Annotated in this window: 97 protein-coding genes and 2 pseudogenes; 40 read left to right on the plus strand and 59 right to left on the minus strand. The window is 66.9% G+C overall.

Going from position 1 to position 110243, the window contains the following annotated elements:
* Window positions 1–159: 159 nt before the first annotated feature.
* Window positions 160–600: an Rrf2 family transcriptional regulator gene (locus JMF86_RS24740; protein WP_006479723.1), complete on the minus strand. Its 441-nt coding sequence runs from the start codon at window positions 598–600 to the stop codon at window positions 160–162.
* A gap of 140 nt (window positions 601–740) precedes the next feature.
* On the opposite strand from JMF86_RS24740, the gene JMF86_RS24745 reads away from it, so the two are divergent.
* From JMF86_RS24745 to JMF86_RS24765, 5 genes are all read left to right on the plus strand, one after another.
* Window positions 741–1655, plus strand: coding sequence for an NAD(P)/FAD-dependent oxidoreductase (locus JMF86_RS24745; RefSeq protein WP_011694609.1), 915 nt, complete (start codon window positions 741–743; stop codon window positions 1653–1655).
* Window positions 1656–1779: 124 nt separating this feature from the next.
* Window positions 1780–2739, plus strand: a complete 960-nt coding sequence (locus JMF86_RS24750) for a LysR substrate-binding domain-containing protein (RefSeq protein ID WP_011694608.1) — start codon at window positions 1780–1782, stop codon at window positions 2737–2739.
* 101 nt (window positions 2740–2840) lie between these two features.
* Entirely contained in the window at window positions 2841–3968 is a 1128-nt protein-coding gene (locus tag JMF86_RS24755; protein ID WP_011694607.1) for a DSD1 family PLP-dependent enzyme, read from the plus strand.
* Between the two features lie 106 nt (window positions 3969–4074).
* Window positions 4075–5046, plus strand: a complete 972-nt coding sequence (locus JMF86_RS24760; protein ID WP_011694606.1) for an ornithine cyclodeaminase family protein — start codon at window positions 4075–4077, stop codon at window positions 5044–5046.
* Window positions 5047–5070: 24 nt separating this feature from the next.
* Complete coding sequence (locus JMF86_RS24765) at window positions 5071–5793, plus strand: HAD family hydrolase (RefSeq protein ID WP_011694605.1); 723 nt, start codon at window positions 5071–5073, stop codon at window positions 5791–5793.
* Between the two features lie 60 nt (window positions 5794–5853).
* Here JMF86_RS24765 and JMF86_RS24770 read toward each other — a convergent pair.
* Window positions 5854–6470, minus strand: a pseudogene (locus tag JMF86_RS24770) (glutathione S-transferase family protein).
* A gap of 97 nt (window positions 6471–6567) precedes the next feature.
* Entirely contained in the window at window positions 6568–6936 is a 369-nt protein-coding gene (locus JMF86_RS24775; RefSeq protein WP_011694603.1) for a hypothetical protein, read from the minus strand.
* Window positions 6937–7017: 81 nt separating this feature from the next.
* Between JMF86_RS24775 and JMF86_RS24780 the strand changes: the two genes are divergently transcribed.
* Both JMF86_RS24780 and JMF86_RS24785 read left to right on the plus strand, forming a co-directional pair.
* Window positions 7018–7485, plus strand: coding sequence for a MarR family winged helix-turn-helix transcriptional regulator (locus JMF86_RS24780; protein WP_011694602.1), 468 nt, complete (start codon window positions 7018–7020; stop codon window positions 7483–7485).
* Window positions 7486–7631: 146 nt separating this feature from the next.
* The gene (locus tag JMF86_RS24785) at window positions 7632–8393 is read left to right on the plus strand and encodes an isocitrate lyase/phosphoenolpyruvate mutase family protein (protein WP_041489634.1); all 762 of its coding nucleotides are present in this window, start codon (window positions 7632–7634) and stop codon (window positions 8391–8393) included.
* A 199-nt stretch (window positions 8394–8592) separates the two neighbouring features.
* Here the strand turns inward: JMF86_RS24785 and JMF86_RS24790 are convergent, their stop codons facing one another.
* Window positions 8593–9492 carry a LysR family transcriptional regulator gene (locus tag JMF86_RS24790; protein WP_011694600.1) on the minus strand — a complete coding sequence of 300 codons (900 nt, stop codon included), beginning with the start codon at window positions 9490–9492 and terminating at the stop codon, window positions 8593–8595.
* Between the two features lie 101 nt (window positions 9493–9593).
* On the opposite strand from JMF86_RS24790, the gene JMF86_RS24795 reads away from it, so the two are divergent.
* Window positions 9594–10472, plus strand: coding sequence for an aldo/keto reductase family oxidoreductase (locus JMF86_RS24795; RefSeq protein ID WP_011694599.1), 879 nt, complete (start codon window positions 9594–9596; stop codon window positions 10470–10472).
* 56 nt (window positions 10473–10528) lie between these two features.
* Here the strand turns inward: JMF86_RS24795 and JMF86_RS24800 are convergent, their stop codons facing one another.
* The gene (locus tag JMF86_RS24800) at window positions 10529–11731 is read right to left on the minus strand and encodes an MFS transporter (RefSeq protein WP_011694598.1); all 1203 of its coding nucleotides are present in this window, start codon (window positions 11729–11731) and stop codon (window positions 10529–10531) included.
* Between the two features lie 71 nt (window positions 11732–11802).
* On the opposite strand from JMF86_RS24800, the gene JMF86_RS24805 reads away from it, so the two are divergent.
* On the plus strand, window positions 11803–12852 hold the full coding sequence (locus JMF86_RS24805; protein ID WP_011694597.1) for an AraC family transcriptional regulator: 1050 nt from the start codon (window positions 11803–11805) through the stop codon (window positions 12850–12852).
* Between the two features lie 43 nt (window positions 12853–12895).
* Here JMF86_RS24805 and JMF86_RS24810 read toward each other — a convergent pair whose 3' ends face one another.
* Together JMF86_RS24810 and JMF86_RS24815 are read right to left on the minus strand one after the other, a co-directional pair.
* Window positions 12896–13060 carry a hypothetical protein gene (locus JMF86_RS24810; RefSeq protein ID WP_011694596.1) on the minus strand — a complete coding sequence of 55 codons (165 nt, stop codon included), beginning with the start codon at window positions 13058–13060 and terminating at the stop codon, window positions 12896–12898.
* 69 nt (window positions 13061–13129) lie between these two features.
* Window positions 13130–15046, minus strand: a complete 1917-nt coding sequence (locus JMF86_RS24815; RefSeq protein ID WP_011694595.1) for a DUF3857 and transglutaminase domain-containing protein — start codon at window positions 15044–15046, stop codon at window positions 13130–13132.
* Window positions 15047–15123: 77 nt separating this feature from the next.
* Between JMF86_RS24815 and JMF86_RS24820 the strand changes: the two genes are divergently transcribed.
* Window positions 15124–15396 carry a hypothetical protein gene (locus JMF86_RS24820; RefSeq protein WP_011694594.1) on the plus strand — a complete coding sequence of 91 codons (273 nt, stop codon included), beginning with the start codon at window positions 15124–15126 and terminating at the stop codon, window positions 15394–15396.
* Window positions 15397–15754: 358 nt separating this feature from the next.
* Window positions 15755–16618, plus strand: coding sequence for a crotonase/enoyl-CoA hydratase family protein (locus tag JMF86_RS24825; RefSeq protein WP_006479738.1), 864 nt, complete (start codon window positions 15755–15757; stop codon window positions 16616–16618).
* Between the two features lie 48 nt (window positions 16619–16666).
* On the opposite strand, the gene pdeR is transcribed toward JMF86_RS24825, so the two are convergent.
* From pdeR to JMF86_RS24845, 4 genes are all read right to left on the minus strand, one after another.
* The gene (pdeR, locus tag JMF86_RS24830) at window positions 16667–18670 is read right to left on the minus strand and encodes a cyclic di-GMP phosphodiesterase (protein WP_011694593.1); all 2004 of its coding nucleotides are present in this window, start codon (window positions 18668–18670) and stop codon (window positions 16667–16669) included.
* A 570-nt stretch (window positions 18671–19240) separates the two neighbouring features.
* Window positions 19241–22879: a hydantoinase B/oxoprolinase family protein gene (locus JMF86_RS24835; protein WP_011694591.1), complete on the minus strand. Its 3639-nt coding sequence runs from the start codon at window positions 22877–22879 to the stop codon at window positions 19241–19243.
* Between the two features lie 127 nt (window positions 22880–23006).
* The gene (locus JMF86_RS24840) at window positions 23007–24305 is read right to left on the minus strand and encodes an MFS transporter (protein WP_006479741.1); all 1299 of its coding nucleotides are present in this window, start codon (window positions 24303–24305) and stop codon (window positions 23007–23009) included.
* A gap of 86 nt (window positions 24306–24391) precedes the next feature.
* Window positions 24392–25165: a putative hydro-lyase gene (locus JMF86_RS24845; RefSeq protein ID WP_011694590.1), complete on the minus strand. Its 774-nt coding sequence runs from the start codon at window positions 25163–25165 to the stop codon at window positions 24392–24394.
* A gap of 206 nt (window positions 25166–25371) precedes the next feature.
* Here JMF86_RS24845 and JMF86_RS24850 point away from each other — a divergent pair, with 206 nt between their 5' ends.
* Both JMF86_RS24850 and JMF86_RS24855 read left to right on the plus strand, forming a co-directional pair.
* Window positions 25372–26304 (plus strand): LysR family transcriptional regulator, encoded by a 933-nt coding sequence (locus JMF86_RS24850; protein ID WP_201317169.1) that lies wholly within the window; start codon window positions 25372–25374, stop codon window positions 26302–26304.
* 155 nt (window positions 26305–26459) lie between these two features.
* Window positions 26460–27374, plus strand: coding sequence for a hypothetical protein (locus JMF86_RS24855; RefSeq protein WP_201317170.1), 915 nt, complete (start codon window positions 26460–26462; stop codon window positions 27372–27374).
* 14 nt (window positions 27375–27388) lie between these two features.
* Here JMF86_RS24855 and JMF86_RS24860 read toward each other — a convergent pair whose 3' ends face one another.
* The 8 genes from JMF86_RS24860 to JMF86_RS24895 form a co-directional block, all read right to left on the minus strand.
* Window positions 27389–27715: an antibiotic biosynthesis monooxygenase gene (locus JMF86_RS24860; RefSeq protein ID WP_011694587.1), complete on the minus strand. Its 327-nt coding sequence runs from the start codon at window positions 27713–27715 to the stop codon at window positions 27389–27391.
* 65 nt (window positions 27716–27780) lie between these two features.
* Window positions 27781–28767, minus strand: coding sequence for a YkgJ family cysteine cluster protein (locus JMF86_RS24865; RefSeq protein ID WP_011694586.1), 987 nt, complete (start codon window positions 28765–28767; stop codon window positions 27781–27783).
* On the minus strand, window positions 28761–29573 hold the full coding sequence (locus tag JMF86_RS24870) for a MetQ/NlpA family lipoprotein (RefSeq protein ID WP_011694585.1): 813 nt from the start codon (window positions 29571–29573) through the stop codon (window positions 28761–28763). Before JMF86_RS24870 ends, JMF86_RS24865 begins: the two co-directional genes overlap by 7 nt.
* Window positions 29570–30619 (minus strand): formylglycine-generating enzyme family protein, encoded by a 1050-nt coding sequence (locus JMF86_RS24875; protein ID WP_011694584.1) that lies wholly within the window; start codon window positions 30617–30619, stop codon window positions 29570–29572. The genes JMF86_RS24870 and JMF86_RS24875 overlap by 4 nt, the downstream gene beginning before the upstream one ends.
* 15 nt (window positions 30620–30634) lie before the next feature.
* Entirely contained in the window at window positions 30635–32605 is a 1971-nt protein-coding gene (locus JMF86_RS24880; protein ID WP_011694583.1) for an arylsulfatase, read from the minus strand.
* A 136-nt stretch (window positions 32606–32741) separates the two neighbouring features.
* Entirely contained in the window at window positions 32742–33461 is a 720-nt protein-coding gene (locus JMF86_RS24885) for an SDR family oxidoreductase (protein WP_011694582.1), read from the minus strand.
* Between the two features lie 161 nt (window positions 33462–33622).
* Window positions 33623–34930 carry an MFS transporter gene (locus tag JMF86_RS24890; RefSeq protein ID WP_011694581.1) on the minus strand — a complete coding sequence of 436 codons (1308 nt, stop codon included), beginning with the start codon at window positions 34928–34930 and terminating at the stop codon, window positions 33623–33625.
* 153 nt (window positions 34931–35083) lie between these two features.
* Window positions 35084–36013 carry a LysR substrate-binding domain-containing protein gene (locus JMF86_RS24895; protein WP_011694580.1) on the minus strand — a complete coding sequence of 310 codons (930 nt, stop codon included), beginning with the start codon at window positions 36011–36013 and terminating at the stop codon, window positions 35084–35086.
* Between the two features lie 126 nt (window positions 36014–36139).
* Between JMF86_RS24895 and JMF86_RS24900 the strand changes: the two genes are divergently transcribed.
* The gene (locus tag JMF86_RS24900) at window positions 36140–37159 is read left to right on the plus strand and encodes an NAD(P)-dependent alcohol dehydrogenase (protein WP_011694579.1); all 1020 of its coding nucleotides are present in this window, start codon (window positions 36140–36142) and stop codon (window positions 37157–37159) included.
* Between the two features lie 72 nt (window positions 37160–37231).
* Here JMF86_RS24900 and JMF86_RS24905 read toward each other — a convergent pair whose 3' ends face one another.
* The 8 genes from JMF86_RS24905 to JMF86_RS24940 form a co-directional block, all read right to left on the minus strand.
* A complete protein-coding gene (locus JMF86_RS24905) occupies window positions 37232–39547 on the minus strand; it encodes a TonB-dependent receptor (RefSeq protein ID WP_011694578.1) in 2316 nt (771 codons plus the stop codon).
* 195 nt (window positions 39548–39742) lie between these two features.
* Window positions 39743–40960 carry an MFS transporter gene (locus tag JMF86_RS24910; RefSeq protein ID WP_011694577.1) on the minus strand — a complete coding sequence of 406 codons (1218 nt, stop codon included), beginning with the start codon at window positions 40958–40960 and terminating at the stop codon, window positions 39743–39745.
* Entirely contained in the window at window positions 40957–42021 is a 1065-nt protein-coding gene (locus JMF86_RS24915) for an ABC transporter substrate-binding protein (RefSeq protein ID WP_011694576.1), read from the minus strand. The genes JMF86_RS24910 and JMF86_RS24915 overlap by 4 nt, the downstream gene beginning before the upstream one ends.
* 36 nt (window positions 42022–42057) lie before the next feature.
* Window positions 42058–42468 carry a biopolymer transporter ExbD gene (locus JMF86_RS24920; protein WP_006484323.1) on the minus strand — a complete coding sequence of 137 codons (411 nt, stop codon included), beginning with the start codon at window positions 42466–42468 and terminating at the stop codon, window positions 42058–42060.
* On the minus strand, window positions 42468–43184 hold the full coding sequence (locus tag JMF86_RS24925) for a MotA/TolQ/ExbB proton channel family protein (RefSeq protein ID WP_011694575.1): 717 nt from the start codon (window positions 43182–43184) through the stop codon (window positions 42468–42470). The genes JMF86_RS24920 and JMF86_RS24925 overlap by 1 nt, the downstream gene beginning before the upstream one ends.
* Window positions 43185–43225: 41 nt before the next feature.
* On the minus strand, window positions 43226–44026 hold the full coding sequence (locus JMF86_RS24930; RefSeq protein WP_011694574.1) for an energy transducer TonB: 801 nt from the start codon (window positions 44024–44026) through the stop codon (window positions 43226–43228).
* 33 nt (window positions 44027–44059) lie between these two features.
* Complete coding sequence (locus JMF86_RS24935; RefSeq protein WP_011694573.1) at window positions 44060–45106, minus strand: ABC transporter substrate-binding protein; 1047 nt, start codon at window positions 45104–45106, stop codon at window positions 44060–44062.
* 50 nt (window positions 45107–45156) lie between these two features.
* Window positions 45157–46329 (minus strand): LLM class flavin-dependent oxidoreductase, encoded by a 1173-nt coding sequence (locus JMF86_RS24940; RefSeq protein ID WP_011694572.1) that lies wholly within the window; start codon window positions 46327–46329, stop codon window positions 45157–45159.
* A gap of 441 nt (window positions 46330–46770) precedes the next feature.
* Between JMF86_RS24940 and JMF86_RS24945 the strand changes: the two genes are divergently transcribed.
* From JMF86_RS24945 to JMF86_RS24960, 4 genes are read left to right on the plus strand one after another with little or no spacing between them, the layout of a single operon-like run.
* Window positions 46771–47847, plus strand: coding sequence for an ABC transporter substrate-binding protein (locus tag JMF86_RS24945; protein ID WP_011694571.1), 1077 nt, complete (start codon window positions 46771–46773; stop codon window positions 47845–47847).
* A 31-nt stretch (window positions 47848–47878) separates the two neighbouring features.
* Window positions 47879–48985: a PhnD/SsuA/transferrin family substrate-binding protein gene (locus tag JMF86_RS24950; RefSeq protein ID WP_011694570.1), complete on the plus strand. Its 1107-nt coding sequence runs from the start codon at window positions 47879–47881 to the stop codon at window positions 48983–48985.
* Window positions 48985–49803, plus strand: a complete 819-nt coding sequence (locus JMF86_RS24955; protein ID WP_011694569.1) for an ABC transporter permease — start codon at window positions 48985–48987, stop codon at window positions 49801–49803. Before JMF86_RS24950 ends, JMF86_RS24955 begins: the two co-directional genes overlap by 1 nt.
* A gap of 22 nt (window positions 49804–49825) precedes the next feature.
* Window positions 49826–50614: an ABC transporter permease gene (locus JMF86_RS24960; protein ID WP_011694568.1), complete on the plus strand. Its 789-nt coding sequence runs from the start codon at window positions 49826–49828 to the stop codon at window positions 50612–50614.
* Here JMF86_RS24960 and JMF86_RS24965 read toward each other — a convergent pair.
* Entirely contained in the window at window positions 50605–51738 is a 1134-nt protein-coding gene (locus JMF86_RS24965; RefSeq protein WP_011694567.1) for a sigma-54-dependent Fis family transcriptional regulator, read from the minus strand. The genes JMF86_RS24960 and JMF86_RS24965 overlap by 10 nt on opposite strands.
* Before the next feature lie 120 nt (window positions 51739–51858).
* The gene (locus JMF86_RS24970; protein WP_011694566.1) at window positions 51859–52539 is read right to left on the minus strand and encodes a class II aldolase/adducin family protein; all 681 of its coding nucleotides are present in this window, start codon (window positions 52537–52539) and stop codon (window positions 51859–51861) included.
* A 376-nt stretch (window positions 52540–52915) separates the two neighbouring features.
* Between JMF86_RS24970 and JMF86_RS24975 the strand changes: the two genes are divergently transcribed.
* From JMF86_RS24975 to JMF86_RS25005, 7 genes and pseudogenes are all read left to right on the plus strand, one after another.
* The gene (locus tag JMF86_RS24975) at window positions 52916–54199 is read left to right on the plus strand and encodes an alpha/beta fold hydrolase (protein WP_011694565.1); all 1284 of its coding nucleotides are present in this window, start codon (window positions 52916–52918) and stop codon (window positions 54197–54199) included.
* Window positions 54200–54340: 141 nt separating this feature from the next.
* Window positions 54341–54631: a co-chaperone GroES gene (locus JMF86_RS24980; RefSeq protein ID WP_011694564.1), complete on the plus strand. Its 291-nt coding sequence runs from the start codon at window positions 54341–54343 to the stop codon at window positions 54629–54631.
* Window positions 54632–54643: 12 nt separating this feature from the next.
* Window positions 54644–56284: a chaperonin GroEL gene (gene groL / locus JMF86_RS24985; protein ID WP_011694563.1), complete on the plus strand. Its 1641-nt coding sequence runs from the start codon at window positions 54644–54646 to the stop codon at window positions 56282–56284.
* A gap of 125 nt (window positions 56285–56409) precedes the next feature.
* Window positions 56410–56727: pseudogene (locus tag JMF86_RS24990) on the plus strand (LysE family translocator); the annotation flags it as partial.
* A 486-nt stretch (window positions 56728–57213) separates the two neighbouring features.
* Entirely contained in the window at window positions 57214–57435 is a 222-nt protein-coding gene (locus JMF86_RS24995) for a hypothetical protein (RefSeq protein ID WP_011694561.1), read from the plus strand.
* A 132-nt stretch (window positions 57436–57567) separates the two neighbouring features.
* A complete protein-coding gene (locus tag JMF86_RS25000; RefSeq protein ID WP_011694560.1) occupies window positions 57568–58089 on the plus strand; it encodes a PTS sugar transporter subunit IIA in 522 nt (173 codons plus the stop codon).
* 48 nt (window positions 58090–58137) lie between these two features.
* Window positions 58138–59022, plus strand: a complete 885-nt coding sequence (locus tag JMF86_RS25005) for an acetylglutamate kinase (protein ID WP_011694559.1) — start codon at window positions 58138–58140, stop codon at window positions 59020–59022.
* Window positions 59023–59101: 79 nt separating this feature from the next.
* Here JMF86_RS25005 and JMF86_RS25010 read toward each other — a convergent pair whose 3' ends face one another.
* The 13 genes from JMF86_RS25010 to JMF86_RS25070 all read right to left on the minus strand — a co-directional run bounded on the left by JMF86_RS25010 (window position 59102) and on the right by JMF86_RS25070 (window position 72259).
* Window positions 59102–61111, minus strand: a complete 2010-nt coding sequence (locus tag JMF86_RS25010) for a family 2A encapsulin nanocompartment cargo protein cysteine desulfurase (protein WP_041489633.1) — start codon at window positions 61109–61111, stop codon at window positions 59102–59104.
* Window positions 61086–62018, minus strand: coding sequence for a family 2A encapsulin nanocompartment shell protein (locus JMF86_RS25015; RefSeq protein WP_006479760.1), 933 nt, complete (start codon window positions 62016–62018; stop codon window positions 61086–61088). The genes JMF86_RS25010 and JMF86_RS25015 overlap by 26 nt, the downstream gene beginning before the upstream one ends.
* A gap of 137 nt (window positions 62019–62155) precedes the next feature.
* The gene (locus JMF86_RS25020; RefSeq protein WP_006484517.1) at window positions 62156–62377 is read right to left on the minus strand and encodes a helix-turn-helix domain-containing protein; all 222 of its coding nucleotides are present in this window, start codon (window positions 62375–62377) and stop codon (window positions 62156–62158) included.
* Window positions 62378–62385: 8 nt separating this feature from the next.
* Window positions 62386–63324 carry a serine O-acetyltransferase EpsC gene (gene epsC / locus JMF86_RS25025; RefSeq protein ID WP_011694557.1) on the minus strand — a complete coding sequence of 313 codons (939 nt, stop codon included), beginning with the start codon at window positions 63322–63324 and terminating at the stop codon, window positions 62386–62388.
* Between the two features lie 28 nt (window positions 63325–63352).
* Complete coding sequence (locus JMF86_RS25030) at window positions 63353–63823, minus strand: rhodanese-like domain-containing protein (RefSeq protein WP_011694556.1); 471 nt, start codon at window positions 63821–63823, stop codon at window positions 63353–63355.
* Between the two features lie 357 nt (window positions 63824–64180).
* Window positions 64181–65581 carry an amidase family protein gene (locus tag JMF86_RS25035; protein WP_011694555.1) on the minus strand — a complete coding sequence of 467 codons (1401 nt, stop codon included), beginning with the start codon at window positions 65579–65581 and terminating at the stop codon, window positions 64181–64183.
* A gap of 76 nt (window positions 65582–65657) precedes the next feature.
* A complete protein-coding gene (locus tag JMF86_RS25040; RefSeq protein ID WP_011694554.1) occupies window positions 65658–66449 on the minus strand; it encodes an alpha/beta fold hydrolase in 792 nt (263 codons plus the stop codon).
* An 84-nt stretch (window positions 66450–66533) separates the two neighbouring features.
* The gene (locus tag JMF86_RS25045) at window positions 66534–66881 is read right to left on the minus strand and encodes a DUF4148 domain-containing protein (protein WP_011694553.1); all 348 of its coding nucleotides are present in this window, start codon (window positions 66879–66881) and stop codon (window positions 66534–66536) included.
* A gap of 284 nt (window positions 66882–67165) precedes the next feature.
* Window positions 67166–67708 (minus strand): cytochrome P460 family protein, encoded by a 543-nt coding sequence (locus JMF86_RS25050; protein WP_011694552.1) that lies wholly within the window; start codon window positions 67706–67708, stop codon window positions 67166–67168.
* Complete coding sequence (locus JMF86_RS25055) at window positions 67708–68751, minus strand: alpha/beta fold hydrolase (RefSeq protein WP_011694551.1); 1044 nt, start codon at window positions 68749–68751, stop codon at window positions 67708–67710. The genes JMF86_RS25050 and JMF86_RS25055 overlap by 1 nt, the downstream gene beginning before the upstream one ends.
* A gap of 256 nt (window positions 68752–69007) precedes the next feature.
* Complete coding sequence (locus JMF86_RS25060; protein ID WP_011694550.1) at window positions 69008–70387, minus strand: tripartite tricarboxylate transporter permease; 1380 nt, start codon at window positions 70385–70387, stop codon at window positions 69008–69010.
* Complete coding sequence (locus tag JMF86_RS25065; protein ID WP_011694549.1) at window positions 70387–70884, minus strand: hypothetical protein; 498 nt, start codon at window positions 70882–70884, stop codon at window positions 70387–70389. The genes JMF86_RS25060 and JMF86_RS25065 overlap by 1 nt, the downstream gene beginning before the upstream one ends.
* Window positions 70885–70972: 88 nt before the next feature.
* Window positions 70973–72259 (minus strand): hydroxymethylglutaryl-CoA reductase, degradative, encoded by a 1287-nt coding sequence (locus JMF86_RS25070; RefSeq protein WP_011694548.1) that lies wholly within the window; start codon window positions 72257–72259, stop codon window positions 70973–70975.
* 162 nt (window positions 72260–72421) lie between these two features.
* Between JMF86_RS25070 and JMF86_RS25075 the strand changes: the two genes are divergently transcribed.
* Window positions 72422–73807, plus strand: coding sequence for a PLP-dependent aminotransferase family protein (locus JMF86_RS25075; protein ID WP_011694547.1), 1386 nt, complete (start codon window positions 72422–72424; stop codon window positions 73805–73807).
* Window positions 73808–73859: 52 nt separating this feature from the next.
* Here JMF86_RS25075 and JMF86_RS25080 read toward each other — a convergent pair whose 3' ends face one another.
* Window positions 73860–75137: an epoxide hydrolase family protein gene (locus tag JMF86_RS25080; RefSeq protein WP_011694546.1), complete on the minus strand. Its 1278-nt coding sequence runs from the start codon at window positions 75135–75137 to the stop codon at window positions 73860–73862.
* A 203-nt stretch (window positions 75138–75340) separates the two neighbouring features.
* Entirely contained in the window at window positions 75341–76045 is a 705-nt protein-coding gene (locus JMF86_RS25085) for an SDR family oxidoreductase (RefSeq protein ID WP_041489663.1), read from the minus strand.
* A 134-nt stretch (window positions 76046–76179) separates the two neighbouring features.
* On the opposite strand from JMF86_RS25085, the gene gcvA reads away from it, so the two are divergent.
* A complete protein-coding gene (gcvA, locus tag JMF86_RS25090; RefSeq protein ID WP_011694544.1) occupies window positions 76180–77070 on the plus strand; it encodes a transcriptional regulator GcvA in 891 nt (296 codons plus the stop codon).
* Window positions 77071–77095: 25 nt separating this feature from the next.
* Here the strand turns inward: gcvA and JMF86_RS25095 are convergent, their stop codons facing one another.
* The 3 genes from JMF86_RS25095 to JMF86_RS25105 form a co-directional block, all read right to left on the minus strand.
* Complete coding sequence (locus tag JMF86_RS25095) at window positions 77096–77695, minus strand: pyridoxamine 5'-phosphate oxidase family protein (RefSeq protein WP_011694543.1); 600 nt, start codon at window positions 77693–77695, stop codon at window positions 77096–77098.
* A gap of 94 nt (window positions 77696–77789) precedes the next feature.
* Window positions 77790–77981, minus strand: a complete 192-nt coding sequence (locus JMF86_RS25100) for a hypothetical protein (RefSeq protein WP_011694542.1) — start codon at window positions 77979–77981, stop codon at window positions 77790–77792.
* A 12-nt stretch (window positions 77982–77993) separates the two neighbouring features.
* Window positions 77994–79193: a PLP-dependent aminotransferase family protein gene (locus tag JMF86_RS25105; RefSeq protein WP_011694541.1), complete on the minus strand. Its 1200-nt coding sequence runs from the start codon at window positions 79191–79193 to the stop codon at window positions 77994–77996.
* A 724-nt stretch (window positions 79194–79917) separates the two neighbouring features.
* Between JMF86_RS25105 and JMF86_RS25110 the strand changes: the two genes are divergently transcribed.
* Window positions 79918–84195, plus strand: coding sequence for an NACHT domain-containing NTPase (locus tag JMF86_RS25110; protein WP_011694540.1), 4278 nt, complete (start codon window positions 79918–79920; stop codon window positions 84193–84195).
* A gap of 234 nt (window positions 84196–84429) precedes the next feature.
* Here the strand turns inward: JMF86_RS25110 and JMF86_RS25115 are convergent, their stop codons facing one another.
* Entirely contained in the window at window positions 84430–86730 is a 2301-nt protein-coding gene (locus tag JMF86_RS25115; protein ID WP_011694539.1) for an NADP-dependent malic enzyme, read from the minus strand.
* Between the two features lie 135 nt (window positions 86731–86865).
* Between JMF86_RS25115 and JMF86_RS25120 the strand changes: the two genes are divergently transcribed.
* Complete coding sequence (locus JMF86_RS25120; RefSeq protein WP_006495747.1) at window positions 86866–87837, plus strand: LysR substrate-binding domain-containing protein; 972 nt, start codon at window positions 86866–86868, stop codon at window positions 87835–87837.
* 4 nt (window positions 87838–87841) lie between these two features.
* Here the strand turns inward: JMF86_RS25120 and JMF86_RS25125 are convergent, their stop codons facing one another.
* Both JMF86_RS25125 and JMF86_RS25130 read right to left on the minus strand, forming a co-directional pair.
* A complete protein-coding gene (locus tag JMF86_RS25125) occupies window positions 87842–88519 on the minus strand; it encodes a hypothetical protein (protein WP_011694538.1) in 678 nt (225 codons plus the stop codon).
* 111 nt (window positions 88520–88630) lie between these two features.
* On the minus strand, window positions 88631–89278 hold the full coding sequence (locus tag JMF86_RS25130) for a GntR family transcriptional regulator (protein ID WP_011694537.1): 648 nt from the start codon (window positions 89276–89278) through the stop codon (window positions 88631–88633).
* 210 nt (window positions 89279–89488) lie between these two features.
* On the opposite strand from JMF86_RS25130, the gene JMF86_RS25135 reads away from it, so the two are divergent.
* The 9 genes from JMF86_RS25135 to JMF86_RS25175 all read left to right on the plus strand — a co-directional run bounded on the left by JMF86_RS25135 (window position 89489) and on the right by JMF86_RS25175 (window position 97646).
* The gene (locus JMF86_RS25135) at window positions 89489–90610 is read left to right on the plus strand and encodes a branched-chain amino acid ABC transporter substrate-binding protein (protein WP_227745930.1); all 1122 of its coding nucleotides are present in this window, start codon (window positions 89489–89491) and stop codon (window positions 90608–90610) included.
* A gap of 100 nt (window positions 90611–90710) precedes the next feature.
* A complete protein-coding gene (locus JMF86_RS25140) occupies window positions 90711–90992 on the plus strand; it encodes a hypothetical protein (RefSeq protein WP_011694535.1) in 282 nt (93 codons plus the stop codon).
* 155 nt (window positions 90993–91147) lie between these two features.
* Window positions 91148–92107, plus strand: a complete 960-nt coding sequence (locus tag JMF86_RS25145) for a chlorinating enzyme (protein WP_041489632.1) — start codon at window positions 91148–91150, stop codon at window positions 92105–92107.
* A 22-nt stretch (window positions 92108–92129) separates the two neighbouring features.
* Entirely contained in the window at window positions 92130–92387 is a 258-nt protein-coding gene (locus JMF86_RS25150) for a phosphopantetheine-binding protein (protein WP_011694533.1), read from the plus strand.
* A gap of 53 nt (window positions 92388–92440) precedes the next feature.
* On the plus strand, window positions 92441–93148 hold the full coding sequence (locus tag JMF86_RS25155; protein ID WP_227745917.1) for a thioesterase II family protein: 708 nt from the start codon (window positions 92441–92443) through the stop codon (window positions 93146–93148).
* Window positions 93149–93152: 4 nt separating this feature from the next.
* A complete protein-coding gene (locus JMF86_RS25160) occupies window positions 93153–94718 on the plus strand; it encodes an amino acid adenylation domain-containing protein (RefSeq protein ID WP_011694531.1) in 1566 nt (521 codons plus the stop codon).
* 5 nt (window positions 94719–94723) lie between these two features.
* A complete protein-coding gene (locus tag JMF86_RS25165) occupies window positions 94724–95197 on the plus strand; it encodes a YbaK/EbsC family protein (RefSeq protein ID WP_011694530.1) in 474 nt (157 codons plus the stop codon).
* Between the two features lie 11 nt (window positions 95198–95208).
* On the plus strand, window positions 95209–96351 hold the full coding sequence (locus JMF86_RS25170) for an acyl-CoA dehydrogenase family protein (RefSeq protein ID WP_011694529.1): 1143 nt from the start codon (window positions 95209–95211) through the stop codon (window positions 96349–96351).
* 74 nt (window positions 96352–96425) lie between these two features.
* The gene (locus tag JMF86_RS25175; protein WP_011694528.1) at window positions 96426–97646 is read left to right on the plus strand and encodes a cation:proton antiporter; all 1221 of its coding nucleotides are present in this window, start codon (window positions 96426–96428) and stop codon (window positions 97644–97646) included.
* Window positions 97647–97844: 198 nt separating this feature from the next.
* On the opposite strand, the gene JMF86_RS25180 is transcribed toward JMF86_RS25175, so the two are convergent.
* Window positions 97845–98537 carry a glutathione S-transferase gene (locus JMF86_RS25180; RefSeq protein WP_011694527.1) on the minus strand — a complete coding sequence of 231 codons (693 nt, stop codon included), beginning with the start codon at window positions 98535–98537 and terminating at the stop codon, window positions 97845–97847.
* 147 nt (window positions 98538–98684) lie between these two features.
* On the opposite strand from JMF86_RS25180, the gene JMF86_RS25185 reads away from it, so the two are divergent.
* The gene (locus JMF86_RS25185; RefSeq protein ID WP_011694526.1) at window positions 98685–99260 is read left to right on the plus strand and encodes a TetR/AcrR family transcriptional regulator; all 576 of its coding nucleotides are present in this window, start codon (window positions 98685–98687) and stop codon (window positions 99258–99260) included.
* Window positions 99261–99362: 102 nt separating this feature from the next.
* Here the strand turns inward: JMF86_RS25185 and JMF86_RS25190 are convergent, their stop codons facing one another.
* The 5 genes from JMF86_RS25190 to JMF86_RS25210 all read right to left on the minus strand — a co-directional run bounded on the left by JMF86_RS25190 (window position 99363) and on the right by JMF86_RS25210 (window position 105467).
* Window positions 99363–99869: a GNAT family N-acetyltransferase gene (locus JMF86_RS25190; protein ID WP_011694525.1), complete on the minus strand. Its 507-nt coding sequence runs from the start codon at window positions 99867–99869 to the stop codon at window positions 99363–99365.
* 96 nt (window positions 99870–99965) lie between these two features.
* Window positions 99966–102101, minus strand: coding sequence for an SMI1/KNR4 family protein (locus JMF86_RS25195; RefSeq protein ID WP_227745916.1), 2136 nt, complete (start codon window positions 102099–102101; stop codon window positions 99966–99968).
* Window positions 102067–103164, minus strand: a complete 1098-nt coding sequence (locus JMF86_RS25200) for a NucA/NucB deoxyribonuclease domain-containing protein (protein ID WP_227745915.1) — start codon at window positions 103162–103164, stop codon at window positions 102067–102069. Before JMF86_RS25200 ends, JMF86_RS25195 begins: the two co-directional genes overlap by 35 nt.
* Window positions 103165–103673: 509 nt before the next feature.
* Complete coding sequence (locus JMF86_RS25205; protein WP_041489661.1) at window positions 103674–104243, minus strand: YdeI family protein; 570 nt, start codon at window positions 104241–104243, stop codon at window positions 103674–103676.
* A 96-nt stretch (window positions 104244–104339) separates the two neighbouring features.
* Window positions 104340–105467: an aminotransferase class V-fold PLP-dependent enzyme gene (locus JMF86_RS25210; protein ID WP_011694521.1), complete on the minus strand. Its 1128-nt coding sequence runs from the start codon at window positions 105465–105467 to the stop codon at window positions 104340–104342.
* 276 nt (window positions 105468–105743) lie between these two features.
* Here JMF86_RS25210 and JMF86_RS25215 point away from each other — a divergent pair, with 276 nt between their 5' ends.
* A complete protein-coding gene (locus JMF86_RS25215; protein WP_050809578.1) occupies window positions 105744–106925 on the plus strand; it encodes a serine hydrolase in 1182 nt (393 codons plus the stop codon).
* 94 nt (window positions 106926–107019) lie between these two features.
* On the opposite strand, the gene JMF86_RS25220 is transcribed toward JMF86_RS25215, so the two are convergent.
* The 3 genes from JMF86_RS25220 to JMF86_RS25230 form a co-directional block, all read right to left on the minus strand.
* Window positions 107020–108192, minus strand: a complete 1173-nt coding sequence (locus tag JMF86_RS25220) for an FAD-binding oxidoreductase (protein WP_011694519.1) — start codon at window positions 108190–108192, stop codon at window positions 107020–107022.
* Window positions 108193–108343: 151 nt separating this feature from the next.
* Window positions 108344–109495 (minus strand): branched-chain amino acid ABC transporter substrate-binding protein, encoded by a 1152-nt coding sequence (locus JMF86_RS25225; RefSeq protein WP_011694518.1) that lies wholly within the window; start codon window positions 109493–109495, stop codon window positions 108344–108346.
* Window positions 109496–109913: 418 nt separating this feature from the next.
* Complete coding sequence (locus JMF86_RS25230; protein ID WP_011694517.1) at window positions 109914–110105, minus strand: CsbD family protein; 192 nt, start codon at window positions 110103–110105, stop codon at window positions 109914–109916.
* Window positions 110106–110243 lie beyond the last annotated feature (138 nt).

Consider the following 110243-nt stretch of genomic DNA (forward strand, 5'->3'; position numbering starts at 1 on the left):
CGAACGCGCCCTCGCGGGTGCGGAAAACCCGTATTTTGCCCTGTGGCGGGCGAACCGGGCAGAAGTTGGGGGACAGAACATGGCGGCGCGGCGGTTTCGGCCGCGCCGGATCGTGCCAGATTGCATGTCAGGCGCGCTCGATCGGGATGCTGCGCCACGTCAGCGCGTGTACCCCCGCAGCGCCGCCTTCGCCTCGAAATCACGCGACAGCATGCCGAGCGTGACTTCGCCAAAGCGTGCCAGGAGCGACGCTTCGGCCTCCTTCAGCGTCGCCGACAGATGCGCGTTGACCGCCTGTTCGACCAGGCATTCGGGCTCGTCCTCGGGCACCAGGTCGGAAAACAGCGGCGGCTCGCCCACCGCGCGATAGACGTCGAGCAGCGTGATGTCGTCGAGCGCGACGCTCAGCGCCCAGCCGCCGCCGTGCCCCTTCTCCGATTGCACGTAACCGCAATCGCGTAACCCGCCGAGCAGGCGCCGCACGACGACCGGGTTCGTGCACAGCATCGTCGCGATCGTCTCCGACGTCAGCGGGCCGTCGGCCTGGTCCATGTGGATCAGCGCATGCAGCATGCGCGACAAACGGCTGTCGGTTCTCACGGGCGGAGCTCCCCTCTCTCGAAACTTCTGAAGTTGCATGAATGATATCACCGCCCTATCATGCAACTGCTCGTGTTTCATGAGTTGGCCGCCAGCGGAACACGTCTGTCCGTCACGCAGGTTCAGAAAGGAGTGGATGCATGGATACCCATCATGAAGTGATCGTGATCGGCGGCAGCTTCGCGGGGCTGTCGGCCGCGATGCAGTTGGCGCGGGCACGCCGCCGCGTGCTCGTGATCGATGCCGGCCGGCCGCGCAACCGTTTTGCCGAACACGCGCACGGCTTCTTCGGGCAGGACGGCAAGCCGCCCGCGCGGATCGTCGCCGAAGCGAGCGCGCAACTCGCCGCGTATCCGACCGTGCAGCGCATCGACGGCGAGGCGCGCACGGCCGAGCGCGACGCGCACGGACGCTTTCACGTGACGCTGGCCGACGGCAGCCGCGCGAGCGCCGACCGGCTGATTCTCGCGACCGGCATCCGCGACGAACTGCCCGCGCTGCCGGGGCTCGCGGAACGCTGGGGCATCAGCGTGCTGCATTGTCCGTACTGCCATGGATATGAAGTGAGCGGCCAGCGGCTCGGCGTGCTCGCCACGCATCCGCTGTCGGTCCATCAGGCGATCCTGATTCCGGACTGGGGCCCGACGACGTGGTTCACGCAGGGCGTGGTCGAAGCGAACGACGAGGAAGCCGCGTTGCTCGCAGCACGCGGCGTACGCATCGAGCGCTCGCCAGTCGTCGAGATTCTCGGCGATGCGCCGCGTATCGACGCGCTGCGGCTCGCCGACGGTCAAGCCGTGCCGATCGACGCACTGTTCATCGGCGCGCGCACCGACATGGCGAGCGACCTCGCGCAGCAGCTCGGCTGCGCGTTCGACGAAGGTCCGCTCGGCACCGCGATTCGCGTCGATACATGGAAGCAGACGAGCGTCGCCGGCGTGTACGCGGCCGGCGACGCGTCGAGCCTGATGACGAATGCGACGTTCGCCTCGGCATCCGGCGTCGCGGCGGGGGTGGGCGTACACCGGTCGCTGATTTTCGGATTGGATGCGTAGGCGGGCGTACAGCCGGCGTCACGATCGTCGATGTATCCGGCGAAGGAAGCGGGTGCATTCCCGTCATCCTCATCGCAGCCGCTCCACGCCACGTCGATGGCTTCCCCGCGCAATCTGCGGTTTAATGCTCGACACCCTCTGCATTAAGAGCCAAGAAATGCTCGACCTCGACGACCTTCGACTCGTCCGCGCGATCGGCACGTCGCGCTCCCTGGCCGCTGCCGCCCGGCTGCTCGATCTCACACCGCCCGCGGTCACGATTCGCCTGCAACGAATGGAGGCACGGCTGAACGCGAGGCTCGCCGTACGGCAGCCGAAAGGAATCGCGCTGACCGACGAAGGGCAGCGGCTGTACCAGGAAGCCGTCGGCATCCTCGAGCGCGTGGAGGCGCTGCCAATCAACATCGCGGGCGACCACGGCGACGTGCAAGGCACGCTGCGCGTCGTCGCCCCGCTCGGTTTCGGCCGCAAGTACGTCGCGCGGATCGTGCGCGACGTGCAGCGCGCGCATCCGAAGCTCGAAATCTCGCTCCACCTGTCGGAGAGCCCATTGACCACCGCATCGGGGGCCGACGTGGTCGTGCATGTCGGCAGCCTCAAGTCGTCTTCGTGGATCGGCTATCCGCTCGCGCCCAACGAGCGCTTCCTGTGTGCGAGCCCCGGCTACGCGCGCCGCCTCAAGGACCTGAATCATCCGTCCGACCTGACCCGCTACGACTGCCTGTGCCTGCGCGAGAACGACGAAGACATCCCGCGCTGGCGCTTCTCGCCCGGCCGCGGCGTCAAGGGCGAATCACGGCGGTCTACCGTCATCCGCGTCACGGGCGCGCTGTCTTCCAACGACGGCACCGTCATCACCGAATGGGCGCTGGCCGGGCTCGGCATCGTCGAACGCTCCGAGTGGGACGTCGCGCCGCTGCTCGCGAACGGCAAGCTCGTGCGGTTGCTGCCCGGCTGGAGCCTGCCGCCCGCGCCGGTGACGGCGCTGTTGCCGTCGCGTACCGGCCGCTCCGCGCGGCAGCGGGTATTTCTCGACGCCGCGCGGCAGTTTCTCGATCCGCCGCCGTGGCGCGGCAAGGCGTGAGCCTTAAATTCGATTTAATGGCAGATTAGCCCCGCATTAAACACGACGCGAGCCAACCGCCCTACAGTGTCCGCATCGACAACCCCGCCCTCGGACGCATCGTGGACCTTCACACCCTCAACACCCCCGCCGCATTGATCGATATCGACCGCATGCAGCGCAACATCGCCCGCATGCAGACGCATCTGGACGCGCTCGGCGTGCGGTTCCGGCCGCATGTGAAGACCACCAAATGCCGGCACGTCGTCGACGCGCAGATCGCGGCGGGCGCGCAGGGCATCACGGTGTCGACGCTCAAGGAAGCCGAGCAGTTCTTCGCGCACGGCATCCGCGACATCGTCTACGCGGTCGGCATGGTGCCCGCCAAGCTCGGCCAGGCGCTTGCGCTGCGCCGCCAAGGCTGCGACCTGAAGATCGTCGCCGACAGCCTGCCGGCCGCGCACGCGATCGCCGCGTTCGGGCGCGAGCACGGCGAACGTTTCGACGTGTGGATCGAGGTCGACGTCGACGGCCACCGCTCGGGCATCCCGCCCGACGCCGACCTGCTGATCGACGTCGGCCGCGCGCTGACCGACGGCGGCATGCTGCTCGGCGGCGTGCTCGCTCACGCGGGCTCCAGCTACGAATACGACGCGCCCGAGGCGCTGGCCGCGATCGCCGAACAGGAGCGCAGCCGCACCGTGCGGGCCGCGGAGCGCCTGAGAACCGCCGGCTTGCCGTGCCCGGTCGTGAGCATCGGGTCGACGCCCACCGCGCTCGCGGCGGAACGGCTCGACGGCGTGACCGAAGTGCGCGCCGGCGTGTACGTGATGTTCGACCTCGTGATGCACAACGTCGGCGTGTGCGAACTGTCCGACATCGCGCTGTCGGTGCTGACCACCGTCATCGGTCATCAGGAAGAGAAAGGCTGGGCGATCGTCGACGCGGGCTGGATGGCGATGAGCCGCGACCGCGGCACGCAACGCCAGGCGCGCGATTTCGGCTACGGGCAGGTCTGTACCGAAGCCGGCGACGTGCTCGGCGACTACCTGCTGAGCGCCGCCAACCAGGAGCACGGGATCGTGTCGCGGGCGGGCACGCCGGATACGGGCATCGCGCAGCGGTTCCCGATCGGCACGCGGCTGCGCATCCTGCCGAATCACGCGTGCGCCACCGGCGCGCAACATCCCGACTACCAGGCGGGCGACGACGGCGCCGCGCAGACGTGGCCGCGCTTCTACGGGTGGTAAGTGAAGTCCGGCGTGCATGCCGGATCATCCATTCATTGACTATTTGTCCAATTCTGGACAAACTTTAAATACTCTCGATTCGTCCCGCACCGAACAGCCCCCGACCATGCCGACCGACGCCCGCCTCCTTCTCCTCGACCGCGATGCCGTCGAGCCTGCCCTGCAGACCGAGCAAGTGATGGCGGCCGTGCGCGAAGCCTTCGTGCTGCACAGTCGAAGGGCCGGACGCGTATTCCCGGTGGTGCGCGAGAAGCTGCATACCGGCGGCGTGTTCGGCATCAAGTCGGGCGACGTCGCCGGCCAGGACCTGCTCGGCTTCAAGGCGGCCGGATTCTGGCCGGCCAATCGAACCGTCGGCGGCGAGCCGCATCAGGCCACCGTCGCGTTGTTCGATCCGGCGACGGGCCGCCCGCTGTGCATCATGGACGGCAACGCGATCACCACCGCGCGGACCGGCGCCGCCGGCGGCCTCGGGCTGCAACAGCTCGCGCGGCGCGACAGCACGCGGCTCTGCGTGTTCGGCACCGGCGTGCAGGCGCGCGTGCAGCTCGACTACGCACTCGCGCTGCTGCCGCGGCGATGCACGGTGCAATACGTGACCGTGAGCGGCGAGTCGGACCCGGCATTCGAATCGCGCTTCGTCGAACGATGCACGATCGGCGTGGCGCGCGACCGGAACGAAGCGGTCGCCGATAGCGACGTGGTGATCACGGCCACGCCCGGCGGCGGCCCCTTGTTCGACGCGGATGCGGTGCAGCCAGGCACCCATCTGACCTGCGTAGGCGCCGATACTGCCGGCAAGCGCGAACTGCCGGCCGGCGTGCTGGAACGCGCGCGCATCGTCGTCGACGATCACGATCAGGCGCGCAGCATCGGCGAGTGCCAGTGGGCGCCGGATTTGCCGCGCACGGAAATCGGTGACATCCTCGCGGGTGCGACATCGGTCGAGCGCGCCGCGCACGAGATCACCGTCTTCGACATGACGGGGCTCGCGCTGCAGGATCTGACCGTCGCGCGCTTCCTGTATCGACACGCGCTCGACAACGGCAGCGGAACCTCCGTTCCGTGGCCCTGGTAAAACGACTTCCCGCTTTCAACCGCCATGCGTCTCGCCAAAGTTTCCGCCCTCTCGTTCGACCTCGACGACACCCTGTGGCCGTTCGGGCCGTCCGTCGTCCGGGCCGAGGCGACGCTGCGCACATGGCTGATCGAGCACGCGCCCAATACCGCGAGCGTGCTTCCGACGCAACAGGCACTCAGTGCGCTCCGTGAGGAATACGAACGGTTGCGCCCGGATCTCGCCAGCGACTATCGCGCGATGCGAATCGGCTCGATCCGGCTTGCGCTGGAACGCGCGAACGAAGATGTCTCGCTGACCGAGTCCGCCTACGACGTCTTCTACGCGGCGCGCAATCGCGTCGAATTCTACGAAGACGCGTTGCCGGCGCTGGCGTGGTTGAGCGCCCGCTTTCCGCTGATCGCGGTCACCAACGGCAATGCCGACCTCCGGCTGACCGGCGGCGGCGAATTCTTCCGCACGACGCTCAGCGCGCGTGCATTCGGCTTCGCCAAGCCGGAGCCCGAAATCTTCCATGCGGCGGCGGACGCACTCGGCGTGCGGCCGGCCGAATTGCTGCATGTGGGCGACGACTTCCACCTCGACATCGTCGGCGCGCTGAATGCGGGGCTTCAGGCCGCGTGGGTCGTGCGCGAGCCTCGGGCGGACGGGGAACCGGCTCCGCCGCAGGCGGCGACACCGCATCTCACGTTGCGCGATCTGGCGATGCTGTGTCGTGCGCTCGGCGGACCCGATACGGTGTCGTGATCGCACGCGGACGCGGCGGGTCGTGCCGATGCGGCACATGACCCGCCGCCCGTTTCACTTTCACGCCGCCTTCCTCGCGTCCGCGATCCGCTGCGGCGCCTTCGGCCGTGCATACAGCCGTTCGAGATACGCGCGCAATTGCGGGAACGGTTCGATCAAGTGGCATTCGCTCGCCCAGTCGATCAGGTAGGCCGTCACGCAATCGGCCACCGTCAGCGAATCGCCGACGATGAATTCGCGCCCTTCGAGATGCGTGTCGAGAATCGCGGCCATCGTCATGAAATCCTCGCGGGCCAGTTCGATATCGGCCGGCGAGCGCTTCTCCGGCGGATAGAGGAACGTATGCCGCGTGATCCGCCACAGCGGCTGCTCGAGCTCCGTCACCGCGAACATGATCCATCGATAGGCTGCGCCCGCAGCGCCGGATCGACGGGCAGCAGCGCCTTCTCCGGGTACTTGTCCGCGAGATACAGCACGATCGCGGCCGATTCGGGAATCACGAGGTCGCCGTCCACCAGCACCGGCACCTTGCCGGCCGGATTCAGGCGCAGGAAATCGGGCCGCTTGTGCTCGCCCTCGAGCAGGTTGACCGATACGAATTCGAAATCCGCATCCAGTTCCTTCAGCCCCCACAGCGCCCGCTGCGAGCGGGTGCCGGCAAATCCGTAAAGCTTCATCGCCAGTCTCCATCCAGAACGTCGTAAAAATGTCTGCCGCATGCCGGGCATGACACATCGCGCGAAGCGACGCGCGGCGCCCCGCAGCGCGCGTCGCTCATGCGCCGGGAATCGCCAGCACCGGCATCACCTCCACCGACACGCCCGGGAACAGCGTGAAATGCGGATGACCTTCGAACAGCGCGGCGGCCGCCTCGTGCGATGCCGCCCGCACGACGGTGAAGCCGCTCAGCGCATTGGTCGTGTCGTGGATGCCGCTCGCGTCGATGCGCTTGGTCTTGCCAAGCGGCCCGCCCAGCTCGACGATCGCGTCGCGATGGCGCTCGACCCACGCATGCCACGCGGCGATGCCATCGCGCTCGCGCGTGCGCCGCTCGTCCTCCGGCAGCGCCATCCATGCCTTCATCGCCGGGCTGTCCCGGGTCCCGAGAAATACGGCGAGATACAACTGTTGTTGCGCACTCATGCCTTCTCCTCCGATGACGGGCACGGCGGGTTGCCGCGCCTCGACCTTGACAAGATAGGTTGATATCAACACAATTGCAACATGGCACGAAAAGAAAAGCTTCCCTTCGAAACGACGCTGATGGTGCGCGATTGCTGCCTGTGCCTGCACATGCAGCGCGCGGCGCGCAATCTGGCGCGCATCTTCGACGATGTGCTGCGCCCGCTCGACCTCACCAACGGCCAGTTTTCGCTGCTGATGTCGTTGAACCGGCCGCAACCGGCCCCGATGAAATCGGTCGCGTCGCTGCTCGCGATGGACCGCACCACGCTCACCGCGGCGCTCAAGCCGCTCGAACGGCGCGGCCTCGTCACGATTACGCAGGACCCGGATGACCGACGCAGCCGCCTGCTGGAACTCACGCCAGCCGGGCACGAGCTGCTGGCCGAAGCCTTCCCGCTGTGGCAGCAGACGCATGCCGAGATCGAGCGGCCGTTCGCGCCGGGCGAAGTCGACCAGTTGCGCGGCCAGTTGCGCACGCTGTCGATCGAGCCGGGGTCGCGCGACTGAGGCGGCGCACGGATCGTGCTGCAGCCGTCATGCGCACGTTCTGTCACACGCTGTCAGCAGACATTGCATACGCCGGTCGCACCGCCCGATTCGATGGCAATATCGCTCGACACGACAACCGATCCGGTATTCACGAGGAGACGAGCATGGGCAACAACGAGAAAGGCGCGATTTTCCGGTCGCTTCACCGCGCAGGCCAGCCGCTGGCGCTGTTCAACGTGTGGGATGCCGGCAGTGCGCGGGCGGTGGCCGACGCCGGCGCCGCTGCGCTGGCCACCGGCAGCTGGTCGGTCGCGGCAGCCAACGGTTTCGGCGACGGCGAGCAAATGCCGCGCGCGCTGATGATGGAGATGCTGGAGCGGATCGTGCGCGCGACGGACCTGCCCGTCACCGTCGACCTCGAAAGCGGCTACGGCGAGCGGCCGGAAGAGGTCGCCGAGACGATCGCACTCAGCATCCGGGCCGGTGCGATCGGCTGCAATCTCGAAGACAGTTTTCCGTCGACGGGCGAACTGCGCGACGTCGACGACGCGGCGGCCCGTGTCGCAGCAGCCCGGCAGGCGGCCGATCGCGCGGGCGCCGACTACTTCATCAACGCGCGCACCGACGTGTTCTTCACGGCCGCAGCCGATACGCACGACGAACGATTGCTCGACGCGACGCTGGCGCGCGCCAGCGCTTATGCGGCGGCCGGCGCCGACGGCCTGTTCGTGCCGGGCCTACGCTCGCCCGCGCTGATTCGCGCGCTGACGGCCGCGTCGCCGCTGCCGGTGAACGTGATGCGCGTCGCGGAAACGCCGACGCTCGCGGAACTCGCCGAGTACGGCGTGGCGCGTGTCAGCCACGGGCCGTATCCGTATCTGCAGGCGATGAAAGCGCTGGCGGCGCTGGTCAAGCAAGGCGGCTAAACGCATTCAAGAGGCAGCGGGCGGGCGCTCGCGCGTCAAACGATTACATCGCATGTCATTGGCGCGCGACACGCCCGCCCCTACGCTTCGGGTGTCGCACAGTCTGCTGCGGCACCTGCATCGCGCATCGATCGGCCCCATGACCGACGATGGCACGCGGCACCTGCTCGACGCGCACACGCAGCGTACGGACCGATGCTCAGGAGACCTTGATGAAATCGATGAACGCGCGCAGCGCGGGCGGCACGAGACGCCGCCCCGGGTAATACAGAAAGGGCCCCGAGAACGGTCGCCACCACGGTTCGAGCACTGGTTCGAGCGCGCCGCTGTCGAAATGCGGGCGCACCCAGTCTTCGAACAGATACAGGATCCCCGTCCCGGCGATCGCCGCGTCGACCATCAGCTCCGTCGCCCCGCCAATCTGGACCAGCAGCGGCCCGGCGGCCGGCTCGACCCGCACGACCTCGCCGTCGCGCTCGTACTCCCACGGCGGCATCGCGCCGCTGGCAAAGCGTCCGCGCATGCACCGATGGCCGAGCAGGTCGCGCGGATGCCGGGGCCGGCCGTGCCGGTCGAGATAGTCGGGCGCCGCCGCGGTCGCGAACCGCTGGATGCGCGGGCCGATCGGCACCGCGATCATGTCCTGTTCGAGCCGTTCGTCGTAGCGGATGCCCGCGTCGCAGCCGGCCGCCAGCACGTCGACGAAACTTTCGTCGGCGGTCACTTCCAGCCGGATGTCCGGATACGCATCGAGAAAGCGCGGCACGATCGCCGGCAACACGAGCCGCGAGGCGCTGACCGGCACGTTGAGCTTCAGCGTGCCGGCCGGTCGGCCGCGGAATTCGTCGATACCGTCGAGCGCCGCCGCCACTTCGGTCAGGGCCGGCGCGAGGCGCGCGAGCAGGCGCTCGCCGGCTTCGGTGGGCACGACGCTACGCGTCGTGCGGTGCAGCAGCCGCACGCCGAGCCGCGCTTCCAGCCGGCGCACGGCCTCGCTCAGCCCCGACGCGCTGAGGCCCGTCACGCGTGCGGCATCGCGGAATCCACTGGCGCGTGCCACGGCCATGAACGCGTTCAGATCGCCCAGATCGGTTTGCATTGTTCGCCTTTTCGTACAACCCGTGCGAATTATGCCGGCTTATCGCGCAGGCGACTCGTCCTTATGCTGAACGCATTCATCTCTTCGACAGGAGTACGGTCATGCCCGATATTCGCCACACCGCCACCTTCAGGCTCGGCGATCGCCACGTCAGACGGATCGGCTACGGCGCGATGCAGCTCGCAGGCCCCGGTGTATTCGGCCCGCCGAAAGATCGCGAAGCCGCATTGAACGTGTTGCGCGAAGCCGTCGAATCCGGCGTCGACCATCTCGACACCAGCGACTTCTACGGCCCGCACGTCACGAACCAGTTGATTCGTGACGCATTGCATCCGTATCGCGACGATCTCGTGATCGTCACCAAGATCGGCGCGCGACGCGGCGACGACGCATCATGGCTGCCCGCGTTCGCGCCCGACGAGCTCGAACGGGCCGTGCACGACAACCTGCGCAACCTGGGGCTCGACGTGCTCGACGTCGTCAACCTGCGCATCATGTTCGATACGCACGGGCCGGCCGAAGGATCGATCGAGGCGCCGCTGGCCACGCTCGCGGAACTGCAGCGGCGCGGGCTCGTGCGGCACATCGGCCTGAGCAACGTCACGCCCGCGCAGGTCGCGCAAGGCCGGCGGATCTGCGACATCGTCTGCGTGCAGAACCACTACAACATCGCGCATCGCGGCGACGATGCGCTGATCGACACGCTGGCCCGTGACGGCATCGCCTACGTGCCGTACTTTCCGCTCGGCGGCTTCTCGCCGCTGCAGTCGTCGACGCTGTCCGGCGTCGCGGCCCGCCTCGGCGCAACGCCGATGCAGGTCGCGCTGGCGTGGCTGCTGCACCGCGCGCCGAATCTCCTGCTGATTCCCGGCACGTCGTCGGCCGCGCATCTGCGCGAGAATCTCGCGGCCGCCGACCTCGATCTGCCGGCCGACGCGCTCGCGGCACTCGACCGCATCGCGGGCGCCGGCGCCGCCTGACGCGCGGACGATCGCCTGGCGGCCCGTGCCACGCGGGCTGCGGGCCGCCGAGCCGGTCAGGACGCGACCACGCCGACCCGCTTCGGCACGCCGGTCACGATCGTCGCGACCGCCACCGCCAGCACGATCGCCGCGCCGACGAACACGCCTGCCGCGCCGTTCGCGTCGAACACGACGCCGCCGGCGGCCGCGCCCGTCGCGATCGCGAGCTGGATCGCCGCGACGATCAGCCCGCCCGCGCTCTCGGCCTCGTCGGGCACGGTGCGCGTGACCCATGTCGACCACGCGACCGGCACGCCGCCGAACGCCATCCCCCACAACGCGACCAGCACCGCGTCGATCATCGGCGCGCGGCCGAGCACGACGAGCGCGATGCCGAGCACGACCATCAGCGCGGGCATGCCGATCAGCATCGGCCTCAGCCGGTGTTCGAGCACGCGGCCCGCGAGCGACGTGCCGACGAAGTTCGCGATGCCGTAGCCGAGCAGGATCGCCGACAGCCCGTTCACGCCGACGCCCGCCACCTGTTCGAGGAACGGCCGCAGATACGTGAAGAACGCGAAATGGCCGGTGAACACGAGGATCGTCGCGAACATTCCGAGGCCGACGGTCGGCCGGCGCAGCACGTCGATCAGCGTGCGCAGCCGCGTCGTGCCGCTCGGCGGCATCGACGGGAGCGTGACGATCTGCGACACGAACGCGATGCCGCCGATCACGGCCGCGATCAGGAACACGTTGCGCCAGCCGATCAGGTGACCGAAGTAGCTGCCCATCGGCGCGGACGCGATGGTCGCGACCGCCACGCCGCTGAAGATGATCGACAGCGCGCGCGGCACCATCGCCGTCGGCACGAGCCGCATCGCGGTGGCGGTCGCCATCGTCCAGAAGCCGCCGAGCGCGATGCCGAGCACGACGCGGCCGAACAGCAGCATGGCCAGGTTCGGCGCGAACGCCACGGTGAGGTTCGATACGACGAGCAGCACCGAGAACACGAGCAGCACGCGCCGCCGATCGATCGTGCGCGTGAGCGCCGAAATCAGCAGGCTCGTGACGAGCGCGACCGTGGCGGTGGCCGTGACGGCCTGTCCGGCCACGCCCTCGGTCACGCCGAGGCTGTCGGCCATCGGCGTCAACAGGCTCGCCGGCAGGAATTCGGCCGTGACGAGCCCGAACACGCCGAGCGTCATCGCGAAGACCGCGCCCCAGGCCGGTTCGCGGGGGGCCGCCGTCGAGGCGGCCGAGGAGATTCCGGGATTCATGCGGGGGTTCCGTGTCGGTTAGGGAAAGTACTGATAAAGGCGTATCGTAAGGAACAGCGACAGGACGGTCTATGACATACAATCCGTTCTTGTTGATCGAACGTCCGTATCTCGATATGTCCGAGCCCCTTCTGCCCCCGATTCCCGATGTGCACGACCTCGTCAGCGAGTTGCTGCTGGGGATGCGGCTGAGCGGCGTCCAGTACCGCCGCATCCAGGTCGCGCGGCCGTTCGGACTGAGTTTCGGCCACGGGACGGGCCGCGCGCAGTTCCATTTCATCGTGCGCGGACCCGTGCTGCTGCGCGACGCGACGGGCGAGACGATGCGGCTCGAGGCCGGCGACGCGATCCTGTTGCCGCACGGCGGCATGCACGCGCTGGTGTCCGATCCGGATGTGCCGTGCCGCGAGATCGACGGCTTCGAGGTCGCGAAGATCTGCGATACGGTCGCGTCGGTGGCGTCGGCCGGCGTGTCGCCTACGAGCTGCGCGACGAAGGAACCCGGCGCCGGCGATGCGTTGATCTTCAGCGCCTGCATGGAACTCGACCTCGGCGGCATGCAGCCGCTGGTCGGCACGATGCCCGCGTTCATGCACGTGGGCACGCTGCTCGCGCGCTACCCGGAAATCCGCCCGATGCTCGATGCGATGGAGCGCGAGGCGTGCACGGCGCGCGCGGGCTTCGCGGGCATCCTCGCGCGGCTCGCGGACGTGGTCGCGGCGTTCATCGTGCGCGGCTGGGTCGAGTGCGGGTGCGGCGATGCGACCGGCTGGGTGCAGGCGCTGCGCGAGCCGAAGCTCGGCCGCGCGATCGTCGCACTGCATCGCGACCCGGGCCGCAACTGGAGCGTCGCGGAGCTCGCGACCGAGGCAGGCGTGTCGCGCTCGGTGTTCGCCGAACGCTTCCTCGCGGCCACCGGGATGACGCCCGTGCGCTACCTCACCGAGCTGCGGATGCGGCTCGCCGCGCAATGGATCGCCCGCGACCGCGAGACGATCGAAGCGGTCGCGTACCGGCTGGGCTACGGTTCGCTCGCGGCGTTCAGTCGTGCGTTCAAGCGCGTGGTCGGCAAGCCGCCGGGCGCCGTGCGTGCGGACGGCGACGTGCCCGCCGAAGCGTAACGCGCGGCGCGCAGGGCTGGCGGCGGTGCCGGCCCGCAGGCCGTCACTTCAATGCATCGAGCCGGTCGATCAGCGCCGTCGCGCACTGCACGGCGAGCGCCGCGCACTGCTCCACGTCGACGGCCGCGCCGGTCGCGACCGTGCCCTGCACGATCCGGCCCAGCAATTCCTTCGAGAGTTCGGCGATCTCGTGATCCCGTTCCGTCATGATGTCCCTCCTGCGCGTCGGCGATTGCGGTGATTCGCCCGTCCGGAGCGAATGCCGTGCCCGCGCCGCTCAACGCTGCTTCGCCCGCACGACGATCTGCGCCTGCGTGTCGCGCTCGATGCGCTCGAGCGACGCGCGCAGCGCCGCGAATTCGTCCGGCGTGCAGACCTGCCGCCCGAAATCCGCGTTCATCCGCCGCGTGACCTGCACGACGCGCGCGGCCGCATCGAACACGTAATGCGACGTGAAATCGACGAAGCGGTCGTGCACGGCCGTATCGGCCGGCAGGTCGGTCACGACCACGCCCGTCGGCAGCGCGATCTGGCCGGTCTCGTCGAATGCGCCGCCGATGCAGCCCCACGGCTGCGTGCGCACCGGCTCGGCCAGCCAGGTTTCGACCTGGGTCGCGATACCGCCCGTGACGCTCGACAGCGCGGGCAACGCGGTCGTGCCGTCCGGCCAGACGAAATGATCGAGCGTGCCGGTCACGGTCACGTCGAACGGCCCGTCCGTCGCGCGCCGGTCGCTGGTCGACAGTTGCGCGCGGCCGCGCAGGCCGCTTTGCCGCAGGCGCTCGGTCGCGAGTTGCGCGATGCGCTCGCGTGACGCGCGGCGAAACAGGTTGCGTTCGAGTTCGGCCGTCCAGCCGTCGTCCTCGACATAAGCCTGAACACGCGCGGCGCCCGGCTGCGCGGCATCGATCGAGATCCGCGCGGTGCGGGCGCGCGGCTGCGTGGCCGGCGTGCGCGACAGCACGCCCGTATCGACCAGCAGCGCCGGGCGATCCATCACGATCGGCGGCAGGTAGCCGAACGCGATGCCGGCCGTCGTCGTATCCGCGTAGAGCGCGAGATCGGGCAGCCACGTGATCGCGTGATTGATCGCGCCGGCGCCGTAGCCGGGCACCGACGGCAGCGTGTACACGGCGCCGAGATTGATCAGCACCGGTTCGCTGCGAATGCCGACCGCCGCGAGCAACGCGCCGAACAGCGCGACATGATCCTTGCAGTCGCCGTAGCGGTTGCGCAGGATGTCGGTCACGCGATGCGGCGCGGCGGCCGTCTCGCCGAGAAACAACCCGACGTAACGCACGTTCGCCTGCACCCAGTCGTACAGGATGCGCGCCTTGTCGCGCGGATCGGCGGCATTCGCCGTGAGCGCACGCGCCAGCTGCACGACGGCCGCATCGTTCGCGCTCGGGTCAACGGCCGCGTTGCGGTAGCGCGCGGCGAACGCCGCGTAGTCGGGCAGCGTCGACACGACGAGCCGGTCGCCGTAGGTCGGATAGCCGACCGAGCCGCTCTCGATGCGATCGTACGCGCCGTGCCGGTAGTCGAATTCGTAGCGCGTGCGGCCGTTCGCCGTGACGGGCGGCAGCGCGACGTAGCCGCGCGCGTCCGCGTACAGCGGCATGTCGGCCGGCACGTCGAAGATCAGCCGCTGGCTGTCGACCGGCTCGCGAGACGGCTCGACGGTGTAGCCGAAGTAGCCGCGATTGACCGGCTTCGTGCGGGTCTTGCGGAACGCGACGCGGGTGCTTGACCCGGCTTCGACGCCGGGGAACACGACGGTGCGCAGCAGGCCGTCCTGGAACGTCGGCGCGCCGGCCGAGCGCGGCTCCTGCACGTCGCGAATGCCGTCCGCGCCGACCGGATGCGCGACGCCGTCGCGGTCGATCGTCTCGGCCGCGAGCAGCTCCACCTTCTCGAGATGCTTGTCGAACCATACGTAGCGCTGCGCAACGGCATCGATGCCGTTCGCGTCGTTCGCGCGCAGCGTCGAATCGTCGTGCTCGTCGAGCGAACCGTCGTGCTGGATCACGAATTCGTGGACGTCGCTGACGAGCGTGACGGGCGCCATATCGGCCGCGTCGCGAGCGTCTGGCGTGTCGTGTGAGTCGCGCGTATCGGCCACGGCCCTACCCGCGCCGAGCGCCACGGCGCACACGAGCAGGCAGCCGGTCCATCGGGAATGAAAACGCACCACGTCGAAGCTCTCCGCGCGTTCGTTACCGGACGTCAGCGCCGCGCGCCGGAGCGGAAGTCGTACCGCATGACGCGCGCATGACAGGCCGCTCGCGCGCACCCGCACGCGTGGCCGTCGTGCGGCCCAGTGTGGGCGACGGGCTGGCGAGCGTCAAGCCGCGCCAGCGGGAAGGACACCTCACGCCGATCGGCGACGCTTTCGAAACCGGTGACCGCGTGATGGCGTTCGCGTGGCTGCGCGTGATCCTGTCAGGCACGCTGCCGACGGTGCTGCATCTCGAACGGCGGCATCCGAAACCGATCGACGCCGAGCGGCCATGCGCGCCGCGCATTCCCTCTCGCTCACGGTGAGGTGAGGTGAACCGCCCGCACGCCGGCCCGACCCGCAACAGCGGATCGGCGTCCTAGCGTCGCTTTCAGCGCGTAAGCGGCGGCAACGCAGGCTGCGTCACCGCCGGTGCGCCCGCTCCACTCGAGTCCCCTCCCCACCCACCGACCTCAGCCCCTCGTCCCTCCGTCCGTCGTCACCCGTCCTTTCGCCCGAACGCAAGCCGCACCGGTGTCCCGGTCGTGCGTTGTTCCCCGCAATTCGACATTTGTGCGCGCGCAACAATGGCGATGCCTCGCGCCAGGCGCCAGACGGGCAACCCGATGCCCGCCTGGCGCCTGGCGCGGCGGTCTTTAAAACCACATCTCACGAGGACATACCATGCAACTCCAATCCCATCCGGCTTGCCGTCCGTTTTACGAAGCCGGCGAACTCTCCCAACTGACGGCCTTCTACGAAGAAGGCCGTAACGTCATGTGGATGATGCTGCGATCGGAGCCGCGACCGTGCTTCAACCAACAACTCGTCACCGACATCATCCATCTCGCGCGCGTCGCACGCGACTCGGGCCTCAAGTTCGACTTCTGGGTGACGGGCTCGCTCGTCCCCGAGCTGTTCAACGTCGGCGGGGACCTGAGCTTCTTCGTCGACGCGATCCGCAGCGGCCGGCGCGACCAGTTGATGGCGTACGCGCGCTCGTGCATCGACGGCGTGTACGAGATCTACACGGGCTTCGGCACCGGCGCGATCTCGATCGCGATGGTCGAGGGCAGCGCGCTCGGCGGCGGCTTCGAGGCCGCGCTCGCGCATCACTACGTGCTCGCGCAGAAGGGCGTGAAACTCGGCTTCCCCGAGATCGCGTTCAATCTGTTCCCGGGCATGGGCGGCTATTCGCTGGTCGCACGCAAGGCGAACCGCGGCCTCGCGGAATCGCTGATCGCGACCGGCGAAGCGCATGCGGCCGAATGGTACGAAGATCAGGGGCTGATCGACGAGACGTTCGACGCCGGTGACGCGTATCTGGCGACGCGCACCTTCATCGACGTGACGAAGCCCAAGCTGAACGGCATCCGGGCGATGCTGCGCGCCCGCGAACGCGTGTTCCAGCTGTCGCGCTCGGAGCTGATGGACATCACGGAAGCGTGGGTGCATGCGGCGTTCACGATCGAGCCGAAGGATCTCGCGTACATGGAACGCCTGGTGATGCTGCAGAACCGGCGCGTGTCGAAGCTGCGCACGGTGTAATGCGACGGGCGCCGCCGGGGCCGGCGGCGCCTTTTTCCGGAACGATGCTCAGGCGATCAGCCTGAGCTTTCTCGTCTCCGCGAGCCACGCCTCGAACGCCTGCGCCGGCATCGGCCGCGCGTAGTAGTAGCCCTGCGCGTGATCGACGTCGAGCTGCTTGAGGAATTCGGCTTCCGCATGCGTTTCGACGCCTTCCGCGACCACCGCGAAATTCAGCGCCTTCGCGAGCGACACGACCGAGCGCACCAGCGCCTGCGAGCGCGGATTGCGGTCGATCGCCGTGATGAAGGTGCGGTCGAGCTTGATCGCGTCGAGCGGCAGGCGCGACAACTGCGACAGCGACGAATAGCCGGTGCCGAAATCGTCGAGATGGATCTCCGCGCCGAGCTGGCGGAACTGCCGCATCAGCCCGTTGGCCGCCTCCTCGTCCTCGATGAAGCAGCTCTCGGTCAGCTCGATGTCGAGCAGGCCGGGCTTCAGCCCCGCGCCGTCGAGAATCGACGCGAACTGGTGCACGATGTTCATGTCCTGCAACTGCCGCGCGGACAGGTTCACCGCGATCCGGACGCCGAGCCCCTTCGCCTTCCACGCGGCCGCCTGCGCGGCCGCGGTGCGCATCACCCAGCGCCCGAGCGGCGCGATCAGCCCCGACTCTTCCGCGAAGCGGATGAACTCGACCGGCGCGACGAGCCCGCGATCGGGCGACTGCCAGCGGATCAGCGCCTCGACGGCATGCACGTCGCCCGTCGCGATGTCGACGACCGGCTGGTAGTGCAGCACGAACTGCTCTTCCTCGAGCGCCTTGCGCAGGTTCGTGTCGAGCCACATGTACTTCGCGACCTTCTGGTTCATCTCCAGCGAGAACACGCGATACGTATGCTTGCCCTCTTCCTTCGCGACGTACATCGCGGTGTCGGCGCTGCGGATCAGCGTCTCGAGCGAATCGCCGTGCTGCGGATGCATCGCGATGCCGATCGAACAGCTCGTGTAGACCTCCATCAGTCCGAGATGGATCGGCGTGCGCAGCCGTTCGAGGATGATCTGCGCGGTCGCTTCGAGCAGCGGCCGCGTGGCGTGTTCGAACAGCACGAGGAATTCGTCGCCGCCGAGCCGCGCGAGCGTCGCGCCGGACGGCAGGCAGCCGCTGATGATCGCCGACACGTCCTGCAGCAGCCGGTCGCCGGTGATGTGCCCGTAGTGATCGTTGACGCGCTTGAAGTTGTCGAGATCGAGGAACAGGATGCCGACGTGGCCGCGCGTATTGGCGTCTTCCTCCGCGATCGCCGCGTGGATGCGCTCGCTGATCGCATGGCGGTTCGGCAGCCCGGTGAGCACGTCGGTGTTCGCGAGCTCGGTGAGCCGCTGCTGCGCGTTGCGCTCCTCGGTGATGTCGATGCCCGAGCAGATCAGGTACTGCTCGTCGACGCCGCTGCCGCTCTGCACGAACTTGTTGCGGAACTGGAACAGGCGCGGCCCGTTGACCGTGTTGATGTAGCGCTCGACCGCGAACGACTGGTTGCTCGCGAAGAAGCCCGTGATGTTGCTGCGCGACTGCGCGCCCTGCTCGGGGCTCATGAACAGCTCGAACGCGCTGCGGCCGATCACGTCGACCTCGCGCTTGCCCGTCACTTCCTCGCACAGGCGGTTGAAGCGCTGCACCATCCCGTTGCGGTCGAGGATCACGACGAGTGAATTCACTTCGGACACGACCTGCTCGGCGAACGCGAGCCCGTGCGCCAGGTCACCGGCGACGGACTCGGTATCGCAATAGGCGGACGCCGTGCCGGCCCAGTCGACCGTATTGACCTTCCTGCCGACGAGATGGAGGCTGACCGGGTTGCCGAACAGCACGATGTCGAGCACGAGGTGCGACGTGACGCCGGTCAGCGCGCGGATGCGCGCGGCCTGCTCGACCGTCAGCGCGACCGCGACGTTGGTCAGGCCGCGGACCGCGGCCAGTTCGAGCGCATTGCTGTCGCTGCCGAGACGCCAGCAGGGGCTGCGCGTACCGACATGCGCCTCGAGCACCGCGCTATCGTTTTCGTCATCCATGGACACGCCCCGATCCAGAAAAAAACGCATAGTGTAGACGGAGGCGAGTGGGCCGACCGCCTTCCCGGGCCACGCAGTGCGCGTGCCCGGCAGGGCTGCCGTGATTGCCGTGACGGCGGGCCTCGTCCCGTTACTTGTTTCCAGCTGATGCGACCGGCGTTCGCGCGTGATGCGCAGGTTCCACCTTACGAATGATGAGAGCCATCTTATCAAATGACGATGAGGATTGGCACTCACATTTAGAGCAGAGTGTCAAGGAATCGGGACTCGATTGGCAAGCCGGATTTTTCATGATTGGCAGCGGCGAATGCGCAGGTGACGCGGCGCGCATCCGGGGCGGCCAGACGGCCCGGAAGCCCTGCCGGGCGGGCGTTTACGACCGATCCACGGATAAGGGGCCGGATACTCGAACGCGTCGCCGCGGCGGGGTCGAATTGCGGATCGCGCGCCGGTTTTTTGTCATTTTTGATTCCATTCGCGCGTGAATGCCGGGCTTTATTCCACAGTTCGTTGCAATATCCTCTGCCCGCCCCGGCGCGGGGCATCCGCGCCGGGAGCCGGATGCGCGGCTCAGTCCGCCGCGCCGTAGCCGCCGCCGCCCGGCGTTTCGACGACGAACACGTCACCGGGCGCCATCTGTGCGCGGCCGATATGGTCGAGCACCTCGACCGTGCCGTCCGCCCGCTCGATCGTGTTGCGGCCGAGCGCGCCGGCCGCGCCGCCCGCCGCGCCGAACGGCGCGTGAATCCGGTTGTTCGACAGGATCGACGCCGTCATCGGCTCGAGGAAGCGGACCCGCCGCACCGCGCCGTCGCCGCCGCGCCAGCGCCCGCCGCCGCCCGAGCCGGCGCGGATCACGTGCGAATCGAGCCGCACCGGGTAGCGCCATTCGAGCACCTCCGGATCGGTGAGCCGCGAGTTCGTCATGTGCGTCTGCACCGCGCCGACGCCCGCGAAGCCGTCGCCCGCGCCGCTGCCGCCGGCGATCGTCTCGTAGTACTGGTATTGATCGTTACCGAATGTGAAGTTGTTCATCGTTCCCTGGCTCGACGCGACGCAGCCAAGCGCGCCGTACAGCGCGTTGGTGATCGCCGACGACGTCTCGACGTTGCCCGACACGACGGCCGCCGGGTACTCGGGATTCAGCATCGAGCGGGCCGGCACGATCACGGTCAGCGGCTTCAGGCAGCCGGCGTTCAGCGGGATGTCGTCGCCGACCAGCGTGCGGAACACGTACAGCACCGCCGCCATGCAGACGGCCTTCGGCGCGTTGAAGTTGTTGTCGAGCTGCGCGGACGTGCCGGTGAAATCGATCTCCGCGCGGCGGGCCGCGCGATCCACGCGGATCGCGACGCGAATCTCCGCGCCGTTGTCGAGCGGATAGCGGTACGCGCCATCCTGCAGTGCACCGATCACGCGCCGCACGGCTTCTTCCGCGTTGTCCTGCACGTGCCCCATGAACGCGAGCACGACGTCGCGGCCGAACTGCGCGACCATCCGGCGCAGCTCGTCGACGCCCTTCTGGTTCGCGGCGACCTGCGCGCGCAGGTCGGCCATGTTCTGCTCGACGTTGCGCGCCGGGTAGCGGCCCGATGCGAGCAGCGCGCGCGTGTCGGCGTCGCGCAGCACGCCGGCCGACACGAGCTGCCAGTTGTCGATCAGCACGCCTTCCTCGTCGATGTGCGTCGAGTCGGGCGGCATCGAGCCCGGCGTCGTGCCGCCGATGTCCGCGTGGTGGCCGCGCGAGCCGACGTAGAACAGCGGCGCGTCCGAGCCGTCCGCGAACACCGGCGTGATGACGGTCACGTCCGGCAGATGCGTGCCGCCGTGGTACGGATCGTTCAGCATGAACACGTCGCCGTCGCGCATGCGGCCGCGGTTGCGCTCGATCACCGTGCGGATGCTCTCGCCCATCGAGCCGAGGTGCACGGGCATGTGCGGCGCGTTCGCGATCAGGTTGCCGTCACCGTCGAAGATCGCGCACGAGAAGTCGAGCCGCTCCTTGATGTTCACCGAGTACGCGGTGTTCTGCAGCCGCAGCCCCATCTGCTCGGCGATCGACATGAACAGGTTGTTGAAGATCTCGAGCCGCACCGGGTCGGCATCGGTGCCGAGCGAGCGGCGCGTCGGCAGCGGCGTCGTGCGCGTCAGCACGAGGTTGCCCTGGGCGGTCATCGCGGCGCGCCAGCCGGGCTCGACGACGGTCGTGCCGTTCTGCTCCGCGACGATCGCCGGGCCGTCGATCGTGTCGCCGGCGCGCAGCGTGTCGCGCACGACCAGCGCCGCATCGTGCCACTGGCCGCCGGAATAAAAGCGCACGGCCGCGTGCGCTTGCGGCGCCGCGCCCGCCTCGCGCGGCGCGAGCGGCGCGATGTCGACCGGCGCGTCCGAGCGGCCGATCGCCTCGACCGACGCGAGTTCGGCCACCAGCGGCGTGCCCGGCATCAGGAACGCGTAGCGCTGCCGGTACGCGGCCTCGAACGCCTGCTGCATCGCGGCGACGCTGCCGGCCGGCACGTCGAGCGCCGAATCGGTGCCCTGGTAGCGCAGGTGCACGCGCCGCTCGGTCGCGATCCGCTCCGGCGGCACGCCCTGTTCGAGCAGCGCGCCGATGGCCTCGTCGGCGAGCCGGTCGAGCGCCGCGTTCAGCGCCGGCAGCGATGCGTCGGACAACACGGCTTCCACCGCGCGCTCGCGCATCGCGGTCTGGTCGGCCAGCCCCATCCCGTACGCGGACAGCACGCCCGCGAGCGGATGCGCGAACACCTGCGTCATCCCGAGCGCATCGGCCACGCCGCACGCGTGCTGGCCGCCCGCGCCGCCGAACGTCGTCAGCACGTAGCGCGACACGTCGTGGCCGCGCTGCACGGAAATCTTCTTGATCGCGTTCGCCATGCTGCCGATCGCGATCTCCAGGAACCCTTCGGCGAGCGCCTCGGGCGTCTCGCGCCGGCCGGTCGCCGCGTGGATCTCGTCGGCGAGCGCCGCGAACTTCGCGACCACGCCGTCGCGGTCGAGCGGCTGGTCCGCATGCGGGCCGAACACGCGCGGGAAATGATCGGGCTGGATCTTGCCGAGCATCACGTTGCAGTCGGTCACCGTCAGCGGGCCGCCGCGCCGGTACGCGGCCGGCCCCGGGTTCGCGCCGGCCGATTCGGGCCCGACGCGCAGCCGCGCGCCGTCGAAGCCGAGCACCGAGCCGCCGCCGGCCGCGACCGTGTGGATGCTCATCATCGGCGCGCGCATCCGCACGCCGGCCACCTGCGTCTCGAACTCGCGCTCGAATTCGCCGTTGTAGTGCGACACGTCGGTCGACGTGCCGCCCATGTCGAAGCCGATCACCTGGCCGAAGCCGGCCGCGCGCGCCGCACGCACCATCCCGACGATGCCGCCGGCCGGGCCTGACAGGATCGCGTCCTTGCCCTGGAACGCATCGGCGCGCGTGAGGCCGCCGCTGCTCTGCATGAACTGCAGGTTCACGCCCGGCATCTCGTGCGCGACCTGCTCGACGTAGCGGCGCAGGATCGGCGACAGGTACGCGTCGACCACGGTCGTATCGCCGCGCGACACCATCTTCATCAGCGGCGACACCTCGTGCGACACCGATACCTGCGTGAAGCCGATGCGGCGTGCGAGTTCCGCCAGCATCCGTTCGTGCGCGGTGTAGCGGTAGCCGTGGATCAGCACGATCGCGAGCGCACGCACCCCGCTGTCGAACACGCGGCGCAACGACGCTTCGGCACCCTGAACGTCGAGCGGCACGACCACGTCGCCATGCGCGCCGACGCGCTCGTCGATCTCGACGACCGTCTCGTACAGCGCGTCGGGCAGCACGATGTCGAGATCGAACAGGCGCGGCCGGTTCTGGTAAGCGATGCGCAGCACGTCGCGAAAACCGCGCGTCGTGGCCAGCGCGGTACGTTCGCCCTTGCGTTCGAGCAACGCGTTGGTCGCGACCGTCGTGCCCATCTTCACCATGTCGACCTGCGCGGGCGTGATCGGCTCGTCGGCCGCGAGACCGAGCAGGTGGCGAATGCCGGCCACGGCCGCGTCGCGGTACTGCTCGGGGTTCTCCGACAGCAGCTTGTGCGTGACGAGCGTGCCGTCGGGCCGCCGCGCGACGATGTCGGTGAACGTGCCGCCGCGGTCGATCCAGAATTGCCAGCGCGCGGTGTCGGAGGGAACGGGAGAAAGGTGTCGGTCAGTCATGATGTCGGTCGATGCGTCGTTGATTCGAGGACGAGCGCCGCCGCACGGCGCGCGTCGCGCGCCGTGTCACGGTGTCGATGAAAGGGGAAGAAACACGCGGGGCCGGCGGCCCCGCCGCTGCCGCCGGTCAGGCGGCGTCGAGTTCGCGGCCGCGGGTCTCGGGCAGCGTCAGCGCGGCGACGATCACCACGCCGTAGGCGGCGACCGCGAAGATGCCGATGCTCGTGCCGAGCCCGTATTGCTTCGACAGCGCGCCGATCAGGAACGGGAACAGCGCACCGATCGCGCGGCCCACGTTGTAGCAGAAGCCCTGGCCGGAACCGCGCACGCGGGTCGGGAACAGCTCGGTGAGGAACGCGCCCATCCCCGAGAAGATGCCCGATGCGAAGAAGCCGAGCGGGAAGCCGAGCCACAGCATCGACGCGTTGGTCAGGTTCAGCGACGTGTACGCGAACGCGATCACCATCGAGCCGACCGCGAACAGGATGAAGTTCGGCTTGCGGCCGAGGCGGTCGGTCAGGTACGCGCTCGTCAGGTAGCCGACCCACGAGCCGAAGATGATCATCGCGAGATAGCCGCCGGTGCCCATCACCGTCAGGTGCCGCTCGGTCTTCAGGAAGGTCGGCAGCCACGTCGTGATCGCGTAGTAGCCGCCCTGCGCGCCGGTCGTCAGCAGCGCCGCGCGCAGCGTCGTCGTGATCAGCTTCGGCGCGAAGATCTCGGTGAGGCGCGGCGCATCGGCCACTTTCGCCTGCGCGGCCTTCTCCTTCTCGTAGACGTCCGGCTCCTTCACGTAGCGGCGGATCGCGACGACCAGCAGCGCGGGCGCGAGCCCGACCAGGAACAGCGCGCGCCACGCCTGCTCGGCCGGCAGCACCGAGAACAGCAGCGCATACAGCAGCGCGCACAGCCCCCAGCCGATCGCCCAGCCCGACTGCACGAGGCCGACCGCCCTGCCGCGGTCGCGCGCGCGGATCACTTCGCCGATCAGCACCGCGCCGGCCGTCCATTCGCCGCCGAAGCCGAAGCCCATCAGCGCGCGCGCCGCGACCAGCTGGTGGTAGTTCTGCGCGAGCCCGCACAGCGCGGTGAACACCGCGAACCACAGCACCGTGAGCTGCAGCGTGCGCACGCGGCCGATCCGGTCGGACAGGATGCCGGCGATCCAGCCGCCGAGCGCCGACGCGAGCAGCGTGATCGTGCCGATGAAGCCCGCGTCGGCGAGCGAGATGCCCCAGGTCGCGACGAGCGTCGGGATCACGAACGACAGCATCTGTGTGTCCATCCCGTCGAGCATGTAGCCGACCTTGCAGCTCCAGAACGCGCGGCGCTCGCGCGGCTGCGCATCCGCGTACCACGAGAACAGGCCGGTGCGCTCGCGGCTCGCGGGCTCGGCGGCGGGCGCCGCGAGGGTCTTGCTTTCCATGGTGGTACTCCTGTCGTTATGCGCCGATCCAATGGCGTGGGGTGCGGTGTGTCGTCTGTACGTCGCTTACGGGTGGGCCGGCCGGGTCAGAACACGGCCAGCGAGGCATTCGTGATGTCGGTCATCAGCATGTGGCCGGGCGTATGCGCGATCGCGATCGGCAGCTTCGCGTCCATCAGCGCGGTTTGCGGCGTCACGCCGCATGCCCAGAACACCGGCAGCTCGCCGTCGCGGATCGTCACCGCGTCGCCGAATTCGGGCGCGTTCAGATCCTCGATGCCGAGCGCCCGCGGATCGCCGATATGGATCGGCGCGCCGTGCACGCCCGGGAACCGGCTCGTGATCTGCACCGCGCGGATCGCGTCGGCGCCGCGCAGCGGCCGCATCGACACGACCAGCTGGCCGCCGAAGATGCCCGCGCGGCGGTTCGCGATCGACGTGCGGTACATCGGCACGTTGCAACCCTCCTCGACGTGGCGCAGCCCGATCCCTTCGCGGGCGAGCATGTCCTCGAACGAGAACGAGCAGCCGATCGCAAATACGACGAAATCGTCGCGCCACAGCGCGTCGAGCGACTCGACGCGCTCGGTCAGGCGGCCGTCCCGATAGACGTTGTAGCTCGGCACGTCGGTGCGGATGTCGAGATCGTCGCCGAGCGCGTCGATCCGGAACGCGCCCGGTTCGCCGACGCCCAGCAGCGGGCAGGCCTTCGGGTTCGCCTGGCAGAAGCGCAGGAAATCGTGCGCGTACGCGTCGGGCAGGATCGCCAGGTTCGCCTGGGCAAACGGGCCGCAATGGCCGGCGGTCGGGCCGCGGAACGCGCCGCGGCGCACGGATTGACGGAATTCGGAAGGCGTCATGAGAGTCGGTCGCAGATCGGGATGGCGTGGCGATGACGGTGATGTGTCATCGGATAGGGCGAAGAATAGAAAGGAAAAAATTTTGTCGCCAACGAGTTTTTTTGCGCCTGTTGTATAGAATTTCTTAACGGACCTGCGGGTTTTCCCCGGTCCCGTTCACTTTTCGTCGCCGGCAAGCTGCGCATCCACTGCCTCGCCCGACTGCCATGAACACGCGTTTTCTCGAAACTTTCGTCACGCTCGCGAAGCTGCGCAACTTCCGCACGACCGCGGCGGCGCTGCACGCGACGCCGGCCGCGATCTCGCAGCGCCTGAAGGCGCTCGAGGACGAACTGCATACGGTACTCGTCGATCGCGACAGTCGCGAATTCCGGCTCACGCCGAACGGCGAATACCTGCTCGGCTATGCGAAAGCCGTGGTCGAGGCAACGCAGGAACTGCAGGCCGCCGCGTCCGGCGAGAGTGCGCTGCGCGGCAAGCTGCGGCTCGGCGTGATCGAGACGGTCGTGCACAGCTGGCTGCCGCACTACATGCGGCGGCTCGCGGCCGACTATCCTGAGCTCGAGATCGACCTGACCGTCGACGTCAGCGTCGTGCTGCAGCGCCGGCTGATGGCCGGCGAGCTCGACCTGATCATCCGTGTGGAAGGCAGCGACGAGGCGTCGGTCGTGTGCGACGCGCTCGCGAACTACCCGGTGCGCTGGATCGCGCGCGCCGGCCTGCTGCCGAATACCCGCGCGGGCGTCGCGCGGCAGGTGTTGCGCCAGCCGATCCTCACCTACGGCCGCGGCACCGCGCCCCATCGCGCGCTGGAGGACATCGTCCGCACGCTCGCGCATGCGCACGGCGTGCCGCTGTCGGAGACGCGCATCACCGGTTCGCCATCGATCTCGGTGATCGTGCAACTGGTGCGTGACGGTTTCGGCGTCGCCGCGATTCCGGTGCTGTTCGTCGATGCGCTGATCGAAAGCGGCGAAGTCGTCGAGCTGCCGCTGCAGCCGTCGCCGCCGTCGATCGTCGTGTCGATGTCGCGGCGGGCGGACGCGCCGCGGTTCGTGCACGGCGCATCGATCGCGGCGCGCGCGGCATGTCACGAGTATTGCGAGAAGAGCAGGCGGTTGCTGGTCGAAGCGCTTTGACCTTGCAGCGGCGGACGACGCCCGTTCGACATCGCCGCATGAATCGCCCACAATCGCGTTCGACGCGTCGCCGCATCGGCGCCGCGCACCGTGAATGACGGCCCGGCCGCCCGGCATTCGTCGCTTCGCATGATCGTGCACCACGAGAAGGCAACATGCAGATTCGTTCCGCTTCGCCCCGCCTGAACCTCGCACGCGTCGTGATCGTCGCGCTGTATGTCGCGTCGCTGCTGCTGCCCGTCGCAGCCGAACCGCCGAACGCGGCCGGCGCGGTGAGCTGGTGGCATGGCTACACCGTGCTCGTGCTCGGCCCGCTCGCGATCCTCGACCTGCAATTCGCATGGCTCGGCAACCCGCTGCTCGTCGTCGCGCTGCTCAGGCCGAGCCGTACCGTATCCGCGCTGCTGGCCGTGGTCGTGGTCTTCGCGCTCGGGTGGCATACGATCCCGACCGACGCGAACTACGAAACGATCCGTACGTTCGGGGCCGGGTACTACTTATGGATGGCGGTGATGGTGGGCGCCGCCGCGCTGCCGTGGATCGATGGGCGCGGTTCGCAGGATGACGGTGCGCCGAGCCTCGGCGTCGGTACCGCGGCTGGGGCCGTGCCGACCGGCACCGGCACCGGCACCGGCACCGGCACCGGCGCAGTCACCGGCAGCCCGGCCCGACCGCATGCCGCGCCGTCATCGCCCCGACCGCCTGCCCGGCAAAGCGGCTGGACCGTGACGGCAACCGATACGCGCATCGAAGCGACCGACGGGACCGGGGCGATGCGCGGCATCGCGCTGTCCGACCTCGGCGCGATCGTGATCGAGACCAACGACCAGGGGCCGTTCGCGTCGGATATCTGGTGGATTCTGTTCGATACGAACAAGCAGTTCGCGTGTGCCTTTCCGCAGGATGCCGAAGGCGCGAAGGCGGCGGTCGACCGGCTGCTCGACCTGCCCGGCATCGATCACCGCAAGGTCATCGACGCGCAGACGTCGATCCAGAACGCGACGTTCCCGATCTGGGCCCGCGCGGCGGGAGAACCTGCCACGCCGGGAGAAACCGGCGCGACCGCCTGACCGACCGGCAACCGTTACGCGGATGGCCCCGCATGCGGCGGCGTCAGCTTGCCGTCGCCATACTCGCGAAGCACCTGCGAAATCACGACGCGATACCCGTCCAGCCAGCGCGCCTGCTTCGCCTTGGCCTCGAGATGCGCGGGATGCTGCATCAACTGCCGCAGCGCCGCCTCGGATTCCCAGTAGTAGACGTTCTGAATCAGGCCAGCTTCCGCGTTCTCCCACGTTTCCTCGCCGAGATAACCGGGCGTCGCGCGCGCCATGTCGGCGATCTGCCGGTCGAGCCGGTGGAATTCGTCGTCGTACTGCCCGGCACGAAAAATGAAGGTCGATGCGTACATGCCTGCTCGCTCTGCCACGATTGAAAGAGCGCCAAGTGTACGGCACACGCGGCGTACCGCGAGCGTCAGGCGGCGAGCGGCGCGGCGTCGGCGCGATCGTCGAGCCACGCGTCGATGCGCGACGCATCTTCATGCGCGGTGGCTGCCGGTGCCGGCATCGCCGCGAGCGCTTGTCGCGCCCGTCCCAGCGCCTGCGCGAAGCCGCGCAATTCGTGCGTCGCGGGCCGGTCGGCGGCCTGTCGGCGCGCGAGTGCCGCTTCGACGTTCGCGCCGATCAAGGTCAGTTGGGCGTCGATGAAGTCGACGCACAGCGCGCGGCAATGCGCGGAAACCTGCGCGACGGCCAGCAGGACCGGCACGATCGACACGGTCAGGTAGCCGCCGGGCGCCAGCCGCGACAGCGCACGGCTCACGCCCGGCCCGCCGTCGGCCAGCGACGCGAACACGGCGTCGCGCCACACCGCGCGCTCGAACACGAGTGCCTCGCGATGCGCGTCGAGCGCCGCGCGATCCGCGACCTGCCCGGCCGTCACCAGCGGAATCGGGAACACCGATTCATCGGCAGACCGCGCATGCCCCGCTTCGACGATGCAGTTCGCGCCCAGCCACGCCGCATCGTCGCGCCGTGCCGCGAGCACGCGTGCCTGCAACCGGTCGGGCAGCATCGGATCGAGCGGCACCGCACCGCAGATCGAAGGCTTGTTCGCATGCACGCTGCAACGGCCGTCGTCGGCCAGCGCCGCGCAACGGCCCAGCGACGGATAGTCGTAGCCTTGCAGCGTCAGCGCGAGCCATTCGCCCTGCACGCCGCCGCCGCGATGGAACAGCCGGTCCGCCAGCGCATCGATCGCGGCGACGTCGTCCGCGTCGAGCACATGCTCGCGCCCGCCCGCCTGCCAGCGTTCGCCGATCCGCCGCTTCGGCACACGGCGAATCGTCAACGCGCCGACGAAGCGATGCCGATGCCGGAACAGCTCGCGCAACGACAGCGTCGGCGCGCTGTTGCAGCAGCGGCCGCACGCGTTGCACGCGAGCAAGTAGGTGTCTACCACGGCCGCCGCACCGAATCCTGGTAGCGCGTGAGGATGAAGCGCGCGACGTCATCCGAGTGATACGCGGCGACGAGCTGCGCGACCCACGGCTTCGCGCGATCGGCGTCGCGCACCGTGAGCACGTTCGCATACGGCGAGCGGGCGTCCTCGAGGCTGATGCTGTCGCGCGCGGGCTGCAGTCCGAAACGAGCCGCGTCGTCGCTGTCGATCGCGACGAACGCGGCCGTATCGAGCGCCGCGTAAAGCCGGTCGCGGCGCAGCGCGACGAATTTCAGCCCGAGCCGGTTGCCCGTCACGTCGCGCAGCGTCGCATGCAGGCCGGCTTTTTCGCGCAACGTCACCAGCGTGTCGTTCTGCAACAGCACGAGCGCACGCGCCATCCCGCGCGGATCGGCGGGAAGCGCAACCGTCGCGCCGGGTTGCAGTTCGTTCAGGTTCTTCAGCTGGCGCGAATAGAACGCCATCGGCAGCGTGACGGTCGGCGCGACTTCGGTCAGCGCGTAACGCTTGCGCGCACGGGTCGCGGCAAGCTGTTGCGCATCCTCGAAGCTGGCCGCGTCGATCCGCCCGTCCGCCAGCGCCGTGTCGATGCGCGACGCATTGTCGAATTCGACGACGTCGACGCTCAGCCCGCGCGCGGCCGCCACCCGCTTCACTTCGTCGAGGATCTGCGCATGCACGCCACGCGTGACGCCGACGCGCACGGCCGGCGCCGCGGCTTCGGCAGCCACTGCCGCGCCGTGAAGCACGACGCCGCATGCAGCCAGCAGCCACGCCGCCATGAAACGCCCGATGCGCGCCGTCATGACGCGTCCCTCAGGATCGTGCGAAATCCGATGTGCGACGCGCCGAGATCGGCTTCCTGCTGTTCGCGCGACGATGCGCGATAACGCACGCAGTAGTCTCGCGAGCACAGGAACGAACCGCCCTTGATCACCATCGGCGTATCGTGCCGGCGCGTCGGCGGTGCGACGGCCGCCGTATCGCCGTTCGTGTGCGACTGATGCGGGCCCGTGTACGCGTCCTTCGTCCATTCCCATGCGTTGCCGATCATGTCGTAAAGACGAAAGCCGTTCGCCGCATAGCAGCCGACGGGCGCCAATCCGGCGTGGCCATCCTCGGCCGAGTCGAGCACCGGAAACGCGCCCTGCCAGTAGTTCGCGGCCGGCTTGCCCTGCGCATCGCGCGGCGCCGCATCGAGCGATGCGTCGTCGCGGCCCGCCTTGCCCGCGTATTCCCATTCGGCCTCGGTCGGCAGGTCGCGGCCGAGCCAGCGCGCATACGCGAGCGCATCGCGCTGCGTGACGAGCGTCACCGGCAGGTTGCCGAGCCCTTCCACGTCGCTGCCCGGACCGTGCGGATGTCGCCACGACGCGCCCTTCACCCACGACCACCATGCGAGGTCGCGCGCGTTCAACTCGTCGCGGGTCGGCACATGAAACACCGCCGCGCCGCCCTGCTGCTCGGCCTCGGTCACGTATCCGGTGGCCTGCACGAACGCGGCGAACTGCGCGATCGTCACGTCGGTCTGGTCGATCCAGAAGCCGCCGACGCGCGTCTTGCCGTCGCCGACCGGGCGCTCGTCCGCATAGCCGCGCGTGCTGCCGAACACGAACGCGCCGCCGCGCAGGTGCACCATCCCGGCCTGCGGATCGTCACGCCACTTCGACGGCAGCCCCGAATAGCGTTCGCACTGGCGCTCCGAACCGAGTGGCGCGAGCGCGCGGCCGCGATTCAGGTCGTCGAACGCGCCGTCCGCCGGCGCCGCCGGATTCGCATAGCCCGCCGCGAACGCGGCGGCGAACAGCGTGGCGGCCAGCGCCGCGCCGATCGTCCAGAAACGCAACCGCATCGTATCGCCCCGCGATCAGTAGTAGCCGCGCGGACGCAGCGGTTCGACGCCGCCGACGTTGCCCATGTAGGTCTTCCACTGGTCGACCAGCGTGCCGATCACCGACGGGTTCTGCGCGGACACGTCGGTCGTCTCGCCGCGATCCGACGCGAGGTCGTACAGCTGCCAGTGACCGTCGAGCGGGCCGAGCGGCGGCTCGGTCCACAATGCCTTCCAGCGGCCGTCGGCGCTGCGCAGATACGCGCGGCCGTACGCTTCGTCGCCGAACGGCGTCGTGTGCACTTCGCCCGTCGCCGAACCGGTGAGCACCGGCAGCAGCGACTGGCCCGTGACCGGATACACATAGCGGTTGTTGTAGATCACCTTGCCCTTGTTCTGATCGACGCCCGTCAGCGTGTTCACCAGCGGCGGCGCCGGCTGCGACGGCGGCGTGACGCCCGCGACCGCGAGGAACGTCGCCGTGTTGTCGGTCACGTGCGTGAACGCGCGCAGCGTCGGCAACGATTGCGACTGGCCCGGCAGGTGCACGATCGTCGGCGTCGATACGCCGCCTTCGCCCGAATAGCCCTTCGTGAGCCGGAACGGCGCCGCGCTCACTTCGGCCCAGCGCAGCCCGTACTGCAGGCGCTGCGCATTCTGCTTGCCGTTGTCGGTGCCGAGCGCCGAATAGGTCGGCTCCTGCGCGTTCGCGGTGTCGGTCGCGGTCGGGTCGGCGCCGGAATCGATCGGCCAGCCTTCCGCGCCGTTGTCCGACTGGAACATGATGAACGTGTTGTCGTATTCGCCGATGTCCTTCAGGTGCTGGATCAGCAGGCCGATGTTGTAGTCGAGGTTCTCGACCATCCCCGCGTAGATCTCCATGTAGCGCGCCTGCGCCTTGCGCTCGGCCGGCGACAGGCTCGACCACAGCTTGTCGACCTTGCCGGGGCCGTAGTCGCTGTAGCCGTCGGCGGCCGAATGCACCGCGTTGATGTACTTCGCGCTGGCCGTGCCGTTGTTCGCGGTCGCGGGCGAGGCGACCGTCGTCTCGGGCAGCCCGTCGAACGGCTTGAAATCGGCCGGAATCAGGCCGAGCGCCTTCTGCCGCGCGATCCGCGCGTTGCGGATCGCATCGTAGCCGGCGTCGTACACGCCCGCGTACTTGTGCAGCCACGGATCGGGCACCTGCAGCGGCCAGTGCGGCGACGTGTAGGCCGCGTACGCGAAGAACGGCTTGCCGTCCTGCTTGTTCGCATCGATGTACGAGATCAGCTTCTGCGTATAGAAATCGGTCGAATAGAACACGGCCGGGCTGCCGCCCGTGCCGCCCGGCTGCCCGGGCTGGCCCGGCTGCACGTAGCGGCCGTCTTCCGTGTAGTTCGACGAGCCGGCCGGCTCGTGCGCGAAGTGGTTCGTCGCCGCGCCGCCGAGCAGCACGTAGCTGCGCTCGAAGCCCCACTGGTCGGGCGTCTGCCCGCTGCCCGTCGCACTGCCGACGATGCCCGAGCCGATGTGCCACTTGCCCGCGATATACGTGTGATAGCCGGCGTCCTTCAGCAGTTGCGCGAACGACAGCGCGCGATCGTTCAGGTAGCCCTCGTAGCCGGGCAGCCCGCGCCGCTCGTCGGTCGGCACGCCCATCGTGCCTTCGCCGACGAGATGGTGATCGGTGCCGGACACCAGCATCGCGCGCGTGATCGCGCAGACGGTGCCCGTGTGATGGTTCGACAGGATGCGGCCCGATGCGACGAGCGCGTCGAGGTTCGGCGTGTTGATCTCGCCGCCGAACGCATGGATGTCGGAATAGCCGAGATCGTCGGCCATGATGTACAGGATGTTCGGGCGTTTCGCGGCCTGGGTCGGGGTGGGCGTCGGCGTGACGCCGGCCTGCGACGGCGGCGCGTCGCTGTCGACGCCGCCGCACGACGCGAGCGACACCGCGCCGGCAATCGCGGCGCAGACGACACGGAAACGAAAAGCATGCAACGGCGACGCGGACTTTTTCATTATTGTTGACGCTCGATCTACGGGATCGGCGATCTTAGCGTCGCTCGTGCGGCGCCCAAAGTCGGATTCGTCACATGCTAACGGGGTGGGGGAATATGCGGCGCGTATCGTCCGCCACGCGTCGCGCAGCCGTGCATCAACTGCGCCCGCCGAGGCTGCCGCCGCCGTCCACCGATAGCACCTGCCCGGTGACGAAACCGGCTTCGTCCGACAAGAAAAACACGGTGGCGGCCGCGACGTCGTCGGCCGTGCCGAGCCGGCGCGCGGGAATCGTCGCGAGCACCTTGCGCTCGGCTTCGCTGCCGACCGGCCGCGTCTGGCGGAACAGTTCCGTCTCGATCGGGCCCGGCGCCACCGCGTTGACGGTCACGCCGTGTTCGGCGAGTTCGAGCGCCCACGTGCGCGTGCAGCCGACCAGCGCGTTCTTCGCGGCGGAATACGCGGTGCGGTCGAGGCTGCCGAAGATCGCGCGGCTGCAGATGTTGACGATGCGCCCGTAGCCGCGCGCCTTCATCGCATCGGCAAAATGCTGCGTGACCTGGATCGCGGCCCGCACGTTGAGATCGAACACGGTCTGCAACGACTGGAAATCGATCTTTCCGAGTGGTTGCGGCAGCACGATGCCCGCGTTGTTGACGATGCCGTCGACATGGTGGCGTTCGCCGATCCGCGCGAGCGTCGCGGCGGTCTGTTCGATATCGGCGAGATCGCACGCGAGCAATTCGCCGGGGAAGTCGATGCCCTGCGCGTGCCGCGCGAGACCGACGACGCGATGGCCGCGTCGGGCGAGCGTGGTGCTGATCGCGAGGCCGATGCCGCGTGATGCGCCGGTGACGAGATAAGTGCGGGATGACATGGGCGTGCCCTTGGGAAGGAATCCGGAGGAAATGGCGCAACGCGCCTTGTGGTCACCCGGCGCGCGCGTGCTCCGCCCGATTGTGCCGCAGCGACGAGAAACGCGTACGGTCGATGCCTTCTCGTCGCGTTCGATGCGTCACCCTCACACTCGCCAGTCGCTCACCCAACCCGCCCCGCCGCCACCGGCATCGCGCGCCGCGACGCGATCCGCAATGCGAGCACACCGCCCGCCAGCAACGCGACCGCGACGAGCAGCAGCGCGAGATCGTACGAATGCGTGACGTCCTTGATCCGCCCCATCACCGGCGGCAGCGCGAGCCCCGCGATGTTCGCGACCGCGTTGATCAGCGCGATCGACGCGGCCGCCGTGAGGCCCGACACGTATTCGGTCGTCACGGCCCAGAACACCGGCGTCGCGGCCCAATTCAAGCCGACCGCGAACACCAGCAGCGCATACGCGACGGGCAGCACCGGCGTGTAGATCGCCGCGACCAGCAACGCACCGGCCAACAGCATCGGCACGCCGAGATGCAGCGCGCGTTCTCCGCCGAGATCTGAATGCCGGCCATTTAGATACATCGCGACGCATGCGAACAGGAACGGCAGCGCGGACAGGCTGCCGACCGCGAAACTCGACTGCCCCGACAGACTCTTCACGAGCAGCGGCAGGAACAACGTCAGGCCGATCGTGCCGAACGCCTGCAACAACCAGAACGCGGCGAGCGCCCACACCTTGCCGTCGCCGAACGCACGCCGCAATGCGACGCCATGCGACAGATGCTCGCGCGGCGCGCCGTCGCGCAGCGTCGCTTCGAGCCACGCGCGCTCGTCGGCCGGCAGCCAGCGCGCGTGCGCGGGCGTATCGGGCAGGCGGCGCAGCACGACGAACCCGAGCAGCAGTGCGGGCACGCCTTCGAGCAGGAACAGCCAGCGCCAGCCCTCGACGCCGAGCACGCCGTTCAGGTTCAGCAGCGCGCCGGACAGCGGCAGCCCGATCACCGACGCGAGCGTCGCGCCGATGTAGAAGAACGACATCGCACGCGCCCGGTCGCTCTGCGGATACCACGCGGACAGGTAGTAGATGATGCCCGGCGTGAAGCCGGCTTCGGCCGCGCCGAGCAGCAGGCGCATCGCGTAGAGCTGCCCCGGTGTATGCACCGCGCTCATCGCGGCCGCGACGATGCCCCACGTGATCATGATCCGCGCGATCCAGCGGCGTGCGCCGACCCGCGCGAGGAACAGGTTGCTCGGCACCTCGAACAGGATGTAGGTCACGTAGAACAACCCCGCGCCGAGCCCGTACATTTCGGCGCTGAGACCGAGGTCGGCATTCATCTGCAACGCCGCGACCGAGATGTTCGAGCGGTCGATATACGCGACGAGGTACAGCAGCATCAGGAACGGAATCAGGCGCAGGTTCAGGCGTCGCATCGTCGCGGCGTGCAACTGCGGGGCGGTGGCGGTCATCGGCATGTCTCCTGGATCGTCTCGCGTGAGGCGCGGCGTCATGCAGGCCAGTCTAGGAGCCCCGTGAAATTCGCGTCAATTACCGGGATGTGTTCTCGATATATGAGACACGAGCGGGCGCGATGCGCGGCCAACCGGGTTGTCGCGCCGTCGTCATGCGCGTACCCCGTTTGCGTCGTCGGACGCCAGCATGTGCGGAATCTCGTCGACCAGCGCATCGACGACGGCCCGCACCTTCGACGGCACGTGGCGCGCCGCCGGCCGCACCGCGAACACCTCGGCGCCCGACACGCTGTTGCTGTCCATCACGAGCGCGAGACGGCCGTCGCGCAAGTACGGCGCCATCAGCCAGCACGGCAGCCACGCCAGGCCCGCGCCGGCGGCGGCCGCATCGGCGATCGCCTGCAGGTCGTCGAACCGCAGGCGGCCGGCCGCGCGATGGTCGTGCACCGCGCCGTCCGCGCCGATGACTCGCCATGGTGTCGGCTGTCCGCCGCGCGAATACGCGATGCCGACGTGTGACGCCAGTTCGTCGAGCCCCGACGGCCGGCCGTGACGCGCGAGATACGCGGGCGATGCGCAGATGCCCATGCGCTGCACGCCGAGCTTGCGGCCGACCAGCGCGCTCGTATCGGCCAGCTCGCCGATGCGCACGGCCAGGTCGAAACCGTCGTTGACGAGGTCGGCCACGCGATCGCTGAACGACATGTCGATTTCGAGCCGCGGATGGCGCTCGACGAGACGCCGCACGACGGGCGCCACGCACTGCCGCCCGAACAGCACGGGCACGCTGACGCGCACGCGCCCGGCCGGCTCGCGACGGCCCGCGTCGAGCGCGGCTTCCGTTTCGCCGAGTTCGGCCAGCAGCCGCCGGCACTGCTCGTAATAGACGAGCCCTTCGTCGGTCAGGCCGAGCTGGCGTGTCGTGCGCTGCAGGAGCCGCGCGCCGAGACGCAGTTCGAGCCGCGCGACGATCTTCGCGACGGCCGAGCGCGTCATGCCGAGGCGCAGCGCCGCCGCTGCGAAGCTGCCCGATTCCACCACGTCGACGAATTCGGCGACACCTCTCAGCCGTTCATCCATGCCGCTCCGCTCCGGTGCGATGACAGGGTTGTTTCCATGCCGGCGACAATCGTTGGCCGAATTCTCGCCAATGCGTCTACCTGCGCAACACTATGATAGTCCGGACTATCTCGAAAAGGAGTCGACATGCATGCATGGCACCTCAAACCGGGCGACGGCATTGCCGGGCTCGGGCGTATCGACGCGACGCCGCGCGCGGTCGGGCCGACCGACATCGTCGTGAAGATCCACTCGGCCGCGCTGAACTATCGCGACCTGATGTTCGCGCGCGGCGACTATCTGGGTATCGGCAAGGAAGCGCTGATCCCGGTCGCCGACGGCGCCGGCGAAGTGGTCGAGACCGGCCGCGACGTCACGCGCTTCAGGCCGGGCGACCGCGTGATCAACACCTACTTCCCGCGCTGGATCGACGGGCCGCCGACGCCGCACAAAGTGTCGGGTTCGCCCGGCGCGCAATTCGACGGCGTGCTGGCCGAACGCTTCGTCGCCGACGAAACCGCGCTGGTCGCGATTCCCCCGCATCTCGACTACGACGAAGCGGCGACGCTGTCGTGCGCGGGCATCACCGCGTGGAACGCGCTGTTCGTCGGCGGCGGATTGAAGCCGGGCGCGACCGTCGTGCTGCTCGGCACGGGCGGCGTATCGATCATCGCGCTGCAGCTCGCGCAGGCCACGGGGTTGCGCACGATCGTCACGTCGTCGAGCGATGCGAAGCTCGAACGCGCCCGCGCACTCGGTGCGGACGCAACGATCAACTATCGGACGACGCCCGAATGGCAACATGAAGTATTGCGGCTCACCGGCGGCGCGGGCGCGGATCTCGTCGTCGAAGTCGGCGGCCGCGATACGCTGCCGCGCTCGATCGCCGCGACGAAGCTCGGCGGCATCGTGTCGATCATCGGGGGCCTCAGCAGCTTCGGCGGGCCGGTACTCGATCTGCTGCCGCTGATCGGCGGCGTCAAGCAACTGCACGGCTTCATGGTCGGCAGCCGCGCGATGCTCGACGACGTCGTCCGGCTCGTCGACGCGAAGCGGATCAAGCCGGTGGTCGATCGCGTGTTCGGCTTCGACGAAGCGCCGCAAGCGTATGCGCACCTGCAATCGGGGCAGCACTTCGGCAAGGTGGTGATTCGCGTCGCGTCGTGATGCGTGCAGGGACGACGTACCGCGGCTCGACGCGCCAGGCGCCGGCGCCGCGGCAGGCGTCTCCCGTCAGCGTCAGATCTTCGCGGTCAGCGTGATCCCGACCGTGCGCGGATCGCCGTACAGCGTCGGATACGCGCCATACGACGGCAACAGCTCGAGCTTCTTGTAGACCTTGTTCGTCAGGTTCGTCACGTAGCCGGTCACGATGTACTTCTGGTTCGGCGTCGTGTACGACACATGCGCGTTCAGCACCGTATAGCCGCCCTGCCACAGCTGCGGCATCGTCTGCCGCGTCGCGCTGAAGTACTCGCGGCTGCGGTAGTTCACGTCGCCGCCCGCCGTCAGCGTGCCGAACGACACCGGTACGCGATAGTCGAAGCCCGCGTTCAGCGTCGTATGCGGCGAACGTGCGAACGAGTTGCCCACGGCCGTCGGCACGTTGCGGAATTCCGTGTAGCGCGTGTTCAGCATCCCGAGGTTCGCGAACAGGTACAGGCTGTTGACCGGCTGCGCCTTCAGCTCCAGCTCGAAGCCGTCCGCGCGCCCCTGCCCCGCATTCGACAGCGTCGACACCGGCGGCCCGCCGAACGGGTTCGGCGCCAGCGCGAACACCTGGATGTCGCGATAGTCGTAGTGGAACACGCTCGCGTTGACGATCAGCCGCTTGTCGAACCATTCGCTCTTGATGCCGACCTCGTAATCGGTCAGGTACTCCGGCGACACGGTCGACACCGTGCTCTGCGTATAGGCGTTGCCGTTGTAGCCGCCCGAGCGGAAGCCGCGCGCATAGCGGAAATACGCGCGCACGTTGCTGCTGAGCGCATATTCGGGCGTGAGGTCCCAGGTCGGCGCGCGCCAGGTGTTGGTCTGGTTCTGCCGCGCGCTGACCGCGAGCGGCGACGACACCGACGACGGCGACCACCAGCTGTTCGGATCGCTGAACGTCACGTTGCCGGTATCCTGCAGCCCGGTCAGGTTGATGGTCTTGCGCTCGATCGTGTAACGCAGCCCGCCCGTCACGTTGAAGCGGTCGGTGAACCGGTACTTGACGCTGCCGAAGATCGCCGCGCTCTGCGTGTGCTGCGTGAGATCCGTCAGGTGGTAGTACGCGGGCGACGGCGAGCCCGGCAGCCCGCCGCCGGCGCCCTGCTCGGCCAGTTGCTCGGTAAACAGATGCGTGCCGACGATCCAGCTCAGGCGGTCGCTCTGCGGCGATTCGAGCCGGAATTCCTGCGAAAACTGCCGGCTCGACAGGCGGTCGTGCGAGCGCGCCGCATCGAACGGCGAATAGTCCTCGTCGTCCTGGTACCAGCGGTGCAGCCCTTCGAACGCGGTGATCGACGTCAGCGACACCGCCGGGTTGATGCGCCAGTGCGCGGTCAGCGACGTGCCCCACGTCGAGATGTGATCGCTCGACGGCGCATTGAGCGACACCGTATACGGATCGCTCGACCCGACGAAGCCGAACTGGTTCGTGCCGCCGCGCCCCGCGCCTTCCGCGTGCCATGCGTTGCCGCCGCCCGTGTAGTTGCGGCCATGGATGTTGAACAGGAAATCGGTGTCCGACGTCGGCACGGCGAGCACCTGGAAGCGCACCGCGTTGTCGTGGAAGCCGCCGAAGCGCCCCTGCTGCACCGTGTTCGTGTAGAAGCTGTCGGCATTCTCGTGATACACCGACACGCGCGCGGCCAGCACGTCGTTCTTGCCGATCGGCCCGCCGATCGCCGCTTCCGCGAGCCGGCTGTTGTACTGGCCGAAGCCGAGCTTGCCGTAGCCGCTCACGTCGAACGTCGGCTTCTGCGACGTGATGTTGAGCGCGCCGCCGACCGTATTCTTGCCCCACAGCGTGCCCTGCGGCCCGCGCAGCACTTCGATGTGGTCGAGGTCGAACAGCGGAAAGCCCTGCCCGAACACGCTGTTGATGTACACGTCGTCGAAGTACACGCCGATCGGGCTCAGCGACAGGTCCGACGGATCGTTGCTGCCGACGCCGCGCAGGAACCAGCGCGGCCGTTCGCGGCCCTCGGTCGATTGCCCGGTGAAGTTCGGCACGTACTTCGTCACGTCGTTGATCACGCGCAGCTCGTTGTTCTTGATCGCATCGCCGCTCAGCGCGCTGACCGCGACCGGCACGTCCTGGATGCGCTCCTTGCGCCGGCGCGCCGTCACGGTCACCGTGCCGAGGTTCGTTTCGCGTACGGCCGTACCGCGGTCCGCACGCACCGCCTTCGGTGCGGCCGCGGCCGCATCGTCCGATGCCTGTTGCGCCGGCTTCGCGTCCGGCGCCCCCGCCGTCGCCGCGCCATCTTCCGCCCATGCGGGCGACGATACGACGCCGCCCGTCAGCAGTCCCCCCAGCGCGGTGACGATTAGTTTTTTCCTGAACATCGATGAGTCATCCTGTTTGATCGGTTGAACGCAGTGCGTGCGCGACGCACGGGTTCTCTCATGCAATTCGGATGCCAGCATCGACAGGCCCGTCGCACGGGGCGCGCGGCGGGCCTGCTGCGCCCGTGTTGCTGCATGCGCATCTGTGTAAGCGGAAAATTGCTGGTCACGCAACACCGCACGATGCCGAATTCGTTAGGACAGCTTCGCAGGCAGCGCTTGCGTCGCGCCGCGACGCCCATGTGCGAGCCGCAGCGCGAGTGCGACCAGCACGACGACCGGCAGCCAGCACAGAAATACGGCCCGCAACCCGACGAGCGGCGCGAGCGCGCTGCCGACCAGCGGGCCGCAGAACGCGCCGGTCATCGACGCGAGGTTGTAGAGGCTCGATACCTGGCTCTTGTCGGCCGGATGACGGCCGAGATGCTGCATGTTGACGAGATGCAGCAGCGACGAGCCGGCGCACAGCGCGGCGAGCCCTGCACCGACGATCCACGGATCGCGCCCGAGGCCGAGCGCGAGCAGCCCGGCCATGCCGCCCGCGAGGCCGAGTGCATGACAGCGGCGCTCGGTCATGCGCTGCGCGACGTGCCCGAGCCCGAACAGCGCGATCACCGCGACCGCGCCCTGCAATGTCAGCAGTGCGACGGCACGCGTCTGCGTGAGGCCGAGCGACTGGATCGCGAGCACCACCGTATAGGTGCCGACGAGCGCGCGCGTCGCGCTGTTCACCGCTTCCACGACGAGCTGCTCGCGGATGCCGCGGCTCCACGCGAGCGCGAACAGCGCGCGCAGGCCGCCGGTTCGACGTGACGCGCCGGGAGACGGTGGCGCCGCCTCGCCGAGCAACCCGCGGCTGAACAGCGCCATCCCCGCGAAGCTCGCCGACGCCACGCAGAACGTCGCGACCGCACCGTGCGTGCCGATCAGCCCGCTCGCGAGCCACGGCCCCACCATCCCGGTGCCGATCGACATCGCCGCGCGATACCAGCCCGCGCGGGCGAGGCCGATCTGCGCGAGCCGCGCGAGAAACACGCCGTTGATCGACACGATCCGGAACGGGATGCACAGCCCGATCAGCCCCTGCGTGAGCGCGATCAGCGGCCACGCGCCCGTGAACGGCACGACGAGATTGAGCAGCATCGGCCCCATGCTGGCGGCGAAGTACACGCGGCGCGCACCGTAGCGCGCGACCAGCAGCCCGGCCGGCAACGTCATCAGCGCGATGCCGAGCGGCTCCATCGCGGCGATGATGCCGAGCCGCGCGTCGTCGACGCCGAGCGCCAGCGCATACAGCGTCGTCGCGAGCTGCGCCATGCTGATCGTCGTGCCGCTCGCGAGCGCGAGCAGCATGAAGCCGCCGGTGAAGCGCTCGCGCCGCCATGCGTCGGCGACGCGTGCCGGCGTGCTCACCGCGACAGCGTCGCGATGCCGTCGAGCGCGCGCCGGTCGATCCACGCGCGCACGTCGAAGTCGGCGGGCAGGAACCGCCAGTCGACCAGAAAGCGCTTGAAATCATCGAGCGCGGCGATCGACGCTTCGTCGAGATCCGTGCGCAGCCGCCGGTGCACGTCCACGCCGTACGCGAGCCGCAGCGAGTCGTGGCCCGACCCCGTCTCGCGGCCGAGATAGCCGAGCACTTCGTGCTCGTGCTCGCGCGCCCACCCTTCGACGTCGGTCACGCGTGCGAGAAAGCGGCTGACGATGTCGGGATGGCGTTCGAGCGTCGACGCATTGACGGTCAGCGGGCGCGGCGAGCCGTTGTTGATGCGGATCTGCGGATCGGGATGAAAGCCGATGTCGACCACCGGTTGCGCGCCGATCAGGTGCGCGGTTTCGAGCCCGAGCGAACCCTTCACGTAGATCGCGTCGACGTCGCCGCGCACCAGCGCGGCCGCCTCGGCCGCATAGAGCCGCCGGCTCGACAGGCTCGCCGGATGGCTGAACGCCGCGTCGCGGGTCGCGGGCGTCGCCACCGGCGCGCGCAGGTTCGATGCCGGTACGTCGACCCATTCGACGTCGCCGGGGCCGAGCCCGTCGAGCGACAGCGCACTCACGAAGCCGCGCAGCGCCGCCGCGCGGAAGATGTCGATCCGCTCGCCGTCGCGGCGCGGCAGGCCGATGCGGCGCCCACGCAGGTCCTTCGGCCGCGCGAGGCCGGCTTCCGGCAGCGCGACGATCGCCTGGGCCTCGTCGACCCAGGTCAGCGCGACCACGCGCGTGTCGGCGCCGGACGCACGCGCCCACAGCGCCGGAATGCTGCCGCCCTGCCGGAACGCGTTGTCGAGCGAATGGTCGACGTGCGCGTGATGCAGCGCCGCGTGCTGGCTTTCCTGCAGCGCGCGCACGGTGATGCCGTCGCCGGCGAATTCGTGATCCAGCCAGCCGAGATGCGCGGCGATGCCGAGCGGTGTCGGCACCGGACAGCGCGTGTACCAGATCGACTGAACGTTGTGTGAAGCCGTGGTGCTCATGAATGCGTTCGCAAAAAAGGAGTCGTGAAACGCGCGTCAGCCGCGCGGCGCGGTGAGCACCGACAATCGCGTGATACCGGCGTGCTCGATCGCGGCCATCAGCTTCGCGACGGTGCCGTACGGCACGTGCTCGTCGGCCTGCAGGTCGAGCGCGACGTCGGGCCGGCCGGCCTTCAGCGCGGCCAGCTCGGCCGGCACCGTGTCGAGCGCGACCGCGCGCTTGTCGAGGTACACGACGCCCTTGCCGTCGACGCTCACGGTCACGTTCGGCTTGCGGTCGGCCGGCGCGGTGGCGACGGTGTTCGGCAGATTCACGTGCACCGCGTTGTTCAGCAGCGGTGCGGTGACGATGAAGGCGACCAGCAGCACGAGCATCACGTCGACGAGCGGCGTGATGTTGATTTCGCTGAGCACGTCGTCGTTGTCGGAGGAGGACGAGAAGGCCATTATGCGAACGCCTCCTGGCGGGTGTCGTCGGAACGGCGCGCCGGCGTGGCGGCGGGCACGGCGGCCGGCACGCGGAAGCCGGCTTTCTGCGCGAGCGTGACGAAGTCGGTCGCGAACGCGTCGAGATCGGCCGACGCGGCCTTCACGCGGCGCACGAAGAAGTTGTACGCGAGCACGGCCGGCACCGCGACCGCGATGCCGATGCCGGTCGCGACCAGCGCCTCGCCGATCGGCCCGGCCACGACGTCGATGCTCGCCGACGCGCTGTGCGTGATCGCGGTCAGCGCATGGATGATGCCGAACACGGTGCCGAACAGCCCGACGAACGGCGCGGTGCTGCCGATCGACGCGAGCACCGCGAGCCCCGCTTCCTCGCGCCGGCGCGCGTTGTGGATCTGCTGGCGCAGATGGCGTTCGAGCAGGTCATGACGGCTCCAGCTGTGTTCGAGATCGTGCGCGCTGCTCTCGTCGGCGCGTCGCAGTGCGTCGAAGCCCGTCGCGGCGAGTTCGCCCACCGGGCTGTTCGCGCCGTCGAGCGTGGCCGCGTCGTGGAAGCTGTTCGCGGCCCAGAACGCGCTGACGTAACGCCGGTTGCGCGCGCTCGAGCGCAGGCTCTGGATGGCCTTCACGACGATCAGCGTCCACGTGACGACGGAGAAAACGACGAGCAGCCAGAGCGCGCCCTGGACGATGAAGGTGGTCGGGATAGCGTTCATGATGTGAGCTCCTTGAAAAATGTGGCGGGCGGCCCGGCGGGTCAGCCCAGCTTGAAATCGATCGGCACGTTCACCCAGCCGTCGACCGCTTCGTCGCCGCGCTTCGCGGGGACGAAGGTCCAGCGCTTCACGGCAGCCACCGCCGCGCTGTCGAGCAGGCGGCGGCCGCTGCTCGTGCGGACCTCGACCGAATCGGGCGTGCCACTCGCGAGCACGTGCACGCGCAGCACGACGCGCCCTTCCCAGCCCTGGTCCTGCGCGAACGCCGGATAGTCGGGCGCCGGGTTGCGCAGGTACGCCGCGTCGCCGATCGGCGCGGTTTCGCGCACGGGTACGGCGGGTGCGGGCGCGGGCGCCTGAACCGGGGCAGCGGGCGCGGCGACGGCCGGCGTCGCCGGCGCGGGTGCAGGTGCGGCTTCGCGCGTCGCCTGCGGCGTGGCAGCCGGCGCCGGACGCGGTACGGCCGCGCGCGGCTTCGGCGGGGTCGGCGCCTGCTTCAACGGCTTCGGCGACACGACCGGCGGCGGCGGGTGCGCGGCCTGCGGCAGCGGTTCGGGCGGCCGCGTCAGCTCGACCGTCATCGGCAACGGCCGCGGCGGCTGCACGGGCGGTGCGGCAGGCACGCGCGCGGCCAGCAGCGCGACGCCCGCATGCAGCGCCGCGATCGCCAGCGCAATCGCCGCCGCGCCACGCCATCCGTTCGCCGGTGCGGCCCGTGCGTCGACCTGCGCGGACGGCGGCAGCGACGGCGGACGCGCAACCGCCGCCACCGTGCGCGGCGCCGCACGTGCCGCATGCCGGCGCGCGGGCGGCACGCCGTATTCGATCGTCAGCCCTGTCATGTTCGACTCCTTGCAATGACACGCCGCGGCGCGCTACGCGACCCACGCATGGCGGTGCCGGTCGATCTGCGTGAACGGCGCCGGATCGATCCACGCGCGCGCGTCGAAATCGTGTTCGAGAAAGCCCCACTCGACGAGAAAATCCTTGAACGCGACCAGCCCGTCGATCGACGTCGGCGCGAGCCCGGTTTCCAGATGGCGATGCACGTCCGCGCCATACGCGTAGCGCACCCACTCGTCGGATGCACGCGTTTCACGGCCGATATACGCGACCGTCTCCGCCGGATGGCGCGCGGCCCAGTCGCCCGCGCCGACCACGACCGACAGGAAGCGGCTCACGAGATCGGGGCGCGCGTCGATCAGCGCGCGGTCGACGGTCAGCGTGCGCGGCGTGCCGTTGCCGATCCGCACCAGCGGATCGGGATGCGCGCCGAGATCGATGACGACCTGCGCGTCGATCAGATGCACGGTTTCCAGCCCGGCCACGCCCTTCACGAACACCGCGTCGACGTCGCCGCGCACGAGCGCCGCGATTTCGAGCCCGTATTCGTGCGGGCCGCGCGTGAACGACGCGGGCCCGGTGTGGCGCTCGCGCGTGTCGGGCAGGTCGACCCATTCGGCGTCGCCGTGGCCGAGCCCTTCCAGCTCGAGCGCGCTCAGGAACCCCTTCAGCGCGGCCGCGCGCCAGAAGTCGATGCTGATCGGATGGCGCGGCAAGCCGAGCCGCCGGCCGCGCAGGTCGCGCGCGGTGCGGATGCCGCGCTCGGGCAGCGTGACGATCGCCTGGAATTCGTTGGTCCACGACAGGCCGATCACGCGCGTATCGGCGCCGCGGGCCCGCGCCCACAGCGCGGGAATGTTGCCGCCCTGCCGGAACGAGTGCGGCAGGCTGTGATCGAAGTGCGATTCGCGCTTGTCGGCGTCGGCCGTCTCCTGCAGCGAATGGAGTGCGATGCCGTCCGGCCCGAACTCCTCGTCGAACCAGCCGCGATGCACGGCGATGCCGAGCGCGGTCGGCACCGGGCAGCGCGTGTACCAGAGTGCGTCGCAAGCCGTGGCCTGCGCAGCGAGTGTCGTCATGGTGAGTGTCCTTGTCGTTGTCATGGGTGCGTGGCGGCGGGCCGCCGCGCTCAGGCGCCGGCCACGCGCAGCGCCGCCTGCGTGCCGCGCGCGTTCAGCGCGCCGTCGACGAGCGGCAGCACTTCCTCGCCCACGCGGTACGCTTCTTCGAGATGCGGGTTGCTCGCGAGGATGAACGTCGACACGCCGATCTCGACGTACTCCGCGAGCCGCTCGGCCACCTGCTCGTGGCTGCCGACGATCACGCAGCCGGGGCCGCCACGGATCTGCGACATCCCGGCCCACAGGTTCGGGCCGACGATCAGGTCGTCGAAGTGCTGCGTGTTGCCCTGGTGCAGCGCGAACTGGCGTTTCGCGCCGACCGATTCCGACGCTGCGCCGCGCCCGCCGAAGCCGTTGCGCGTCGTGTCGCCCACCGTCGCGAACATCTGCCGCAGCTCGGCCCACGCCTGCTCCTCGGTCTCGCGCGCCAGGATGTCGATGCGCATGCCGAAGCGCAGATCGCGCTCGGCGTTCTGCCGGTCGAGCGCGCGGCGCGCCGCATCGATCACTTCCTTCTGCTTCGCGAGCGGCTCGCCCCAGCTCAGGTGCACGTCGCCGTGCTTCGCGGCGACCGCGAGCGCCGCGTCGCTCGCGCCGGCCAGATAGATCCGCGGCGGTTTCTGGCCGCTCAGCGGCGGCAGCAGGCCGCCCTCCTCGACGCGATAGAAGCGGCCGTCGAACGTGAACGGCGCGCCGGCCGCGACGCCCTTCACGACGTCGAGGAATTCGTCGGTGCGCGCATAGCGGCTGTCGTGATCGATGAAGTCGCCGTACGCACGCTGGTCCGGCCCGCCGCCGCCCGTGACGACGTTCCATTCGACGCGGCCGCGGCTGATCCGCTGCAGGCTCGCGGCCATCTGCGCCGCATAGACCGGATGCACGAAATGCGGCTGCAGCGCGATCAGCAAGCGCAGCCGGCGCGTCTCGCGCGCCAGCGCGGCCGCCACGACCCACGGTTCCTCGGTGAAGCGGAAGATCGGAATCAGCGCGCCGTGGAAGCCGGCGATATCGGCCGCGCGCGCGACCTGCGACAGATAGTCGATGTAGCCGAACGCGTCGTCGTCGACTTTCGGTGCGACGCGCGACGCGCGCTGGCGATTCCATTCGCCGCGCGTATGCAGATCGTGTGCGCGCCGGCCGTCGCCGTGCATCGGCAGGCGCCACAGAAATTCAACAGCCATCGGGATTCTCCTTGTCGGCCCGTTCGGATTGCGTGCGGCACCGGCGTGCCGCGCGTTTGCAGCGCTGTAAAGCACGCGGTGTGCCAACGGGTTCGCCGCGACATGCGCGAAGCCGCCGGCGAATGCGCGCGGCGCCTTGCGGGTCGGGCGTGCGCGACGATTCGAATCATGTGCGCCGGGTGCCGCCGGACATGTCGCGACACGCACCCGTGCCGCTGCTGCTTCCGCCGCACCGGTGCTGCGCGCGCAACAGCGCCCGACCCGACTGTTGCTCACGCAACAACGCAGGGAACTGCCGCCATGCCGCGCATCGCCCGCGCGGCCCGCGGCAGCGGCCGCACGGCGGTTGCCGTTCACTGGCCCGGAACTTGCAACGTGGAACGGCCCGCGCGGGCGACACCGCGCCTCGACCACGCTTACCCAGACAGGGGAATCTCACACATGACAGACAGGCCCGATTCGTCATCGGACAAGCAGCAGACGTTCTGGTACGCCCGATCGCCGGTGCCGACGCCGCTCGGCATCGCCGTGCACCTCGGCTGGCTCAACGGCGAGACGTCGGCCGACGGCGTCGCGATCCGCTCGCCACGCGGCGCCACGCGGCACGACGTGTCGTCGATCAGCGACCACACGCTCGCGCAGTCGTTTCGCCAGGGCGGCAGCATCCCCGCGATGTGGGCGCGCTCGAACGACGCGAACACACGCGTGATCGGGTTGTCGTGGGTCGACGAATCGCAGCTGATCCTCGCGCGCCCCGAGTCGGGCATCCGCTCCGTGAAGGCGTTGCGCGGGCGCCGGATCGCGATTCCGAGCCGCCCCGACGATCGCATCGACATCTTTCGCGCGTCGGCGCTGCGCGGCTTCGTCAATGCGCTGAGCCTCGACGGGCTGACGCTCGGCGACGTCGAACGCGTCGACGTGCGCGCCCGCACGCTGCAAGCCGTCGGCCCGGCGCGCGCGGCGAGCCTGTTCGCGTCACCGCAAGGCTTTTCGAGCCGTGCGCTGTATGCGGCCGAAGCCGGCGCGCTGCTGCGCGGCGAAGTCGATGCGATCTACGTGAAGGGCTCGACGGGCCTCGAGATCGCGCAACTGATCGGCGCGCACGTCGTGATCGACATCGGCTTTCATCCGGAGCGCTCGATCCGCAACAACAACGGCACGCCGCGCCCGCTGACCGTCAACGCGGACGTGCTCGCGAACCACCCCGACATCGTCGCCGGCTTCCTGAAACTCGTGGTCGCCGCCGGCGAATGGGCCGGCACGCATCCCGACGAAACCGCGCACTACGTGGCCGGCGAAACCGCGTCGTCGATCGACTGGGTACGCGCCGCGTACGGCAACCAGTTGCACCGGCATCTCGGCATCAATCTCGACGACGAATCGGTCGCCGCGCTCGACGAGTTCAAGACGTTCCTGCACGACCACGGTTTTCTGGAAGCCGATTTCGACGTCGCCGACTGGATCGATCCGCGCCCGCTCGCCGACGTGCTGCGGCCGTCGTTGCAGAAGCGCGCGTGAGCCCCTTTCACGTTCACTGCTCCGGACCATCATGAAACCCACACTCTCCCTCGCGTCGCTGCATCGCCCGCTGCGCGCGCTGCTCGCCGCGCTGCCATTGGCCGTCGCATCATTCGTCACGCCCGCCGCCCACGCGCAAGACGCGCCCAAGGTCGTGCGAATCGCCGTCGTCGCGTATTCGAGCGGCGGCAAGACGCAATACGCGGGCGCATCCGCGCTGATCGACGCCGACAAGTCGCTCGAAAAAGCGCTCGCCGCGCGACACGTGACGCTGCAATGGGTGCCGGTGTCGACCGCCGCGGTCGGCACGCTCGTCAACGAGGCATTCACGAACGGCAGCATCGATTTCGCCGGCTACGGCGACCTGCCGTCGGTGGTCGTCAACGCGTCGGGCACGCACACGCGCCTGATCGTGCCGGGCGGCGTCGGCAGCAACACGTATCTGGTCGTGCCGGCCGGCTCGAGCGCGAAGTCGATCGTCGACCTCAAGGGCAAGCGCATCGCCCTCAATCGCGGCCGGCCGTGGGAAGTGCCGTTCAGCAAGCTGCTCGCCGAGAACGGGCTGAAGCTGTCCGACTTCAGGATCTATAACCTCGATCCGCAGGCCGGCGCGGCGGCCGTCGCGGCCGGCCGCGTCGACGGCTTCTTCACGCTGTCCGACGCGTATTCGCTCGTCGACAAGAACGTCGGCAAGATCATCTGGTCGACCAAGAACGCGCCCGACGACTGGAAGATGCGCGCGGAACTGTGGGCGTCCGACGATTTCGTGCGGCGCTACCCCGACATCACGCAGATCGTCGCGACGGCCTACGTCCGGGCCGCGCACTGGATCTCGCAGCCGCAGAACCGCGACGCGTACGTGAAGATCCTGAGCGCGTCCGGCCAGCCGGAAAGCGTCGTGCGCCGCGAATACGCGGACGAAGCGACGCCGTGGAAGGAGCAATGGACGCCGCTCTTCACGCCGGCGTTGACCGGCCATTACCGCGATGTCGTCGCGTACAGCCGCCAGGCCGGGCTGACGTCCGCTCCGGTCGACGTGAACGCGCTGCTCGCGCCGACCTTCGTGTCGACCGCGCTCAAGCAGCTCGGCCTCGACGGCTACTGGCGCGCCGACGCCCCGCGCGTCGCGAGCCGCTGATGGCGACGCGCGCCCTCGCGCCGAACGGCTTGCGCGCGGCGGTTCGCCTGCCGGGCGTCGCGCGGCTCGGCCACCACGCGCTGTGGTGGATCACGCCCGTCGCATTCGCCGCGCTGTGGTGGCTCGCGAGCGCGCAGCGCTGGTTTCCGCCGCAGCTCGTCGTGCCGCCCGAGCGCCTCGCGGCGACGCTGCGCACGCTGCTCGACACCGGCGAACTGCGCGACAACCTGTCGATCACGCTGCACCGCCTCGTGCTCGGTTTCGCGATCGGCGCGACCAGCGGCGCCGCATTCGGCATCCTGCTCGCACGCAGCCGGCTGTTCGCCGACTACCTGCGGCCGACCTTCGACCTGTTGCGGCAATTGCCCACGCTCACATTGATTCCGCTGCTGATCCTGCTGATCGGCGTCGACGAACCGTTGAAGCTCGTCGTGGTCGGCAAGGCCGTGTTCTTCCCGGTCGCGCTGGCCGCGTACACGGGCGTGCACGACGCGCCGCGCGATCTCGTCGAGATGGCGCGCCACTACGGGCTCGGCCGCTTCGCGCTGCTGCGCGACGTGCTGCTGCCGGCCGCGCTGCCGCCGCTGCTCACCGGCGTGCGGATCGCGCTCGCGCGTGCGTGGCTCGCGCTCGTCGCGGTCGAGCTGCTCAGCGCGGACAGCGGCATCGGCCAGATGATGGAACTCGCCCGGCAGATGCTGCGGCTCGACGTGGTACTCGTCGACGTCGCGGTAATCGGGCTGATCGGCTTCGCGCTCGACCGCTCGATCGCACTCGTCCAACGTTATGCGCTGCGCTGGCTGACGCCCGCGCGCTGACCCTGACCGGAACCGCTTCGGCATGACCTTCGTTACCCGCGTTGCCTCGCTCGCCCCGCTGCGCCGCCGCGCGCGCGGCCTCGTCGTACCGGCGCTGCTGCTGGCCGCCTGGCAAACCGCCTCGTCCGGCGACGCGGCCCATCAATATGCGTTCGTGCCGCTGCAGCAGGTCGGCGCCGCGCTCGTCGAACTTGCGCGCAGCGGCGAACTCACGACCGATCTCGGCGCGAGCCTGCGCCGCACGACGCTCGGGCTCGGCTTCGGCGTCGCGTTCGGGCTCGTGTTCGGCGCGGCGATGGCGCGCTCGACGCTCGCACGCAAGCTCGGCGAACCGGCGTTCCAGGCGCTGCGCTACGTACCGCTGCTCGGGCTGATTCCGCTGCTGAGCCTGTGGGCCGGCACCGGCGAATTCGCGAAGGTGTTCATCATCGCGCTGGCCGCGTTCTACCCGATGACCACCGCCAGCTTCGACGGATTGCGCCGCGTCGATCCGCGCTACGTCGAACTCGCGCAGTCGTATCGCCTGACCCGCATCGGCCTGTGGCGCGACGTGCTGATCCCCGGCGCGTTGCCCGACCTGTTCGCGGGCGTGCTGCAGGCCGTGCCGTTCGCGTGGATCACCGCGACCAGCAGCGAGCTGCTGTTCAATACGGGCGCCGGCGTCGGCAGCCTGATGCAGAACGCGCAGGCCGGCGCGCGCGCCGACGTGCTGCTGGTGTGCGTGCTCGGCGTGACGGCGTTGGCCGTCGGCATGAGTACGTTATGCGAGCGGATCGCCCAGCGCGCGCTGCGCTGGCGCGATCACGCCTGACGGCGCAGCCGCGCGCCGGTGTCGGCGTCGCCGCCGTCGCCCGCGTCGCGCGGCTTCAGGATGCCGAGCTGCGCGAGCCGGGCACGCACGATGTTGCGCGACTGGTCGAGCAGGCGCGACATCCGCAGCTGGTTGTGCTCGCTGTAGTCGAACACGCTGCGGTACACGGTGTCCTCGATGTGCTGCCACAGCGCCGGCGTGCCGAGATCCAGCAGTTCGATCACCGCGTGGCGCAGCGCGTCGGTCGCTTCGGCCACGTCGCGCGCGCGGCGCGGCGGCGCGGCGGTCGCACCTGGTGCGTCGGCCGGGTCAGGTGCGAGTGACAGCGCGGAGAATTGCAGGTCGCCGACGTCGATCGCGCCGCCTGCGCAGATCAGCACCGCGTGGTGAATCACGTTCTCCAGTTCGCGGATGTTGCCGGGCCATGCATGCGCATGCAGCCGCGCGCGCGCAGCGTCGGTCAGCGTCGGCGCGGCCACGCGCAGCCGCTTCGCGTAGGTGTCGATGAAGTGTTCGATCAGCGGCGCGATGTCGCCGGGCCGCTCGCGCAGCGGCAGCAGGCTCAGCTTCACGACGTTGAGCCGGTAGTACAGATCCTCGCGGAAATTGCCCGCGCGCACCGCGGCTTCGAGATTGACGTTGGTCGCCGCGACGAGCCGCACGTCGATCTTCACGGTCTTGCGCGAGCCGACCGGCGTCACCTCGCGCTCCTGCAGCACACGCAGCAGCTTGACCTGCGCGGACAGCGGCAGGTCGCCCACTTCATCGAGAAACAGCGTGCCGCGATTCGCGGATTCGAACCAGCCGGGCTGGCTGTTGATCGCGCCGGTGAACGCGCCGCGCTCGTGGCCGAACAGCTCGCTTTCGATCAGCGTTTCCGAAAAAGCCCCGCAGTTGACCGCGACGAACGGCCCGTCGTGACGCTCGCTCAGCGAATGCACGAGGCGCGCGATCAGCTCCTTGCCCGTGCCGCTCTCGCCGGTGACGAGCACCGTCGCATCGCTCGGTGCGACGAGCTGGATGCGTTCGAGCAGCACCCGCGATTTGGGATCGTCGAACGTCAGTGCCTTCGCGCGAATCGTGATCGCGTGCGAAGTCGGGTCCGGCAAGCTGAAGATGGCCATGGCACGACCGGCGTGTTGAACGGGGAAGGTTCGACGATAGCAAGGCGCACGCCGGCCACGAACCAATTCATCGAGCTATCGGTATGACGGCGGCCGGATTGCGCCGGCCGCCGCGCGGCATCATGCGAGGCCGGTCATCTTCCATTGCTGTTCGAGCGCGCCCGGCCCGAATTCGAGCGAGCCGCCGAGCGGTTCCGCGAGCGCCTGGAAGTACGCGGCTTCCTCGAGGATCAGGATGTACTTCGACACGTCGAGGATCGACTTGCCCCAGAACGTCGCGCCGCCGTTCGCCTCGATGATCGCCGGCACGTCGGGATCGCGCCGGATCGTGTCGACGATGAAGCGCGGCTCGCCGGGGCGGCGATCGACGTAGACGGGGATTTCGCGTGCCCGCGTGTAGCGCGCGGCCGGCGCGTAACGGATCGGCAGCGGACGATGCGCGCTCGCCCATGCGCCGAGATACGGGCCGTGGACATGAATCACCACGTCGACTTCCGGCACCTCGCGGAATACGCCCGCGTAGCGCGGGCCGTTGCCGCCCGCGCGCGCGTCGCCGTGCAGCACGTCGCCGTCGAGCGTCACGACGACCGGCTGGATCTCCCGCGATGCGGCCCACGGGCTCGGCGCCGACAGCGCGACGACGAGCTCCGTGCCCGGCACGCGCTGAAACGCCTGGAACGTGTTGGTGGCGCTGAGCGTGCGCGTTTCCTTCAGCACGCGCTCGGCCTGCGCGAATTCGCGCGTGGCGCGCTCGACGAATGCCACGAGTTCGCCGCTGTCGATGGCTTGGGTGACGGACATGAGGAAGGTTCCTTGATCGGTTGAACGGATGGGCTCGCGTCGCAACGCCGCGACGCACGGTCGACGAATCAGCAGCAATCGTGCCAGCGCGGCGATGGGCATCTCGAGGGCCGGCTGACGCGGCGCTGGAACGCGATGCCCGACTTGCGGCGTGCAGCCTGCGCCTACGCATCTGTTGCGCAAGCAACAACCTGCCGGCCGGGATTGCTGCACGACACGCAGTCAGTGCGTGTGGACGATGCGCGCGGCATCGATCCATCGCTCCGCCATACCGCGCGTTGCGTACGCAACGACCCCGCTGGTTCGAAACTTGCATCGCACTCGGCCCGCGCCGGCCTTATCCGGCGTATCCGCTCTCACCGACCTTCATCCAGCCATGACGCTTCTTTCCCTGCGCGGCATCGCCGCGCGCACGCTGCTCGTATCGGCACTCGCCGTGTCTTCCGTCGTTTCGCTCGCGGCGTCGCCGGGCCGTGTCCCCGCCCCGGACCCGCTACAAGGCGACGGCCGCGTATCCGCGTTCTACACGTGGGACCGCGACGTTCCGGCCACGCCCGGCGCGCTGCTGCGCACCGAAGCGCTGCCCGCGACGCTCGGGCTCGCGAGTGCCGCGCGGCAATTGCGCATCCTGTACGCGTCGACCGACGGCGTCGGCGGCCGCACGCCGATCGCGGTGTCGGGCGCGCTGTTCCTGCCGCGCGGCACGCCGCCGGCCGGCGGCTGGCCGATCGTCGCGTGGGCGCACGGCACGTTCGGGATGGCCGACATCTGCGCGCCGTCATGGTTCGGCCGCTCGTATCGCGACGTGCGCTACCTGAGCGCGTGGCTTCAGCAAGGGTTCGCGGTGGTCGCCACCGACTATCAGGGGCTCGGCACGCCCGGCCCGAATCCGCAGCTCAACAACCGCTCGAACAGCTACACGCTGCTCGACAGCGTGCGCGCGGTGCTCGCCGGCGTGCCGGGCCTCGCGAACGAGGTCGTGCTGGTCGGCCAGTCGCAAGGAGGCTCGGCCGTGATCGCGGCGGCCGGCTATGCGCCGGTCTATGCGCCCGAACTGGCGATCCGCGCGACCGTCGCGACCGGCACGATCTACAACGCGTCGCGCGCCACGCTCGCATCGCTGCCGAAGTTCGAGACGGCCTACCGGCGCGATCCCGAACGCGTCGATCCGACGCTCGCATATCAGTTCTACTCGGTGCTGTCTGCGCAGCAGATCGACCCGTCGCTGCGCGCCGACGAAGTGCTGACCGATACCGCACTGCCGATTCTCGAACAGTCGCGCATCAGTTGCCTCGCATCGCTCGAGGACGATGCGGCGCTCGCGCAGCTCACGCACGCGAACACCGTGAAGCCGGGCGGCGATGCGCGGCTGAAGGCATGGTGGGACGACTACCTGAAGTACCCGACGCTGAAGATCGCGACGCCCGTTTTCATCGGCGCGGGCGCGGACGACGGGCTCGCGCCGCTCGAACTCGCGCTCGCCAGGGACGCCTGCGCGGCCGGCACGACGGTCGAGGCACACCTGTATGCGGGCCGCGAGCACAACGGCACCGTGAACGCGTCGCTCGCCGATTCGATTCCGTTCGTGAAGCGCGTGCTGGCCGGCGAGACGATCCGCCCGGTCTGTTCGCCGGTCCCGCAGCCCGCCGTGTCGCAATAACGGGCCCACCCGCTTTGCACGACGGCGCGAATGCTTGTGCAAATCCGTTATTGGATCGCGCCGCCGCGCATTTTTATACTCGTCAGCACTCTCTGTTAAAGAGTGCCAGCCAATTTCGACAGAACAGGACAGGACGAAAAAATGAGCCTACGCCCCTTGCACGATCGCGTGATCGTGAAGCGACTCGATCAGGAAACCACCACCGCGTCGGGCATCGTGATCCCCGACAGCGCCGCCGAAAAGCCCGACCAGGGCGAAGTGATCGCCGTCGGCCCCGGCCGCAAGGACACGGACGGCCAGCGCATCGTGCCCGATCTGCAGGTCGGCGAACGCGTGCTGTTCGGCAAGTACGCGGGGCAAGCCGTCAAGGTGGACGGCAACGAGTTTCTCGTGCTGCGCGAAGAAGACATCGTCGCGGTCGTCAATCAATAACGGAGCGCAATCATGGCAGCCAAGGAAATTCTTTTCAGCGACATCGCACGGTCGAAGCTGACCGAAGGCGTGAACATCCTCGCGAACGCGGTGAAGGTCACGCTCGGCCCGAAAGGCCGCAACGTCGTGCTCGAACGCAGCTTCGGCGCGCCCGTCGTCACGAAGGACGGCGTGTCGGTCGCGAAGGAAATCGAACTCGCGGACAAGCTGCAGAACATCGGCGCGCAACTCGTGAAGGAAGTCGCGTCGCGCACCAGCGACGCAGCCGGCGACGGCACGACCACGGCCACCGTGCTCGCGCAGGCGATCGTCCGTGAAGGCCAGAAATACGTGGCGGCCGGGCTCAATCCGCTCGACCTGAAGCGCGGCATCGACAAGGCCGTCGCGTCGGCCGTCGAGGAATTGAAGAAGATCAGCAAGCCGACCACCACGAGCAAGGAAATCGCGCAGGTCGCGACGATCTCCGCGAACGGCGAGGAGTCGATCGGCCAGCGCATCGCGGAAGCGATCGACCGCGTCGGCAAGGAAGGCGTGATCACGGTCGAGGACGGCAAGTCGCTCGCCGACGAGCTCGACGTCGTCGAAGGGCTGCAATTCGATCGCGGCTACCTGTCGCCGTATTTCATCAACAATCCGGACAAGCAGATCGCCGAGATCGAAAGCCCGTACATCCTGCTGCACGACAAGAAGATCTCGAACATCCGCGACTTGCTGCCGGTGCTCGAACAGGTCGCCAAGTCGGGCCGGCCGCTGCTGATCATCGCGGAAGACGTCGAAGGCGAAGCGCTCGCGACACTCGTCGTGAACAACATCCGCGGCATCCTGAAGACGGTCGCGGTCAAGGCGCCGGGCTTCGGCGATCGCCGCAAGGCGCTGCTCGAGGACATCGCGATCCTCACCGGCGGCCAGGTGATCGCCGAGGAAACGGGCCTGACGCTCGAGAAGACCACGCTGGCCGAACTGGGCCAGGCGAAGCGCATCGAGGTCGGCAAGGAAAACACCACGGTGATCGACGGCGCGGGCGATGCGAAGAACATCGAAGCGCGCGTGAAGCAGATCCGCGTGCAGATCGAAGAGGCCACGTCCGACTACGATCGCGAGAAGCTGCAGGAACGCGTCGCGAAGCTCGCGGGCGGCGTGGCGGTGATCAAGGTCGGCGGCGCGACCGAAATCGAGGTGAAGGAGAAGAAGGACCGCGTCGACGACGCGCTGCACGCCACGCGCGCGGCCGTCGAGGAAGGCATCGTGCCGGGCGGCGGCGTCGCACTGATTCGCGTGCGGCAGGCGATCCGCGAACTGAAGGGTGCGAACGCCGATCAGGACGCGGGCATCAAGATCGTGCTGCGCGCGCTCGAGGAACCGCTGCGCCAGATCGTCACCAATGCGGGCGAGGAAGCGAGCGTCGTCGTCGCGAAGGTCGCGGAAGGCACGGGCAATTTCGGCTACAACGCGCAGACGGGCGAGTACGGCGATCTCGTCGAATCGGGCGTGCTCGATCCGACCAAGGTCACGCGCACCGCGCTGCAGAACGCGGCGTCGGTGGCCGGGCTGCTGCTGACGACCGATGCGACCGTGTACGAAGCGCCGAAGGATGCGGCGCCGGCCGCCGCACCGGGCGGCCCGGGTGCGGGCGGGCCGGGGTTCGATTTCTGACGACGCAGCAGCGTGCGCGCCGGTTCGCCGGCGTGCGTGCGGTTGAGTAGGATCGTGCAACGCGTGGCGATGGAAGTCGTCACGCGTTGTGTACTTTGGCGCGACGCAATACGATTGCCGGCGGGCCGATTGCCGCGCCGGCCGCGACGTCCGGCTGGCGCGCGGCGAGAAAAGGCTACGTCGCCAGCATGACGAACCCGAAGTCCGTCGCATTCTACGGCAGTATCTTCGCGCTGAGGGCGCCGGCCCATGCGCCGGCGTGGCTCGATCTGTCGGTCGTCGTGCTGTCGGTCGCGACCCCGGCTGCGTGGTATTGCACGATGGCGCTGCTCGCGTCGCGTCCGTCGGTGCGCCGGTTGCTGGTCCGGCGCAAGGCCGCGCTCGATACGGCCGCCGGACTGTTGCTGATGGCAGTGGGTGGGCGGATGCTGGCCGGACGTTGATTCGCGGCGTACTCGTCCGTCTCGAACGCTCACCGGCCATACCGGCCCGACGCCCCCCGTCTCCGGCGCGTGCGTAACCGGATTCACGCACCTTTACGACCTTTTTACTTGCGCCCGCGCATCCGTTCGCTAGAATGGATTCGCCATCCACTACCGAGCACGCGCCATGCGCATCCGAAGTCCTCGTCCTCCGGGTTGCTTCTCCGCCTGACAGGCCGGACGCCTGCGTCTCCTTCCCGAGCCACCGTCCCGCCGACAGGCGGACGGTGCGCGCCGTGGTCCTTCCCGTGCATGCTTGAACACGACGTCGATTCGGTCGTCCCGCATCGCACATCGCAATGCGTGCGACACGTTCCGCGTAACGGCACGACATCGGTCTGCCGATCCGATCCATTTATTTTGCATCACTGATTTTATTCACGGGGATTCTCGCTTCCGAAGCCGCGCGCGCCCCGTCTCGATCGTCTTTCATACAGGAGCAATGGAATGATGCTGGGCTTGACGTTCTGGAAACACGTGATCGGCGCGCGAACCCATGCTCTGCGCGAGGACCGGACGACGGCGCACGGCCGACACCGCCGGGTGTCGAGAACGCTCGTGCTGGCGAGCGCCATCATGGCGTTCGCGGCAATCGCATTCGGCGCGCCGGTCGTCGGCATTTCAGTGTTTCTGCTGACGACGCTGCCGTTCGTGCTGTCGGGAACCTGAGGGCGTCCGTATCGCGCGCGGCGGCATCGGCGCTCGATACGAGATTTTAATGCCCGGCCCCCGCGTATCTGACACCGTCTTTACGCGGGTTTGTCTAGGATTCCCCTGTCATCCCGACACGGAGAGATCCGCATGCAAACGCATCAGGCCGCCGTCGACGGCCAATCCGACCGCCCTCAGCAACGCGGTGGCACGCCGTTCGCGACCGCGCTCGCCGACGCCTGTCCGCCGGACAATATCCTGCTCGACGTACCGGTGGAAAGTGCGATCCAGTTGTTCGACCTCGTCGCTCACCATGTCGCACGCGACAGCGGCGTATCCGCGGAACGGATCCGGGCCGAACTGATCAAGCGCGAACAACTCGGCTCGACCGGCCTCGGCCAGGGCGTCGCGATTCCGCATGCGCGCGTCGACGGGATCGGTTCGGCTGTCGCGCTGTTCGTCCGCGCGCGATACCCGTTCACGTTCAACGCGCCCGACCGCAAGCCCGTGCGCGAATTCGTCGTGCTGGTGCTGCCGCACGCGGACGACCGTGCACACCTCGAACTGCTCGCCGACGCCGCGCGATGGTTCAGCGAACGCGCGATCCGGCAAGCGTCACGCGACGCACAAACGCCCGACGAGATTCGCCGACTCATGCAACGCACTGTTTGATCGAGCGTCGCGCAACGACAGGTATCCCCTTCATCCTTTCGAACGCCAATGTTCCCAGACCCTGACACTCCCACTCGACGCGTGGCCGGCTTGGCCCGCTCACTGCCATTCATGCAGGCGCTGCACGGACAGACCGTCGTCATCGTCGACGGTGGTGCCGCCAGCGACGTCCACACGCGCTCGGCCTTCGCGCAGGATGTCGCGCTGCTCGCGCTCACCGGCATCCGTCCGATCGTCGTCCAGAGCGCGCCGTCCACGTCCGGTACGCAATCGATGCACACCGTGCACGCCGCCATGACCGGCATCAACCATGAACTCGCGCGCCTGATCGGCAGCCACGGCGCGCGGGCAATCGGCATCGACGGTCACGACGGCGGCCTGCTCGTCGCCAGCGCCGTACCCGACAGCGCGAACACGAGCATGGTCGCGCGGTTCGACGTCACCGCGTTGAACGCGTTGCTCGACAACGGACTGGTGCCCGTCGTGATGCCGGTCGCACCGGACGACGCGGGTCGCGACTGCCTGCTGCGCCCTGAACGGCTCGGCAGCCTGCTCGCGCAACGCACGTGCGCCGTCTCGTTGGTGATGATGGTCGACAAAGGGTTGCTGCACGAACTTGGCGAGCTCGCCGGGCTGTACGGCATCACGGAGCTGGAGCAATGGCTCGCCGAGCATCCGGCCGCCGACGCGGCGCCGTGCGTACGGGACGCGCTCGATGCGCTCGCACACGGCGTGCAGAATGTCCATCTCGCCGATATCGGGCAACCCGAATCGCTGATCGACGAGCTGTTGACGGAGGAGGGATCGGGGGTCGTGTTCTGCCGACGCGGCAACACCGATCTGCTGTCGGAGATCCGCCGCTACTTCGCCGATTCGGCGTGCGTGCTGCGTGACGGGTTCAGTGTCGAGCAGAAGCCGGTCGTGCGTTTCTGAGCGCGTAACGTCAAAACGCTTGCGGCGGCCCGCAAAGGCCGCCGCAAGCGGGCAACATCAAATCAGCACAACGACAACGTCAGCGCCGCGCCGCCAGTCTCCTGACGACACTCACCAGCGCATCGACTTCATCGCACGTGTTGTAGAACGCGAGCGACGGCCGCACCGTGGCTTCGAGCCCGAACCGCCGCAAGATCGGCTGCGCGCAGTGATGCCCCGAGCGCACCGCGATGCCCTCTTCGTTCAGCGCCTGCCCGACTTCCTCGGTTTCATAGCCCTTCAGCACGAACGACAGCACGCTCGCCTTGTCGCGCGCGGTACCGACGAGCCGCACGCCCGGCACCGGCGCGAGCACGCTCGTCGCATACGCGAGCAGATCGTGCTCGTAGCGCGCGATGTTCTCGATGCCGACACGGTTCACGTAGTCGAGCGCCGCGCCGAGCCCCACCGCATCCGCGATGTTGCCGGTGCCGGCTTCGAAACGGTTCGGCGGCGGCTGGAACACCGTGCGCTCGAACGTCACGTCCGCGATCATGTTGCCGCCACCCTGCCACGGCGGCATGTCGTCGAGGATCGCGCGCTTGCCGTACACCACGCCGATCCCGGTCGGCCCGTAGATCTTGTGCCCGGAGAACACGAAGAAATCCGCATCGAGCGCCTGCACGTCGACACGCATGTGCGAGATCGACTGCGCACCGTCGACCAGCACCTTCGCGCCCGCGCGATGCGCAAGCTCGACGATCTCCTTCACCGGCACGACCGTGCCGAGCGCGTTCGACACCTGCGTGACCGACACGATCTTCGTGCGATCGTTGAGCAGCTTCCGGTATTCGTCGAGCAGTACCTGCCCCGAATCGTCGACCGGAATCACGCGCAGCTTCGCGCCCTTGAGCGCGGCAAGCTGCTGCCACGGCACGATGTTCGCGTGATGCTCGAGATGCGACACGACGATCTCGTCGCCTTCGCCGACGTTCTGCACGCCCCACGTCTTCGCGATCAGGTTGATCGCCTCGGTCGTGCCGCGCACGAACACGATCTCGTCGGGCGACGATGCGCCGATGAAGCGCTGCACCGTTTCCCGTGCATGCTCGTACGCATCCGTCGCGCGGCCGGCCAGTGCGTGCGCCGCGCGGTGGATGTTCGAGTTCTCGTGTGCATAGAAGTACGCGAGGCGGTCGATCACGGCCTGCGGCTTGTGCGTCGTCGCCGCGTTGTCGAACCAGACGAGCTGCTTGCCGTTCACGCGCTCCTGCAGGATCGGGAAATCCCGGCGGATCGCGTTCACGTCGAACGGCGGATGAGCGCCGCGATACAGCTGGCCTTGCGGCTCGGCTGCGTGCGAGTCGTCGATGAAATAACGCGGCACGTCGGCGCCCGATGCGCCCGATGCATGCGACACCCGCACGTCGCGCTGCACGGCGAGCAGCGCGCGCAGCGCGTCGTCGCCCGGCAACCCGAACGCTTCCGGCGACGCGAGGCCGTTCGACGGCACGACGATGTCCTGCGGCGTCCCCTGCCAGCCCTGCAGCGAACCGTCGGTGAAGTAGTACGGCGACGCCTTCGCCGCGCCTTCCGGCGCCGGCGCATTCACCTGCGGCACGCCGAGCGCCGCGCCGCCGACGCGCGGCTCCAGCGCGGGCGCGATCGATACGACGTTGTCGGGCAACCCGTTCTGCGCGGCCGCATGCGGCGCGAGCGCGGGTGCGCGGTTGCCGAGCGACAGCACGTGCGTCGGCGCGGACGGCGCGAGGTTCGCGCCCGGTACCTTGCCTTGCGGCAGCGCGAGCCCCGGTACGCCGGTGCCCGCCCCGCCCGGGCCCGCGAGCGGCGAACCGCCCGGCACCGGGTTGCTCACCGACGCGAGAATCGGCGCCGCCGCGGGCAAGGCCGACGGCACGCCGCCGACCGCGCCGCTGCCCGCCGACAACCCGGGCGCGGTGGCCTGCCCGGGCGGCGTCGCGAAGAACTCGGACGCGAGCCGCGCGAGCGTCGCCGGGTCGGGCAAGCCGGCCGGCAGCGGCGCATGCGGCAACGCGTGCGCGTCGCCGCCGGCCAAGCCGGGATTAACGGTAGGTGTCGGGATAGTCATGGAACTTGGCGATTTCGACGTCATCGAGGACAGCCAGCGCATCCGGCGAATGGACCGCGAGCGAGCAATACAGCGAGATCAGGTACGACGCGATCGCCTGGTTGTTGATCCCCATGAAGCGCACCGACAGGCCCGGCCCCTGCTCGCCCGCGACGCCCGGCTGATACAGGCCGACGACACCCTGACGCTTGTCGCCGACGCGCAGCAGCAGGATCTTGGTCTTGCCGTCCGCGACCGGCACCTTGTCCGACGGAATCAGCGGAATGCCGCGCCACGTGAGGAATTGCGAGCCGAACAGGCTGACCGTCGGCGGCGGCACGCCGCGCCGCGTGCATTCGCGGCCGAACGCGGCGATCGCGAGCGGGTGCGTGAGGAAAAACGCCGGCTCCTTCCACACCTTCGTCAGCAGCTCGTCGAGATCGTCCGGCGTCGGCGCGCCCGTCAGCGGGAAGATCCGCTGTTCGTCGGTCACGTTCGCGAGCAGCCCGTAGTCGGGGTTGTTGATCAGCTGGCTTTCCTGCAGCTCCTTGATCGTCTCGATCGTCAGGCGCAGCTGTTCCTTGATCTGGTCATGAGGACTGCTGTAAAGATCGGAGATCCGCGTATGCACGTCGAGCACCGTGCTCACCGCGTTCAGGAAGTACTCGCGCGGCTGTTCCTCGTACGGCACGAACGTCTGCGGCAGCACGCTTTCGTCCTCGAGCTGCGTGCACGCGGCGCGCACGGCTTCCGGGTTCTTCACCTGGTTCAGGCGATAGATGCCGGCCTCGACCGGCACCCATTGCAGCAGATGGGTCAGCCAGCGCGGCGTGATCGTGGAAAGCTGGGGGACGGTCTTGGTAGCGTTCGCTAGTTGGCGGGCGGCGTGATCGCTCAGCGCAGCCGTGCCGCTTGCAACGGTCGACATGTGTGGCTCCGGGTTCTTAAGATGAAAAACGGGATTGCTTATGACGCTGGGTGATTATCGGAAGCACGCCCCTACCGGCTCAACATGCTATAGCCGTCAGGTCATGCCCCCGAAAGGGGAAACGATGCGGCGCGACCTCAGGTGACGTACGCGCCCGGCAGCAGCGTCGAGATCGACACGTCGAACGCGCGCGCGATCTTGTCGGCCGTGACGATCGACGCGATCGCCTCGCCGCGCTCGATCTCGCCGACGTACGAGCGGTTCAGCCCGGCATGCTCGGCCAGTTGCTCCTGCGACCACGTGCGCGCTTCGCGCAGCTTGCGCACGGTGGCGCCGAAGTGATGGATGAGGTCGCTCATCGCGCCTCCTAGGCGACGCGCGCCGCCGTGCGCGGCGCGGCGTTCGCTTCGCTGCGCAGCACGGCCTGCGTGACGTTTTCGCCGGCCGGCACGTCCTGCGTGAGCCACACGTTGCCGCCGATCACCGCGCCGCGCCCGATCGTCACGCGGCCGAGGATCGTTGCGCCCGCATAGATCACCACGTCGTCCTCGACGATCGGATGGCGCGCGAGCCCCTTCTCCAGATGGCCGGCCGCATCGCGCGGGAAGCGCTTCGCGCCGAGCGTGACGGCCTGATACACGCGCACGCGCTCGCCGATGATCGCCGTCTCGCCGATCACGACGCCCGTGCCGTGGTCGATGAAGAAGCCCGCGCCGATGCGCGCGCCCGGATGAATGTCGATGCCCGTTTCCGCATGCGCCTGCTCGGCGATGATCCGCGCGAGCAGCGGCAGGCCGAGCCCGTACAGTTCGTGCGCGAGCCGGTGATGAATCATCGCGAGGATGCCCGGATAGCACAGCAGCACCTCATCGACGCTGCCGGCCGCCGGATCGCCGTGGAATGCCGCCAGCACGTCGCTGTCGAGCAGCCGGCGAATCTCCGGCAAGCGCGCGGCGAACGCCTGCACGGCCTTCGACGCGACTTCGTCGAGGTTGTCTGCCGGCCCGTCGGCATTGCGGTGACGCGCCGCGTAGCGCAATTCGAGCGTCACCTGCGTGAGCAACGCATTCAGCGCCGCGTCGAGCGCGTGGGCCACGTGGAAGTTCTCGCTTTCCTGCCGCAGGTCGGGCGGCCCGAGCCGCATCGGGAACAGCACGCCTTTCAGTGCGCCGACGATCTGCGCGAGCGCTTCGCGCGCCGGCAAATCACGCCCGCCGGGTTCGAGCGAACGCCGCTGCTTTTCGCGCCATGCGCGACGCACCGTCTGCAGCGATTGAACGATGTCGTCGATATCGAATGCGGCCATGCTGCTTTCTCCCCGTAACCGCCGTGAATCAATCCTGCGCCCAAGGCAGGCCGCGGAAGCGCCAGCCGTTTTGGCCGCCGCGATGCTGCCGCTCGTCGAGGTCGCCCTCGAAGCCTTCGAGCACATTGAAAACCTGCGTGAAACCGCCCTTCGCCGCGGCCTCGGCCGCCTGCGCCGAGCGGTTGCCGCTGCGGCACAACAGCAACACGACCGCGTCCTTGCCGGTCTTCGCTTCCAGTTCGCGCACGAAGCGCGGGTTGCGCGTCAGGCTCGTGCCGGTCGCCCACGGCACGTGCAGCGACTCCGGCACGTAGCCGACGAATTTCCGTTCCTCAGCCGTGCGCACGTCCACCAGCACGGCGTCGCCCGCCGAAAACAACGCCCACGCGGTTTCCGGCGCAACGCCGCCCGCGTAGGGCTTGCCAGCCGCCAGGGCCGCCGCGCGCGCGTCTTCGAGCGCCTGCTGCGCAGCGGTTCGTTCTTCCAGTTCAACCGTCATGACACTTCCTTGTATTCTCAGATTCGTATGAACAAAGACACCGGGAATGCGGCTGTTGCAGCTTGCGTGCTGTCTATAGCCGTCAACGCCACTATGCGAGTGCGGCCGGGGAAGCAGAACCAATAAAAATTCATTTCCTAATCAGCGCCGCGGGGAATGCAATAGCAGACGCGCGCTATTGGTGCGCGGTTGATGGTGGGTTGGAAAGGGAGGACGAGGGCCGTTCGATGGCGTGTATCGAAGGGGTTTGAAAGGAAGGGGAAGAACGATCAGCGCGGCATTCGGCGCGTCGTCATGGAATCCGAAATGCGCCGGCGAAGCCACCGAGCCTCGCCGATGCATGGGTTCTTCAGGATGTCATACCACCGGGTCGACCGGCACAACCGGCACCCCACGCGCCTCGATATCGCGCCCCGCAAGCAAACACAGATCCTCGCGATGATGCGTCGCGACCACCTGCACGCCCACCGGCACGCCGTTCACGAGCGACGTCGTGACCGCCAGCCCCGGCAGTCCCATCGCGGGTAGCGCGCGCAACGTGAGCTGCGCTTCCCACACGCGATCGAACCCTTCCGGCCCTTGCCGGTCGAGATCGTCGGGAAACGGCAGTTCCGATGAAACGGGCAGCAACAGCACCGGATATTCATCTAGAAACAGCCGCCATTGCCGCGTCAACGTCGTGCGTCGAACCAGCGCACGGCTGATCACATCCGCCGGCAGATCGCGCACCTTGCTGCGCACGGCGGCGATCACCGCAGCCGCGCCCGGATCGCCGTCTTGCTCCGCGGCATTCGCCAGCGCGTCGAAACCATCGCCGAGCCACAGCTGTTCCTGCAGCAGCGCAGCCTCGCGCATCGGCGGCGTATCGTCGATCTCGTCGACGGTCCAGCCCGCATCGACGAGCCGACGCGCGGCATCGCGCAACGCAGCCTCGACTTCGGGCACGACCTCCAGGCCGCGCGGACGCACGCACAGCGCCGCGCGCTTCGGCACCTCGCGCCCGTCGAACGGCACCGCGGCGTGCCACGGATCGCGCGGGTCCGGCGCGGAGAACGCCCGCAGCGCGAGCGAGAGATCGTCGATCGTGCGCGCGATCGGCCCGGCCGCCGACATCAGTTGCGCGCCGATCGCCCGCTCCGGCGACGATGCATTGAACGCCGGCACGCGGCCGAGCGACGGCCGGATCCCGTGCACGCCGCACGCATAGGCCGGGTAGCGCACCGAGCCGCCGATGTCGGTGCCGACCGCGAGCGGGCCGATCCCGGCCGCCACCGCCGCCGCCGCGCCGCCGCTCGATCCGCCCGGCGTCAGCGACGGATTGCGCGGATTGCGCGTGTGACCATGCACGCGATTCGACGTGAACCAGCGCAGTGCGAACGTCGGGGAATTGGTGCGGCCGAGCAACACCCCGCCAGCCTTCCGGATGTTCGCGACCACCGGGCTGTCGGCACGCGCGATCAGGTCGCGCTGCAGGCGGGTGCCGTTGGTCGTCGCAAAGCCGGCCTGATCGACGTTGATCTTCACGGTGACGGGGACGCCCGCGAGCGGCCCCGGATCGTCGCCGCGCGCGATCGCACGATCGACTTCGTCGGCCTGCCGCCGCACGTCGTCGGGACGATGTTCGACCACCGCGTTGATCGCCGGATTCACGGCATCGAGACGATCGAGCACCGCGTCCGCCACTTCGCGCGCCGATACGTCGCGCTGCCGCACGCGTTTCGCGAGCTCGGTTGCCGACAGTTGCCAGAGTTCGGTCATGACTTCTCCTGGTGAAAAGACATCACGATCACGCGCGGCGCCGCACCGCCTCACGACAGCGCGGCGCCGCATTCGCTCACTGCGTATCCTGCTTCGCGCGCTCGGCGGCGGCAATGATCGCGTCGGCCACGGCCTTCGGCTGGCTCAGCATCGCGACGTGGCTGGAATTCACGCGCGTGACCGTCGCGCCGATCCGCTTCGCCATCGCTTCCTGCAGCGCCGGATCGATCATCCGGTCCTGCGTCGCGACCACGAACGTCGACGGCTTCGCATGCCACGCGGCCTGCGTGATCTTCTCCGAGATGCACCCGCCATACCACGGCCCTTGGGTCGCGGCAACGAGACGCTGCTGCGCGGGCGGCAGATCCGGCGCGAAATCCTGCGCGATCGCCTTGTCCGACAGCCGCGCGAAACCGCCCGCGTCCTTGCGCAGCTCACCCGCCCATGACGGCGCCGGCAACCCCTGCGTGACGTCCGCGATCGACTGGCCGTTGTCGGGCGCGAACGCCGCGACGTATACGAGCGACTTCACCTTGTCGTCGTTGCCCGCATCGCTGATCACGACGCCGGCCCACGAATGGCCGACCAGCACGACCGGCCCCTTCTGTTCGTCGATCGTGCGCTTCGTCGCGGCCGCATCGTCGGCGAGCGAGCTCAGCGGATTCTGCACCGACACCACGTGCAGGCCACGCGCCTCGAGCAGCGGAATCACGCGGTTCCAGCTCGACCCGTCGGCGAACGCGCCATGCACGAGCACGACGTTGGTGCCCTTCAGGTCTTCCTTCGGCGCGGCCTGCGCCGCGACCGCGCCGAACAGTCCGCCGATCATCGCGGCGGATACCAGAGCGCGTTTCATCAAACCGGCCATCGTCATGCTCCTTTCTTTATCGTGTCATTGAAGTGAAGTGCTGTCTGAGCGGCCGCGCCTGCATGCGGCAGGCGCGACACGAGATCACGAATGCGCGTACAGGTCGTCGGCGGCGTTGCGTGCGGCACGCGGCTGCGCGGCATCGCGATGGCCGGCCGGCGTCGACGCATCGGCCACGTTGTCGTCTTGCGACTTCGACGGGCCGTTCTGGTCGGAACGCGCGACCTGCTCGGCAGCCGCGACGGCATGCTCTGCGGCGGCGATGTCGTCCGGGTAATGCGCTTCGCTGCCGGCCGGGTTGTAGCCGGCCTTCTCGAGACGGATGAGGTCGGCGCGCACTTCGGCACGCGTGAGGCCGTGGCCGGTATCGGCGAACGACAGTGCGGGTGCGACGGCGAGAACGGCAACGGCGAGGATTCGAGCGGCTTTCATGAGATTTCTCCTTGAACGAAGTTGGGTGGTCGATCACTTAGGCATCCGGTGCGAACGTCTGGCGCCGAACGTTTGCTGCATGTCGACAGTAGAACCCGCGCACGTATCCGGCATGTTTCCGAAACCGGGCTTTCTGCATGCCAGTTTTTCAGGACCGGCCGCAGATACAGAGCGATACAAACCCGTTTGACGAGGGGATTCGTTTCGCCTCGCGCTACGCACCACGAAAAAAGGCGTGCCTCGCGGGGCACGCCTTTCCTTCGCCTTCACACCGCCGTGTCACGTCACGGCGCGAGCCGCGTGAACACGTAGTCGTGGTTCTTTACCCGCGCCTGATGGCACGCAAAGCACGTCTGATGCTGGCCGATGTCGGCCGGCACGCCGTTGACGAAGCGCCCGAATCCCCAGCCGCCCGTCGCTGCGTAACGGCGTGAATCCTTCACCATCACCTGCACGGTCGTCGCCTGGCCGGGCACCGTCGCGGGCGCGAACTCGTCGGACTGCTTGCGCTTGTACGCGAGCTTCACGAGGATCGTGCCGTCCGGAAACGGCAGCGTCGCCTGTTCGAGCGCGCGGATCGCGACCGGGTTGCCGAGCACCACGCGCAGCTCGTCGAGCGGGGCGGCCTCTTCGGCCGGCGCGACCATCTCCCACTTCCGGTAGCCGGGCGGAATCGTCACGCCGTAGATCGGCGACGCGGCCGCGGCCGGTTTCGGCTGTTCCGCGAACGCGGCCGGACCGCTCGCCGACCACGCGCCGGCCAGCAGCACACCCGCGACGAGCGCACGACGCACACCGTGCGGCCCCAGCCCTACACGGGCCCGCATCACAGATGCTCCACTTGCAGGACCGCATCGGCGAAAGCCTGCGGCGCTTCCTGCGGCAGGTTGTGGCCGATGCCGCCGGTGATGGTCCGGTGCTGATACTTGCCGGTGAACTTCTTCGCGTACGCGGCCGGCTCCGGATGCGGCGCGCCGTTCGCGTCGCCTTCCATCGTGATCGTCGGCACGGTGATCGCAGGCGCCGCCGCGAGACGCCGCTCGATGTCGTCGTATTGCGCTTCGCCCTTCGCGAGCCCGAGACGCCAGCGATAGTTGTGGATCACGACGGCCACATGATCTGGATTCCGGAACGATGCGGCCGAGCGCGCATAGGTTTCGTCGGAGAACTGCCACTTCGGCGACGCGAGTTGCCAGATCAGCTTGTTGAACGCCTCGCGGTTCTGCGCGTAGCCGAGTTCGCCGCGCTCCGTCGTGAAATAGAACTGATACCACCACTGGAATTCGGCCTGCGGCGGCAACGGCTTGGCGTTCGCCGCCTGGCTGCCGATCAGGTAGCCGCTCACCGACACCAGCGCCTTCACGCGCTGCGGCCACAGCGCCGCGATGACGTCGGCCGTGCGCGCGCCCCAGTCGTAGCCGCCGAACACCGCTCGGTCGATCTTCAGCGCGTCCATCAGCGCGACGATGTCGATGGCCGTCACCGCCTGCTGGCCGTTGCGTACCGTGTCGGCCGAGCGGAACGTCGTCGAGCCGTAGCCGCGCAGATACGGCACGATCACGCGATAGCCGGCCGCGACGAGCAGCGGCGCGACGTCCGCGTAGCTGTAGATGTCGTACGGCCAGCCATGCAGCAGGAACACGACGGGGCCGTTCTTCGGGCCGAGATCCGCATACCCGACGTTGAGCACGCCCGCGTCGATCTGGTGGATCGTGCCCAGCGACGCGACGCCGGCCGGGCGCTTCGCCGCGGATGCATCGGGCGCCGACTGCGCCTGCGCGAGTGCGCTGAAGCCGAGGTCGGCGAGGCTCAGGCTCGCCAGCGTCGAGCCCAGGATCAGGCGGCGGCGGGTGTTCACGGTATCAGGCATGACTCGTTCTCCATTGTCGATCGCTAAGGAAAGGGCCCGCGGCACGTGCGGGCAATCGGTTCTCGCCATTCGCAGCGGCAGCGCATGGCACCGCGCCGCCGTGTGAATCGCTTCACCGGTTTTATATCCGAACCGTCCGGACGCTTTGTATCTCAACGTATCCGTGTGCGAACACGACACACTGCGATTCAAAAATCGCGGGAAAACGACGCTTCGGCACGGTCGCGCGGCACTCGCGGCCCCGTGCGCCGGCGAGTCAGAACAGCCTGGCGATCGCGGGCACGCTGAGCACCGCGACGTAATAGCCCATGAACTGCACGCCGGTGTTGAACGCGAACAGGCGCGACAGCATCCCGCCGAACAGGCCGATCGTCACGATCACGGCGAGCCCGAGCAGTTGCCCTTCCCACACGCCGATCACGACGATCAGCCCCGCGAAGGTCGCGATGATCGCTTCGTGGCTCAGCTTGCGCGCGACGAACGATGCCGCGCGGTGCGCGTGGTGCATCGCGAGCGGATACGCGATCAGCGCGGCCAGCACGATCGACAGCAGCCCGTAGCCGAGGAACTCGGGCCAGCTCATCAGCGTATGGAGGTTGTGGATCTGCCCGCTCGCCGCGTCGACCGTGAAGCGCGGCGGCGCATTGAACAGCGGCGCGGCCGGGCCGGCCGCCACCGGGCTCAGCGGCAGCCCGAACGCGATCAGCGGAATCAGTGCCTCGGCGATATAGGTGGCCTCGGTCACGCCGTTACGGGCGGCGATCACGGTCGTCAGGCGCTGATACGCATGACGCACGCGCGCGCCGACGATCTCGCCCATCAGCACCGTCATCGCGACCGGGCTGAACACGAACGTCGCGCTCGACACGGCGGCCGTGCCGACCGTCCACGCGACCTGCTCGCGGTCGAGCACCTTCAGCGGATTGGGGAAATAGCCGCGCCAGCTTTTCACGTCGGGCGCGAGCACGAACGTCGACGGCCCGTCGCGGCGCATGCGCCGCCGCTCGGCCGGCGACAGGATCGAGAACAGGTCGGCCACCAGCGGGCCGATCGCGATCCCGAGGAAGTAGCTGACGCTCAGCTTCACGCCGTAATGACCCGTGAGCGCCTGCAGCCCGACCACCAGCATCACGAACGGCACCAGCAGCAGCACCGACGCCCAACGCCCCGCCGAGCAGTATGCGATGCCGACGGCCGCCGCGAGGAACACCCACGGCGCGGCCTTCGCGATCGCCGCGCCGAACGGCGCGAGCAACGACGCGAACAGCACCGCGAGGGGCAGCGCGACGAACGCGGCGACGATCGCGCCGGAGATCATCTTGCGCAGCGCGATGTGCGGCACGCCGAGCGCGCGCAGCAGCGTCGCCTGTTGCAGCAGCGGCGCGGCCATCGTGTCGCCGGGAATGCCGAGCAGCGCGGTCGGGATCGCATGCGTGATGTGCTTGGCCACCGCGCCCGCGAGAAAAAACGTGAACACGCCGGCCGGTGGCACGCCGAGCAGCGCGACGAGCAACGTGAGCGGCGCGATCGTCGTCGTTTCGTCGGTGCCGGAGATCAGCCCGATGCCGGAGAACACGATCGCGCCGAGCAGCCCCATCGCGAACGCGGCCGGCAACGCCTGCAGCAGTGCATCCATCAGCGGCCTCCCGCGCGTGCGCGCCCGGTCGACGCGTCGTACGACGCGAACAGGTCGAGCAGCCCGAGTTCCTCCATCTCGGCGCGCGCGCTGGCCGACAGGTCGCTCGTCGCGCCGAGTCCGCCCGATGCTTCGGCGAGTTGCCGCAAGGCGTCGTCGCGCTCGGCGCTGCCCGCCGCATGTTCGATCACCGTGCGCTTCGGCTTGAACAGCACCGCGCAGATCGTGCCAGCCAGCAGGCAGCCGCCGAGGCCGATCAGCATCGCATAAGCGCGTGCGATCGCCGCGTCGTGCACGAACGATGCGAGCGCGATGCGGCCGATCTCGAACGCGCCGAGGCTGATCGCGATGCCGAGCAGCACCGACCACGCGAGATGCTTCGTCGCCACCGTGTCGCCCCATACCTCGACGAGCGTCGTGGCCGCCGCATCGGCGCCGGCCAACGGCCGGGTGCGATGCGGCGCGGGTGCGACGGCGCTTGAACCGGTCTGTTCCATGTGTCTCCTCCTGGTTTGATATGTCGCCGGCCATGCCGGCGCGGCGCGGACTGCACACCGCGTCGATCACGCGGCGCGCAGCCGCGCGTCAGCCGCCGCTGCGGCCCGCGAGCAGCTCGACGGCGAAATCGGCACGCACGTCCTTCGCCGCGACCATCCGCTGCGCGATCCGGTCGATGTCGGCGCCGGTCGCGCCGGCCGCGACGGCGATGTTGCGCGCATGCAGCGCCATGTGGCCGCGCTGGATCCCTTCGGTCGCGAGCGCGCGCAGCGCCCCGAGATTCTGCGCAAGCCCGACCGCGACCGCAATTTCGCCGAGTTCCTGCGCGGACGTCACGTTCATGATCTTCAATGCGAGGCGCGCGAGCGGGTGCGTCTTCGTCGCGCCGCCGACGAGCCCGACCGGCATCGGCATCTCGATCGTGCCGACGAGGTCGCCGTTCGCGGCCTTCTCCCACGTCGTCAGCGACGTATAGCGGCCGCTGCGGCTCGCGTACGCATGCGCGCCGGCCTCGACCGCGCGCCAGTCGTTGCCGGTCGCGACCACCACCGGATCGATGCCGTTCATGATGCCCTTGTTGTGGGTCGCCGCGCGGTACGGATCGGTCGCCGCGAACACGTATGCGTCGATCACGCGGTCGATCACCGCTTCGCCGGCGTAATCGTCGGTCGCGAGCGTCGCGGCCGAGTACCGTACCTCTGCGCGCGCCAACCGCAGGTCGGCGAGGTTGGACAGTATCCGCAACCGTACCTGGCCGCCGGTAATCGCCTCGATGCGCGTCGCGACGGTTTCGGCCATCGTGTTGACCGTGTTCGCGCCCATCGCGTCGCGCACGTCGACGATCAGGTGCGCGACGATCATCGCGCCGCGCGGCGTGTCGGGAAACACATGAACCTCGATGTCGCGGCAGCCGCCGCCGAGGCCGACCAGCACCTTGTCGCGGCTGTTCGCGAGCGCGATCAGTTCGGCCGCATGACGCAGGATCGCGAGCCGCGCGCCATACGGATCGTCGACGCCGATCACCTGAACCTGCGCACGCATCAGCGGACCGCTGCTCGACGTGCGGAAGCCGCCCGCCGCGCGGGAAAGCTTCGCCATGTACGAGGCGGCCGCCACGATCGACGGCTCCTCGACGGCCATCGGCACGATCACGTCCCGATCGTTGATCCGGAAGTAGCCGGCCACCGCCATCGGCAGCTCGAACGTGCCGATCACGTTCTCGATCATCCCGTTCGCGGTATCGAGCGGCAGCGCGCCCGGTTGGGCGAGCAGCGCGTGCTCGGCATCGTCGAGCCCGACGGCACGGGACAAGTGGGACAGGCGTTGCTCGGGCGTCAGCGAGCGGAAGTTCGGCAAGGCGGAATCGATCGGCATGATGGGTTGACTGTTGCGGGTGGCGATGTCGCCCGTCGGTGCTTGCGGCGGGCGGCGGACAGCCGAATAATAGTCACGCTGTACCCATTGAAAAGGTACAGACGGCGCAGACAGTCACTCAACCGTACCCATTACAGTGGGCCGGTCCGACGGAAGATTCCGATGAAACAGCGTGCAAAAGCCAGCCTGTCTGGCGCGATGGCAGACAATCTCGCCAGACAGATCGAGGAAGGGGTGTTGGCGGCCGGCACGAAACTGCCGTCGATCAGGGAATACGCTGAGGCATCCGGCTGCTCGAAGAACACCGTGATCAGCGCGTTCGAGATGCTCGCGGCCGACGGCCTGATCGAGCCGCGCCGCGGCTCGGGCTTCTTCGTCACGCGACGCGCGGCGGCCGCGCCCGAGCTCGACGAGCCGAGCTCGCTCGACCGCGCGATGGACATCGTGTGGCTGATGCGCGAGCAACTGCACGCGAAGCCCGACGTGCTCAATCTCGGCGAAGGCTTCCCGCCGATCGAGTGGCTCGAGGAAACGCGGCTGAACCAGTACCAGCAGCGCATCATGCGCACGAGCGCCGCGTCGCTGTTCCGCTACGGCAGCCGCTTCGGCTACCTGCCGCTGCGCCAGTCGCTGCAGCAGAAGCTCGCCGGCTACGAGATCGAGGCGCCGCCCGCGCAGATCGTGCTCACGCACGGCGCGAACCAGGCGATGGACCTCGTGCTGCGCTATTTCGTGCGCCCCGGCGACACCGTGCTCGTCGACGATCCCGGCTACTACCCGCTGTTCGGCAAGTTGAAACTGAGCGGCGCAAACATCGTCGGCGTGCCGCGCGAGATCGACGGCCCCGACGTCACGAAGCTGGCCGAGCACATCGCCGCGTACCGGCCGAAGCTGTTCTTCACGCAATCGGTCGGCCACAACCCGACCGCAACCGATACGAGCGCGGCCAAGGCGCACCGTATCCTGCAACTCGCCGACGCGCACGACCTGATCATCGTCGAGGACGATGCGCTGGCCGACCTGCGGCCGCGCTCGCTCACGCGCATCGCGACGCTCGACCAGTTGCGCCGCACCATCTATATCGGCAGTTTTTCGAAATCGGTGTCGGCCGCGCTGCGTGTCGGGTTTCTCGCGTGCAATGCGGCGCTTGCCAGCGATCTCGCCGACGTGAAGATGCTGACGCACGTCAGCAGCTCGGAATACTGCGAACGCACGCTCGATGCGATCGTCAGCGATGGCCATTTTCTCAGGCATACGAATCATCTGCAGGAGAAGCTGCGGCGCGCGACCGGCACCGCGCTCGATGCGCTCGGCCGTCTCGGCGCGGAGGTCTATCGGCCGTGCGAGCAGAACCTGTATCTGTGGGCCGCACTGCCCGGCTGGCCGGATTCGATGTTGCTCGCGCAGGCGCTGCTGGAGCGCGGCGTGATCCTCGCGCCCGGGGCGGTGTTCTCGCCGCAGGCCGATCGTCCGTCGAAGTATTGCCGCTTCAACGTCGCGTATCTGGCGGACAAGCGGTTTGCGCAGGCGTTGCAGGCGGTGACCTGAAAACGAACGCGAGCCGCGCAACAGCCGGCCCGCATTCGTCGCACAACCCTGCTTACACGCGCCGCAACGACCGGAACCCGGCACGCACTTCACGCGCAAACAGTTCAGGCTCTTCCCATGCCGCGAAGTGCCCGCCCTTGTCGACTTCGTTGAAGTAGATCAGGTTGTGATAACTCCGCTCGGCCCAACTGCGTGGCGCCTGATAAATCTCGCCCGGAAACACCGTGATCGCCGCCGGCAACGAGATATCCACCGCGTTGAAGTTGTTCGAGTGATCCTCCCAGTAGATCTGCGCAGCCGACGTCGCGGTGTTCGTCAGCCAGTACAACGAAATGTCGTCGAGGATCTCGTCGCGCGGAATCGAGCGTTCCGGTACTCCTCCGCTATAAGTCCATTGCGAAATCTTGTCGTACATCCACGCAGCCTGCCCGGACGGCGAATCCGCCAGCGCATAACCGACCGTCTGCGGCCGCGTGACCATCATCGCCGAGTAGCCGCAGTTGTCGCGATAGAACGTCGCGAGCTTCTCGTACGCGGCCTTCTCCTTCGGCGACAGCGACGCCGGCGCGGGCGCATCGGTCGCGAGCAGCGTCGCGATCTCCGGCGGCACCGTCGCCGGCATGTTCACGTGAATGCCGGCCAGACCTTGCACGTGCTGCATCGCCATCCGGTGCGAGATCACCGAGCCGCAGTCGCCGCCCTGCGACACGAAACGCGTATAGCCGAGCCGCGCCATCAGCTCGCCCCACGCTCGCGCGATGTGGTCGGAGCCCCAGCCGGTCTTCGTTGGCCGGCCCGAGAAGCCGAAGCCCGGCAGCGACGGCACGACGACGTGGAACGCATCGTCCGCGCTCGCGCCGTGCGCGGTCGGGTCGGTCAGCGGACCGATCGCCTTCAGCAGCTCGAAGATCGAACCGGGCCAGCCGTGCGTCATGATCATCGGCATCGCGTTCTCGTGCCGCGACCGCACGTGAATGAAATGAATGTCGAGCCCGTCGATTTCCGTGATGAACATCGGGAAACCGTTCAGGCGCGCCTCGCCCTTGCGCCAGTCGTAGTCGGTGCCCCAGTAGCGCAGCAGCGCCTGCATGCGCGCGAGCCGCACGCCCTGCGATTCGTCGGCGACGGTCTCACGGCCCGGCCAGCGCGTCGCGGCAATGCGACGGCGCAGGTCGGCCACGGCTTCATCGGGAATGTGTGCGGTGAACGGGCGTATGCCGCTCGCGCCGGTGGCCGCATGCAGCGCGGTGGGCAGCATCGCCGACACCCCGGCGGCCACGGAAGTGGCCAGCAGGTGGCGACGCATCGGGGAAAACGGTGTGGAAGACATCGTTCGGCATCTCCTTTCGTGAAGTGGAAAGTGAACATGCCGCGCGCGGGATCCCGCCCAGGCTTTCAATCAGGCGCGCCCTCGTCACGCGGCGTCGCCTATTCGAAAGGTCTGATGTATCCCGGATTTGTCTGATTTGTACGCGTTTGTAGCTGCTGCGAGGTGAGCGAACACGCTTGCGCGGCCGCTCGCCGGTGCGGCGCTCAGAGCGCCTTGACGATCGCGCCGTCGACGCGAATGTTCTGCCCGGTGATATAGCCCGCGCCGTCCGACAGCAGGAACGCAACCGTCTTCGCGATCTCGCCGGTCTTGCCGAAGCGCCCGGCCGGAATGCGCGCGACGATCTCCGGCGTTTCCGGCCAGCTGTCGATGAAGCCCGGCAGCACCGCGTTCATCCGGATGTTCTCGGCCGCATAGCGTTCCGCGTAGAGGCGCGTCCATGCGCTCAACGCCGCGCGCAGCGCCGACGACACGGGCATCGGCTGCTCCGGCGCGTCCGCCGCGAAGCTCGAGATGTTCACCACCGCGCCGCCGCCCTGCTTCTGGAAGATCGACGTCACGCGGCGCATCACGCGCACCACGTTCAGCAGGATCAGGTCGAGCCCCGCGTGCCAGTTGTCGTCGGTGATCGCCAGCAACTCGCCCTTCGGCGGATGGCCGGTGTTGTTCACGACCGCATCGATGCGCCCATAGCGCGCGATCGTTTCCTGCACGAGCTTGTCGATGTCGGCTTCTTCCGTCACCGAGCCCTTGATGCCGAAACCGCCCAGTTCCTCGCCAAGCGCCACCGCGCTGCCCGACAGCGACATCAGCGCGACGCGATAGCCCGTCGCCGCCAGTTCGCGCGCGATCGCCGCGCCCATGCCCTTGCCCGCCGCCGTGATCAACGCCACTTTTTCTACAGTCACGATCCGCTCCTCGTTCCGATTCTGCCGCCGCGCAGCCGCCATTCGGCGCGCCATGGTGGTAATGTAGGCGCATCGATTCCCGCTGTCGAACCAGTATTTCTGCCGCCAGCCGATAGTTTTTCTACAGCCTGACGATGCCGCCACGCCCTTCCCGCCTGCCGCCGCTGAATGCGCTTCGCGCGTTCGAAGTGTCCGCGCGGCACCTCAATTTCCGCGCCGCCGCCGACGAGATCGGCGTCACGCAGGGCGCCGTCGCGCAGCAGGTGCGCCACCTCGAGGACGTGCTCGGCCTGAAGCTGTTCGAACGCCTGCCGCGCGGCCTCGCGCTCACGCATGACGGCGCCGCGTATTTCTCCGACGTGCAGCGCGCGCTGCATGCGATCGCCGACGCCACCGACAAGCTCGTCAAGCGGCGCGCGGCGCTGACGATCAGCACGACGCCGTCGTTCGCGTCGAAGTGGCTGATCCCGCGGCTCGCGCAGTTCACCGAAGCACACCCCGACTACGACGTGCGCGTGATCGCCGATCCGCAGATCGCGACGTTCCGCCACGATGGCGTCGATCTCGCGATCCGCTACGGCAAGCCGCCGTTCGGCAAGCATCTCGCCACCCATGCGCTGTTCCCGCTCGACGTGTGCGCGGTGTGCAGCCCGTCGGTGCTGAGCCCGCCGGCTGCGCCACGCGCGCTCGCCGGGCAGGTGCTGCTGCACGATGCGCATGACCTGTGGCCCGAATTCCTCGCGGCAATGCCAGCACCGGTCGACGTCGATCCGCACAAGGGGCTGCGCTTCAACCAGACGTCGCTCGCGATCGATGCGGCCGTTGCCGGCCAGGGCATCGCGCTCGCGACCGAGCCGCTCGTCGAGCGCGACATCGCCGCCGGACGGCTGTGCAAGCCGTTCGACTTCGCGTTTCCGCTGTCAATGGGGTTCTATCTCGTGTATCCGGCCGAGCGCCGCGACGACGATGCGATCGCGGTGATGCGCGAGTGGATGATCCAGGCCGCGTCGGACGGGCGGCCTTGAGCGGATCGGGTGCGCTGGACCCGCGTCAGGGGGCGATCCAGCGGGCTTCGTAGCCGCGTTCGTTCAGATCGAATACCGCGCGACGATGGCCGGCGCGCGCGAGTTCGAGCCAGTCGATGCGCGTGACCGTCATGTGGATCAGGCAGAAGTTTTCGTAGCCGTCGGCGGTGGGTGCGGTGCTGTCGAGATGCGCGGCTTCCGGCGACACGACCGGCGTGCCGGGCGGCAGCGGCGCGCGATACAGCAGCAGCGTATGCGGACGGCTCGCTTCCCAGATCGCGCGCCGTTGCGCTTCGTCGTCGCAGATCGACGCAACGCCTTCCGCACGAATCTGCACGAGCGCGTCGAGATCGTTGGCGACGATCGAGAGACGCGGATCGCGACGCAACTCCGCGACCTTCGCCGAACGTGCATCGGTATGAAACGACAGCACGCGCCCGACGCGATTCACCTGGCGCAACACGATCGTCCGAACCTTCGGCGCACCATCGAGGCCGAGCGTCGCCGCCTGCAGCATCGTGAACGGCGAGCGCTGCACGTTGACGCCGGATTCGAGGCAGGACCACAGGCGGTCGTAGGTTTGCGCAAGCGATTCGGAGATCGAGTCGGTGGTCGAGTCGGACATGGGGCGGCGGCGATCGTCGGTATTTCGATCGCGCCAGCTTACCCGTTTGTTTCGGCGACGGCTCGCATGGGATGCGTCGCCGCCGTTGTGCCGGTCAGTTGTAGCCGAGCACGACCGGCGCCGCATCGCCAGCATCGGGTGCCGGCTCCGCGCCGAAGCGGCCGAGCACGTCGGCCACATACTGCGGCCCGGCGCTGATCTGCGACGAGCGATGCTTCGCCGGCCGCGTGTCGCCGGCGCCCGAGGCTGCGCCCGGCGATGCCGTTTCGTTGACGGTGATGGTCATGTCGATGTCTCCTCACGCGGCCAGCGCCGCACCATATGCGCGCACGAGGCGCGCGACGCCTTCCCGGATCGCATCGATGTCCGGCGCGGCGAACGACAGGCGCAGCGACGCCGCGTCGACGTTGTCCGCGAAGAACGCCTTGCCGGGGACGAACACGATCTTGTTCGCGATCGCCTGTTGCAGCAGCACATCCGACGATACCGCGCCGAGCCGCGCCCACACGAACATCCCGCCTTCGGGACGATGGAATTCGATCGCATCGCCGAAGCCGTCGCGCAGCGCGTCGCACATCGCGTCGCACTTACGCCGGTACGCGGCCGTGATGCGCGGCAGATGACGTTCGAGCGCGCCGTCGGCCAGATATTCGGCGGCGGTGGCCTGCGTCCACGGCGTGCTGCACAGATCGACCGTCTGCTTCGCGATCACGCAGCGCCGCGTGATCTCGGCCGGCGCGATCGTCCAGCCCACGCGCAGCCCCGGCGCGACGATCTTCGACAGGCTCGCGAAATGCACGAGCCAGTCGCGCGCGCCGTCCACTTCACCGGCCAGCGCGAGCATCGACGGCACGGCTTCGCCCGCGAAACGCAGGTCGCCGTACGGATCGTCCTCGACGATCAGGAAACGGTATTGCACCGCGAGACGCAGCAGCTTCAGCCGGCGTTCGCGCGTGAGCGTCGCGCCCGTGGGGTTCGCGAAGGTCGGAACCGTGTAGAGCAGCTTCGGCTGCGCGATCGCGCCGGACGCGAGTTGCGCTGCGAGGCGATCGACGTCGAGGCCTTCGCCGTCGACGGGAATCGTCACGATGCGCGCCTGTTGCAACCGCATCGCCTGCAGCGTGGCCGGGTATGCCGGCTGTTCGGTCAGCACGACGTCGCCGGGCGACACCATCACGCGCAGCAGCAGGTCGAGGCCCTGCTGCGAACCGGTCGTGACGAGCAGTTCGGCGGGCGCGCAGGCGACGCCGCGACGCGCCATCAGCGCGATCAGTTGCTGCTTCAGTTCGGCGAGGCCGTCGGTCGGGCCGTATTGCAGGCAGCGGACGGGCTGTGCGTACGCGCGTTCGGCGGCCGCGTTCAGGCCGTCGACGTCGAACAGGTCGCTCGCCGGATAGCCGCCCGCGAAGGAAATCATGCCCGGTTCGGACAGGTACTTGAACAACTCGCGGATCGGCGAGCCGGCAGGGTTTTGGAATGAGGGCGTGAACGCGTACATGTCGTCGTGTGCTGGGGGGCGCGGACGGCCGGGATAGCCGCCGAGTGCCGGCCGCCAAGGCGCTTCTGGCGCCGCGGCGGTGAATTCGAGCCACGATTGTCGATAGTCATTAAGGGCTCGGCAAACGATATCTATGCACTAGGTCTTGCGGTTTGGTCATTAAATGGGGGGAGGAGCAGGAGACATGAGTTCAACGCGGTTTCGGACGCTGCCCACGGTCACCCAACCCGCCGCTCACGGATTCCCGCGCGTGCCCCGCGTCGCCGCTTCTCTGCCTGGATTTCTGAGAAAGCATGGCCGTGGGTGCGCCACACGCCGGGAAGGTCGTGTGTCCTCCGAGATAGAGGCCGCGCAACCCTGCCCGATTCGTGAAAAACATGTCGGGCGGCGTACCAGGTGCAATGCCGTACAGCGCCTCTTCGTACAAACGCCGTTTGCTCGCAAAACCTGCGAATTCGCCACGCGGACGCCTTCGATGCGGGAGGGGGCGAAGACACTCCCGTATCGCGTTGAGATAGCCATCGACCACAGCCAGCGTCATCGCGCTCGTCCAATATCGACCTTTGAGATCAGCGAACAGAGATTAGCGATCAGCATGCCCGAGCGAGTACACTTTGCTGAACAGAAATATGCGACGGGTATGTTGGCAACGGCACAAATACTACGAATTCCATGAAGCGGCAGGGCCTCATACGCATCGCCAATCGACTAACCTAAGTGGCATATGATCGAACGAATTTTTCAGAATATCCCCGAGGGGAAAATCACCGACGCCGACAAGCAACCGTTCTTGATGAGTTTGGGTTGGTCACGAGGATTATCGTGGAACGATCTTTTGCAGTCGTGGCGTGTGTTGCTAATATCGGAGGCCGGGGCCGGCAAGACCTATGAGTGTCGTGCCCAAGCTCAACGTCTATCGGCGGCTGGGGAGCCTACCTTTTTTGTTGAGCTGGCGAGCCTTGCAACCAGCGAACTGCGCACCCTACTGGATGATGAAGAAGAGAATCGGCTCAACACTTGGCTTTCGTCTCAATCGGATGTCGCGACTTTTTTCTTGGACTCGATAGACGAACTACAACTGAGTCTAGGGTCATTTGAACGTGCGTTAAAACGCTTTAAGAAAGGCATCGCTGGCAACCTGGGGCGCGCTCGAATAGTCATCACGACACGCCCTGTCGCATTTGACAGCGATCTCGTTCGCAGCTTGCTACCAATTCCTCCGACATCCACTGCGAAACCGAGTGAAGATGAGTTTGCGATGATTGCAATGCGGGTCGAACAGAAAAACAATAAAACCGAGAAGGCTCCAGAATGGCGGACAGTTGCACTTATGCCACTTTCTGATGCGCAAATTGTGAAATTTGCGTGCGACCAGGGAGTCACAAACCCTGACATCTTATTGGAAGACTTGCGTCGGCGAAACGCACAAGAATTTGCACGACGCCCACAAGATCTGATCGAACTATGTTGTGACTGGCGTGAGCATAAGCGCATTCGAACTCATTACGATCAAGTTGCTGCAAATGTGCGGATCAAATTGCAACCCAGAGATGACCGGCCTGAACCTGCGGAACTGTCTGTGGAAAAAGCGATGGTGGGCGCTAGCCGGCTCGCCTTGGCGATGCTTATGACCCGACGTCTGACAGTGAGACACAACGCTGCCTCTGATGATATCCACAATGAAGCAGCGCTCAACCCTTCGATCATTCTTCCTGACTGGAGTCCCAGCGAGCGAAAGGCCCTTCTCGAGAGACCATTGTTTGGTTTTGCATCTTATGGTCGTGTGCGTTTTCATCATCGCTCCGTCGCCGAATATCTAGCAGCGCAACGCCTTCGCGAGCTTCGCGAGGCGGGAATGCCTCTCCGTGCCTTGAAACGGCTACTGTTTGCGGAGACCAGGGGCAAGGTAATTGTCCGTCCATCGAAGCGGCCCGTCGCCGGCTGGCTTGCGCTCGGGGACGACGCAATATTCGAGATATTGCGCGATAACGATCCCGCTGTCTTACTCAACGAAGGAGATCCCGAAACGCTCACCCCAATGCAGCGTATTCAAGCACTCCGGGCGTATGTCGAGCGTTATGGCAAAGGCGGCTGGCGGGGACGGCAGGTTCCCCATATTCAGATTCATCGCTTTGCATCACCAGAACTTGCGAGTGAGGTTACCCAAATATGGAGCCAAGGGGTCGAGAATCCTGATGTGAGACTGACACTGCTCTATCTTATTGAAGCGGGGCAGCTCGTCCAATGTGCCAACGTGGCTTACCAATGTGCGTGTGATCCGAACGCTGACTCGACAGAGCGGACAATCGCGCTCGACGCGATGGTGGCACTCGAGGAACCACGGCTGCCGGAGATCGCTCACGCCGTCGCTAACGACGTTGAAACTTGGCCGGATAAGATCGCACGCGCGGCCATCGTTCGACTGTTCCCACGCGATATCTCCATTGAACAGCTGTGCAAGACATTGGCGAGGTTGAAGCAGGGTAAGCGCGACATCAACGACTTGAGCCCGCAGTTGTCACGACTGGTTGAGAACGCCCAACTCGATCAGTCACAACTTGTGTCACTCCGTGACGGATTGGTTGAACTTGTGTCTGACGGACTCAGTTGGCACAAGGAGTGGTCGCACCTGATTAGCAACCGAGAAAATCTCAGCGACGTACTTGCATCGGTTTGTGTGCGTGGAATAGGTACAAACAAAGACGAGCAGTGGCTAGATGCGTGCGTTCTTTCCACGCGCCTCCACGATCAAGCGCATAGCAGCGATGAATCCCATAAAGCCCTTCTGAATCATATTAATCTTTTTGAGGCTCAAGACAATGAGAAGCTGTTTTGGGCTACAGACAAACTTATTCAGTCGCTTCGCGTTATCACGGATCCGTGGAACCGTCTGGTAGAAATCATATATCACGATAGCAGCGTTAGATTGACAGTCGCCAGAGACTTGCCGTGGATAAAAATGACTCTTGCCAACACCGAACGTTCGACGGCTGACCGTGCTTTGGTTTTGCAGGCTGCGCTGCGCCTTTCGCCAGACGAAGGACAATGGCAGCACCATCTTTCAGAACTGGAGCAACTGGTTGCAGACCAAACAGAACTTCTCGACGTAATTGCCGAGCGCAGAAAACTGCCAAAGAATAACAAGGAACTGGAGCGCATGGAGGCGCGGAGTATTGAGCGGAAAAGGCAACGTGACCGAACGGCAGCAAAAAACCGTGCGAGTTGGATCCTTTTCTGGCGCGAGGTTTCTCAGAATCCGGAGAGCGCTTTCTCGGATGAACGTAGTTGGAACACAGCCTGGAATCTTTGGCGAGCGATGAGCCAAGATGGAGCAGCCGGTCAAGAGTCCGGGTGGAATCGACGTCTTATCGAAGAACATTTCGGCAAGGAAACAGCAGATCGCTTACGCCGTATCTTGATGAATATCTGGCGCGCAGAGTCTCCGACATGTGCAAGCGAGCGACCAGCAGACCAACGCAACACGTATCTTGTTCGGTGGCAGCTCGGGCTCGCCGCAATTTATGCCGAAGCGGAGGATCCGGGTTGGGCCCGACAACTTACCGAAGAGGAAGCTAGGCTCGCTGCGCGATTTGCGCTCGTCGAAATTAATGGCTTACCCGCATGGCTAGATAGCCTTATCGACGCCCATTCGCATGCAGTAGACACCATAATCGGCCAAGAGCTCACCTGGGAGTTGAGCCCCAAAGCAAAGGGGGCTCAATCCCTGCTACTACAAAGCATCAGCTACGCACAGTCTTCCCGTCTTTACCTTCCACGACTGATGTCTTGGTTGGAAGAGCGAGGCGATTGTTTGACTGACAATCATGAAAGCACAGCGGCCGTCCAAAGACTACGCCAGGTAATCGGTGTAATCCTGGAACGAGGCGACGAGAAGATGCGCATGCAGCTTTTTTCCATCGCACGGCAGAGATTGCAGAATGATTTGCCAATTCAATTCAATTTCGTCTGGTTGGCGACAGTCATACGGATAGATCCAGAAATTGGGGTAGCGGAACTGGAAAATCGCTTGCGCACAATCGAGCCGGGACCGCATTCAGAGGCTGTTACGTGGTTTAGCGTACTATTCGGAGACCGCATTGATTCGATTAGCTTGCGAGACGAGGTTTTCACTCCAAGCTTGCTCTTGCGGCTACTTCGTCTCTCGTATCACCATGTTCGGCCAAATGACGATGCTACACACGAGGGTAGCTACTCGCCCGACGTTCGAGATCATGCCGAGCGTGCGCGAAACGAGGTCGTCGGAGCACTATTGGACGCCAAAGGAGAAGACGGATGGGCAGCGAAACTCGAAATGTCCAACGATCCCCTGTGCGCGCATTTCAGGGATCGGATTATCTCCGTCGCAGAGGAGCATTGGGCACAAGAGATAGACTCCATTGCGTTTAATGATATGCAGGCAATTTCGCTTGATAAGACAGGCGAAGCCCCTGCGTCGACGAACGAAGCGATGTTCGCCGTTTTGAAAGATCGCTTGTCGGATCTCGACGACCTTCTGCTGCGTGACACTTCGCCAAGAGAGGCATGGGCGGGCATCTCAGATGAAAAAGTGATGCGCCGGGAAATCGCGCGAGAGCTGAGTTATGCTGCTAACGGGATATACAAAATCGATCAGGAGGCTGTTACAGCGGATGAGAAGGAGACAGATATTCGTTTACGCTCAACCACATCAGATCATGAAGCAATAATAGAGTTAAAACTTGGAGACGGAAGGTCCGCTAAAGATTTGCGCGACACCATCTACAATCAACTCGTGAAAAAGTACATGGCCCCGGAAAACAGTCGAACAGGTTGCCTATTGATTACTCTGTCGAAAAATAGGAAATGGGAAAATCCCGACAATGGACAGCGTATCGATCTAGACGAACTGATGTTACTACTCCAAGCTGAAATAGAACGTGTTCAGGAGATGATGGCCAATGCCGTTTCACTAAGTATTCATCTGCTGGATTTGCGCACTAGGCTACCGGTCGAAAATCGCTAACTCAAATCGAATAGCCGCCACTGCGAGAGCCAAGTTCAGAACATCGCATTGTGCATTCCGCTCGCTCCGATCCATCAATCGATGAATGGAACAGCAACGCATGTCCACATCCAGAGATATGTATCAAGCACCGGCGCAGCAATCCAACCGCACAGTCAAACATGTCCCCTTGGCAATGCACTAATGGCCGAATCGGGCTGACGATCGACCGTCAGCCCGATTCGCAAACGTCAATCAGCCCGTCACACCCCGATTCGCCTCGATCACCGTCAAAGCAGCCATATTCACGATCCGCCGCACGGTCGCGCTCGAAGTCAGGATGTTCACGGGAGCATTAACGCCGAGCAAGAACGGCCCCACCGCCACATTACTCCCCGCCTCGGTCTTGAGCAGGTTGTAAGCGATATTCCCCGCATCCACATTCGGACAAACCAGCAAATTCGCCGCGCCCTTCAACGGCGACATCGGCAGCAGCTTCGCCCGCAGCCCTTCATCGAGCGCACAGTCGCCATGCATCTCGCCATCCGCCTCGATATCCGGCGCCTGCTCGCGCACGATCTCCAGCGCCCGGCGCATCTTCACGCCCGAAGCCGCACTCCCCGACCCGAAATTCGACCGCGACAGCAGCGCCACCTTCGGCGTCAGGTTCAGCCATTCCATCTGCCGCGCCGCCGCGATCGTGAATTCCGCGATCTGCTCCGCATCGGGGTTGTCGTTCACGTGCGTATCCACCAGCGCGACCGTCCGCTGATCGAGCAACAGGATGTTCATCGCCGCGTAAGTCGAAGCCCCCGGCTTCTTGCCGATCACTTCGTCCACGAACCGCAGGTGATTGTGATACTCGCCCACCGTCCCGCAGATCATCCCGTCCGCGTCGCCGAGCTGCACCATCATCGCGCCGATCAACGTCAGGCGCCGACGCATTTCCACGCGCGCCATTTCCTTCGAAATGCCGTCGCGGCAGCGCAGTTCCCAATACTTCGTCCAGTACTGCGGGAAGCGCTCGTCATATTCCGGATTGGTCACTTCGACATCCTGACCGAGTCGCAGGCGCAGGCCGAACCGCTCGATGCGCGCCAGCAGCACCTCCGGGCGACCGACCAGAATCGGCCGCGCAAGCTTCTCGTCGACGATCACCTGCACCGCCCGCAGCACGCGTTCGTCCTCGCCTTCGGTGAACACGATCCGCGCCTTGCCGCCGTCGCGCACGAGCTGACGCGCGGTCGCGAACAGCGGCTTCATGAACGCGCCCGAGTGATAGACGAATTGCTGCAACTGCTCGACGTACGCATCGAGATTCGCGAGCGGACGCGTCGCCACGCCGCCTTCCATCGCCGCCTTCGCCACGGCCGGCGCGATCCGCACGATCAGGCGCGGGTCGAACGGCTTCGGAATCAGGTATTGCGCGCCGAACGACACGTCGTACGCACCATAGGCCGCCGCAACGACTTCGTTCTGCTCTTCCTCGGCCAGCCCCGCGATCGCGTGCACCGCGGCAATTTCCATCTCGCGCGTGATCGTCGTCGCGCCCACATCGAGCGCGCCGCGGAAAATGTACGGGAAACACAGCACGTTGTTGACCTGGTTCGGGTAGTCCGAGCGGCCCGTCGCGATCACGACGTCGTCGCGCGTCTCATGCGCCAGTTCCGGGAAGATTTCCGGCGTCGGGTTGGCCAGCGCGAGAATCAGCGGGCGCGCCGCCATTGCCTTCAGCATCTCCGCCGTAAGGATGCCGCCGACCGACAGGCCGAGGAACACATCCGCGCCACCGATCACTTCGGCAAGCTTGCGCGCGTCGGTTTCCTGCGCGAAACGCGACTTGGCCGGGTCCATCAGCGTGGTACGGCCGCGATAGACGACGCCTTCGATGTCGGTCACCCAGACGTTTTCCACCGGCAGCCCGAGGTCGACCAGCAAGTCCAGGCACGCCAGCGCGGCCGCGCCGGCGCCCGACGTCACGACCTTCACTTCCTTGATGGACTTCCCGACGACCTTCAGCCCGTTGATGAACGCGGCCGACACGGTAATGGCCGTGCCGTGCTGATCGTCGTGGAAGACGGGAATCTTCATGCGTTCGCGCAGCTTCTGCTCGACGGTGAAGCATTCCGGCGCCTTGATGTCCTCGAGGTTGATGCCGCCGAACGTGGGTTCGAGGCCGGCGATGATGTCGACCAGCTTGTCCGGGTCGGTCTCGTTGATCTCGATGTCGAACACGTCGATCCCGGCGAACTTCTTGAACAGGACGGCCTTGCCTTCCATGACCGGCTTCGATGCGAGCGGGCCGATATTGCCGAGACCGAGCACGGCGGTGCCGTTCGTGATCACGCCGACCAGGTTGCCGCGGCTCGTGAAGCGGTGCGCCTGCAGCGGATCGGCGGCGATCGACTCGCACACGCTCGCCACGCCGGGCGTATAGGCCAGCGCCAGGTCGCGCTGGGTCACCAGCGGCTTGCTCGCCACGACCGAGATTTTCCCGGGCGTCGGAAACTCGTGATAGTCGAACGCGGCCTGCTGCTGTGTCTCTGTCTGTTTCATGTTCTGGGTCTCGGCGTGGGCGCCAGGCCAGTCCCGGCGCGATCCATGAAGAGGATTCTAGGGATCTGCCATAACGTGATGATTCTGTTTTAATATCGGCCCATCACTTTTTCATGATGAATGCATGACCAGTCAATGAATTTTGATGCAAACGACGTGGTCAGGCGGCTCGGCGCGCGTCTGAAGATCCGGCATCTGGTGCTGTTGCTGCAGATCCAGCAGCACGGCTCGCTGACGCGGGTCGCCGAGCACATGGCGAGCAGCCAGCCGGCCGTGACGAACGCGCTGTCCGAACTGGAGAGCATGTTCGGCACGCCGCTGTTCGAGCGCTCGTCGCGCGGCATGCGGCCCACGGCGCTCGGCGCGGTCGTGCTCGAGCGCGCGAAGGCGATGATCAAGGATCTCGACCACCTCGCCCGCGAGATGGAGGCCGTTGCCGCCGGGCATGCGGCCCATCTGCACATCGGCGTGATTCCGTTCATCTCCGGCCAGATGCTGTCGGCCGCGCTGAAGCGGCTGCAGGCGCGCATGGAGCGGCGCCTGACCGTGACGATTCACGAAGGCACCAGCGATCAGCTGCTGCTGCAACTCAAGGATCACAGTGTCGATATTGTGATCGGGCGCGCGTCGTCGGCGATCGATCTCGGGCAGGTTTCGTTCGAAGTGCTGTATCAGCAGCAGCCGCGCATGATCGCGAGCCGGCGGCTGGCGGCGAAGCTCGCCCGCACGCCGCTCGACTGGCACAAGCTGCACGCGCTCGACTGGATTCTCGGCGCGCCGCATACGCCGATGCGCGAACAGGTGACCGACCTGTTCCTGTCGGCCGGCATCGCGCCGCCCGTGCCGATCGTCGAAAGCTACTCGTCGAAGCTGATCGGCGAAATGATCGCGTCGAGCGACGAAGCCGTCTCGATCGTGCCGGCCGATATCGCGGAGGAACTGGTGCGGATCGCCGGCGTGGCGATCGTGCCGTATTCGCTGGTGTGGACGCTGCCGCCCATTGCGCTGTTCACGCGCTCCGCCGATTCGCGGTCGCCCGCGCGGGATTTGCTCGTCGACGCGCTACGCGCGGTGTGCAAGGAGACTTACGGGGACGCGCAGCGATAACGCGCTACCGGGCGGCGGCGAGGCGGCGCAGGATTTCCGCACGCTCGGCGCTCAGCACGTGGTCCGCGCCCTCGCCCCTGTCGTAGCGCTGGCTCGTCCGGTAGGAAAAGCGCTTCGCGTATTGATTGGCGGCGGGATCGAACGCCCATGCGTCGACGTCGAAGAAGTGCTTGCCGAAATGATCCTCGCCCTTGCCCCACACATAGTCGGCCCGGACGAACAGCGGATACGGCGACACCGCCGGCAAGTTCCACATCGCGCGATCGGCCATCTCCGTTTCGGTGACGATCGGCATCAGGTTCTCGATCTTGCCGTTCGCGCCGACACGCAGGACGGCCACGCGCTCCAGCATGCCGCTGCCGCCGCCTGAAAACGTTCCGGCTAAAAACACCCACGAGCCGCCGGATGCAATCGGCAATCGTTCGGACCGCGGATTCAGACCGAACTGATACAGCTCCTTGGCGGAACCGGGGACAAGCGTCGGCGGCATCTCGAAGCACGGCGCATGGTCGGGAAGCACGCAGAGCTTCACGCCGGACAGCGGGAGCCCGTCGGCATCGAGCTTGCCTTGGGCCTGGGTGAAGCGCGGGAATGCGGTTTCGCTGGGGGCGGCTTGAACACACGCGATACCGACGACCGCCATGCCCGAGATCACCGCGAGCGTCTTACCGATCCAGCGCATACCGCACCCTCTCTCATTTTTTACAGCGGCATATTGTCAGTGATCTCGCCGGCTGCCGCCAACCGGCATCGCCGGCATCGGTTCAGTCGGCGAGGCCCATGCGGCGAAAGCCTACGCCTCCGCGATGGGCACGTTGCGCAACGCCGTGACCAGCTTGCGCCCGGCGTCCTCGATGTGCCGCACGAGGCCCTGGCAGGCCGTCTCCAGGTCGCGGGCACGCAGCGCGTCGAGGATGGCCATGTGCTCGGTGCGGCTGTCGCGGCTGTGGCTCATCACGTCGTACTGGAACCGCAAGTACCTTTCCGCCTGCAAATGCAGCCCGTCGAGCGTGACCAGCAGGCGCCGGCGGTTGCCCTTCTCGTAAAGCGTGCGGTGGAACAGCCAGTTCGCCTGGCTCTGTTTCGCGGGATCGTTGCCGAGGTGTTCGACCTTGTCGATCAGGTCCTCCGCTTCGCCCAGCACGCTCTTGGTCAGGAACGGAAACGCCATTTCGAGCGCGAGCGGCTCCAGGCGCGAACGCATCATCCACAAGTCCTCGGCCTCGGTGGCATGCAGCGGCGCCACCGTCAGGCCGCGCTTGCCTTCCTGCCGGGCGAGCCCGTCGGCTTCCAGGCGCACCAGCGCCTCCCGGATCGGGATCCGGCTCACACCATATCTGACCGAGAGGTTCTCCTGGATCAGCGGCGTTCCAGGCGGCAATTCTCCCCGCAGGATGTCCTCGCGAATCGCTTCCGCGACCAGCGTGTTTGGGGGTCGCAATGCATACCTCCGGCTTGATTTTTTTGACTTGCCAATTGTATCTTGGCACCGATATGCTACCAATGTATCCAAAATACATAATATGGATACATAAGACGATTTGCGGTGTTGCACGCCGTCGTCCTGCACCATGACGGGAAGTTCTCAACCACACTCGCAGGAGAGCCGCACTTGAAACGAGCAAATTTATCCAGCGCATTCAAGCTTTCGCTGAACGCCACGCTTTCGGTGTTGGCGCTTGCCGCCGCGACGGCAGCGAGTGCAGACCCGATAGTCGTGAAGATCGGCAGCGTCGAGCCGTTGACCGGCGGGATCGCGCATCTTGGTAAAGACAACGAAAACGGCGCGCGCCTCGCGGTGGAGGAAATCAACGCGAAAGGCCTGACGATCGGCGGGCATTCCGTCACGTTGCAGCTCGACGCACAGGATGACGCAGCCGATCCGCGCACGGCCACGCAAGTGGCCCAGAAGCTCGTCGACGACAAGGTGGTGGCCGTGGTCGGTCACCTGAACTCGGGTACGTCGATCCCGGCCTCGAAGATCTACAGCGAAGCCGGCATCACGCAGATCTCCCCGTCCTCGACCAATCCGGTCTACACGCAGCAGGGCTTCAAGACCACCTTCCGGGTCGTGGCCACCGACGCGCAGCAAGGCCCGGCGCTGGCGAACTATGCGAAGAAGCTGGGCAACATCCATCGTGTGGCGATCGTCGACGATTCGACCGCCTACGGCCAGGGCCTGGCAAACGAATTCGAGAAGCGCGCGAAGGAGCTGGGCATCACCGTGCTGTCGCACGATGCCACCAGCGACAAGGCCATCGACTTCCGCTCGGTACTCACCAAGATCAAGGGCGAGACGCCTGACGCGATCATGTACGGCGGCTCGGATTCGACCGGCGGCCCGTTCGCCAAGCAAGCCAAGCAGCTCGGCCTGCGCGCACGCGTCTTCACGGGCGATGGCGTCTGCACGGAATCGTTGGCCAATCTCGCCGGCGATGCGACCGAGAACGTGGTGTGCTCGCAGGCCGGCGCGGCGATCCAGACGATGCCGGGCGGCGAGGCGTTCCAGGCGAAATACAAGAAGCGCTTCGGACAGGTAGTCGAATACGACGCGCCGTTCGCCTATGACGCCGTGTACATCATCGTCGATGCGATGAAGCGGGCGAAATCCACCGACCCCGCCAAGATCCTCGCGCAGATGCCGCCGACCGACTATCACGGCGTGGTCGGTGAAACCCAGTTCGATTCGCATGGCGATCTCGCGCATGGCGTGATCTCGCTGTACGTCTACAAGGCGGGCAAGAAGACGTTCCTCGACCAGGTGAAGATGTAAGCGGGCCGTTGCCCGGGATCGCGGAATCGAGAAATCGTGCAGGGCGGATTTGTTCAGGCAAAACCCCGGAGCTTTTTGAAGGAGAGCCGTTGTGTCCGTAATGACGTATTTCGAATTCCGCGATCAGCTCAAACGCGCGCGGCTGACCGTACGGGAATTCGCGAGCCTGGTGAAGATGAATGAAAATTCAATCACCAATTATTCACAAAAAGGTGTGGTGCCGTCCCACCTCGCGGTAATCGCGCTCTTGATGGGCGAAATGGCCGACCATCAAATCGAATTTCGCGATATTATCGATCAAATGGAAATCGAGCAGAAGAAACCGCGCGGCGCGCCGATCAAGTTCGGCATGAGCCACGCCAAGCCGGCCCTGCAGGGCTGAGCAGCTGTATCGCCTGCGGCTTGCGACATGCATGCCGCAGCGCGAATCAAACTCCCGGATTAAAAACAAAAACGTAACAACAATAAAAGATATTCGCTTTTTGATGTCGCAGTCGAGCAATGCAGTTCTATCTTTCGAGGGCCGTAAAAATAACCATGAACAATACTATCGAGGTACGTAGTACCAGGTTTGCTTTGAGCCAGCAAGAATTGGCAGATTTTCATCGCAACGGCTATATCGGGCCGTTCGATCTTTATCCCAGCGACCAGATGGAAGCCAACCTTCAGGCGCTGCGCCCCAAGCTGCTGAACACCAAAAAGGCCATCTACAGCCAGGAAAAATCGATTTCAGGCGTCACCAATCTGGCCAATTACGATCGCCATCTCGATGTCGACTTCCTGGCCTCGCACATCACGCGCCCGGAAATCACCGACCGGGTCGCGAGCATCCTCGGCCCGGACGTACTGTGCTGGCGCTCGGAGTTCTTCCCGAAGTATCCGGGCGACGAGGGCACGGACTGGCATCAGGCCGACAACTTCTCCAACGTGGCCGGCTCCAAGCACCCGCAGATCGTGTGGCCGGAGGATGCGCAGTTCGGCGGAACCATCACGGTCTGGTCGGCGTTTACCGACGCCACCATCGAGAACGGCTGCCTGCAGTTCATTCCCGGCACGCATCGCACCATGAACTACGACGAATCGAAGGTCATGGAATATCGCGAGGACGCCATCAACAACCGGGAAAAACAGGGCGTGCGCCGCGGCTTCTTCGGCTACGACTACCGGCAGCTGCAGAAGGACCCGAACTGGAGCCCGGACGAGAGCCAGGCCAAGTCGATGGTCATGCGCCAGGGCCAGTTCATCATCTTCTGGTCGACGCTCATGCACGCGTCGCATCCGCACAGCGGGCTGACCGACAAGATGCGGCTGGGCTTCGCCGCGCGCTATCTGCCCAACTCGGTGCGCGTCTATCCGTATTCCAACACGCTGGAAGAATTCGGCGGCAGCGCCAGTCTCGACAAGTTCGGCTGCGTGCAGGTCGCGGGCCAGGACGCCTTCGGTCACAACCGTTTCGTCACCGAGAACGTCAACGGCTTCCGTTTCCAGGCCAACTAACCCGGCAGGAGCACTAAACACCATGAGCAATCGCAACGATATCACCGACATCGAGGCGTGGCTGGTCGAGGCCTGCGGTGCATTGGGCCTGCGGGTCGAGAACGCCGACAGCGACTTCTTCGCGGCGGGCGGCACCTCCATCACCGCGGTCAAGCTGCTTTCGCGCGTGGAAGAGCGCTTCGGCGAGGATGCGCTGACCCCGGAGGCGCTGTTCGAGCAGAGCCGCCTGTCCGACATCGCGAGCCACATCGCGCAACACAGCGAAACGCGCACCTCGTGACGCAGGTGCAAGCCGGCGCGGCCCAGGCACGGTGGTGCCTGGTTCCGCGCCCCGTGGCCGCTCCCCGGCTGCGGTTGATCTGTTTCGCCTATGCGGGCGGCAGCGCCGACCTGTTCCGCAACTGGGTCGAGTACCTCGCCCCGGATGTCGAGCTGGTGGCGGTGCGCCTGCCCGGCCGCGGCATGCGCCTGCGCGAGCCGCTGTACGGCGAATGGCCCGCGCTCGTCGAGGATTGCGCGAGCGCGCTCGCGCCGTATCTCGGCGAGCCGCACGCGCTGTTCGGGCACAGCTTCGGCGGCCGTCTCGCCTACGAGATCGCGCAGCGGATGCGCCCGGTGCTGCCGCCGGGCACCTGCCGGGGGCTGTTCATCGGCGGTTGCCGCAGCCCCGACAGTCCGCAGGCGCGGCCTTACCTGCACGAACTGCCGGAGCCGGCGTTCCGCGCCGCGTTGCGCACCATGGGCGGCACGCCGACCGAGGTGCTCGAAGATGAACGGCTGATGAACCTGATGCTGCCGATCATGCGCGCCGACATGCGGCTCGCGGAGCTGTGGGGCAACTGGCACCGCACGCCGCTCGACGTACCGCTGCATGTCTACTACGGCCACGCCGATCCGATCGACAGCGAGGCCAGCGTGGCCGGCTGGCGCGGCTTCACTACATCCGGATGCGAGCTGGTCGGGTTCGACGGCGCGCATTTCTTTCTCGATAGCCATCGCGAACCGCTGCTTGCGCACATGGCCACTCGTTTGAGGAGCTAGTTCGATGAAATCGCTTCGCTGCGATGAAGCCGCATGGTCGCTTCACGAGCGGATCAACCAGACGTCCGTGCCGTACCCTGACGATGCGAGCATCGGCGAGTTGTTCGACCGCGTTGTGGCGCGCCGGCCGGACGCGGCAGCCGTGATCACGGCGAGCCGCACCTGCACCTATCGTGAGCTGGACGACTGCGCCAATGCGCTGGCCTGGCGCCTGATCGACGAGGGCGTGCGCCCCGGCGACGTGGTCGCGCTGGTTCTGCCGCGCGGCGTGGATCTGGTGGCCGCCTTGCTGGCGATCGTCAAGGCCGGCGCGGCCTACCTGCCGCTCGACGCGGCCTGGCCCGCCCAGCGCATCGCGCACCTGCTCGAGCAGACCGGCTGCCGCCATGCGTTGTACGGCGCGGCCGGCCCGGCGCCCGCGGCGCTCGGCGCGTGCCGCGCGCTGCCGGTGTCGGTCGACGCGCTCCGCGAGGAAGGCCGACGCGAAGCGCCCCACGGGCGTGCGACGGCGGCCTCGATCGCCTACATCAACTTCACGTCGGGCTCCACCGGCCAGCCCAAGGGTGTGCCGATCGAGCATCGAAGCGTCGCGCGGCTGGTCTTCGGCGCGCGTTATGCGCGGCTCGACACGGAAAGCCGCGTGCTGCAGATGGCGCCGGTCACGTTCGATGCCGCGACCTTCGAGATCTGGGGACCGCTGCTCAATGGCGGCGCGTGCGTCGTCTACGAAGACGGCTTCGTGCGCGCGTCGCGCCTGCGCGACCTGATCGAGCGCCACCGGATCAACCTGCTGTTCCTGACCACCGCGCTGTTCAACGCGCTCGTCGACGAAGCGCCGGCGACGCTCGCGAGCGTCGAGACGGTGCTGACCGGCGGCGAGGCCCACTCGCTGCGCCACATGAACGAGGCACTGCGCCGCTACGGCGCGGACCGGATCGTCAGCGTCTACGGTCCGACCGAATGCACGACCTTCACGACCTGGTATCCGGTGCGCGAGATCGGCCCCGACGAAACCATGCTGCCGATCGGCCTGCCGATCCAGAACACGCGCCTCTATGTCGTCGACCAGGGTGCGCTGTGCCGCGCCGGCGAGCCCGGCGAGATCTGCGTCGCGGGGCCGGGCCTGACACCCGGCTACCTCGGCATGCCGGAGATCACCCGCGAGCGCTTCGTCGAATACGAGATCGCGGGGCGACGCGAGCGGCTCTATCACACCGGCGATATCGGCTACCTGCGCGAGGACGGCGTGCTGGTGTTCAAGGGGCGCCTGGACGACCAGGTCAAGATCAACGGCTTCCGGATCGAATTCGGCGAGATCGCGTTCCATCTGCAGAACCGGCCCGAAGTGCGGCGCAGCTATGTGACCGTGCATGACAACGGCATCGAGAAGCGGCTGGTGGCGTTCGTCGTGCCCAAGAGCGAAGCCAGCGGGGTCGAGCAGATTCGGGCTGCGCTGGCCGAAGTCCTGCCCGCGTACATGGTGCCGGCACAAATCCATCTTTGCGACGAACTGCCGATCTCGGCCAACGGCAAGATCGATCATCGACATCTGAAACAGACACTGGAGTGACAAGCATGAGCCTGAGCAAACGCGCCCAATATTTCCAGGATCTGCTGGCGGATCGCGGCCTGCAGATGGAAGTCCTCGAACTGCCCGCCTCCACGCGCACCGCCGACGACGCCGCGCGCACGCTCGGCTGCCAGAAGGCGCAGATCGTCAAGTCGCTGGTATTTCGCTCGCTGGCCGGCAACCGGCCGGTGGTGGTGCTCGCCAGCGGGCCGAACCGCGTGAACGAGGCGGCGATTTCCGAATTGATCGGCGCGCAGATCGTCAAGGGCGATGCCGACTTCGTCAAGGAAACCACCGGCTTCGCGATTGGCGGCGTGCCGCCGTTCGGCCACCGGGAGGAAGTTGCGCTGCTGGTGGACGAGGACCTGCTCCAGTTCGACGAACTGTGGGCGGCGGCCGGTACGCCGAGCGCGGTGTTCAAGATCACCGGCCGCTTCACCGACGTGCTGCCCGCGCATCGCGTGGTCTCGGTGAAGTAACGAGGCTACCCATGTCCAGTCCCTATCCGGACGAGTCGTATCGCGGCCTCGCGGCCGAGCTGCGCGAGCGCCTGCAGGCCTGCCTGCTGCCCGAAGCCGAGGGCGCCGAGGCGCGCGGCCATCTTCCGCGCGCCATCTGGCCGGCGCTGGCCGCCGAGGGCTGGCTGGACCTGCCGCTGGCGGGCGAAGGCTTCGTGCGCAGCGCGGTGTTCCTGGAGGAGCTGGGACGCCTCGGATATGCGGGCGTGCGCGCCGCGATCGGCGTGCATGCGTTCATGGCGGCGTCCTACCTCGCCTGGTTCGGCAACGACGCACAGCGCGAGCGCTATCTGGCGAGGATGCGCGACGGCACGGCCGTGGCGGCGCTCGCCATCACCGAGGATCAGGCCGGCAGCGACCTGAGCGACCTGCAATGCAGCGCCGCGGCGAGCGGCGACGGCTGGCGCGTGAACGGCACGAAACGTTTCGTCTCGAACGGCTCGCAGGCCACGCTAATCGTCGCGCTGGTCCGCAGCAACGCGCAGCGCCACGCACTGGGCGGTTGCAGCCTGCTGGTCGTTGATGCCGAGGCGCCCGGCGTCACGCGCACGCCGCTGAACCTGCTGGGCTGGCGCAGCGCCGACGTCTGCGACATCCGCTTCGAGGACGTCGCGGTGCCGCGCGAGAACACGCTCGGCAAGCCCGACAAGGCGTTCACCTGCCTGATGCGATGCCTCGACTTCGAGCGCATGGTGGCAGGCATGCTCGCGCTCGGCGGCGCGGGATGCAGCATCCGGCTGATGAATCGCTTCGTGCGCCAGCGCGTGGTGCGCGGCGCCCCGCTGAGCGCGAACCAGACGATCCGTCACGAACTGGTCGAATTGATCGCCGAATTGCGGCTGCTGCGTCATTTCGCTTATCAGTTGGTGCAGCAATACGTGGGCGGCAGGCTCGGCAGCGGCGACGCGTCGATCCTGAAGCTGCGCAGCACCGAGCTGGCGAAGCGAGCGGCGCATCTGTGCGCGCAATTTCACGGCGCGCGCGGCTACCTGTCGGAATCCGATGTCGCGCGGCTCTATCGCGACGCGACCGCCGGCACGATCGCCGCCGGCGCCAGCGAACTGGTGCGCGAAATCATCTTCGACAGCGTCGATTCGGAAGCGCTGCTCGACTGAACCCACTGCCGCGCGCCCCGCGGGGCCGCACGGTCGCGAAACGATTTTTTCCCTTCTTGCTCAAGGAACACGTGATGTGGCTGATACAAGTGGCGCTCGTCGTTCTGGTCTGTAACGGCTGCGGTGCGATCGCGGAGCGGCTCGGGCAATGCAAGGTGATCGGCGAGATCGCCGGCGGCATCCTGCTCGGCCCGCTCGCGCTCGGCGTCGTCACGCCGTCGCTCTATCACGAGCTGTTCACGCCCGACAACACCTCGGCGATCAGTCGCATCGGCGAGATCGGCCTCGCGTTGCTGATGTTCGAGATCGGTCTCGACGTGCGCCTGCCGGCGCAACGCGCGCTGCTCGGCCCGGTGCTGATCGCCGTGCCGGGCATGCTGCTGCCGTTCGGCGGGGGGCTGATGGTGGGCTGGCTCGCCCACGACGTCCTGGCGCCGCAGCAGCCGTTCTGGCCGTTCGTGTTGTTCTGCGGCGTGGCGCTGTCGGTATCGGCCGTGCCGGTGATGGCGCGCATCGTGACCGACCTGAATCTCACGCGGCATGCCGGCGCCGCGTCGGCGCTGTCGGCGGCGATGGTCGGCGACCTGCTCGGCTGGGGCGCGCTCTCGCTGCTCGTCTGCCTGTCGCACAACGCCGCCGGATGGCGCACCCTCGGCGTGAACGTCGTGCTGCTCGTCGCCTACGTGGCGCTGCTCGTGATCGCGGCCAAGGGTGTGCTGCTGCGCGTGGTCGGGCGCTCGCTTGCGCAGGGCTGGTCGCGCGACACGGTGGCGATCCTGGTCGCCTCGGTGCTGGTGTCGGGATGGATCACCTCGCAGCTCGGCTTCCATAGCGCGTTCGGCGCGCTGCTGATCGGCATGCTGCTGCGCGACGTACCGAGCGTGCGCGAGCAGTTCGACCGCCTGCTGGGCGGCTTCCTGCATACCATCCTGATGCCGATCTTCTTCGCCTGCGCGGGCCTGAACCTGCAGTTCTTCGACGTCACCGCCCATGCGCAATGGCTCTGGCTGCTGGCCTTCATCGTGGTCGGCTTCGCGGGGAAATACCTGGGCGTGTTCGCCGGCGCGCGACTGACGGGGCACACGAGCGGCGACGCGACGGTGATCGCCACGCTGATGAACGCGCGCGGCCTGATGGAACTGGTCTTCCTGTCGATCGGGCTGCAACTGCGCATCCTGCCGCAGAACGTCTACACGATGCTGGTGATCTTCGCGCTGTTCACCACCGCGGTCACCGCGCCGCTGTTGCGCCACCATCTGCGCCCGGTGGCGGGCGGCGCGACGGAATCGGTGTAGGGCGAGGCGGCGGCCGAGGCTCAGTGCAGACCACGGTGCCCGCCACTCTGGCCGACTCAACGGAATAGGATTTCATGCCGTATGACAGCGATTACTTCATACAACGAAGCATCGCCTGCCACGCCCGCGCCGTTCAATGTGCGCCGTGCAGGGGCTGCGTGAACCCCCTGCCCGTTATCGGCCGGCGGCCGCGCCAGATCAAGTCAGGTTGGCAAACACCGGCTGGTTCCTGACGCTCTCGCGCTGGCGCATTCTCGCGTACCAGGCTCGAAGCGCCTCGCACTCCTCGGGCACCGCCAGCTTCACGAGCATCGCAAAGATCAGACCGCCGATAACGGTGATGTCGGCCATCGAGAACGCCTCGCCCGCGACATACGGCCGGCTTTGCAGAACGGCATCGAAGTAGCGCATGCCCCTCAGTGCCTTGTCGCGTTGGCGGAACCCCCACTCCGGGTTTTGATACGTCTCGACGTCGGGGCCCAGCCCCGGCGTGCCGTGATGGAAATAGACGCTGATGGCATCGAGCAGCTCCAGCTCGGCGCGCTTGCTCATCATGTGGATGATGCCCTTCTCGCGGGGCGTGCTGCCGGTGAGCGTGGGCGCGCCATCGAGCGCGTCGAGGTATTCGGTAATGGCCGTGCACTCGGCGATACAGGTGCCATCATCGAGCTCCAGCACCGGCAACGTACCCGAATAATTCTTGCCGGCGATGAACTCGGGCTTTTTGTGCTCGCCCTGGTAAAGATCGACCATCACGAACTCGACGCGCGATTGCAGCCCTTTTTCGGCCAGCGCGATACGCACGCGGGTCGGATAGGGCCCAGTCGGGAAATCGTGGATCTTCATCGGGGGCAGTCGGGCTGCATCGAAATCGACGTTGCTGGAAGTCATTGCGGGAGCGCTCCGTAGTCGGTTCCACGGGGTGGGACGACGTGAAAGACACGTCGCCCATGAATCTACCTAACGTTTGTTAGGTTAACCATATAAGGTACAATCCGGGGTGTCAACACCCTTTTCCCGTGCGCGGAGACTGAAGCAGTGGCGAACGACGCGAGCTCGAACTCGAGAGAAAGAATCTTGGCGGCCGCCACGAGGCTCGCGCAGACGCACGGCTACGGCGGGTTGAACTATCGGGATCTCGCCAGCGAGGTGGGGATCAAGGCCGCGAGCATCTACCACCACTTCGAAAGCAAGGCCGATCTTGGCGCAGCGGTAGCGAGGCGTTATTGGGAGGATTCAGCGGCGGCGCTGGACGACATGCTGGCCAACTCGCGCGATCCGCTGGATTGCCTGCGTCGCTATCCGGATACCTTCCGCAAGGCGCTCGAGACCGGCAACCGCCTGTGCCTTTGCAGCTTCATGGCCGCCGAAACCGACGATCTGCCGGAAGTCGTGATGAAAGAAGTCCTGGCCTTCGCCGACGTGAATGTCGCGTGGCTGAGCAAGGCTCTGTCCGCGGCGGCCGTGGTCGGCGCCCGGGAGAGCAAACAGCGGGCGCGGGCCATCTTCGCGGCCATCGCCGGCGCGCAGCTCATCGCGCGGAGTCGCGCCGATCTCTCGCTCTATGACGCGCTGATCGACAATTATCGTAAAGCGGGGCTGTTGCCTGCGTAGCAGGGCAACGGTGACGCGGCGTCGAGTGACGTCGAACGTTCGCGAACGCGCGATGGTCAATCGTGCGGCCCACTTGCAGCGTTTGCAGACGGACCGCCGCGATCACCGGCTGGCCGAACTGACAGGTTTTTCGTACAGGGACCAGACAATACCGTCCGTTTTCAATCCGACGCGGACAAAGCCCAGCGACTCGTAGTAAGCGCAGAGCTTCGTGTTTTCAGCGCCGCAGTCGAGTCGAAGCAAACGCCGGTTCAAGCGGCTCACCTCATGAGCGCACCAGTCGAGCATGAAGCCGCCGAGTCCGAGCCCGTTGAAACCTTGCCGCACGCAAAGCCCATGCACGTAACCGGCGATCGGCGCTTGCGGCCCCCAGTGCCTGTCCTCGTCGAAGTCGAGCGAGAACGTGCCGACCAGCGCGCCATCCTGTTCGACGACGTACACGGCTTTCTCGGCGACATGGTTTCGCACCCACCGCTCGGAAAAGCCGTCGCCATCCCTGCCCCACACGTAGTCGCCGTGCGCGACTTTTCTGGCATGTGCATCGTTCCGGATCTGTGTCAGCACCGGGACATCGTCTGCCGTCGCTCTGCGGACGTTCTTTGAAACCATCGCTCGTTTCTCCGTTGAGTCTGAGCCGCCATCTCGCCGCATCGCGTCACGCGTCGATTATCGACGAGATGGCACGACCACACGCTCCACGGGTACTCAACTTGATTGTCGCGCCGACGCGATACCGGCAAGCCACTCCGGAAAACTCCTCGCGATACGCTCGCGCCGCGCATCATCATGCCAGACCCGAATCACTTGTCCGGCGACGCCGCCCTCAGCGGGATCGAGGTCGACACACAAGTGATTACCGCTGCCGTCATGCGTAAACGGAATCCATTTCAGGTTGTACCAGTCATCGGCGATGCCCGCATCCGGTTCCGATGTCATGTCACCGAAATCGCCAGCGTCCACGAGACCTTTCCAGATGCGCCATTGCGCGAGGATCTCGCGGGCACTCAGCAGCGCATCGCTTCCAGAAAACGCCTCGCCCAACGCCGCCTGTCCATCGTGAATCCGCAGACTGTCGACGAGTGCGTCAGGCAGCGTCGCACCCAGCGCGACCTGTAAGGCAGCGATGTCGTCGTCGGACGCGGGTCCGTTGAGTCCGCCAGGCAGGCGTGACGCATCGGCGGCGAATGCTGCGTCGAGCCATTGCCACGTGTCGCGAAGGTCGATGGGGCGTGCGTCATCGATATCGACGGTTGTCGTACGGGTTTCAACCGCTGGCGGCGATTGTGAGGCTCCCTCGGCGGATGTCGCCGCCGTCTGGCGCGGCGGCTCGCTGGAAAGGTCGCGATCGAGACGCAGGAACAGCACGGAGGAACCTGCAGCCATTGGATATTCCGCAGCCGGGATCGCGGCGAGCACATCGGCATGCACGACACCGCTGATCAACCCGTCGCCTTCGGGCGGAAGCAGGCGGACGACCACGTGTCCGTCGGCCCCACGATGCAGGTTACCCCATCGCATCGCGTTCAGTTGGGCATCGCGCTCGACGCTGTGGTCGATGATGCCGGTTTCCCAATGCGGCCCGGGCGTTGCGGCGTGCTCGAGCAAATCGAGCACACGCGGCATGATCGCGTGCATCAGCATCGCCACTGCGCTCGTGTGGCCCGGCAGGTTGATCAGCGTGGCCTGATCGTAGCTCGTCAGGACCGTCATCCCGCTTTGCGTACCATCGGGCCGCGTGAACGGGAGTGTGGTCTTCTTCGGTGGCGAGCGATCGTCACTGCGTCCGAAGTTGAAACGATCAGCCGGTGTTTGTCTGATCTCGACGGTCGCCTCGTCGCGCGAATACACTCGTTGCGCATTCAGTCCGATGTCCCGGAAGGGCGGCGTGGCAGGCAATCCGGCTCCGACGATCAGGTCGTAACGTTGCGCGAACTCGGCGAGCTTCTTCTGGAATGCGTACTCGTTCTGTTGCACTTCGAGCGGCGGCAGTGTCATGTCCGGCGGCTCGATGTACTCGATCGACGACACCCTGTATCCCCAGCGCTGCAGTACCGCACGGATATACGGTCCGCTCGTATCGGGCCGCTGCCATTGCTCGCGAGCGATGCCGGGAGCGCGCTGCTCATACCCGACGATCACTACGCCAATGCGCGGCCGTTTCGTCACCTCGATATCGCGGACGCCTGCCGCTGTCAGCGCGATCTGCAATTCGGCCGTTATCCGGCTGCCCTTGGGCAGGAGCAGGCTGCCTTGTCGATATTCGCTGCCGGAAGCGATGACGTGTTGCCCGGCGGATAACGGCGCGTGCAGCAGCAGGAAAGACCGAGCGTCGCGATGCGTCACTTCAAGACCGCCTTTCGGGACGACGGTGTCGGCGTTTTCCGGCAGCGGGAAATACGGAGGGACATCGACCGCACACTGCGCGTGGATTGCGCGAGCCGCCGGACTGCCCGCCGACGAAGCCAGTGCGCGCCGACTGAACTCGAAATCGAGCTCGACCGGTGCACCATGCGTCGCATGTACGGTATCGGATGCGCGCAATGCATAGCCTTCGACCGCAGCGAGCGGAACGGGCGGGACATTCTCCGGTGCGAAAACATCGGCCGCCGTCACGCGCGTCAGCGCATCCTCGATCGGCACTGTCTCGGATTGCATCGCGCCCGGCACGACGCGGCGACAGCGTTCATAGGGCTGGTTAAGCCAGAAAGGGAAGTTCTCGTGATCGCTCATATGGTGAATGTTTTCGTGCCGCGGTCCGAAGATACCCGCGAACCGCGGCAACGGCACGCGTTTCCTTCCCTGCGGCTCAACGTTTTGCCGCAGGCTGCTGAGAGCCGACATCGACGTAGAATTTCTCTTGGTCGAGCACGCGCTGGTTCAAATAGAAATTGCCGAGAAAAGCGCCCGCGCGTCGATTATCGCTGGCATCGATACGTTTGACCGATACTTCCGGGTCACTTGATGCACCCTGCTCGGTCGACGCAAACGGATACTCGTCGCAATCGCAATCGGTCGGCGTTTCGTCCGGATCGCCGGTGAACGTGCACTGGCCGTTAACCGAGCCGTATTTCGCGACGCATTGCTTCTTGGATGCATCCCGATTGTCCCGCCGAAGCGTTGCGTCGCGCGTGCGTGTCAGCGGCCTGGACTCCCAGGTATCAGGAAAAATCGTGCCGTCACCCTTCGGCACGAACTTGCCGGGGCGGCCGGCCGCCTGCGCCTCGCGAATATGGATTGCCGATTCGTCGACGTCGGGATTCGTGGCGACGATGGTACGGAGAACCGCCGGTGCGTCCTCGTAGACGCATCCTTGCGAGTTGCTCTTGACGAGCGCGACGTCGCATCGAATGTCGGGAATATAACCCACGCCTGCGTACGGACTCACGCTTGCACCGTTATCGAACGAGTCTCCCGACTTCGCGACCCGATACTCGAGAGTCGGACTGAACCTGAGCGGGTTACTGGATCCCATGTTCGGCGTGACCATCACCGATATTTCGTTGGACAGCCCGCCGAGGGCAAGCGGTACGCCGGCATTGGGTGCAACCGTGCAATCCGAACCGCATTCGACGATAGGCTTGATCATCAGGCCGCCCGGATTGCCGGAAATGATGCGTGTGCGAAATCGGAACTTCAATGGCCATGCGAGCTGATTCGATGGATTGTCGGAATACGCGTAGGCGTCGATAGCCACTCGCCCGATTTCATTGTTTTGATCGTCCTTCGCGACATATTCGAGCGGAACCGTTTTCTGGCAATAACTGCTTCGGCTCAATAGCGAGTCCCTGGTTGGTTCGGTCCGGACTGTCGTGCAGATGGGAGAGACGTCCGTGGCACTTCCCGCATGGGCAGGCATCGCCGTTGTAAGCACAATCGCGCCGGCAAACAGCATTCGATGAATCACATCCCCTCCTGATTATTCCATTAATCGAAATGACAGATTTAGCTGCAAATCAATTTAAATTAACATTTAAATGAAATGTAACTGTCAATTTCGTCAGGTAGATGCAAGTCGACGACCAACCATACCTTGAGCGCTTTATTTTTATAAACAAAGTCATTCATAAAATCGCACAACGTGAACTGACCACACCGTGCCAATGAAGCCAATTCCGTCACATCAGAATCCCAACTGCATAGCGCATCTGACGCAAGGATCGACGCCCCTCCTGGAGACCTCGTTCAAACAAGTCTTCGGCCCTTCCGTCTCCGGATTGAATTTCTTATTCGTACACTGCAATCCCAAGCGGCGCGCGCAAGGCCCATATTCCATGGCCGAATCCACACACACGACACAACTGATCTCGGCGCGCCGAAAAATTGAACGCTTCCGTCACTGGGTGCGGTAGCTGTCCGCGTTCAGCTGTTCCCGGTCCCGCGCGGTTCTTCTGGCATGCCGCCGGCAGCACAGCCCTACGGATGAAACGTCTCGCCCCGCTTCAGCATGTCGATGAACTCCGCGATTTTGCGTGCCCGTGTTTCAGGCTTCCTGGCGTTCTGTATCCGGAACAGGATCGCATAGCGATTACGGCTGTTCAGCGTCGCAAAAAACTTCGCGGCTTTGGGATTGGCGTCCAGAGCCGCCTGCAAGTCGTCCGGCACGATCGCATTGCTGGCCGACGTATAGGCAGCCTCCCAACGGCCGTCTTGTTTGGCCTTCTCGATTTCACGCAGGCCGGCCCGGCGCATCCTGCCGGCGACGATCAGCGCTTCGGCCTTGTCCTTGTTGATTTTGGACCAGATGCTCTTCGCCGAGCGCGGGGTAAAGCGTTGTAACCAGTATTGCTCGCTCTCGGCCTTCTTCTGGCCATCGATCCAGCCGTGGCAGAGGGCGCTTTCCACCGCCGCTTCATAGCTGACGGTTCGCTGCCCCGCGCCTTTTTTCGCGAGCCGCAGCCATGCTCCGGTCGACGTGCCGCCGTTCTGCCCCAACCAGCTTTCCCATTCAGCCTGACTGGCAAACGTTAGAGCGCCTTCGGTCATGTCACGATCCAGAATGGTTGCGTTTTCAACGACTAAAAAGCCGCCGCTCAACGGTTGAGCGGCGGCCACCCAAACACTCCACTCCGCAAAACCGCGTCAAACAATCCGGTTCAACGCATCGGCAAACCGCTTCACCGCGCCATCGACATCATGCAGCTTGTCGAGACCGAACAACCCGAGCCGGAACGTCTTGAAGTCCTCCCGCTCGTCGCATTGCAACGGCACGCCCGCCGCGATCTGCAAACCGACATCGGCGAATTTCTTCCCGGTGCGAATCCCGTCATCGTCCGTGTAGCTCACCACGACACCCGGCGCCTCGAACCCTTTCGCGGCCACGCTCCTGAACCCCTTCTCCGTCAGCAGCGCACGAATGCGCTCGCCGAGTTCGAGCTGTTCCGCCTTCACCTTGTCGAAGCCGTATGCGTCGGTTTCCTTCATCACGTCGCGCAGCGTCGTGAGGCTGTCCGTGGGCATCGTCGCGTGATACGCGAACCCGCCGCCCTCGTACGCTTCCATGATCTGCAGCCACTTGCGCAGATCGCACGCGAAGCTGGTGCTGGTCGTCGCATCGATACGCTCGCGTGCGAGCGGGCTCAACATGACCATCGCGCAACACGGCGACGCGCTCCAGCCCTTTTGCGGCGCACTGATCAGGATATCGACGCCGCTCGCCTGCATGTCGACCCACACGGTGCCGGACGCGATGCAATCCAGCACGAACATGCCGCCGACCGCATGCACGGCATCGGCCACCGCGCGCAGGTACGCATCGGGCAGCATGATCCCGGACGCGGTTTCGACGTGCGGCGCGAACACGAGATCGGGTTTGTTTTCCTTGATCGCGGCGACCACTTCATCGATCGGCGCCGGCGCATAGGCCGCTTGCCTGCCCGCTTCCACCGGGCGCGCCTTCAGCACCGTCGTCTCGGACGGAATGCTGCCCATGTCGAAGATCTGCGACCAGCGAAAGCTGAACCAGCCGTTGCGGATCACGAGGCACTTCTCGTTCGTCGCGAACTGTCGCGCCACGGCTTCCATGCCGAACGTCCCGCTGCCCGGGACGATCGCGACCGATTTCGCGTTGTAGACTTTTTTCAGCGTGGCGGAGATGTCGCGCATGACACCCTGGAAGCGCTGCGACATATGGTTGACCGAGCGATCGGTGTACACCACCGAATATTCGAGGAGCCCCTCGCGGTCAACATCGGGAAGTAAACCTGGCATGCTCGCCTCCGGTGAAAGATGAACGATGGAATCAGGACAAGCAGCGTCTTCGATTCGATACTGCTCTGCACCATGCAAATGCGTCATTTCCTCGACGAAAGCAGATTCTAACGAACGCCGCCGGACGATTGGCGCCTATTTTGTCGGCCGCCGGGGTCGGTGTTCGCCCATGCCGGCCCATGCCGCGCCCATCGCCCTGTTCGGAGTAAGGATTAACGACGCGTGCGGCAACCGCCTCATAACATGTCGACCAGGCCCTTCACGACGGAAACTTCGATGACCTCCTCTCCCGCATCGTCACAGCAGTCGTCCACCGATCCGGCGCTCGCCGAGCGCATCGACACGGTCCTGTCCCGCCAGCTCGACACGCAGCGGCTGGTCGGCGCGGTCGTCCTCGTCGCCCGCGACGGCGAGCTCGTCTATCGCCGCGCGGCCGGGTTCGCGGATCGCGAATCGCGTACGCCGATGCGCGAGGACACGCTGTTCCGGCTCGCATCGGTGACGAAGCCGATCGTGTCGGCGGCCGCGATGGCGCTCGTCGCGCAACGCAAGCTGTCGCTCGACGAAGACATCGCGCGCTGGCTGCCCGACTTCCGTCCGGCGCTGCCCGACGGCCGCGTGCCGACGATCACGGTGCGCCAGTTGCTCGTGCATACCGCCGGCCTCGACTATCGTTTCAACGAAACCGACGCGAACGGCCCCTATGCGCGTGCGGGTGTCTCCGACGGGCTGGATGGCGCATCGATCACGCTCGCCGAAAACCTGCGCCGGATCGCGAGCGTGCGGCTGCTGTTCGCGCCCGGCACGAGCTGGAATTATTCGCTGTCGATCGACGTCATCGGTGCGCTGATCGAGGCCGTCTGCGGCGTGCCGCTCGCCGATGCGATCGATGCGCTCGTGCTGCGCCCGCTCGGTGCGCGCGACACTGGGTTCGTCGCACGCGATCCGGCGCGGCTCGCCACGCCGTACGTGAACGACACGCCGCAGCCGCACCGGCTCGCCGAGAACGAGACGGTGCCCATCGACGAAGGCTTCGTCGGCGTCACGTACTCGCCGTCGCGCGCGCTGAATGCACACGCGTTCCCGTCGGGCGGCGCCGGGATGGTCGGCACCGCGGGCGACGTGCTGACGGTGCTGGACACGCTGCGCGCGGGCGGCGGCACGATCCTGCCGACTGAGCTGGTCGACGAGATGGGCCGCGTACAGACCGGCGATTTGGAATTGCCGGACCTGCCCGGCGCGGGCTTCGGGATCGGCTTCTCGGTGTTGCGCGACCCGCAGGCGGCCGCGTCGCCGGAATCCGTCGGCACGTGGCGCTGGGGCGGCGTCTACGGTCATTCGTGGTTCGTCGACCGCGCACGCGGGCTCACCGTCGTGTCGCTGACGAACACGCTCTACGAAGGGATGAACGGGCAGTACACGCTCGATCTGCGCGATGCCGTCTATGGCGTCGGCTGATGCACGCCACGAAAAAAGGCCCGACACAGTCGGGCCAACGGGTTTGAGACACTAGGAGAATTCCGCCCACCCCATACCGGGCGGTCACGCCGCGCTACACGACGTTCTTTTCGACGATCGGCCGGTTTTCGAGCACGCGCGCCCAGCCGAGCGACGACAGGTCGAGCGTGTCGTAACGCCCGCCCAGAATGAGTTCGCTGACGCCCCGCCCCGTCGCCGGCCCTTGCTGCAGCCCGTGGCCGCTGTAGCCGTTCGCGAACACGACGTTGTCGAGTTCGGGGTGGTAGCCGATGATCGCGTTGTGATCGAACACGTTGTACTCGTAGTAACCGGACCAGCAATTCTCGACGCGCAGCGCCTCGAATTCCGGCACGCGGTGCGCGAGCGTCGGCCAGATCACGTCGTCGAACAGGCCGTGGTCGACTTCGTCGAGCGGCAGGTCGTCCGGGTCGCGATCCGGGCTCGGCGACGTGCCGCAGATATACGTGCGCCCTTCCGGCCGGAAATACACGCCGGTCGGATCGATCAGCAGCGGGCAATCGGCGAGCTTCGCCGGCGACGATACGTTGAAGATGCTGCGCCGCCGCGCATACACGGGAATGTCGATGCCCATCATCGACGACAGCGTGCGCGTCCATGCGCCGGCCGCGTTGACGAGCGTGTCGCACGCATAGCGTTCACCGTCGCCCGTCACGACATGCGTGATCCTGCGGCCGTCGCGCACCACGTCCTTCACGTCGGCCGGCACGTAGCGCGCGCCGAGCGCCTGCGCCTTCTTGCGCAGCGCCTGCACGAGCCCGTAGCCGTCGAACCAGCCTTCGCCGCTCACGCCGTACGCGCCCGACACGAGATCGTCGACGTTCAGCCACGGAAACTTCGCGCGCAGCGCGTCGCCGTCCATCAGCCGGATATCGGCGCCGAGGCGCGTCTGCAGCGCATGGTTCTCGCGCAGCGTCGCGTCGCCGGCCGGCGTCGCGAGGAACAGGTAACCGCCTTCGTGCAGATCGATCGACGGCCGGTTGCCGTCCACTTCGAGCCGCTCGCCGATCGTGCGCAGGAACTCGATGCCGAACAGCGACATCTCGATCGACAGCGGCGTGGAGAACTGCTGGCGAATCGACGCGGCCGACAGCGCCGACGACGATCTGGCATAGGTGGGGTCGCGCTCGATGACGGTCACGGCGACCGTGGGATCGGTGGCGCGCAGGAAATAAGCGATCGAGCTGCCGATCACACCACCGCCGACGATGACGACTTGAGAACTCACGACTGACTCCGGTTGCACGTAAAAGGCTCAGGGCCTGTGGGTGATTCGCGCCGCGACTCGCGCGGCGTGCCGCAGGCAGGCTTCGTGAACGATCGCTTCGGCTATTTCAGCACGTCCGGCATCGCCGCGAAAGCCCGCGCGCGGGTTGCGTTCAGTCCGCCGACTGGGTCGTGACGGGCTGCCACGCGGCGTTCTTCACTTCATACAGCGTCGAGCTCGGGTTCTTCAGGTCGCCCGTGTTCGTGAACGCGATGGTGCCCGTGATGCCGTCGTAGCGCGTGCCCTTCAGCGCGCCGTTGAAATCGGCCGGCTTCGTCGAGTTCGCCTTCTGCATCGCGTTGATCGCGATCCACGTCGCGTCGTACGCGAACGGCGCATACGCGAGCATGTCGACGCCGTACTTCTGCTTGAATTTCGTTTCGAACAGCTTGCCCTTCGCGAGACGCGACAGCGGCTGCCCGTATTCCCACACCGACGCGCCTTCGGCCGCATTGCCGGCCAGCTTGATGAAGTTCGCGTTCATCACGCCGCCGCCCGCGAGGAACTGCGCGCGGATGCCGAGCTGGCGCATGCGCTTCACGAGCATCGCGGCCTGTGCGTCGAGCCCGCCGAAGAACACGAGATCGGCGTTGGTGCTCTTGATCTTCGTGAGCTGCGCGCTGAAGTCGACGGCCTTGTCGTTCGTGAATTCGCGCGTGACGATCGTGCCGCCGTTCGCCTTCACGGCCTTCTCGAATTCGTCGGCTTCGCCCTGGCCGAACGCGGTGCGATCGTCGATGATCGCGATGCGCTTCGCCTTCGTCACGCTCGCGGCGTACGCACCGGCGTTGCCCGCGTTTTGCGTATCGGTCGCGATCACGCGATACACGGTGCCGAGCCCGGCGCGCGTGATGTCGGGATTGGTCGCCGACGGCGTGATCATCGGAATGCCGGCCTTCGCGTAGATCTTCGACGCGGGCAGCGTCGTGCCCGAATTGAAGTGGCCGATCACGACGGCCACCTGTGCGTCGGCGAGTTGCTGCGCGGCCTGCACGCCGGTGCGCGGATCACTCTGGTCGTCCTGCGACGCGATGACGAATTTCACCGGCTTGCCGCCGACCATCGTGCGAGCGGCATTCGCTTCGTCGACCGCCATGCGCACGCCGTTCTCGATGTCTTTCCCGTAAGCGGCGCCGCCGCCCGTCAGCGGGCCGGCCACGCCGACCTTGACGATCGTCTCCTGCGCATGGGCCGCGCCCGTCTGGAACGCGAGAAGCGCGGCGGTCAGTGCGACGCCGGAAAGCGAACGAATGCGGAACGTCATGGCTGTCCTTCTTCTGGGGGTCGGGATGCAACGCGCGATCGGCGCCCGTCGGCAACCTCCTGCGCGCCGGCGATGGCGTGCGCCGCCGAGGCGCCATGCGCCCGACCGGCTGGCCGATCACCGCGGTTCCGTCTCCGAAGAACCTTTCATCGCGAAAGAGGTGAATGGATTGTGGGTAGCCAATACCCGTGCAGCAAACGAAATATCGGAACTATGTTGTGAGATTTGGTCATCAAGTTCCGTGGTCATGGCCGATCCGCGGCCCGTATGACGGTGAGCCGGGATGGAAGTCTGCGGCAGGAGACAGCGGCCGCGCCGCCGGGTCAAGGCCGACCGTGGTCATGCCGGCAACGCATCATCGTTGCGAGGGCGGCCCGGCCGGCCTTCGCAACGCCCCTTGCGGGCGCCGCGTCATCGGTCAGTGCCGATCGGTGCCCGTCTGGTTACGCACCGCATCGGCCGCCTCGCCGGCCTTCTCCTGAAGCTTGCCGGCCTGCTGTTCGGCCACACCTTCCGCTTCGGTCTCGCGGTCGCCCGTCACCTTGCCGAGTGCTTCCTTGACCGAACCCCTGACCTGTTTGAGCTTGCCTTCGATGCGATTCCTGTCCATGGTCATCTCCTGCGATGGTTTGAGGGAGAGCCGGCGATGCGGCGCCCTCCGTCGCACCGCCGAGTGGACAGGATCGCAAGCGGGCGCCGCGCGAGGTAGATGCGGATGCACCAATCCGCATGGTGCATTCGTACCGCC

Origin of the sequence: Burkholderia sp. E168m15 (assembly GCF_016586105.1) — a bacterium.
In the GTDB taxonomy this organism is placed as follows: Bacteria; Pseudomonadota; Gammaproteobacteria; order Burkholderiales; family Burkholderiaceae; genus Burkholderia; species Burkholderia orbicola.

Bases quoted from the DNA above. Each gene is read 5' to 3' on its own strand.
- JMF86_RS25225 (WP_011694518.1), bottom strand. From the start codon at position 109,495: ATGACGTTCCGCATTCGTTCGCTTTCCGGCGTCGCACTGACCGCCGCG.
- JMF86_RS24975 (WP_011694565.1), top strand. From the start codon at position 52,916: ATGACGCTTCTTTCCCTGCGCGGCATCGCCGCGCGCACGCTGCTCGTA.
- JMF86_RS25020 (WP_006484517.1), bottom strand. From the start codon at position 62,377: ATGAGCGACCTCATCCATCACTTCGGCGCCACCGTGCGCAAGCTGCGC.
- JMF86_RS25210 (WP_011694521.1), bottom strand. From the start codon at position 105,467: ATGCCAGGTTTACTTCCCGATGTTGACCGCGAGGGGCTCCTCGAATAT.
- JMF86_RS24940 (WP_011694572.1), bottom strand. From the start codon at position 46,329: ATGGCTGTTGAATTTCTGTGGCGCCTGCCGATGCACGGCGACGGCCGG.
- JMF86_RS24745 (WP_011694609.1), top strand. From the start codon at position 741: ATGGATACCCATCATGAAGTGATCGTGATCGGCGGCAGCTTCGCGGGG.
- JMF86_RS25165 (WP_011694530.1), top strand. From the start codon at position 94,724: ATGAGCCTGAGCAAACGCGCCCAATATTTCCAGGATCTGCTGGCGGAT.
- JMF86_RS24980 (WP_011694564.1), top strand. From the start codon at position 54,341: ATGAGCCTACGCCCCTTGCACGATCGCGTGATCGTGAAGCGACTCGAT.
- JMF86_RS24905 (WP_011694578.1), bottom strand. From the start codon at position 39,547: ATGTTCAGGAAAAAACTAATCGTCACCGCGCTGGGGGGACTGCTGACG.
- JMF86_RS25055 (WP_011694551.1), bottom strand. From the start codon at position 68,751: ATGCCTGATACCGTGAACACCCGCCGCCGCCTGATCCTGGGCTCGACG.
- JMF86_RS24955 (WP_011694569.1), top strand. From the start codon at position 48,985: ATGGCGACGCGCGCCCTCGCGCCGAACGGCTTGCGCGCGGCGGTTCGC.
- JMF86_RS24850 (WP_201317169.1), top strand. From the start codon at position 25,372: ATGAACACGCGTTTTCTCGAAACTTTCGTCACGCTCGCGAAGCTGCGC.
- JMF86_RS25115 (WP_011694539.1), bottom strand. From the start codon at position 86,730: ATGAAACAGACAGAGACACAGCAGCAGGCCGCGTTCGACTATCACGAG.
- JMF86_RS24805 (WP_011694597.1), top strand. From the start codon at position 11,803: ATGACATACAATCCGTTCTTGTTGATCGAACGTCCGTATCTCGATATG.
- JMF86_RS25140 (WP_011694535.1), top strand. From the start codon at position 90,711: ATGACGTATTTCGAATTCCGCGATCAGCTCAAACGCGCGCGGCTGACC.
- JMF86_RS25070 (WP_011694548.1), bottom strand. From the start codon at position 72,259: ATGCCGATCGATTCCGCCTTGCCGAACTTCCGCTCGCTGACGCCCGAG.
- JMF86_RS24860 (WP_011694587.1), bottom strand. From the start codon at position 27,715: ATGTACGCATCGACCTTCATTTTTCGTGCCGGGCAGTACGACGACGAA.
- JMF86_RS24995 (WP_011694561.1), top strand. From the start codon at position 57,214: ATGATGCTGGGCTTGACGTTCTGGAAACACGTGATCGGCGCGCGAACC.
- JMF86_RS24965 (WP_011694567.1), bottom strand. From the start codon at position 51,738: ATGGCCATCTTCAGCTTGCCGGACCCGACTTCGCACGCGATCACGATT.
- JMF86_RS24810 (WP_011694596.1), bottom strand. From the start codon at position 13,060: ATGACGGAACGGGATCACGAGATCGCCGAACTCTCGAAGGAATTGCTG.
- JMF86_RS24950 (WP_011694570.1), top strand. From the start codon at position 47,879: ATGAAACCCACACTCTCCCTCGCGTCGCTGCATCGCCCGCTGCGCGCG.
- JMF86_RS25150 (WP_011694533.1), top strand. From the start codon at position 92,130: ATGAGCAATCGCAACGATATCACCGACATCGAGGCGTGGCTGGTCGAG.
- JMF86_RS25105 (WP_011694541.1), bottom strand. From the start codon at position 79,193: ATGTACGCGTTCACGCCCTCATTCCAAAACCCTGCCGGCTCGCCGATC.
- JMF86_RS24945 (WP_011694571.1), top strand. From the start codon at position 46,771: ATGACAGACAGGCCCGATTCGTCATCGGACAAGCAGCAGACGTTCTGG.
- JMF86_RS24835 (WP_011694591.1), bottom strand. From the start codon at position 22,879: ATGACTGACCGACACCTTTCTCCCGTTCCCTCCGACACCGCGCGCTGG.
- JMF86_RS24800 (WP_011694598.1), bottom strand. From the start codon at position 11,731: ATGAATCCCGGAATCTCCTCGGCCGCCTCGACGGCGGCCCCCCGCGAA.
- JMF86_RS24930 (WP_011694574.1), bottom strand. From the start codon at position 44,026: ATGACAGGGCTGACGATCGAATACGGCGTGCCGCCCGCGCGCCGGCAT.
- JMF86_RS25080 (WP_011694546.1), bottom strand. From the start codon at position 75,137: ATGTCTTCCACACCGTTTTCCCCGATGCGTCGCCACCTGCTGGCCACT.
- JMF86_RS25110 (WP_011694540.1), top strand. From the start codon at position 79,918: ATGATCGAACGAATTTTTCAGAATATCCCCGAGGGGAAAATCACCGAC.
- JMF86_RS25180 (WP_011694527.1), bottom strand. From the start codon at position 98,537: ATGACTTCCAGCAACGTCGATTTCGATGCAGCCCGACTGCCCCCGATG.
- JMF86_RS25095 (WP_011694543.1), bottom strand. From the start codon at position 77,695: ATGTCCGACTCGACCACCGACTCGATCTCCGAATCGCTTGCGCAAACC.
- JMF86_RS24935 (WP_011694573.1), bottom strand. From the start codon at position 45,106: ATGACGACACTCGCTGCGCAGGCCACGGCTTGCGACGCACTCTGGTAC.
- JMF86_RS25050 (WP_011694552.1), bottom strand. From the start codon at position 67,708: ATGCGGGCCCGTGTAGGGCTGGGGCCGCACGGTGTGCGTCGTGCGCTC.
- JMF86_RS25215 (WP_050809578.1), top strand. From the start codon at position 105,744: ATGACCTCCTCTCCCGCATCGTCACAGCAGTCGTCCACCGATCCGGCG.
- JMF86_RS24750 (WP_011694608.1), top strand. From the start codon at position 1,780: ATGCTCGACACCCTCTGCATTAAGAGCCAAGAAATGCTCGACCTCGAC.
- JMF86_RS24790 (WP_011694600.1), bottom strand. From the start codon at position 9,492: ATGCAAACCGATCTGGGCGATCTGAACGCGTTCATGGCCGTGGCACGC.
- JMF86_RS24880 (WP_011694583.1), bottom strand. From the start codon at position 32,605: ATGAAAAAGTCCGCGTCGCCGTTGCATGCTTTTCGTTTCCGTGTCGTC.
- JMF86_RS24890 (WP_011694581.1), bottom strand. From the start codon at position 34,930: ATGACCGCCACCGCCCCGCAGTTGCACGCCGCGACGATGCGACGCCTG.
- JMF86_RS24795 (WP_011694599.1), top strand. From the start codon at position 9,594: ATGCCCGATATTCGCCACACCGCCACCTTCAGGCTCGGCGATCGCCAC.
- JMF86_RS24855 (WP_201317170.1), top strand. From the start codon at position 26,460: ATGCAGATTCGTTCCGCTTCGCCCCGCCTGAACCTCGCACGCGTCGTG.
- JMF86_RS24785 (WP_041489634.1), top strand. From the start codon at position 7,632: ATGGGCAACAACGAGAAAGGCGCGATTTTCCGGTCGCTTCACCGCGCA.
- JMF86_RS24915 (WP_011694576.1), bottom strand. From the start codon at position 42,021: ATGAGCACCACGGCTTCACACAACGTTCAGTCGATCTGGTACACGCGC.
- JMF86_RS24760 (WP_011694606.1), top strand. From the start codon at position 4,075: ATGCCGACCGACGCCCGCCTCCTTCTCCTCGACCGCGATGCCGTCGAG.
- JMF86_RS24885 (WP_011694582.1), bottom strand. From the start codon at position 33,461: ATGTCATCCCGCACTTATCTCGTCACCGGCGCATCACGCGGCATCGGC.
- JMF86_RS25230 (WP_011694517.1), bottom strand. From the start codon at position 110,105: ATGGACAGGAATCGCATCGAAGGCAAGCTCAAACAGGTCAGGGGTTCG.
- JMF86_RS24765 (WP_011694605.1), top strand. From the start codon at position 5,071: ATGCGTCTCGCCAAAGTTTCCGCCCTCTCGTTCGACCTCGACGACACC.
- JMF86_RS25030 (WP_011694556.1), bottom strand. From the start codon at position 63,823: ATGACGGTTGAACTGGAAGAACGAACCGCTGCGCAGCAGGCGCTCGAA.
- JMF86_RS25005 (WP_011694559.1), top strand. From the start codon at position 58,138: ATGTTCCCAGACCCTGACACTCCCACTCGACGCGTGGCCGGCTTGGCC.
- groL (WP_011694563.1), top strand. From the start codon at position 54,644: ATGGCAGCCAAGGAAATTCTTTTCAGCGACATCGCACGGTCGAAGCTG.
- JMF86_RS24820 (WP_011694594.1), top strand. From the start codon at position 15,124: ATGACAGGCCGCTCGCGCGCACCCGCACGCGTGGCCGTCGTGCGGCCC.
- JMF86_RS25145 (WP_041489632.1), top strand. From the start codon at position 91,148: ATGAACAATACTATCGAGGTACGTAGTACCAGGTTTGCTTTGAGCCAG.
- JMF86_RS25170 (WP_011694529.1), top strand. From the start codon at position 95,209: ATGTCCAGTCCCTATCCGGACGAGTCGTATCGCGGCCTCGCGGCCGAG.
- JMF86_RS24775 (WP_011694603.1), bottom strand. From the start codon at position 6,936: ATGAGTGCGCAACAACAGTTGTATCTCGCCGTATTTCTCGGGACCCGG.
- JMF86_RS25045 (WP_011694553.1), bottom strand. From the start codon at position 66,881: ATGAAAGCCGCTCGAATCCTCGCCGTTGCCGTTCTCGCCGTCGCACCC.
- JMF86_RS25125 (WP_011694538.1), bottom strand. From the start codon at position 88,519: ATGCGCTGGATCGGTAAGACGCTCGCGGTGATCTCGGGCATGGCGGTC.
- JMF86_RS25065 (WP_011694549.1), bottom strand. From the start codon at position 70,884: ATGGAACAGACCGGTTCAAGCGCCGTCGCACCCGCGCCGCATCGCACC.
- JMF86_RS25075 (WP_011694547.1), top strand. From the start codon at position 72,422: ATGAAACAGCGTGCAAAAGCCAGCCTGTCTGGCGCGATGGCAGACAAT.
- JMF86_RS25035 (WP_011694555.1), bottom strand. From the start codon at position 65,581: ATGACCGAACTCTGGCAACTGTCGGCAACCGAGCTCGCGAAACGCGTG.
- JMF86_RS24840 (WP_006479741.1), bottom strand. From the start codon at position 24,305: ATGGAAAGCAAGACCCTCGCGGCGCCCGCCGCCGAGCCCGCGAGCCGC.
- JMF86_RS25100 (WP_011694542.1), bottom strand. From the start codon at position 77,981: ATGACCATCACCGTCAACGAAACGGCATCGCCGGGCGCAGCCTCGGGC.
- JMF86_RS24900 (WP_011694579.1), top strand. From the start codon at position 36,140: ATGCATGCATGGCACCTCAAACCGGGCGACGGCATTGCCGGGCTCGGG.
- JMF86_RS24970 (WP_011694566.1), bottom strand. From the start codon at position 52,539: ATGTCCGTCACCCAAGCCATCGACAGCGGCGAACTCGTGGCATTCGTC.
- JMF86_RS24845 (WP_011694590.1), bottom strand. From the start codon at position 25,165: ATGACGCCTTCCGAATTCCGTCAATCCGTGCGCCGCGGCGCGTTCCGC.
- JMF86_RS24825 (WP_006479738.1), top strand. From the start codon at position 15,755: ATGCAACTCCAATCCCATCCGGCTTGCCGTCCGTTTTACGAAGCCGGC.
- JMF86_RS25120 (WP_006495747.1), top strand. From the start codon at position 86,866: ATGAATTTTGATGCAAACGACGTGGTCAGGCGGCTCGGCGCGCGTCTG.
- gcvA (WP_011694544.1), top strand. From the start codon at position 76,180: ATGCCGCCACGCCCTTCCCGCCTGCCGCCGCTGAATGCGCTTCGCGCG.
- JMF86_RS24780 (WP_011694602.1), top strand. From the start codon at position 7,018: ATGGCACGAAAAGAAAAGCTTCCCTTCGAAACGACGCTGATGGTGCGC.
- JMF86_RS25040 (WP_011694554.1), bottom strand. From the start codon at position 66,449: ATGGCCGGTTTGATGAAACGCGCTCTGGTATCCGCCGCGATGATCGGC.
- epsC (WP_011694557.1), bottom strand. From the start codon at position 63,324: ATGGCCGCATTCGATATCGACGACATCGTTCAATCGCTGCAGACGGTG.
- JMF86_RS25010 (WP_041489633.1), bottom strand. From the start codon at position 61,111: ATGACTATCCCGACACCTACCGTTAATCCCGGCTTGGCCGGCGGCGAC.
- JMF86_RS25195 (WP_227745916.1), bottom strand. From the start codon at position 102,101: ATGTCGGCTCTCAGCAGCCTGCGGCAAAACGTTGAGCCGCAGGGAAGG.
- JMF86_RS24870 (WP_011694585.1), bottom strand. From the start codon at position 29,573: ATGACGGCGCGCATCGGGCGTTTCATGGCGGCGTGGCTGCTGGCTGCA.
- JMF86_RS25015 (WP_006479760.1), bottom strand. From the start codon at position 62,018: ATGTCGACCGTTGCAAGCGGCACGGCTGCGCTGAGCGATCACGCCGCC.
- JMF86_RS24895 (WP_011694580.1), bottom strand. From the start codon at position 36,013: ATGGATGAACGGCTGAGAGGTGTCGCCGAATTCGTCGACGTGGTGGAA.
- JMF86_RS25205 (WP_041489661.1), bottom strand. From the start codon at position 104,243: ATGACCGAAGGCGCTCTAACGTTTGCCAGTCAGGCTGAATGGGAAAGC.
- JMF86_RS25160 (WP_011694531.1), top strand. From the start codon at position 93,153: ATGAAATCGCTTCGCTGCGATGAAGCCGCATGGTCGCTTCACGAGCGG.
- JMF86_RS24920 (WP_006484323.1), bottom strand. From the start codon at position 42,468: ATGGCCTTCTCGTCCTCCTCCGACAACGACGACGTGCTCAGCGAAATC.
- JMF86_RS25060 (WP_011694550.1), bottom strand. From the start codon at position 70,387: ATGGATGCACTGCTGCAGGCGTTGCCGGCCGCGTTCGCGATGGGGCTG.
- JMF86_RS25190 (WP_011694525.1), bottom strand. From the start codon at position 99,869: ATGGTTTCAAAGAACGTCCGCAGAGCGACGGCAGACGATGTCCCGGTG.
- JMF86_RS24960 (WP_011694568.1), top strand. From the start codon at position 49,826: ATGACCTTCGTTACCCGCGTTGCCTCGCTCGCCCCGCTGCGCCGCCGC.
- JMF86_RS24875 (WP_011694584.1), bottom strand. From the start codon at position 30,619: ATGCGGTTGCGTTTCTGGACGATCGGCGCGGCGCTGGCCGCCACGCTG.
- pdeR (WP_011694593.1), bottom strand. From the start codon at position 18,670: ATGGATGACGAAAACGATAGCGCGGTGCTCGAGGCGCATGTCGGTACG.
- JMF86_RS25175 (WP_011694528.1), top strand. From the start codon at position 96,426: ATGTGGCTGATACAAGTGGCGCTCGTCGTTCTGGTCTGTAACGGCTGC.
- JMF86_RS24925 (WP_011694575.1), bottom strand. From the start codon at position 43,184: ATGAACGCTATCCCGACCACCTTCATCGTCCAGGGCGCGCTCTGGCTG.
- JMF86_RS25000 (WP_011694560.1), top strand. From the start codon at position 57,568: ATGCAAACGCATCAGGCCGCCGTCGACGGCCAATCCGACCGCCCTCAG.